Here is an 82024-nt window from a genome sequence, read left to right as displayed (position 1 = left end):
GACCGTGCGTTCTACGCGGGCCTCGCGGTGCTGTGCGCCGTGTCCACCGCCGTCGCGGTGATCGACCTGATCGTCATCCGGCGCCGGATGGCAGAACAACGGCGGTGGCACCGCTGACGACGCGGCCGACGGAAGGCACAGTCGCAGCGGGACCACCGCAGGAGCGGAACGGCGTCCGCACAAGCCATAGCCCCTCCCGATCACCCACCGGGGCCAACCAAGTCCCAGCCCTGTGGGCAACACCGTGGCGGGAGGCCGTCCGAGCGATGCCGCGACAGCTGAGGAACAGCGGCGCCCGTCGCAGTCGCCGTCGGCGACGGGCCCCGCCTACGGTTGGAAGCAGGACGCGCCGATGTCCGGCTTCCGGTTGCGCAACGCGTCGAAGGTACGGTCGTCCAGCAGAGGAATCGAAGGTGGGCCAGGTGGATCCGGAGGATGGATCCGGGTGGGCGGATGTTCCCGACCGCAGCCACCGAATCGACGACGAGATGGACGAGATCGTCGGACGTCTGCGGAACCTGGCTCACACCCAGCGCCGTTTCCAGGACCTGCTGGACGCGGTGATGGCGGTGGGCCGGGATCTGGACCTGCCGGTCGTGCTCCGCCGGGTGATCACCACCGCGATGGGCCTGGTCGACGCCCGCTACGGCGCACTCGGGGTGCTGAGCGAGGACGGCGAACACCTGGAGGAGTTCATCCCCGTGGGGCTGAGCGAGCAGCAGGTCGCAGCGCTGAGCGGGGTCGCCCTTCCGCAGGGACGCGGACTCCTGGGGCACCTCATCGACCATCCCGAACCGCTGCGTGTCGCGGACATCGGCGCCCACCCGGACGCGGTGGGCTTCCCGCCGGGCCACCCGCCGATGCGGACACTGCTCGGGGTGGCACTCACCGGACGTGGACGGGTCTACGGCAACCTCTATCTTTGCGAGCGGCGCGACGGACAACCCTTCGACGACCACGATCAGGACATCCTCGTGGCGCTCGCCGGCGCGGCCGGCCTCGCCATCGAGAACGCCCGCCTCTACCGGCAGGTCCGTGCCAACGCCGAGTACTTCCAGCGTCTCCTGCTTCCCAGCCTGCCCGATGTGGCGCCCTTCTCCGTCGCGGCGATCTACCGGCCCGCCGCCGCCCCGGACCACGTCGGCGGCGACTGGTACGACGCCCTGATGCTCCCTGACGGCGCCTGCGCCCTGGTCATCGGCGACGTCGCCGGACACGACCTGAAGTCCGCCGCCACCATGGCCCAGACCCGCAACATGCTGCGCGCTCTCCTCTACGACCGCCGCACCCCGCCCAGCGCCGTCCTGACGCAGCTCGACCGCACCCTCCAGGCGATCACCGACAACCCCATCACCACCACCTGCCTCGCCCGCGTCGAACCCGCCGAGGACGGCTGGACACTCCACTGGAGCAACGCCGGACACCCTCCACCGCTCCTGATCGGCCCCGACGGCACAGCCCGTTACCTTCACACCGACCCCGGTCTGCCCCTCGGCGTCGACCCCGACGTGCCCCGCCCCGACCACAAGCACCCCCTGCCCGGCAACGCCACCCTCGTGCTCTTCACGGACGGCCTGGTCGAACACCCCCACCGCCCCCTGGACGCCGGCCTCACCGCCCTCGCCCAGGTCGCCGCCGCCCACGCAGATCTGCCCCTCGAAGATCTCTGCCGGACCCTGGCCGACGCCCACCTCGCCGACGGCCGCGACGACCTCGCCGTCCTCACCCTGCGCACCCCGCCCACCACGCCGACCCCCGGGACACCGGCGACGCACTCCCGAGCCCGGGAACAGGACGTACCCCGTAGGCCCGCAGCCCGGTCATGAACCGGCTTGCCGCTTTATCCGCACCCCGGGGCAGAGGGCCTCGGCCACCTCTCGATCGAACGGTTCGGTGTCGGGGGTGAGCACTGCTGCGGCGGCCGCGGCCACCCCTAGGGCACAGGCCTCGACCGGATCGTCGCCCGCGGCCAGCCGAAGAGTGAGTGCGGCCACCATGGCGTCTCCGGCCCCGGCGTCGCTGAGCGGCTCGCCGGGCAACGGCGGGACTCTCAACTCGGTGTGACCGTGCCTGGTCGAACAGAGTGCGCCGAGTTCCCCGAGGGTGGTGACGGCGATCTCAGTCGCTCCTGTAGCGAGTAGGGACTCGTTGACGGTGCGGGCGTCGTCGAAGCTCCGGACCGCCCGGCCGGCGAGGCTGGCGGCCTCGTGATTGTTGCACCTCCGCAGAAAGACGCCCTCGTGCAGCGACTCGCGCAGGGCCCGCCCCGAGGTGTCCAGCACCAGCCGGGCCCCGGCCTCCTTGACCCTGCGGGCGACAGCCGCGTAGAAGGTGTCGGGCAGGCCGCTGGGCAGGCTTCCGCTGGCCACGACGTACTGGTGACTGCCGGCTGCTCGGCCCAGCGCGTCCAGGAGACGCCCTCCCTCCGAGTCGTCCAGTCGCGGGCCCGGCGGCACGATGTGATAGCTGCGGCGTGACTCGGTCTCGAACAGCACGAACGCTTCGCGGGTCTCGCCCGCGATCCCGAGGGGGAGGTGGTCGACCCCCTCCTCGTCCAGTAGCCGGTTGAGGCGCCGGCCGACCTCGCGGCCGGCGGTGTGGACGGCGGTCGCCCGTCCTCCGAGCCGCGACACGTCCCGGGCGACGTTGATCCCTCCGCCGCCGGCGGCCACGAACCTGACCCGAGCGCGGGTCTTGCCGATGTCCGCCAGGCGGTCGACCTCGTAGCAGATGTCGACTGTGGGGTTCACTGTCAGGGTGAGGATCGAAGGCACGGTCTCAGGCAGCGGACTCCTCCCGCCGCTACCCGCCGCAAGCGGACCGGACACGTCAGAGCCGCTCATCGCGGTGACACGGCGGTTGTGATCTCGATCGTCCGGGCTGCCCTCCCGGGGCCTCCGGACAGGGCCGGGACTTCGTGGGAAGGCCCTCGAACAGGTCCGGGAACGACGGCCACTGGTACCCCGGTCGATGGAGCAGTTCGCCGGCCATCTCGATCTCCTCACTCGGCCACTCCTTCCATCGTGCTGCGCGAGCACGGGAGGCGCGATCGGGAGCATCCCGTGGCCGCCTGCCCGTGCTGCCTTCCCGCCTCCTGGCCGCACGGGCCGGCAGGCACAAGGGCCGGCCTGAGGTGTCGTTCCGCCGGCGGGCTCCGGACCGGACCTAACGTCTGTTCGGTGAAGAGTCGACACGAAACGTGGGTGCGGCCTCCCGGGCTCGATCCCGAGGAGGCCGCGGAGCTGCTCCTGCGCGATCTGCACAGTTCGCGGGTCGGACTGACCTCGGTCGAGGCGCAGCGGCGGCTGTTGCAGTTCGGCCGCAACGAGCTGCGTCGGCGTGGGGGCCGGCGCTGGCCGGGGGAGTTGGCGCGTCAGTTCACGCACCCGCTCGCGCTGTTGCTGTGGCTCGCCGCGGTGCTGCTGACGGTCGTGGGTTCATTCGTGGTGGCGGTTGCGGTGGTGCTGATCATCTTCCTCAACGCCGCGTTCGCGTTCGTCCAGGAGGTGCACGCCGAGCACGCGGTCGAGGCGTTGGCCGCCTACATTCCGCAGCGGGCGAAGGCCCTGCGGGACGGTGTCCCGCGGGAGATCGACGCCATCGAGCTGGTCCCGGGCGACGTCGTCGTCATCGGGGCGGGTGACCGGATCGCCGCGGACATCCGCCTCCTGCAAGGGGCCGTCGAGGTCGACATGTCGGCGTTGACCGGGGAGTCGGTGACCACGTTGCGCTCGGCCGCGATCCTGGACGTGGACGTCCCGGTGCTCACGGCTCACGATCTCGTCTTCAGCGGCACCAGCTGCACGGGCGGCGAGGCTCACGGCGTGGTCTTCGCCACCGGGATGAACACCGAGCTCGGCCGCATCGCCGCGCTCTCCGAGCGGGTCGAGCAGGAGCCCAGCCCGCTGGAACGCCAGGTGCGGCGGGTCGCCTGGCTGATCGCGGTCGTCTCGGTCTCCCTCGCGCTCGCCTTCATCCCCCTGGCCACGTTCGGCATCGGCCTGTCGCTGGTCGACTCCGTGGTCTTCGCCGCCGGACTGCTGGCCGGCATGGTCCCCGAGGGGCTCCTGCCGGTGATCACCCTCGCGCTCGCCGTGGCAGTCCGGGCGCTCGCCGCCCGCGGCGCCCTCGTCAAACGGCTCAGCGCGGTGGAGACCCTCGGCTCGACCGACGTCATCTGCACGGACAAGACCGGCACCATCACCGAGAACCACATGCGCCCCACCCACGTGTGGACCGCCTCGGGCCTCCTCGACCTCGACGACCCCGCGGCGCTCCAGCGCGGCACCCCGCCCGACCCGGCCCAGGTCACGGTCGGTCGGATCGCGGCCACCTGCAACAACGCCCGCCTCGAACCCGACGAGGAACCCAGCGGCGATCCCACCGAGATCGCCGTCCTGCTCGCCGCCCGCGAGCTCGGTGCCGGCCTCGCAGCCGCCGAACGCGAGTCGGACCGCTGCTGGCAGTTCCACTTCGACCCGGAACTCAAGCTGATGTCGACCGTCGACCGCCACCACGGCCGCCTCGCCATCCGCACCAAGGGAGCACCTGAAGCACTCCTGCCGCTCTGCACCACGTTCCTCGCTGCTCAGGGGAAGCAGCCGCTCACCGACTCCGACCGGCAGCGCATCACCGCCCAGGTCGACGCGTTCGCCGCTGACGGCCTGCGCGTGCTCGCCCTGGCAGAACGGGAACTGCCCCCCGACCGCCGGCCACCGCACCGACGGAGCGACGCCGAGAGCGACCTGTGCTTCGCCGGACTGATCGCCATGCTCGACCCGCCCCGCCCCGAAGTCGCCGACGCCGTACGCGACTGCCGCTCCGCCGGCATCCGCATCATCATGATCACCGGCGACCACCCGCTCACCGCGGCCGCGATCGCCCGACGCGTCGGCATCACCGGCAGCGACCCCACCGTGATCAGCGGCCGGCAGCTGGAGGAGCTCGGCGAGACCGAACTTCGCACCCTCGTGAACCGGACGCCCGACATCGTCTTCGCCCGCGCCTCCCCGGAGGCCAAGCTCCGCATCGCCGACGCACTGAACGAGGAGGGACACGTCGTCGCCATGACCGGCGACGGCGTCAACGACGCCCCCGCGCTACGCCGCGCCGACATCGGCATCGCCATGGGCCGCTCCGGGACCGACGTCGCCCGCGAGGCCTCCACCATGGTGCTCACCGACGACAACTTCGCCTCGATCGCCACCGCGGTACGCGACGGCCGCCGGATCTACGACAACGTCCGCAAGTTCATCATCTACATCTTCGCCCACGCGACACCCGAGGTGATGCCGTTCCTCTTCTTCGCACTCGGCGGCGGCCGCATCCCGCTCCCCCTGACGATCCTGCAACTCCTCGCCTTCGATGTCGGCAGCGAGACACTCCCCGCCCTCGCCCTCAGCCGCGAACCCGCCGAGCCCGGGCTCATGGCCCGCCCGCCCCGCCCGCGGTCCGAAGGCGTCATCCGGGGCCCGATGCTGCTACGCGCCTGGCTCTTCCTCGGCGCGATCGTCGCGGCACTCCAGATGACGGGCTTCTTCTTCGTCCTCACCCGGGCCGGCTGGACCTTGGGCGACCCCACCGGCCCGGGGCAGCCCCTGCACCACGCGTACCAGCAGGCCACGACCATGACCTTCCTCGGCATGATCGCCGGACAGATCGGCACTGCCTTCGCCGTCCGCACCAGCCGCGCCTCGCTCCGCTCCGTAGGTGTCCTGTCCAACCGCTACCTCCTCGCCGCCATCGCCGGCGAACTCCTCCTCGCAGCCGTCTTCGCCTACACCCCGCCGTTCCAGAAGCTGCTGGGCACCGCTGCCCTCCCGGCGAGCGACCTGCTGTTCCTGCTGCCCTACCCCTTCATCGTCTGGGGCGCCGACGAACTGCGCCGCTACCTGATCCGACGGCACAACTCCCGTTCCCCCCAATGACAATAGCCTCGACGCCGTACGCGCCCCGGATCGCACGCACTTCGTCGGACCGTCGCACCCGCGAGGGCCTGACCGGTCGAGCACGCAAGGGCTCAGTGCCGACGAGGGCGCCGGGCAGGACCACAACCTCGGCGAACACCACAGCGGTCCGGATGCTCCGAGCTGGTCTCGGCCACCCGCATCGCCGGATGTCTCGGACGGGGAGCACCATCGAAGGGAGCCCGGCCCCACCTGGCCTGCGGGAACGGGCTCACTGGAATGACAGACAACCGCCAACGAACCTTCGGAACGCATCAATCCGTCTCCTGTCGAGGAGCCCCTGGAAACGGCCACGGCAGACCCGTCGGCCGTCGAACGAAAGCTGCTGGCCATGCGCTGGTCCCAGACGCACATCCCCACCCTTCGCGAGAACCCGGCGGAGGCCGACGCGCCGAGCCATCAGCTCCTGCTTCGCGCCGGATTCATCCGCCAGCTCATGGCAGGCCACTACTCGCTGCTGCCGCTCGCCGTCCGGGTACGGTCGAAGATCATCACCGTCATCCGGGACGAAATGGCCGTCATCGGGGCGCAGGAATTCTCCCTGCCGGCGATGCACCCGGCGGAGGTATGGCGGCGCAGTGGCCGGTGGGACGCCATGGGGGACGAGATGTTCCGCCTGAAGGACCGCAAGGGCGCCGAACTGACGCTGGGCATGACCCACGAGGAGATCTTCACGTCGCTCGCCACCGAGCTGAAGTCGTACCGTGAACTGCCGCAGACGTGGTACCAGTTCCAGACCAAGTTCCGCGATGAGCCCCGCGCCAAGGGCGGCCTGCTACGGACCCGGGAGTTCACGATGAAGGACTCCTACAGCTTCGACCTGACGCAGGAGGGCCTGGATCGGTCGTTCGACCTGCACCGTGAGGCCTACCTGCGGATCTTCGCGCGGCTGGGGATTCCGGCCATCCCGGTGAAGGCGTCCAGCGGCAGCATGGGCGGGGCCGCGTCGACGGAGTTCATGTGCCCGGCCGAGGCCGGTGAGGACTTCGTCGTCCACTGCCCCTCCTGCGGCTACGCGGCCAACAGCGAGAAGGCCGTCTCCCGGCTCACCGCGATCGCCGACGGTCCGGGCCTGCCCACGCCGGAGCCGTTCGACACCCCTGGTGTGCGGACGATCGACGACCTGGCCTCGCGGTTCGACGCGCCCGCCGAGCGCCAGGTGAAGACCCTCGTCTACGTCCTGGACGGGCAGCTCACCCTCGTCCTCCTGCGCGGTGACCACGCGCTGGCCGAGCAGAAGCTCGCGGATTCCTGCGGGGTCGGCGCCATGCGGCCCGCCCGGCCCGAGGAGATCCGGGAAGCCCTCGGCGCCCTGCCGGGAAGCCTCGGCGCCGTCGGGGTGACGTCGGTGACCATCCTCGCGGACGAGGCCCTGCGGGGCCGCAGGGACATGTTCACCGGTGCCAACGAGGACGGTGTCCACCTGCGGGGCGTCGACGTGGAGCGGGACATCGCCGTCTCCAGGTGGGCGGACCTTCGCGAGGTCGCCCCCGGGGAGGCCTGTGTGCGGTGCGGACAGCCGCTGCAGGTCCGGAAGGCGATCGAGGTCGGCCACATCTTCAAACTCGGTTACAAGTACAGCGACGCCTTCGGCCTCACCGTCCTGGACGCCGACGGCAGACCCAGGAAGGTCATCATGGGCTGCTACGGCATCGGCGTCGAGCGGGCGATGGCAGCCGCCGTCGAGTGCCACCACGACGACAGGGGCATCGTCTGGCCGATGGCCACGGCTCCCTTCGAGGCGGTCGTCGTGGTGGCCCAGCCCGACGACGAGGCCACCGCCGCGGCCGGTGAGAAGGTCTACCGGCAGCTGCTCGCGGCCGGGGTGGACACGATCATCGACGACCGCTCCGAGCGGGTCGGCGTGAAGTTCCGGGATGCCGAGCTCGTCGGTATCCCGCTGCGCGTGACCGTCGGCAGGCGTGGACTCGCCGAGGGGGTGGTGGAGCTGACCGAACGGGCAACGGGCGAGACGCGGCGGGTCCCCCCGGAGGAGGTCACCGTCGAGGTGCGCAGGGCCGTCGACTCGGCCGGGCAGCGGTCGGAGCCAGCAGACTGCTCCCCGCCCCTGATCAGCAGCGCTCGACCGTCCAGGGCTCGACCGTCCAGTTCCCGCCCCCGGTAGCCGCCGGGTACGCGCGGTCAGGCCCGTTCGGCGGCGGCCACGTGCTCCTTCACGGCCACGAAGCTGTCCGGCGCCACCGAGATCGAGTCGATCCCGGCACTCACCAGGAACCGGGTGAACGCCGGGTCGTCACTGGGCCTCTGGCCGCACAGGCCCACCGGGCGGCCGGCCGCGTGCGCCGTGGCGATCAGGGTCTCGATGCTCCGGGTGACGGCAGGATCGGTCTCGTCGAAGAGGTGCGCGAGAGCGTCGGAGTCACGGTCGACGCCCAGGGTGAGCTGGGTGAGGTCGTTGCTGCCGATGGAGAAGCCGTCGAACCGTTCGGCGAACTCCGCTGCGAGGATCACGTTGGCCGGGATCTCCGCCATCACGTACACCTTCAGCCCGTTGCCACCACGCGGCAGGCCCTCGTCGGCCATCACCGCGAGCACCCGGTCGGCCTCCCCCGTGGTGCGGCAGAACGGGATCATCACCACCACGTTCGTCAGGCCCATCTCGTCGCGGACCCGACGCAGCGCCCGGCACTCCAGGGCGAAGCCCTCCCGGTAGCCCTCGCTGTAGTAGCGGCTGGCGCCGCGCCAGCCGATCATCGGGTTGGCCTCGAGCGGTTCGAAGGGGCGCCCGCCCACCAGTTTGGCGTACTCGTTGGTCTTGAAGTCGCTGGTACGCACGATCACCGGGTCCGGCCAGCGCGAGGCCGCGATCCGGGCGATGCCCTGGGCGAGGCGGTCCGTGAAGTACCGGGACCGGTCCTGGTAGCCGTCGGTGAGTGTGTCGATCTGGCGCCGCGCCTCGGGGTCGAGGCGTTCGGGATGGATCAGTGCCATCGGGTGGGCCTTGACCTGGTGCGCGACGATGAACTCCATCCGGGCCAGCCCCACCCCGTCCGCCGGCAGCTGCCACCAACGGAACGCGGCGGCCGGGTCGGCCAGATTCAGCATGACCCGGGTACGTGTCTTCGGCAGCCCGGCGAGGTCGATCTCGGACTGCTCGTAGTCGAGCCGTCCGGCATAGACGTGGCCGTCCTCGCCTTCGGCGCAGCAGACGGTGACCTCTTGGCCGTCGTGCAGCAGCTCCGTCGCGTGGCCGGTTCCCACGATGGCCGGCACGCCCAGTTCGCGGCTGACGATGGCGGCGTGCGAGGTGCGGCCGCCGTGGTCGGTGACGATCGCGGTGGCCCGCTTCATGATGGGTTCCCAGTCCGGGTCGGTGATCCCGGTGACCAGCACGGCCCCGGCCGGGAAGCGCTCGAGCTCGACGGGTGTGGTCAGCGCGCGGACCGCGCCCGTGCCGATCGCCTCGCCTACCGCGATCCCGTCGACGAGCGATTCCCCCGAGCCGGTCAGCCGGAAGCGGTGCAGCATCGTCGCGCGCCGCCGGGAGACCACGGTCTCGGGACGGGCCTGGACGATGAAGATCTCGCCGGTCCGGCCGTCCTTGGCCCACTCGATGTCCATCGGGCAGCCGTAGTGCCGCTCGATGACCACGCCCCAGCGCGCGAGAAGGCGCACCTCCGCGGCGTCCAACACGCGGCGGACGCGCTCCTCGGCGCTGGTGTCCTCCGTACGGGTGAGGCCCCGGTCGGCGTAGACGGCCTTGCGGCGCTTGGCGCCGATCTCGGTGTGGATGACCGGGTCGAGTCCGGGGTTCTCCAGCAGCGGTTTGAAGACCAGGTACTCGTCGGGGTCGACCTGCCCGCTGACCACCGTCTCGCCCAGCCCCCAGGCCGCGCTGACCACGACGGCGTCCGGGAAACCGCTCTCGGTGTCGAGGGTGAACATCACCCCGGCCCCGGCCAGGTCGGAGCGGACCATCAGCTGCACGCCGACCGAGAGCGCCACAGCGAGCTGATCGAAGCCCATCCGCTCGCGGTAGTCGATCGCCCGGTCGGTGAACAGGGAGGCGTAGCAGCGCCGGCAGGCGTCCAGCAGGGCCTCGCGGCCCCGGACGTTCAGGTAGGTGTCCTGCTGCCCCGCGAAACTCGCCTCCGGCAGGTCCTCTGCCGTGGCACTGCTGCGCACCGCGACGTCCGGGTCCTCCCGGCCGGCCTCGCGTCCGAGCCTGGCGTACGCCTCGGCCAACTCCTCCTCCAAGGCGGGCGGTAGTGGTGTGCCGAGCATCGCGGCGCGGATCGTCGCACCCACCTCGTCGAGTGGCGCGCCGCCGTTCAGCAGGTCGATCTGCTCGGTGATCCGCTGCCGGAGTCCGCCGGTGTCGAGGAACTCCCGGTAGGCGTCGGCGGTGCTCGCGAAGCCGTCCGGCACCCGGACACCGGCCGGGCCCAGGTTGACGATCATCTCCCCGAGCGAGGCGTTCTTTCCTCCGACGAGCCCGACATCCTCACGGCCGAGACCGGAGAACGGGATCACCCGGCGGATCGTGGACATGGGTTCCTCCGCTGGTGCGCGAGAGACGGCGACGGATGCGCCCGGGCGGCATGTCCGCGCTGACGCGCTACGGGCCGGGGCCGTCGGCCGGCAGGTCCAGTACACATCGACCGTCCGAGCGGCGCGAGCCGACCCAACCGACGGGGGGCTGCGGACCATCCGACTTCGGGCTTCCTCCCCGCCCCGTCACGGAGGTCTCGTTCATTGCTCGTCGGGCGAGTCCCCAGACGGCGATGACCAGGACGTCTGTCCAGTGGAGGCCGATGCCGACCGACCGCGAGCACCAGCGCCCCCACGACCGCCGCCGGCTCTGCCGCAAACAGACCATCTGCTCAGTGAGACGGACAGTCGCATCTCCGCCGCGATGCTGGCGTCCCCGCGCGCCTCGTGGCGCATGGTAGGCCGGGTCCTCGGCATCTCCGAGCGCACCGTGGTTCGCCGCGCGGCACCGCTGTTCGGCGAGGGGACGCTTCGGGCCACCGCGGTGCGCAACCCCGCGCATTTCCCAGACCTGATCCCGCTGGCCCTGCGTATCCGCTGCAAGCTCAACCGGATCAGCGCCATCGCCGCCCCCCTTGCCCGCCGCCCGGACAGCATCTGGGTCGACGTCCTCGGCGGCGGGGACGAGATCTGCACCGTCGTGTTCCTGGACGGCCCGGACGCGCGGAACAACCTGCTGCTGCGGGACCTCCGCCACACCCGCAGTCCAGTCCTGGACCTCACACGTCCTGCTGCGGGTCTTCCCGGCCACCTTCGACTGGAGCGGAGGCCTGCTGACGGAGAGCGAACGAACCAGCCTGCAACCGGACATGCCGGCGGTTCCCATCGGGCACGAGCTGCGCGACCGTCCCGTTCCACGTGTAGCACAACGGCGGCACCGACAAACCCGACGCGTCAAAACGGGGCGGTCGTACGAGCGACGACGCGACCCTGTTCCTGATCGAGTGGCGCTGAGCCCGCACCCCCGCCGCGGCTCTCCTGAGCGGCCGGATCGGTCCGGCGCGGGCGGAGTACCGTGGAGATGTCGGGGCGGCCCGAGCCGCCGCGCCCTGAGGGGCGGGTCTCGCTCAGCGGGCTCAGCCCGCGTCCACGGACAGGTGGCGAGCCATGTCGGACGAAACCGGTGCTTCGCACCGCGGGCTTCTGCCGGACCGGTTCCGGCAGGCCGCGCAGCCGGGGACGGTCCTGCTGCGTCTGGAGACCACCCAGTCACGCGAAGGTGCGCTCGACGGCGCGTGGTGGCCCCATTCACGGGACATCAGCGCCGAACTTCCCGGCCTGGTCCGTGCGTTGACCGAACACCTCGGCCCCATCGCGAGCGTCGGCCTGGACGCGGAAGCCTGGGACGACGTCCCGGCCCGCCTGGTCGTCGACGGCCGGTCGGTGCACATCGACCGGTACCCGGTCGGCGACGACACCGTGATCATCACGCGGGGCGACCGCGATCACTTCAGCCTGCTCGTCGTCCCCCCACAGGCGAGCCGGGAAGCAGCCCTGGCCGCGATGGCCCGCGCGGTCGAGGCCGACGGAACCGACTCCGCGCGGCAGATCCTCATCGCCACCGGCGTCGGTCCCGAGCCACCGGCCGAAGCGTCCTGAGGGCCGGTCTCGTGGGCCGGAGTCCTCGGGCAGACAGGAAAGGCGGGACGCAGAGATGTCCGTCTACGTGAAACTCTCGGCCGACGCACGGGCACCGGCGGAGCCGTCGAAGGGGCCGCTGGACCTGCAGTACGAGGACGACACGGACAACGGCGTCACCTTCGAGTACGACCTGCACCCGAGCGGCGCGCTGCGCGTCCTGCGGGTCTTCGAGGACACGCCGCACCGCATCGAGGCGTGCTTCAGCCCCGGAGCGTGGCTCCAGGTCGTGGGCACCTACCTGCGAAGCGGCTCCGAGTACTGACGGCGGTCCGCACCGGGCGAACCGCAGGCCCTCGGCGGCGGTTGCCCGGCTGTCAGCGGTGCGCGGATCGGCCCCCGTCCCGGAGCCGGACGGCGGAGCACGACCTCTCCTCGCCGACCTTCCCCGCGGCTACGCGCCCTTGTTCGGCCGCGCCGACCTCGCCACCGCGGCTTGACCCGGACCGGGCAATGGCCGTCACCAGTACCGTGCGCCGCCCAACGGGCAGCACCGCGCATTCGCAGCGGCCACCACGCCAGGTGCAGGGTCGACCTGAACGCCTGGTCGGGCGGGTCGCGAGTGCGTTCTGGTGGGAGTCACCTCTACCCGTGGACGCTGAATGGGAGGGCGGTGTCGAGGGCGTCGCGCAGGGCGTACAGGTCGGCGATGGTGGCCAGTTCGGCGAAGCGGGCCAGCAGCCGGCGGACGGTTCGGTCGTCGCCGTCGTGCACGGCCTCGATGATCGCCTCGATCAGGTCCGCCTGTCCGTCCCGGGCCGACTCCGGTACTGCGGGCACCAGCTCTTCCATTCCCGCCTCCCTGCGCGGTGTCGCTGGGTCCTTCTGCCGCTGCGCGGCGGCGGCTCGGGGGGTCGCCGCCGCCGCGCAGCGGCAGATTACCTCACACCCGGATGCCGCAAAATCTATGCTCGCCGGAGTAGACATTCCTTGCGGGCGGGTCTAACGTTTCTCTCGTAGACAGGAGTCGGCGATACCGGCCAGACACGAACTGGCCGGCGTTGTTGGACAGAAGTTCGCAGGACGGTCCGGCAGTGGAGTCCCGAAGCCAGGCAGATGCAGGACGGCGACGGGGCTGACTGCCGGACCAGGCGGCCCGCAGGTATCAGGGGCCGCCACCAGCGGTACCTAGCACTACGCAATTCAGTGAGAGCAGTACCAGCAGTACGAAAGTGACAGTTCAGTACAGAGGATGAATGGAGGGCGCAAGCGCCATCAGGATCGCCCGGCCCGTGAACACTCACCCGGGCGGACACCGCAGACCCCAACGCAAGGACGGTGGTTTCCGGTCACGCATACGCGATCCCCGCACACCCCCCGGGGCAGTGCGGAAGTAACAGGACCGGCCAAGGCCGGTAGATGGTGTTGTTACCCTTCGGGGCCCCGGAGCCGACACGGCCCCGGGGCCCCTCGACGCGTTCTCCCCGAGAACCAGAGAGGTGCAGTGACTACAACGACCAGCTCCAACACACCCGACAAACTCGACGACGACGACTACCCCGCCTACACCATGGGCCGCGCCGCCGAGATGACCGGCACCACCCCCGGCTTCCTGCGAGCCCTCGGCGAACACCGCCTCATCACCCCACTGCGCTCCGAAGGCGGACACCGCCGCTACTCCCGCTACCAACTGCGCATCGCCATGCGCGCCCGCGACCTCGTCAACCAGGGCACCCCCATCGAAGCCGCCTGCCGCATCATCATCCTCGAAGACCAACTCGAAGAAGCCCTACGCCTCAATGAGCAGCTCCGCCGCACCCAACACCGCCAGGAGCCCACCGCGGACACCTGACCCGCCCGGCAACCTGGCCACAGCTCCTTCCAGTCCTACGGCCGCGCCGCAGCTGGCTCGGGCCCCGGAGCCCTCGCACCGGGACCCCCGGATGTGCAGGGTTGCGCCGTCCGTTCCAGCGCGGTGTGCCCACGGGCGGCCGGTGCGGCAGCTTCCCACTCAAAGCCGGCCTTCCAGCACGGATCCAGGACCCGCCGATGGCCTCACCGTCCGCGCGCTGAGAGCCCCCGGCCGCCGTCGCCTTCGCCATCGAGTAGGACACGTTCACCGACCCGGCTGGGCAGGCCACGCACCGAAGCATCCGTGCATCTCCGTCCACGCACGTGTACCCGCCGTTCCAGCTCGGCCGGTTCCCCGCCGGGCGGCCAGCGGTGAGACGATGAAGAAGCGGCTACCGTGCCGCCGGCCATCGCACCTCGAAACGAGGGATGATCATGGCCAAGGTCCTTCTGGTGCTGCTGTGCCTGGTCCTGCCGTTCCTGGCAGTGCTGATCAAGGACGGGCCGAGCATGAAGGTGCTCTGGGCCTTCCTCCTCCAGCTGTGCGGCCACGTGCCCGGGGTCATCTACGGCATCTACCAGGTGGTCAAGGACTGAGGGATCGCACTCGCGCTGTGGTCCGCCTCCGGCTACGTCGCGGCCTTCATGCGCGCCGCCAACCACGTCTACGGCATCGACGAAGGCCGCCCGCCCTGGAAGACCCTGCCCACCCGGCTAGGAGCGTGGGTCAGTAACGGGCAATCCGCCGAGCCTGTTAGGGCATGACCGTAGAGCTGGTGGATCGCAAATGAGCCGCCAGTTTGGACAGAAGAAGCGGCCGCCTCAACAGCCCTACGTATGATCTAAAGCATGATCAGCTTCACGATGGTCGAGTTCCCCACTGCCTCGGCTCGGGGGTCGGCAGAGTTCTTCGGGGCCGTCTTCGGCTGGGCGGCAACCCCGTACGGTCCGGAGTACACCGACGTGGACTGCGGCGGCGGGGTCAGCCTCGGCTTCCAGCAGGACCGCGCAGAAGCCCCGGCCGGGCCGCTGGCCGTGATCCAGGTGAGCGACCTGGCGGCGACGCGGAACGCGGTACTCGAGGCGGGCGGGACCATCACGGTCGAGGCGTTCGACTTCCCCGGCGGCAGGCGCTTCCATTTCCGCGAGCCGGGGGGCAACGAGCTTGCCGCATGGACCCCGACGGGACACTGAACCCGCCGTAAGCACGCTGACGAAACAGATCGCCGGCAACGGGCGAGATCGGCGGGACAGCCCTGGAGCACGGGACGGGATAATCCCGATATGCGTGATCAGGAGGGGTTGTTCGAGGCCGGGTCGGTCGGGCCGAAGCGGCACCCGCTGGCGCGTGCGGTTTGAACTCGTCCAGCGGCGCCGGGTCGTCACCGTCCCACTGGCTGAACAGCACCACGTTCCCGTTGGAGTGGTGGGTCAGCTTGAGGATCGCGAACAGCCCGTCGTAGACCGGCTCGCGCGGACCGCTGTGCTCGGCCAGGAAGGCACCGAAGTTGGTCAGCAGCCTCTCGAAGTCACCAGGGCGGTGCACCAGTTCGCCCCAGGGCCAAGCCACGCTGCTGATCCAGACCCGCGGCGGCGGCTCCGGCAGGTCGATCGCGAAGTGGTAGCGCAGCACCACCCCGAAGTTCCCGCCCCCGCCACCGGTATGGGCCCAGAAGAGGTCCTGCTCGGGTGAGCCGCTCGCGTCCTCCCGGTTCACCCGCGTCACCGCGGCACGGCCGCCGCGGACGGTGACCACGTCGACCTGGACGAGGTGGTCCACCGTGAGCCCGTGCCGGCGGGAGAGCACCCCGAACCCTCCGCCGCAGATGTGCCCGCCCGCGCCGACCGAGTAGCAGGACCCGGCGGGCAGGGTGACGGCATGCTCCCGGAACAGTGTCGCGTAGACGTCCCAGTTGGTGGCGCCGCCCTCGACGCAGTACATGGGCCGGCCGAACTTGTCCGCCCCGGCGGCCACCCGGCGCATCGTGCTGAGATCCAGGATCACGCCCCGGTCGTTGTCGACGAAGCCCTCGTAGCAGTGCCCGCCACCGCGCACGGTCGGGCGCAGTCCGCGGTCCAGCGCCCGGTTCAACTCGGCCACCGCGTCGGCCTCGTCGGCCACCAGCCGGATGTAGGCGGGACTGCTGTGCCAGCGCTGGTTGAAGCCCTGGCTGAGCGTCCGGTAACGGGGGTCGCCCGGCAGGACCGTCCGCCCGGAGAATTCGTGTCGCAAGCCCTTCCCTCACTTTCTCTGGTTCGAGAGAGCCCGGCGGGCCGCACGCTAACACCCGTATTCGGCTTTGTGAATTCATTTACGAATAAATGTGACAGTACGTCATTTGTTGCCCCCTCAGGGGCCATCGCGCGGAGTTGACCTGAAGGTCGATTGTCGGTGGCATCGACTACGGTCCACGACAACTTCGCAGAATCCGTTCCACGGGAGGTTCGATGACGGTCTTCTGCCGCATTCTCCGTACGTTCCGTACGTTCCGTGCGCTCCGGGCCCTCCGTGCGCGCGCCGGGCCGGGAACACTGCCGTGGGGGGGCGGGGGGGGGGGGGCGGCCCCCCCCCCCCCCCCCCCCACGGCCCCGGCCTCAACGGCCGGGCGTTCGAGGGCGGAGCCCTCAGACCGCCGGGAAGATCTCGGCGTCCGGCTTGAGCAGCTGGCCCGGCTTCGGCGCGGTGCCGTCCACCAGGTAGCGGGTGACCATCGTGTTCAGCGCCGTGCTGCGGCCGACGGCGCAGTGCTCGATCGAGTCGACGCTGACCAGCACGGCGTTGCCCAGCTCCTGCTGCATCCGCTGGGCGAACTTGTACTGGGTGGCCGGGTCGTAGAGGTTGCCGATGACCATCACGGTGTTGGAGGTCTTCTTGTTCCACGGGCCGCTGAAGCGCTCGGCGTCCCGGGCCGGGGCCGGCCAGCTCGCGCAGGCCGGGGCGTCGAAGGCCTGGTAACGGCCGAAGGTCGGCGACTCCTTCTCCCACGCCCGGGCGACGTTGGCGAACACCCGGTCGTTGGACGGGTACGGCTTGTCCTGGCAGTTGACGCCCATGTAGGAGTCGTCGCCGGTGTACTCGGAGTCGGCCGGGGCCTCGCGCAGCGCGCGCGGGACGTTCACCGTGAGCTGGTTGGCCTCGTCGTCCGGGACGTTCGCCCTCGGCGCCAGCAGTGCGGCCGCGGCCGGCTTCCGCATCACCTGGTAGGTGGCCTGCAGCGACTTCGCCAGCGGAGCCAGCTTGGCCTGCGAGTACAGGGCGCTGGCCACCTCGCTGGTGAAGCTGCTCAGCGTCACCTGGGAGCCGTTCGACAGCGTGATCGGGCTGGTCCGCAGGTGGTCGCGGAGCTCGTCGAACTTCGCCCGGGTGTCGCCGTCGCCGAAGGCGCAGCGCGGGGCGCCGGCGGTCTGGCAGCGCTTGAGGAACTCGTCCAGGGCCAGCTCGAAACCGCCCGCCCGCTGACGGTCGTACTCGAGGCCGTTGTGCAGGCGCAGGTTGGGGTCGACGTTGCCGTCGATGATGATCGCGCGCACCTTGTTCGGGTACATGCTCGCGTAGGTCGAACCGATCAGGGTGCCGTAGGAGAAGCCCGCGAAGGTGAGCTGGGAGTCACCGACGGCACGGCGCATCCGGTCGAGGTCGCGCACCACGTTGATGGTCGACATGTGCTCGATCAGCGGGCCGGCGTTCTTGCTGCAGGCGTCGGTGTAGTCCTGGTCGGCGTCCAGGGTGTCGTCGACCTCGGCCTTGGTGACGGGCACGCCCACCATGCGGCTGTTGACCGCGTCGGCCCCTTCCTGGGTCTTGAAGCACTTGAGCGGGTTGCTCCGGGCCACCCCGCGGGGGTCGAAGCCGACCAGGTCGAACTTGGCCTGCACCTCGGCGCCGAAGCGGGTGGTTGTCGCCCACATGTAGCCGCTGCCGCCCGGGCCACCGGGGTTGAGGAACAGCGAGCCGATGCGCTTCGACGGGTCGCTCGCCCGCCGCCGCATCATGGCGATGCCGACCTTCTCACCGGACGGATCGTCGTAGTCCAGCGGCACGGGGTAGACGGCACAGTCGTAGATGCCCGGGTCCGGCTTGCTCGGGTCGGGGTTGCAGGGCTTCCAGTCGACGGGGTCGACCTTCGCCTCGGCGGCCGCCGCTCCCGGGGCCTGGTCGAACGGCGCGGCCGACGCGGCCACGGCGGTTCCGGTGACAAGGGCGAGCGCGCAGGTGACCGCTCCGGCCAACGTGGATATGCGGGACAAGGAACCTCCTCCGTACTGAAAGGGCGGCCCCAGCCTGTCAGTCTGAGAACTCCATGTGAAGACCTCGAAGCAGCGGAAATCCTTCGGTTTCCGTGCCATACCGGCGGAAACATTCTGTGAATGAACCAACTTGACGGTTGATTGACCTGATGGGCACTCAACCGCACCGGTGGGCGCGCGGTGGTCGTCGATCCGGGCCGCGGGTTCCGGCGCCGCCCACGGCCCTGGGGCCGGCCGCTATTCGGCGATCGGCTTCGACAGGTTGTCCTCGGCGACGACCTGGTAGACCGCGTTCAGGGTCGGCGGGCCGACCAGGTCCTTGATCCGCTCGAAACGGCGCTCCTCGACCGGCCCGAGGCGCTCCATCCACTCCCCGATGGACTCCGGCCCGTGATCGCCCTCGATGAGCGCGACGGTGATGATCTCCCGCGAGTCCTCCAACGCGGTGGCGGTGATCACCCGGGTCCGCGGGTCATCCGGGAACACCTCGTCCGGGATCCAGCCCTTGCGGAACTCCGCATACTCCACACCTTCGTTGAGCTTGCGCACCATGACGGCGACCAGCTGCATGACGTTCTCCCCAGATGTTTCTTACGGTGCAAGAAGTTGACGTCGGCTATTGTTTTCTTGCACTGCAAGAGTTGTCAAGGCCCGATCGGGGCACCCCACCGGGCCGACCCCGAGTCAGGAGGAGCACATGCCGGGCCGACGCACCCGCCCCAGGACGGGCCTGACCCGAGAGAAGATCATCGACGCCGCCCTCGACTACGTCGACGAACACGGCCTCGCCGCCCTCTCCAACCGCAAGCTCGGCGCGGCGCTGGGCTGCGAGGGCATGACGCTCTACCACTACGTCCCCAGCAAGGCCGCCCTGCTCGACGGGATGGTCGAACGCCTGCTGGAGCTCTCCGCGGGCGACCTGTTCGCCGAACCGAACGGCCCCTGGACCGAGGTCGTCCGTGACTTCGCCGTCGCACTGCGCCGGATGCTGCTGGACCACCCCGCGATGCTCACCGTCCTGGCCACCCGGCCGGCCGCCACGCCCGCGTCGCTCGCCCTGCTCGAACGCGGCATCGCCGTGCTCCGCGAGGACGGCGTCCCGCTGGCCGATGCGCTCGACGTTCTGAACTCCGTGGTCATGTGGACCCTCGGCCACACCCTCAGCGAGGTCGGTGAAACGCCCCACCACGAGGGCACCGAACCCCAGCCCGAGCAGTTCTCCGCCCTGGACCGGACCGCCTTCCCCCACCTCGCCCGAGCCTTCGACACCGGCGAGGGCCTGGACTCCGAGCAGCGCTTCCGCCGCACGCTCCGCATCCTGCTCGCCGGCTACGCCACCGAGTTGGAGCACGCGAAGGGAACCGCCTCCTGACCGGCCGTGGGGGGGGGGGGGGGGGGCGGGCCCCCCCCCCCCCCCGGGGGGGGGGGGGGGGGGGCCCCCCCCCCCCCCGCGGGGGCGGGGCGGGGGCCCCCGGGGGCCGGCGCCCCCCCCGCCCCGCCCCCGGGTGGGGCCCCCCCCCCCCCCCCCCCCCCCCCGCGGGCCCCCCCGGGGGGGCCCCCCCCCCCCCCCGCCCCACGGCCGTGAGATGCGGCGGATGCCTCCGCCACCGGAGGCGGTGCGGTCGACGGTCGCCCGGGTGCCGTCCGGTCCGGACGGGAGCGCGAACGGGTCGCGGTCGTGGTCCTGGCGCCGCAGGAGCGCGCCGCTACGCGCCGGTCGCGCCTCGCAGGGCGGCCGCGACCAGACCCTGGAGCGCGTCGACCCCGGTCTCGCCCCCGCCCACCAGGCGTTCGAAGACCAGTCCGTCGATGCAGGCCAGCAGGGTGGCGGTCCGCCCGTCCGGGTCGGCGACCCCCTGGTCGGCGAGGAAGGCCCGGACGACGGCCCGGCCGGCGTTCTCGCGCGGCACGAGGATCTCCCGCAGTTCCGGATCGCGCACGCTCTCCACCGCGCAGGCGTACCGTGCGAGCGACCGCCGCCGCCCCGCACCGGTCAGCCGGTGCCGCATCAACTCGGCTATGTTCTGGACCAGTTCGTCCGCCGAACGGACCGTCGCCCGCTCCCCCATCGCCTGCAGCTCCCCTTGGTCCAGCTCGACCAGGCGCCGCACCAGTGCGGTCAGCAGTGCCTGCCTGGTGCGCAGGTAGGCCGAGGTGGTGCCGACCGGCAGCCCGGCCGCCGCATCGACCGCCCGGTGGGTCAGCCCCCGCACCCCCGCGTCCGCCAGCACGCCGATCGCCGCATCCGCCAGCACGGTCCGCCGGTCCGGCCTCCCCGCCCCGCCCGCGCCGCCCTGCTTCTGTTCCTGGCCCTGGTCCTGGTCCTGGTCTCGCCGCATCCCCCCTTTCTACCGGGCCGGGACCCCACCTCACCCATCCGGCTGCTCCCGAAGCAACCGTTCCCACAGCCCAGGAGCCCGCCCCTCCGGACCCCTCCGGTAAGGCCGTAGTACGCTCCTTCTACATCTGTAGAAAACAGCACGGCGACACGGGAAGGACCGGGCATGAGCGACAGCAGCGCGGTGGTGGTCGGGGGCGGCATCGGCGGACTGGCGACCGCGATCGGACTCCGGCTGGCGGGGTGGGACGTGACCGTGGTCGAGCGGGCGGCCGTACTGGACGACGCCGGGGCCGGGATCTCGCTCCACGCCAACGGCATGCGGTCGCTCAGGATCCTCGGGGTGGGCGACGCCGTCGAGGCGGCTTCGCGGCGGCAGTACACCGGCGGGACGCGGACGCCGGACGGCCGCCGGCTCGCCCTGATGGATGGCAAGGCGCTGGAGCGGGAGCTGGGGGCGCCGATCGTCGGCATCCCCCGGGCGGACCTGCACCGCATCCTGCGCGAGGCACTGCCCGCCGAGTCCCTGGTGATCGGCGCGGAGGTGACGGAGATCGACACCACCGACCCCGCCCGGATCACGGTGGGTTACGACGGGACCACCCTGGACGCCGATCTCCTGGTGGCGGCCGACGGCATCAACAGCCGGATCCGGCGCCGCATCTTCCCTGCCCACCCCGGTCCGGTCTACAGCGGCTCCACGGTGCTGCGGGCGATCACCGAGCGCCCGGTCGACGGGCTGACCGCCGACTTCGAACTGACCTGGGGCCACGGCGCCGAGTTCGGCCACATCGCCTTCCCGGACGGCCGGGCCGAGTGGCACGCCGTGCTCAACGCCCCGACCGGGGTGCGCTACCCGGACCCGCTGACCGAGGTCCGCCGCCGCTTCGCGCGCTGGCACGACCCGATCCCGACGCTGCTGGCGGCGACCAGACCGGACGCGGTGCTGCACCACGACGTCAACGAGCTGGTCACCCCGCTGCCCTCGTACGTCTCGGGACGGATCGCCCTGCTCGGCGACGCGGCCCACGCCATGACGCCCCACCTCGGCCAGGGCGCCTGCCAGGCCCTGGAGGACGCGGCGACCCTCGCGGCGGCGATCGCCGGAAGCCCGACGGTCGAGGGCGCGCTCGCCCGTTACGACGCCGCCCGCCGCCCGCGCAGCCAGACCGTGGCCCGCGACGCCCGCCGGGCCGGCCGGATGGGCCAGCAGCTCGCCAACCCGCTGGCGGTCGGTCTGCGCAACGCCGCGATCCGGCTCGCCCCGCCCGGAGTGATGATGCGGACGGTCCTGAAGCACGCCGACTGGACGCCGCCCCGGATCGCCCCCCGAGCCGCGTAGGCAGGAACCGCCGCTCTGGGCAGGAACCGCCGCCCTGGACAGGAACCACCGCCCGGACAGGAACCACCGCCCCCACTTGACCGGCGATCTGGTTAGGTGCCATATTACTTTCGTGACGCAGAACCCCGCGGCCGATCCGGCCTCCCCCACCCTCGACCAGGCCCGCCGCCAGGTCGCCCGCTACGGCCTCACGGCCGATCCGCAGGCGATCCTGGTCGCGGCCCGGCTCATGGCGGCGGGCGCCCGGCTCGGCCAGGCGGGGGAGGTCCACTTCAGCCGCTTCGGCCTCTCCACCGGCCGCTACCGCCTACTGGCCGACCTGGAGGACCACGGCGGAGAGAAGTCCCCCTCCCAGCTCGCAGCCAGTCTCGGGGTCTCCCGGGCGACCGTGACCGGCCTGGTCGACGGCCTGGAGCGGGAGGGGCTGGTGGCCCGTCGACCGTCCACCGAGGACGGCCGGGGCAACGTGGTGATCCTCACCGCGCGCGGCGCCGACAAACTGCGCGCGCTCGCCCCCGAGCACTTCGACCGGATGCAGTCGCTGGTCGGCGGCCTCACCGTCGAGGAGCGCACCACCTTCCTCGACCTGCTGGCCCGGATCGTCGACGGCATCGACGCCTTCGCCGCGGACTGAGCCCACTACGAGCCGCCCACTCCCCTGGGCGAGGAGCGAGTAGCCTCCGACACCCCGGCACGAACCGACCTCAGCACCGCAAGCGACGGGCCCGCCAACGGCCCGCTTTCATTCTGCCCAATTAGTTAGGCACCTAAGCAGTGATAGTTAGGCACCTAACCACATTCATCGAGGAGCAGCCATGAGCAAGGAAGCCCCCGGCGCACCCCCGCCCTTCGTCCTGTGGCGGGAGACCCTGGTCGCCTACGCGATGCCCGCCGTCAGCGCCGGACTCGGCGGAGCCGTCACCCGGCAACCACAGCTGATCGTCGCCGCGTTCACCACCATCGGCGCCACCTCCGCCGTCGTGGCCGCCGCGCTCGGCGCCGCACTTCGCCGCCGCCCCGAACGTTCCGGGCCGGCCCGCACTCCCCGAGCGGTCGCGGCCGCGGCCCTCGGCCTGCTCGCCGCAGCACTCGGCCTGGCCGTCGGGATCGCCGCCGCGCGCTGGCTGCCGCACCTTCCGCCGCTCGCGGACAGCCCTTGGCCCCGCCGACTACCCGTCGACCTGCCGGTCTCCTCGGCGGTCGCGGCCGCCATCACCACCTGGCGCTGGCGCGGAAGCCGGCCGACCCACGCACCGCAGCACCGACTCGCCGCCACGACCCGACCCGAAAGGCAGACCTCGTGATCGTCATCATGGGCGCCGGTGGCGCCACCGGCGGAGCCACCCTGCGCAGCCTCGCCGCCCTCGGCGCGCCGAGCCGTGCCCTCAGCCGCAACCCCGCCCGGCTGGCCGCCGCACTCGACGACCGCACGCTCACCCGGACCGAGACCGTCCCGGCCGACGCCGCCGACCCCGGGTCCCTGCGCACGGCCTTCCGGGGCGCACACCAACTGTTCCTCACCATGGCCAACGGCCCCCAGCAGGTGCAGCACGAGCTGAACGCGATCGAGGCTGCGGTCGCCTGCGGCGTGGAGCACATCGTCAAGGTGTCCGCTCCCGCCGCCGAGCCGGGCTCCCCCGTCGCCGTCTCGCGCGGCCACCACCTGATCGAGGAGCACCTGCAGGCCCTGCGGGTGCGCACCACCGTCCTGCGCCCGTACGCCTTCATGCAGAAGCTGCTGCTCCTGGCGCCCGGCGTGGCCGCGGGGAGCGTGGTGCACGGCGCGATGGGGCGGGCGCGGTGCAACTACGTGGACGTTCGGGACATCGGCGACGCCGCGGCGGAGATCCTCACCCGCCCGGAGCTGGCCGGCCGCAGTTACCCGCTCACCGGCGGACGGGCCTACAGCCACCCGGAACTCGCCGCACTGCTCAGCGAGTTGCTCGACCGCCCGATCCGCTACCTCGATCTGACCCCGGCCGAACTGCACGCCCACCTGGTCGACCGGGCCGGGATGCCGGACTGGCTGGCCACTCACGTGGTGGAGATCCAGCAACTCGCGGTGGTCCGCAAGGAGGTGCCCGACGACGCCTTCGCCCACCTGACCGGACGCGCCCCGCGAACCCTGGAAGCCTTCCTCGGCGAGCACCTGCACCACTTCCGCTGACCGTCCGGGCACCCTCGGCGGGCTGGGCGCGACCCCGAGGCACCCTGCCCGCCACCCGAAGGGAGCAGCGTTTCCTGTGGTGTGGCTCACGATCGGAGGGTCGATCTGACGGTCAGTCAACTCAACCGACATCACGTCACATCGCTTTCCACGGACACCAGTTGTTGCCTGACTTTATGTCAGATTCAGCCGCTGGGCCGTTAGTTGGAACGAGCCTCAGCTCCTGCCGGCTCGCAGACCCGGGGCTACCATCGGTCGGGTTGTCCGCTCCGGCCCCGGAGTGGGGTCACCCGTCAGGCGTGTGCTCCCACCGCCCCAAGGGCCGGACATCGGTCGGAACGGGGCGAGGACGAGGAGCGCACGGGCTGCCATGACAGCTGAACCGAGCCACCCGAAGCAGTACGCCGCGCCACCGCGGCCCGCACCGGAGCAGGCCACCGCACCGGAGCGGACCGCGTCCCCGCAGGCCGGCCCGCCGCAGGCCGCACCGGAGCAGGCCCTCTTCCCCGGCAGCCCGGCCGCCGCCCCGCGCACCCTGGTCGACGTGCTGGACGCCACCGTACGCGCCCACCCCGACGATCCGGCCCTGGACGACGGTCGCACCGTGCTCAGCTACCGCGCCCTGGCCGCCGAGGTCGAACAGCTGCGCCGCCGGCTGACCGCAGCCGGGATCGGCCCGGGCGACCGGGTCGGCGTCCGGGTGCCCTCCGGCACCAATGACCTGTACGTCGCGATCCTCGCCGTGCTCGCCGCCGGCGCCGCCTACGTCCCGGTGGACGCCGAGGACCCGGACGAGCGGGCTCAGCTGGTCTTCGGCGAGGCCGCCGTCGCAGCCGTGCTCGGCGCCGGGCGCGCCCTGAGCACCACCACCGTGCGCCGGGCCGTGGACGGGCGCCGCCCCACCCCGGCCGACGACGCCTGGATCATCTTCACCTCCGGCTCGACCGGCAAGCCCAAGGGCGTCGCCGTCACCCACCGCAATGCCGCCGCCTTCGTCGACGCCGAGGCCGCGCTGTTCCTCCGGGAGGAGCCGATCGGCCCGGGCGACCGGGTGATGGCCGGCCTGTCGGTCGCCTTCGACGCCTCCTGCGAGGAGATGTGGCTGGCCTGGCGGCACGGCGCCTGCCTGGTGCCCGTCCCGCGCTCCCAGGTGCGCAGCGGCGCCGACCTGGGCCCCTGGGTGGCCGAGCAGGAGATCACCGTGGTCTCCACCGTCCCGACCCTGGCCGCGCTGTGGCCGGCCGAAGCGCTGAACGAGGTACGGCTGCTGATCTTCGGCGGCGAGGCCTGCCCGCCCGAGCTGGTGCAGCGCATGGTCACCGAGGGCCGCGAGGTGTGGAACACCTACGGTCCGACCGAGGCCACCGTGGTGGCCTGCGCCGCCCTGCTGACCGGCGAGGGCCCGGTCCGGATCGGCCTGCCGCTGGACGGCTGGGACCTCGCCGTGGTGGACGAGTCGGGGCAGCCGGTCGCCCCCGGCGGCGCCGGGCAGCTGGTGATCGGCGGGGTCGGCCTGGCCCGCTACCTCGATCCGGAGAAGGACGCCGAGAAGTACGCGCCGCTGCCCTCGCTGGGCTGGGAGCGCGCCTACCGCAGTGGCGACCTGGTCCAGGCCGACCCGGCCGGCCTGCTGTTCCTCGGCCGCACGGACGAGCAGATCAAGCTCGGGGGGCGCCGGATCGAACTCGGCGAGGTGGACGCCGCCCTCCAGGCGCTGCCCGGGGTGGGGGGCGCGGCCGCGGCCGTGCGGACCGCGCGCGGCGGCAACCAGCTGCTGGTCGGTTACCTGGTGGTCCAGGACGGGTTCGACCGCGAGGAGGCCGTCGAGCGGCTGCGCGCCGAGCTGCCGGCCGCGCTGGTCCCGCTGCTCGCGCCGGTCGAGACCCTGCCCACCCGCACCTCCGGCAAGGTCGACCGCAACGCCCTGCCCTGGCCGCTGCCCGAGCTGGAGGCCGCCGGGCCGAGCGAGCAGCTGTACGGCACCGAGGCCTGGCTCGCCGAGCAGTGGGCCGAGATCCTCGGGGTGCAGGTGCGCGGCGCGCGCGACGACTTCTTCGCGATCGGTGGCAGCAGCCTGGCCGCCGCCCGGCTCACCACCCTGCTGCGCACCCGCTACCCGGGCGCCGCGGTGCTGGACGTCTACCAGCACCCGACGCTGCGCAAGCTCGCCCGACACCTGGAGCGCGGCGCGTCCGGGGGTGGCGGGGCCCGTACCGTCGCCCTGGTCCCGACCCGGGCCAAGCTGCTCCAGCTGCTCCTGCTGATCCCGCTGTTCACCGTGGTCGGCCTGCGCTGGACGGTCGCCCTGCTGGCCGCCGGAAACCTGCTCTCCCACTTCGGCGACTACCCGTGGGCGCCCACCGCCTCCTGGTGGGCGGTCGGCGCGGGCGCGCTCGTGCTGCACAGCTCGCCGGGCCGGCTCGCGATCGGCGCCGGTGGTGCCCGGCTGCTGCTGCGCGGCCTGCGCCCCGGCAGCTACCCGCGCGGCGGCGCCGTGCACCTGCGGCTGTGGGCGGCCGAGCGGCTCGCCGAGCTGAGCGGCGCCACCGAGCTGTCCGGCGCCTGGCTGGTGCCCTACGCCCGCGCCCTGGGCGCGAAGGTCGCCCGCGAGGTGGACCTGCACGCGCTGCCGCCGGTCACCGGGATGCTCAAGCTGGGCCGCGGCTGCGCCGTCGAGGCCGAGGTCGACCTGTCCGGCTACTGGCTGGACGGCGACCGGCTGGAGGTCGGCCCGATCAAGGTCGGCGCCGACGCGGTGGTCGGCACGCGTTCGACGCTGCTGCCCGGGGCCCGGGTCGGCAAGCGCGCCCAGGTGCTGCCCGGTTCCAGCGTCACCGGCCAGGTGCCGACCGGCCAGCGCTGGGGCGGCGCGCCCGCCGTCAAGCTGGGCCGGGCCGATTGGTCCTGGTCCGAGGGGGCACCGGTCCGCCGGCCCGCCTGGGCCGCGCTGTACGGCGCGGGCGACGCCCTGCTCGGCCTGCTCCCGGTGCTGCCCGCCGCCGCCGCCCTCGCCGTGCTCTCCCGCTTCGTCGACCAGGGCGCAGACCTCGGTCCGGCCCTCGGCGGCGCCCTGCTCGGCCTGCTGCCCGCCACCCTGGCGTACGGCGCGCTGTACGCGGCGCAGCTGGTGGTGCTGGTCCGGCTGCTGAGCACCGGACTGGTCCCGGGTGTCCACCCGCTGCACGGCCGGATCAGCTGGCAGGCCTGGACGGTCAGCCAGCTGATGGACCGGGCCCGCGAGGTGCTGTTCCCGCTGTACGCCGCGCTGGTCACCCCGCTGTGGCTGCGGGCCCTGGGAATGCGGGTCGGCCGGGGCGCCGAGGTGTCCACGGTGCTCGCGCTGCCCAGTCTGACCACCGTCGGGGACGGCGCGTTCCTGGCCGACGACACTCTGATCGCGCCGTACGAGCTGGGCGGCGGCTGGATGCGCCTGGGCGAGGCGAAGGTCGGCGACCGGGCCTTCCTCGGCAACTCGGGGATGACCGCACCGGGCCGTTCGGTGCCCAAGCGGGGCCTGGTGGGCGTGCTCTCGGCAACGCCCGCGAAGGCGAAGAAGGGCGGCTCGTACCTGGGCATGCCGCCGGTGCGGCTGCCGCGCGCGGCGGACCGGGCGGACCGGAGCCTGACCTACGAGCCGCCGCTGCGGCTGCGGTGGGCGCGCGGGCTGGTCGAGCTGGCCCGGCTGGTGCCGGTGCTGGCCTCGGGGGCGCTGGGCCTGACGACGGTGGCGGCGCTGTCCTGGCTGGCGGCGGGCTCCACCGCGCTGGCCGCGCTGCTCTCCGGACCGGTGCTGCTGGCGGCGGGCGGGCTGGCCTGCCTGGTCGCGGTGGCCGCGAAGTGGCTGCTGGTCGGACGCTTCCGGGCGGTGGAGCACCCGTTGTGGAGCGGCTTCGTGTGGCGCAACGAGCTCGCCGACACCTTCGTGGAGGTGCTGGCGGTGCCCTGGCTGGTCGGTGCGGTGCCGGGCACCCCGGTGCTGAACCTGTGGCTGCGGGCGCTCGGCGCCGAGGTCGGGCACGGCGTGTGGTGCGAGAGCTACTGGCTGCCGGAGGCGGACCTGGTCACCCTCGGCGACGGGGTCAGCGTCAACCGGGGCTGCGTGGTGCAGACGCACCTCTTCCACGACCGAATCATGCGGATGGATACTGTGGTCCTCCGTGAGGGCGCCACCCTGGGCCCGGGCGGGATCGTGCTGCCCGGCAGCACGGTGGGCGCGCGCAGCACGCTGGGCCCGGCCTCGCTGGTGATGCGCGCCGAGTCCGTCCCCGCGGACACGCGGTGGCTGGGCAACCCCATCGAGGCCTGGCAGACCACGTCGTGACCATCCCTCCGACCGACCGCCCCGGCAGGACCAACCGCCCGGGCAGGACCAACCGCCCGGGCACGCCCGCACGCCCGGGCACGACCGACCGCCCAGGCACGACCACCCGTCCCGGCCCGCAGGAAGCGCCCGCCCCCGTGAAGCCCAACCACGCCCCGCCGGCCACCGGCGGTCCGGACCCGTACTTCCCGAACAGCGGCGACCAGCGCTACCGGGTGCACCGTTACGAACTCGCCCTGGACTACCGGCCCGGGCCCAACCGGCTGGCCGCCTCGGCCCGGCTGAGCGCGGTGGCGAACGCGGCGCTGGCCGAGTTCGCGCTCGACCTTGCCGAATTCCGGATCGGGCGGGTGCTGGTCGACGGCAAGGCCGCCCGCTACACCCACCGCGGCGGCAAGCTGCGGATCCGTCCGGCGAAGGCGCTGGCGGCGGGGGCGGCCTTCACCGTGGAGGTGCACTACACCGGCAACCCGCGGCCGGTGCGCAGCCCGTGGGGTGGGTTGGGCTGGGAGGAGCTGACCGAGGGCGCGCTGGTGGCCAGTCAGCCGGTCGGCGCTCCCTCCTGGTTCCCGTGCAACGACCGGCCCGCGGACAAGGCGACGTACCAGGTGGCGGTGACCACGCCGTCCCCGTTCACGGTGCTGTCCAACGGTCGGCTGCTCACCCGGACCACCCGGTCCTCCAGTACCACCTGGGTGTACGAGCAGAGCGCGCCGACCTCGTCGTACCTGGTGACGGTCTCGATCGGGCACTACCAGCCGGTGCCGCTGACCGCCCGGCCGGCCACCCCGCAGGCCGGTTTCGTCGCGCAGACCGGGTACGTGCCGCCGCGGCTGGCCGAGGCCTTCGCCCGGGACTTCGCCCGGCAGCCGCAGATGATGGCCTACTTCACCGAGGTCTTCGGGCCGTACCCGTTCGGCGAGTACGCGGTGGTGGTCGCCGACGAGGAGCTGGACGTCCCGGTCGAGGCCCAGGGCGTGGCCACCTTCGGCACCAACCACCTCGGCGGCGGCTGGGAGCGCGAGCGGCTGATCGCGCACGAGCTGGCCCACCAGTGGTTCGGCAACAGCGTCTCGATCGCCGACTGGCGGCACATCTGGCTCAACGAGGGCTTCGCCAAGTACGCGGAGTGGCTCTGGTCCGAGCGCACCGGCGGCCCGGGCGCGGCCGTTCACGCCGACGCCGCGCACCGGCTGCTGGCCGGGTTGCCGCAGGACCTCAGGCTCGGCGATCCGGGCCGCAGGCTGATGTTCGACGACCGGCTGTACCAGCGCGGCGGCCTGGCGGTGCACGCGCTGCGGCGGGCGCTCGGCGAGGACGCGTTCTTCGCGATGCTGCGGGACTGGACGGGCGTCAACCGGCACGGCGTGGCCTCCACCTCCGACCTGCTCGCGCACGCCTCGCGGTACACCGGCGCCCCGCTCGGCCCGCTGTTCGAGGCATGGCTGGAGCGGCCGGAACTGCCGCCGCTGCCGGCGTGACGAAACCACGAGTCGAGGACCGCGGGCCGAGGACCACGAGCTGGGGACCGCTGGCTGAGGGGATGGGCTGGCCGGACCACGGACTGACGGCCCGGGCTGACGGCCTTATTCGCTCTGGTCCGGGGCGCGACTGGGCTACTGTCCGTCCATGCCGATGAGCCCCGACGGTCAGACGACCGACCAGCCCGAACACCTGCTGCCCACCACCCGCCGCGCCCTGCTGCACCGCGTCGCCGTCGCCCAGGCCGAGGGCCGCACCCCGTCCCTGGTGGCCGGGGTGGTACGGGAGGGCCGGCTGGTGTGGAGCGGTGCCCGCAGCATGGTCGACGGGCACGCGCCGGACCCGGACGTCCAGTACCGGATCGGCTCGCTCACCAAGACCTTCGTGGCCGTGCTGGTGCTCCGGCTGCGCGACGAGGGCCTGCTCGACCTCGCCGACCCGCTGGGCCGCCACCTGCCCGGCACCCCGGCCGACGAGGTCACCGTCGCCCAGTTGCTCGCCCACTCCGGCGGGCTCGCCGCCGAGACGCCCGGGCCCTGGTGGGAGCGGACGGACGGCGCCGTACGGCCCGAACTCGGCGACCTGCTGGAGGAGGAGAACCCGTTCAAACACCCGGCCGGGAGCCGCCACCACTACTCCAACCCCGGCTACGCCCTGCTCGGCGCCCTGGTCGAGACACTGCGCGGCGAACCCTGGGGCGAGGCGCTGCGCCGCGAGGTGCTGGCCCCGCTCGGCATGGACCGCACCACCCTGCTGCCCGAGCACCCGCACGCCGGGGGCTTCGCCGTCCACCCGTGGGCCGACGTCATGCTGCCCGAACCGCTGACCGACACCGGCCTGATGGGCCCGGCCGGCCAGCTCTGGTCAACCGGCGCCGACCTGGCCCGCTGGGCGGCCTTCCTCGCCGCCGGAGACGACAAGGTGCTCACGGCCGGCACCCTCGCCGAGATGCGCCGCCCCGCCGTCGGCCCCGACGACGCCGAGTGGTCCTCCGGCTACGGCCTCGGCCTTCAACTGCGCCGCCACGAGGGCCGGTTGTTGTACGGCCACTCCGGCTCGATGCCCGGCTTCACAGCCGGGCTGTGGGTCAGTGCGGACGACGGCCTGGCCGCGTTCGCGCTGGCCAACGCCACCAGCGGCGGAAGTACCGCACTGCTGGCGGCCCAGTTGATCGGCATCACGGCCGCCCACGAGCCCCGGCTGCCCGCGCCCTGGCGCCCGCTGTCCGAGGTGGACGAGGAGCTGCTGGCGCTCACCGGCCCCTGGTACTGGGGCGCCGCGCCCAACGTCCTGCGACTGCGGGCCGACGGCGTCCTGGAACTCACCGAACTGGCGGGCGGCCGACGGGGCTCGCGCTTCCGGCCCCAGCCGGACGGCAGCTGGCTCGGCCTGGACAACTACTACGCGGGCGAGACGCTGCGGGTCGTCCGGCACGCCGACGGTACGGTCAGCCACCTGGACGTCGGTTCCTTCGTCTACACCCGCGAGCCGTACGGACCGGCCGCCGCCGTCCCCGGGGGCGTCGACCCGCAGGGCTGGCAGGCGTTCTGAGCCGTGCAGCCGGTCGACTCCGAAGAGTGTGAGGGCAGGTGCGTGAGAGCGGGAGCGTGACGGCGGGGCCGTGACGGCGGGGCGCGCGAGGCAGGTGTGCGCCCCCGTTGTCCACCTCGGACGAACGACCGCCCGGTGCCGGGCGGATGACCGGCGGGCTGCGGGGGTCCCATTCAACAGGTGCACATCTGCGCTCCGCCGGGCCGCAACGTGAATGCCAACCGGCTCGGAGAGACATACGGGGACCGGTTCGCATCCATGCCCGACTCCTGCGGGCCGGGACGGTGCCCTGGCGATCCACGGCACCGCCGATCGTGCTGCCCTGGAGGGTCCGCCATGACCACCGTCCCCACGTACGCTCCGTCCGCAGTCACCCCCGCCCACGACGCCCCGGCGGTCCCCGCCCCCCGCCACCGGCCGGCCCCGGCCGCCGCCTACACCGTCTCCCTCGCCCGCGACGAGGACGACGTGCGCGCCGCCCAGCGGCTGCGCCACCAGGTCTTCGCCGCCGAACTCGGCGCCGAGCTGAACAGCCCGGTCGCCGGACACGACGTCGACCCCTTCGACGAGCACTGCGACCACCTGCTGGTCCGCGAGGGCGAGGACGGCGCCGTCGTCGGCACCTACCGGCTGCTGCCCCCCGAGGCCGCGCGCCGGGCCGGACGGCTGTACTCCGACGGCGAGTTCGACCTCTCCGCGTTGGCGCCGGTCCGCCCGGGCCTGGTCGAGCTCGGCCGCTCCTGCATCCACCCCGACCACCGGGGCAACGGCGCGGTCATCAACCTGATGTGGGGCGGCATCGCCCGCTACCTCGCCGACACCGGCAACACCTGGGTCGGCGGCTGCTGCTCGATCGGCCTGGAGGACGGCGGCGCGACCGCGGCGCGGGTCTGGGACACCGTCAGCGCCAAGTACCTGGCCCCCGAGCGGTACCGGGTCGCCCCGCACCACCGCTGGGACGCCACCGGCGTGCCGCGCGCCGAGCGAGGCGCCCTGCCCGCCCTGCTCCGCGGCTACCTGCGGCTCGGCGCCTGGGTCTGCGGCGAGCCCGCGTACGACCCGGACTTCGGCTGCGCCGACCTGTACGTGCTGCTGTCCCTGGAGCGCACCGACCCGCGCTACCTGCGGCACTTCCTGTCCGGAACACCCGCCCTGGGTGCCTCGTCATGAGCGTGTGGCTGCCGACCGCACCCTGCCGGCCGGAAACCTGCCTGGGCGAGCGCGCGCCGGAGGTCTCCCACCCCCGGCGGGTGCTGCGGCTGACCGCCTGCCTGGTGGCGGTGCTGGCGGGCGTGCTGCTCGGCCTGCCGGTGCGGCTGCTGCCCCACGGCGCCCGGGACCGGCTGATCCGGCTCTGGGCACGGGTGCTGCTGCGCACCCTGGGGGTGACCGTCCACCTCGGGACACCCGGGACGCGTGGGGCGCCCGGAACGCCCGGGTCGGCCGGGTCCCCCGGAGCGGGCGGGGCGGTCGGCGGCGGGGCGGTCGGCGCCGACGGGGCGCTGGTGGTGGCCAACCACGTGTCCTGGCTGGACGTCCCGCTGCTCGCCGCCGGGCGGCCGGGGCGCTCGCTGGCCAAGACCGAGGTCCGCAAGTGGCCGGTGCTCGGGCACCTGATCGCCTGGGGCGGGACCGTGTTCCTGGACCGCGACCGGCTCCGCACGCTCCCGGACACCGTGGCGGCGGTGACCGAGGTGCTGCGCTCCGGGCACCCGGTGATCGTCTTCCCGGAGGGGTCGACCTGGTGCGGGCGGGAGAGCGGCCGGTTCCGGCCCGCGCTGTTCCAGGCGGCGGTGGAGGCGGGTGCCTTCGTCCAGCCGGTGACGATCCGCTACCGGCTGGCGGACGGGCGGCCGACCAGCGCACCCGCCTTCATCGGCGACGACGGGCTGCTCACCTCGCTCGCCCGGGTGGTCGCGGTGCGCGGGCTGGTCGCGGACGTCACGTTCCTGCCGCCGATCCCGCCGCCCGGGCCGCAGCCCACCCGGGCGGGGGCCCGGCGGGAGTTGGCCCGGGCGGCGCAGGCGGCGGTGGAGGGGATCCGCTGAGGCGCTGTGCGCGTGCCCGGCTCGGCATCGGGTCGACGCGGTTCGACGTCGACCGCTGCCGTTCGATGTCATCCGAGATCGCTCGACGTCGGATCGGCGGCAGCTCGGCACCGCTCAGGCGGAGCGGGCCCCGGCCAGTTCCTCCGGCTGCGGTTCACCGGGGGCCGCCGGGGCGAGCGGGCGGGCACGGCCGAGCAGTACGGCGACCAGCACGGCCGTGACGGCGAGCGCCACCGAACCGCAGCGCAGCGCGAGGTGGATGCCGTCGACGAAGGCGCCGTCCACCGCCTGCCGGACCGGCGCGGGCAGTGCCCCGGCCGCACCGCCACCGCCGTGCGCCGCGCCGGTGGGCGCGTCCGCGATCGGGCCGACGGCCTCTGCCGGAACGCCGAGCCGGTGCAGGGCGGAGGTCAGCTCGTCCGTCATCCGGTTGGTCAGGACGGCGCCGAGTACGGCGATCCCGAGCACGCCGCCCAGTTCGCGCAGGGTGTTGATGGTCGCCGAGGCCATCCCGGTCTGCGCCGGAGCGACCCGCTGGAGCACCGCGATCGAGATCGGGGTGAAGGTCAGTCCCATGCCGAAGCCCATCGTGAACAGCGTCCAGAGGTACTCGAGGTAGTAGGCGTGGTCGCCGTACAGCGACAGCCCGCCGAGGCCGACCGCGCAGAGCGCGAGACCGAGCACCATCGGCAGCCGGGGGCCGTACCGGGCGGCGAGGCGGCCGGACAGCGGGCCCGCGACCACCAGCATCGCGGTCATCGGCAGGCCGCCGTAGGCCGCGCCGGACGGCGACCAGCCGAGCACGCCCTGCATCATCAGCGGCAGGAAGAACAGCGCTCCGAACATCCCGAAGCTGACCGTGAACCCGCCGACCAGGGCGCCGCTCAGGGCACCGTCCCGGAACAGCCTCAGCTCCAGCATCGGCTCGGCCAGGCGCAGTTCGAGCAGCAGGAAGACGACCAGCAGGATGACGGCGACGGCACCGCAGCCGACCACCCACGGGTCGGTCCAGCCGCGCGAGGGGCCCTCGATCAGGGCGTGGACCAGCAGGCAGAGACCGGCCGCCGAGAGCGCGAAGCCGCCGAAGTCGATCCGTCGGGCCCGCGGCGGGATCTCCGGCAGGACCTTGGCGGCGAGCGCCACCCCGGCCACCCCGATCGGCACGTTGATCCAGAACACGCTGGCCCAGCCGAGGTGTTCGACCATCGGGCCGCCGATCACCGGGCCGATCGCCAGGCCGAGGGCCGACACCCCTGACCACACGCCGATGGCCCTGGCGCGCTCCCTCTCGTCGGTGAACACATGGCCCAGCAGGGTCAGACTGCCCGGGGTGAGCAGCGCGGCCCCCACGCCCTGGACCATCCGGCCGCCGACCAGCACCCCGATCGTGCCGGCGAGCGCGGCCGCGGCGGAGCCCACCGTGAACAGGCCGAGGCCCACCACGAACATCCGGGTGCGGCCGTGACGGTCGCCGAGCGCGCCGCCGGTCAGCACGAGTGCGGCGTAGACCAGGCTGTAGCCCTCGGCCACCCACTGGAGTCCGCTGATGCCGGAGTCCAGGTCCTGCCCGATCCGGGGCAGGGCGACGTTGACGACGACGTTGTCCAACATGGCCATGAACATGGCAACGCAGAGCGTCAGCAGCGCCAGCTGTTGCCTGCGGCGCGTACTCGGCTCCCCCACGGTCCCTCCCGATTCTTCGCCCCTAACGGCGTTAGGGGCTGATCTGACAGCACAGAGTGCCCCTAACGCCGTTAGTTTGCAACTCATATCCGCGACCTGCGGGTTCATCCGCCCCGAGGTCATGGCACTGTTGACCCGCCGCACCGTCGAGCCGCCCCACGGCCGACCCGCCGCACCGAACCGATCCGCCCGACCGCTGGAGGCGTCCGCACAGCCATGCCGCAGAACGACGACGCGACCCCCGCCCTCACCCGCGAGGCCCTCACCCAGGCCGCGCTGCGCGTGCTGGAGCGGGACGGACTGGACGGACTGTCGATGCGCAAGGTCGCCGCCGAGGTCGGCGTCAAGGCCGCCTCGCTGTACTGGCACGTCCGCAACAAGCAGGAACTGCTCGATCTGCTCAGCGACGCGATCCTCGCCTCGGCCGAGCCCCCACCGCGCCAGGAGGACTGGCGGGCCGAACTGTACGAGTACTGCGCCGGCTACCGCCGGCTGCTGCTCGACAACCGCGACGCCGCCAGGGTCGTGGCCGGCCGCCTCGCCCCGGGGCCGTTCCTGCTCGACCTGATGGAGGACCAGCTCGACCGGCTCCGCTCGGCCGGATTCTCCGACGCCGACACGGCCATGGCCAGCTACCTGCTGGGTGCCTTCGTGCAGGGCTTCGTGCTCCAGGAGCAGTCACCGATCTCGGCCGCCGAAGTACTCGGCACCAGCCGCCGGGACATCGCCGACGCGGCCGGGGACCTCTTCCGCGGCCTGCCCACCGACCAGTACCCCAACCTTTCACACCTGGCCGACCACCTCACCGGACCGAACATGGACGCCCGCTTCGACTTCTGCGTCAACCGCGTCCTCGACGGACTGGCCGCCCTGCTGCCACCGGACCGCCGCTGACCTGCGGCACCGCCGCGGTGGTCGGCTGCCCTGCCCCGCAGGCGGAGGAATGCCAGAGGGCAGACCAAGGGGCGGCGGGGCCTCCGGGCCGAAGATCGGGCTCCTACGAAACCGACGGCCCGCGGACCTGACGGCGGGTAGGCTCGCCCGGCGACCGGACCGTCCACCGAGGAGCGACCGATGCCCAAGCCGTACCACCACGACGAGCCGTACGCACAGGGCCTGCTGGACGTCGGCGACGGACAGCGGATCCACTGGAACAGCTCCGGCGATCCGGCAGGCAAGCCTGCCGTGGTGGTGCACGGCGGCCCCGGCTCGGGCCACAACCCGGGCTCCCGGCGGTACTTCGACCCGCGGCGCTACCGTGTCGTCCAGTACGACCAGCGCGGCTGCGGACGCAGCCTGCCGCACGCCGCCGACCCGTCGACCGGGCTGGAGCACAACACCACCGCGCACCTGATCGCCGACCTGGAGCGGCTGCGCGAGCACCTGGACATCGACAAGTGGCTGCTGTACGGAGGGTCCTGGGGATCCACGCTGATCCTGGCCTACGCGCAGGCCCACCCGGAGCGGGTCTCCGGGATCGTGATCTGCGGGGTGACCATGACCCGCCCGGAGGAGACCGAGTGGCTCTACCGGGGCGTCGGCCGCTTCCTGCCCGGCCCGTGGGAGGAGTTCCGCGACTTCCTGCCCGCCGCCGACCGGGACGGCGACGTGTTCGACCTGCTCACCGCCTACAGCCGCCGGCTCAACAGCCCGGAGGAAAGCGTCCGTCGGGCCGCCGCCCGGGCTTGGGCCACCTGGGAGGACGCGGTCGTCTCGCACGAGGTGCTCGGCAAGCCGAACGCCTACTCCGACCGCCCCTCCGACGCGCTGATGGCCTTCACCCGGATCACGGCGCACTACTTCTCGCACCGGGCCTTCCTCTCGGACGGCCAACTGCTGCGCAACGCCGGGCGACTGGCCGGGATCCCGGGCGAGCTGATCCACGGCCGGCTCGACCTCGGCGGGCCGCTCCACACCCCGTGGCAACTGGCCAAGGCCTGGCCGGCCGCGCGGTTGACGGTGATCGACGAAGCCGGGCACACCGGCAGTCCGCGGATGGCGAAGGCCGTGCTCGCCGCCGTCGAACGGTTCGCCTGAGGGGCGGAACGCCCTTGGAACCACCGGGCCGTTCGCATAGATGATCTACAAGTATTCTCCCCCTACGATACGACCCATGCTCGCTTATGCCCCAGCCGCCCTGTTCTTCCTGCTGTGCGGGATCGGGGTACTGCGCGACCGCCGCCGGTTCAGCAACGCCGTCCTGCTCGGCATCGCCGTCTCACTCCTCGCCCTCGCCCTGCTCACCGAACTCCGCAAGGCGCCCACACTGGTGGCGGAGCTCGTGGCGGTGGCGATCATCCTGCTGCCGACCGTCGGAACGGTGGCCCTGGTCTGGTTCCTGCTCGCCAATGGCGTGACCATGATCCGCAAGGAGGGCCGCCGCCCGTCCAACCTGCTCTCCCTGCTCGCCGGGCTGGGCATCATCGCCGTCATCGCGCTGCTCTTCGCCGCCATCGTCACCCGCTCACCGCGGCTCGCCATCCTGGCGGGCACCGCCGTCCTGGTGGTCGGCTACATCTCCTTCCTGTTCGTGTGCTTCGTCGGCTACGCCTTCCTGTACGGTCGCCACCGGCCGCGCCGGGACGTGGACTTCGTGGTCGTCCTCGGGTCCGGCCTGATCGGCGGCGAGCGCGTCCCGCCCCTGCTGGCCAGCCGGCTCAACCGGGGCCGCGAGGTGTACGAGCAGCAGGCCGCGCGCGGCAACCCGCCGGTCCTGATCACCTCGGGCGGCCAGGGTCCGGACGAGAAGCTGCCGGAGTCCGACGCGATGGCCGACTACCTGATCAAGCGCGGCTTCCCGGCCGAGCACATCGAGCGGGAGGACCGCTCGCGCACCACTGAGGAGAACCTGCTCTTCAGCAGGGCCATCATGGAACGGGCCAAGCCCGACTACCGCTGCGTCGTGGTGACCAACAACTTCCACGCCTTCCGGGCGGCGCTGACCGCCCGCAAGACCGGCGTCAACGGGCACGTGTTCGGCTCGCCCACCGCCCGCTACTACTGGCCGAGCGCGACCATCCGCGAGTTCGCGGCGATCTTCCTCTCGCACAAGCTGGTCAACTTCGGGATCTGCGGCCTCCTTGCGCTCTGCGGGGTACTGGCGGCGCTCTGAGCGCCCGGGGAGCGTCCGGCCCCTGATGATCCGTCATGGGACCTGCCCGGTTCGAACCGCGGCTCAAGCCTCTTGCGCCACCCGCACCCCCTCGAACAGGTCGATCTCGACCGCACCGACCGAGGCGCCGGGGCCGGAGACGAAGCTCCGCGCCAGGTGGTAGTCCTCGGTCGGCCAGACCTCACGCTCGATGTCCCGCGGGTGGGCCATGAACGCGACGCCGGGCTGGACCTGGGTGGCGTGCGCCAGCATCGCCGCGTCCCGTACGGGGAACTGCTCGGCGCAGGTGATCCGGGTGGTGGTCGCGAGAGCGGGCGAGGTGTCGGGCCAGCCGGCGAGCAGTTCGCCCATATCCGAGGGGACTCCGCGCTCCGTCATGGCATCGTGCAGCGTCTGGAACCAGGCCCGGGAGAGCGCCAGGTGGTAGTAGAGCTTCGTCGCCTGCCACGGCTGGCCCGCCCCGGGGTGGCGTTCCGGATCCGCAGCGGCCTCGAAGGCCTCGACGGCGATCTTGTGGGTCATCACGTGGTCCGGGTGCGGGTACCCGCCCGTCTCGTCGTAGGTGATCACGACGTGCGGACGGAACTCCCGGATCAGCGCGACCAGCGGTGCGGACGCGACGTCCAGTGGCTGGGCGGCGAAGCAGCCCTCCGGCAGCGGTTCGTCCGGGCCCGGCATCCCGGAGTCGACGAAGCCGAGGAACTTCTGTCGTACGCCGAGGATTTCACCTGCGGCGGCCATCTCCTCGCGCCGGATCCGGGTGAGGTCGGCGCGGACCTCGGGCCGGTCCAGCGCCGGGTTGAGCACCGAACCGCGTTCGCCTCCGGTGCAGGTCGCGACGAGGACGTCCACCCCCTCAGCCGCGTACCGGGCGAGGGTGGCCGCCCCCTTGCTGGATTCGTCGTCGGGGTGGGCGTGCACGGTGAGCAACCGCAAGCCGTCGGGGTGCTTGGTGAACACAGGAACCTCCAGGGTCGGAACGGTCGAGCGGAACTGGTGGATGACGGGTGATCACGGACCGACGGCCGGTCAGTCTGCCTTACGGGCGGAGCCCGGGTAGAGCAGGGCCGGTGCGATGGACAGTGCCGACAGGGCCAGGACCCACCAGAAGGTCAAGCCGAAAGCCGCGCCGGGATGACTCGGTTGCGCCCGCTGAGCCTGCTGGAGGACCAGCGTCAACACCGCCGTACCGAGCGCCCCGCCGAGCCGGTTGAGGACGTTGACGGCACCGGCGGCCGCGGGCACCTGGGCCTTGTCGACGCTCCCGTACACCGCCGCCATCCCGGGGATCACGGTGATCCCCATGCCCACCCCGCGCAGCGCCAGCGAGCCGACGACCAGCCAGTCCGCAGGCCCGGCCCCGTGACCCAGCTGGGTGAAGGCGAGGGTGCCGAGCAGCGAGCAACCGATGCCGATCAGGATCAGTGGGCGCGGCGCGAAGCGGTCGGCTATTCGGCCGGACAGGAGCGAGGTGACCGCCGTACCGAGCGCCTGGGGTGCGAGCAGCAGCCCGGCCGCCACCGCTCCGGCGTGCTCCACCTGCTGGTAGTAGAGCGGCACCAGGAACATCGAGCTGTACAGCACTGCTCCCTGGAGGAAGCTGTTCGCCGTCGCCACCGCGAAGCCCCGCCGCGCGAACAAGCGAAGGTCGATCAGCGGAGCCCGCTCGCCACGGTGCCCGACCCGCAGCGCGTGCCGCCCGTAGGCCGCCAGCAGCACCGCGCCCGCCCCGATCGCCACCGGGCCGGCCGCGCCTTCCTCGCCCACCGCGGACAGTCCGTAGACCAGTGCGGTCAGGCCGGGCGACAGCAGCACCAGGCCGGTCACGTCCAGCTGCGGCCGCGGCAGTCCGGACCGGGCATCGGCCGGGAGCCAGCGGGCCGCCAGCGCACGGTCAGCAGCCCGACCGGCACGTTCAGGAGGAACATCCAGTGCCAGTCCAGGTGCTCCAGGACCAGCCCGCCGAGGATCGGTCCCAGGACCGGGGCCAGGCTGATCGGGAGCAGCAGCGTGCCCATGACCCGGCCGATCCGGGACGGCCCGGCCGCCTGCACCATGATCGCCTGGCCGAGCGACTGGATCATGCCGCCGCCGATGCCCTGGAGCACCCGGAAGACGATCAGGCTGCCCGTCGACCAGGCCAGCCCGCACAGCGCGGACCCGAGTACGAACAGGACGACCGAACCGAGCCAGGACCGCCTGACCCCGAACCGGCCGGCAACCCAACCCGAGAGCGGCATGGTCAGCGAGATCGCCAGCAGGTACCCCGTGGCCACCCACTGCACCGCCGCCATCGAGCCGTGCAGATCGCGGGCGACCGGATCGATGCCGACGTTGACGACCGTGGTGTCCAGCAGGGCCAGGATCGGGCCCAGCGCGAGCACCGCGCCCATCTTCCACAGGCCCGCCGGCAAAGGCTCCCGCCGCACCGGCCGCACCTTGCCCGACCCGCCCTTCGTGATGACCGACACGGTCATGTGCACCCTCCCCTTGGACCGTCGCTCCGGCGGCCACTCCGACCGCCCGGGGAAAACTTAGGACGGACCCATTGACTGGGTCAAGCCTATTTACTGTGCTCGACCCAGCGGGTTGCGCTAGGCTCGGGCCATGACCGACACCGGCACCACCCCCAACCTGCGGGAACTCAACAAGCGCCGCACCCGCGAGGCGATCTCGCACGCCGCGACCAGACTCTTCATCGAGCACGGCTTCGACCGCACGACCATCGCCGAGGTGGCGGCCGCCGCCGGGGTCGCCAAGATGACCGTCACCAACCACTTCCCGCGCAAGGAGGACCTCTTCTTCGACCTGCACCAAGAGATCGTCGACCGACTCCCCCACGCCGTCGCCGAGCGCGCCCCCGGCGAGTCCGCCCTCGCCGCACTGCGCCGCGACTGCCTGGCCGGACTGGACCGGCACGATCCGCGACTCGGCTTCTCCGGCCCCGACTTCGCCCGCACCGTCGCCGAGAGCCCCGCCCTCGGCGCCCGGCTGCGCGAGCTGCACGAGCAGAGCGAGGCCGCACTCGCCGAGGCCCTGGCCGAGGCCGTGCACACGGCGCCCGACGATCCCGCTGGCGTCGACTTCGAGAGCCGGGTCGCCGCCGCCCTGCTCGCCGCCGTCGACCGGGCGGTGCTCTCCGAGGTCTTCCGCCGCACCCTCGCCGGCGAGGGGCAGACCGCCATCGCCGCCGCCGTACGCTCCTCCGCCGCCCGGGCCTTCGACCGGTTGGAGGGCGCCCTCGGCTCCTACGCCGTCCGCGAGGGCTAACCGGGCCTGCCACCGCGGCGGCACATCTCCGACGAACGACGGACGGCGATCCAAGGCCGCGAGCGCGCCCCCGTCCCGCACTCGCTGAACCGCCCAGGGCCGCCCGCAACCGCTCAGGCCCACCCTCAACCGCCCGCGCTGTGCCCTTGAGCGAGCACGCCAAAGGCCCGGTCGGCACCATCGGACCGGGTTTGACGTCCGCTCGGACTTCCACCACCCTTCCACTAATCGAATAGTGAAAGGGTACTTTGCCGATGCCCACGACCGCCGCCCCGCTCAGTTCGCCCCTTCCCGTCCCCCTTGCCGCATCCCTTCCATCCACCGCCCGTCTGCCCCGCACGGTCCGCGCCCTTCGCGCCGTCCCCCTCCCGCGCCGTCCCGCCGCACTGGCCTGGGGCCTGGCGACCGGCTTCGCCGCGCTCTACAGCTGCGTCGCCGTCAATCGGCACCGACGCGGCCTCACCAAGGCCTACGACCTGGGCATCTTCGAGCAGGCCGTACGGGCGTACGCACATGGCCGCGAGCCGATCGCGCCGCTCAAGGCACCCGGCTATGACCTGCTCGGCGACCACTTCCACCCGCTGATCGCCGTCCTCGCCCCTGCCTACCGAGCCTTCCCGAGCCCGCTCACCCTCGTGGTCGCCCAGGCGCTGCTGATGGCAGTGGCCGTCGTCCCGCTCACCCGCTGGGCCCATCAGGTGGCCGGTCCCAGGGTGGCGCTGCTCGTCGGCTGTGCCACCGGGGCGTCCTGGGGGATCGTCCGGGCCGCCGCCGACGACTTCCACGAGATCGCGTTCGCCGTTCCGCTGCTCGCCTTCGCCACCACTGCGCTCGGCCGGCGCCGACCGCTCGCCGCCGCGCTCTGGTCCCTACCGCTGCTGCTGGTCAAGGAGGACCTGGGGCTGACCGTCGCCGCCGTCGGCCTGCTGATCGCCTGGCAGGCCCGGCAGGACCGGCGTACTCCACTGCCCGGACTCGTCCTCGCCGCAGTCGGCGTCGCCGCGACCGCGCTCACCCTGCTCGTCGTGCTGCCGGCCTTCAACCCCAGCGGCGACTTCGACTACTGGCAGCAGCTGGACGGCGGCGGGCACTCCCCTCTCCGGACCCTGCCCCTACGGCTCGGCTGGCCGCCGGTCAAGTGGCTGCTGCTGTTCCTGCTCGCCGCCACCACCGGCTTCCTCGGCCTGCGCTCCCCGCTCATCCTGCTCTGCGCGCCGACCCTGGCCTGGCGGCTGCTGTCGACCAACCCGCACTACTGGGGCGTCAGTTACCACTACAGCGCGGTGCTGATGCCGATCGTCTTCGCCGCCCTGGTCGATGTCCTACGCCGCACCGCCCCTGCGGGAAGCCCCGACACCGTGCCCGGCACCGACACCGTGCACCGCACCGACACCGCGGAAGGCACCGACACCGTGCACCGCACCGACACCGCGGAAGGCACCGACACCGTGCACCGCACCGACACCGTGCACCGCACCGCCCCCGAAACCCACCCCGCTCCAGCAGCCACCTCAGTCGCCTCAGCCACCCCGAACCGCCGGACCACCCCCCGGGTCCGACGCGCACTCGCCGTCACCGCCCTGGTGACGGTCGTGACGCTGCCGCTCTATCCGCTGCACGAGGTGGTGATGCCCGAGGCGTGGAGCACCTCACCCCGGCTGACCGAGACCCGGGCGATGCTCCGCCTGATACCCGACGACGCCAGCGTGGCCGCCTCCAACCGGCTGGCCGCCCAGCTCACCGGCCGGGCGGACGTCACCCTGGTCTGCCGGGAGCCGGTCGGACCCGGCCCGCAGTGGGTGGCCGTCGACCTGCACGATCCGAGCGTGCAGTCCCCGTGCGCCACGGCCGCCACCGCCCGCATGCTGGCGGCCTACCGGAACCACGGCTACCAGCGGCTGGTCGACCAGGACGGCCTGGTCCTGCTCAAACGCCCCTGACCAGGCCCCACCAACCCGCCACCCCCGGTTCCGCTTGACCCGCGCGCCGCAGTGGGCCACCATTCCACTATTGAACTAGTGAAAGGCCGCAACGGGTGTGATCGAGTACCGGATCGATCGGCGCAGCGGCGTCTCCACCTATCAGCAGATCGTGCAGCAGACCAAACAGGCGCTGCGGCTCGGAATGCTGCAGCCCGGGGACAAGCTGCCGACCGCCCGTGAGGTCGTCGAGCTGACCGCGATCAATCCCAACACCGTTCTGAAGGCCTACCGCGAACTCGAACGCGAAGGACTGGTCGAGCCCCGCCCGGGGCTCGGCACCTTCGTCCGGCGTTCGCTCGCCCGACCGGAGGCGGCGGCCGACGGGCCGCTGCGCGCGGACCTGGTCGGCTGGGTGGACCGGGCCCGGGAGGCCGGGCTGGAGCGCGAGGACATCGCCGCGCTGATGACCTCCGTGCTGGAGCAGCGCTTCGACACCGGGGTCTCCCCGGCACCACCGGACTGACGGACACCGGGGTCTCCCCGGCACCACCGAACTGACGGACACCGGGGTCTCCCCGGCACCACCGGACCCAGGGGCAGCAGGGGCGCCCCTCGGTCGACACCAACCGAGAAGAGTGGGGGGACCGGGTGAACGACCCGACAACCGTGGCTCCGGCACTGGAGGCCGTCGGGCTGGGCAGGCAGTACCGGGGCGAATGGGCCCTGCGCGGCTGCGACTTCACCGTCCCGGCCGGACGGATCTGCGGAGTGGTCGGCCCCAACGGCGCGGGCAAGAGCACCCTGCTCTCCCTCGCTGCCCGCCAACTCCAGCAGACCGAAGGAGAGTTGCGGGTGTTCGGCGAACCGGCGGCCACACCGGAGCAGCGCGCCCGCGTCGCCTACGTGGCACAGGACAAGCCGCTCTACCCCGGTCTCACCGTCGCCGAAACGCTCCGGATGGGCCGCGAGCTCAACCCGGCCTGGGACCAGCAGACGGCCCAACAGATCGTCGACCAGGGCGAGTTGCGGCCCAAGGCCCGCATCGGCTCGCTCTCCGGCGGCCAGCGCACCCGGGTCTCCCTGGCGCTCGCCCTCGGCAAGCTGCCCGACCTGCTACTGCTCGACGAGCCGATGGCCGACCTCGACCCGCTCGCCCGGCACCAGCTCATGGGTACCCTGATGTCGGCCGCCGCCGAGCGCGGCACCTCGATCGTGGTGTCCTCGCACATCCTCCCCGAACTCGACGGCGTCATCGACCACCTGCTGCTCGTCCAGGGCGGGCGCATCCGGCTGGCCGGCGACCTGGACGACATCCTGGACGGGCACCAGCTGCTCACCGGGCCGGCCGACAGCGTCCCCATCCCGGCCGACCTGGTGGTCGAGCAGCGGGTCGGTGGCCGCCGGGCGACCGCGCTGGTGCGCACCGGGGCACCGCTGGACGGCCCTTGGGAGAGCGAACGTCCCAGCCTGGACGAGCTGTTGCTCGGCTACCTCCGCGCACCGGCCGGCCCCGGAGCACCCGCCCCCCGACCGACCGACCCGCGACCGACCGACCCCCGACCCACCGCCCCCCGAGGCGCCGACCACCGCCCCGACGCCACCCCGGCCAACGACGAGAAGGCGGCATGAGCACCTACCTCCTGACCGACCGGACGGGGCCCGGCCCCGCCCCCGTGGACCGGGAGCGCTCCGGCGCCCCCCGACTGCGCGGGCTGCTCTGGCTGGCGACACGTCAGAGCCGTTCGCTGCTGTGGACGCTCGCCGCACTGCTGATCCTGGCGGCGGCCGACCTCATCTGGATCCACGTCCTCTGCAACCACACCGTGGGCGTGCTGCGCCGGACCGGCTGCTACAGCCCCGAGAGCTGGAACAGCGCCCACTGCTGGGCCCTGCTCGCACCGATCCACCGACCGAACTTCTGGTACATCTCCGTACTCCAGCCCACGGTCACCGCCGTCCCGCTGCTGATCGGCTTGTTCGTCGGCGCGCCGCTGCTGGCCCAGGAGCACGAGCGCGGCACGATCCGCCTGATCCGCGCGCAGACCGTCAGCCCGGTGCGCTGGCTGGCCGCCCGCCTCGCCGTGCCCGGCCTCGCCGTCCTGGCCGTCACCGGGGTGCTCGCCGCACTGATGAACTGGGTGTGGTGGAACGACATCGTGCACGGGCCGGTCGCCTTCGACCCGCCGTTCCAGTTCTTCACCTACCCCGCCCTCGGCGTGGCGCCGGTCGCCTGGTCCCTGTTCGCCCTGTCCCTGGGCGTCCTCGCCGGCCAGTTGACGCGCCGGACGTTGCCGGCGATGTTCCTGACCGGCGCACTGGTCGCCGCCACCCACGGCGTGATCCGCTGGGCCCGCCCGTCCTTCTACCCCACCGTCGACAAGACGGTTCCCCTGAACACCGCGCAACCCACCAACGCCTGGCTGATCAACCGCGAGGCCATCATGCCGGACGGCAGCCGCATCAGCTCCGACGCGTGCTCCAGCACGCACCGGTGCGACGGAGCCACCGGCACCTGGCTCCAGTACCACCCCTCCGCCCACCTCGTCCCGATCCAACTCGTCGAGGCCGGAATCCTGTTGGCGCTCACCCTCCTGATCACCACGGCCGTCTTCCTCCGCATCCGCCGATGAGGACCCCAGGAACCCGCTCCCACCTGCGCGGCACTTGACGAAAGGTTGACCTGTTCACGGCAGATCGTTGACGCGGGACGCCCCTATGGTCGGCCCATGCCCTCACAGCCCATCAGGCCCACCGCACTGCCGGTCCTGCCCTACCGCAAGCCCACCCGCGGCCGGGACTACTGGGTCCTGGACAACGTCCTGCCCGACCCGGACGCGGTCCGCGAGCGCGTCCTGGCGCGCGGCGACTGGACCGAGGGCTACCCGTACCGCCCCGAGACCTGGCCCGGCCTGCGCACCATGCCCGGCCTGGAACCGGGCGAGCTGGCGCGGGTCGAGGCCCAGGTCCGCAAGGCCACCGGTGCCTCCCGGCTCTGGGTGCAGAGCACCCCGGGCGGCGGCACGCTCAACCACAACTGCGTCCAGGTCGTCGGCTCCGGGGAGTCGGAGTCCCGCCCCCACACCGACTCCCGCGCGCTCTGCCGCTACGCCGCCGTGCTCTACCTGAGCCCGGGCGCCCCGAAGGACGCCGGCACCAGCTTCTACCGGCAGCAGTTCCCCGGTGGCCGCCTCGGCGGCAACCTGGTCAACGCCCCGCACAACAACCTGGTCGAGGCCCTCGGCACTCGCCACGTCCCCGCCGACCACTTCACCGAGGACGTCCGCGTCCCCAACCGCTACAACCAACTGCTGCTCTACCACGCCAACCTGATCCACAGCGCCACGAACTACTACGGCACCGACCTGGCGGAGCGCCGGATGACGGCGGTCTTCTTCTGGATGGCCTGACGGACGAACGAATGCGGCAGCGGACCACCTGACACCTCCTCAGCCGGACACCCGCCGGACACCCGCCAGGCCCGGAAGCGCCCGTAGGATCGCAGGGACCAGCCACTGGCACCCCACTGGCACCCCTGGACACCCCCGAGGCCGCGATGACCCAGGACGCCGTACCCACCACCGAGACCGTCCGCGCCGACTGGGCCGGGATCGACCGACTGCCCACGCTCGACCTGCTCGGCCTGATGAACGCCGAAGACCGCACCGTCCCCGCCGCCGTCGCCGGGGAGTTGCCGCGGATCGCCGACGTGGTCGACGCCGTGGCCGCCCGGATGGCGCGCGGCGGGCGGCTGGTCTACGCCGGGGCCGGCACGGCGGGGCGGCTCGGGGTGCTGGACGCCGCCGAGTGCCCGCCGACCTTCGGCACCGACCCAGCTCTGGTGGTCGGCCTGATCGCGGGCGGCCGGACGGCCGTGACGGAGGCCGTCGAGGGCGCCGAGGACCGCACCGACCTGGCCGAGGCGGACGTCGCGGCGCTCGCCCTCACCCCGGCCGACACCCTGGTGGGCGTCTCCGCCTCCGGCCGTACGCCGTACCCGCTGGCCGCCGTCCGCGCCGCGCGGACGGCCGGGGCGCTGACCGTCGGGCTGGCGTGCAACCGGGGTTCGGCGCTGGTGGCGGCGGCGGAGCTGGGGATCGAGGTGGAGGTCGGCCCGGAGGTGCTGGCCGGGTCCACCCGACTGAAGGCGGGCACCGCACAGAAGCTGGTGCTCAACCTGCTGTCCACGGCCGTGATGGTCCGCCTCGGCCGGACGTACGGAAATCTGATGGTCGATCTGCGGGCCACCAACGCCAAGCTCCGGGACCGCGCCCGCCGGATCGTCTCCGAGGCCACCGGCGCCGACGAGGACGCCGTCCGCCGTGCCCTCTCCGCCACCGACGGCCGGACGAAGGACGCCGTCCTGGTCCTGCTCGCGGACGTGGACGCGCCCACCGCCGCCCGGCTCCTCGCCGCCTCGCAGGGACGGCTGCGCGATGCCCTGGAACTGATGAGGGCCTAATCCGCACTCGGTCCAGACGGTACGGGCCCCGGTTCAGACGGTACGGGCCCTGAGGTGGGCCCGTTCGCCCTGGTGCCCGAAGAGGACGAGGAGTTCGACGGTCCGATCGCCGTCCGCTCCGAGCCAGTGCGGTACGTGGGTATCGAACTCGGCGGCCTCGCCCGCCCGGAGGACCAGGCTCTGGTCACCCAACAGCAGGCGCAGCCTGCCGGAGAGCACGTAGACCCACTCGAATCCCTCATGGGTCTTCAGTTCCGCCTCGGTGCGGGGCCGGGGTGGGATCAGCAGCTTGTGAGCCTGGACGCCGCCGGGGCGGCCGAGCGGTGCGTACGTCATCCCGTCCCGGGCCACCGGGCGCAGGTGGATGCGCGGGTCCCCGGTGCGGGGCGCGGCCACGAGGTCGTCGGGGGGACCGCGCGGACCTCGGCGAGCGGCGCCGTGCACCCCGTGCACACCGAGCGCAACGGATACACGGAGCACACCGACCCCGCGACCTTCTGGGAAGACCACTACTCCCGCCTCGACCCCGAGTGGGGCACCCGGCCCAACACCGTCCTGGACGGCCTGGTGGCCGCACTCGCCCCCACCCCCGGCACGGCGCTCGACCTGGGCTGCGGACACGGCGGCGACGCACTGCGGCTCGCCGCCCTCGGCTGGGACGTCACGGCCGTCGACGTCGCACCGACCGCCCTCGCCCGGGTCGCCGAACGGGCGCGGGCCGCCGGCGTGTCCGCCCGCGTCCACCCCGTCCGCCACGACCTGTCGAGGACCTTCCCCCCGGGCGGTTTCGACCTGGTCAGCGCCAGCTACCGACTGGCCGGCGACTTTCCGGCCGGCCCCCCGACACAGGGTGGCCGAGGTCGTCGCCCGCTACCGGGCCGCCGTCGAGCGCGCGAACGAGGCACTCGACCGGTGCGCCGACCTCGGCGCGCCCCTGCTCCGGCCCGGGCGTACGGATCCGTCGCCGAGCGTCCGCTGGGCGCTGACCCACATGATCGAGGAGACCGGCCGCCACGCGGGCCACGCGGACATCCTGCGCGAACTCATCGACGGCACGACCGGCCGCTGACCGCAGGCAGGGCCTTGAGACGGACCTAACCCAACCGCAGGTCCGCCGCCGCCACGACCTCCCCCAGCCGCGGGAAGTTCAGGTCCACCGAGGCCCGGTGCTCCGCCTCGGTCAGCCCGGTCATGGCGTCCTCGACGAAGACCAGCCGGTAGCCGCGGTCGGCCGCCGCGCGGGCGCTCGACTCCACGCCGACGTTGGTGGCGATCCCGGTGAACACCAGGGTCTCGACGCCCCGGGCCCGGAGCAGCTCGTGCAGCCCGGTGTCCTGGAAGCCGCCGATGGTGCGCTTCACCACGACCTCGTCGGCCGCCGCCTCGACCTCGGTGACCAGCCCGCTGCCGGGCGGCTGCTCGGCGACGCCCGGCCGCTCGACCCGCACCGCGACGACGGGTGCGCCGGCGGCGCGGAAGGCCCCGGCGAGCTCCAGCGAGGCCGCCACGACCTCCGGACCGGTGTGCGGCGCGAGCTGGTGGGCGACGATCCGGTCCACCAGGTCGATCAGGACCAGGGCCGTCGTACGGGGATCAAGGGTGGTCATGGCGCACACGCTAGCCCATCGGACTTAGCCCGAACGCTCCACTGCCTTCAGCCCGGACCCTCCGCCGCCTCCCGCTCGATCTCCGCCCGGAAGCCCTCGATCAGCACCCGCAGCCCGTAGTCGAAGTCGGCGTCGTGGTCGGTCATCCGCAGCACGTCGGCGGCCTCGCTCAGCAGCGGCAGGTCGCGCAGGGCCTCGTCCGGGAACGGCGGCCGGGTGCGCTCCGCGGCGTCCTGCCGCCAGGCCTGCTCCTCGGTGACCCAGCCCATGATGTACCGGTCGACGGTCAGCAGCAGCCGCAGCGCCGTGCGCGGGCGCAGCCCCGCTCGACACAGTGCGCTCAACTGGGCTTCGACCGCGGGGAGTTCGTCCTCGGTAGGCAGGGTTCCGGCGTGCACCCGGGCGCCGTCGCGGTAGGCGAGCAGGGCGGCGCGCTTGGCGCGGGCGTCGGCGGCGATCCACTCGGGCCAGTGCTCCGGCTCCGGTCGGCGGTCGGGCGGGAGGGCCTCGGCGAGCATCGCCTCGGCCATCAGGTCGAGCAGTTCGCGCTTGTTCTTGAAGTGCCAGTAGAGCGCCGGCGACTGCACGCCGAGTTCCCGGGCCAGCCGCCGCGTGCTGAGCCCGTCGATGCCCTCCTCGTCGAGCACCCGCAGCGCGGTGCGCACCACCTCGTCGCGTTGCAGTGCCATCCGTTCGACCTCCCGGTAATCCGCTTGCGGGACCCACCTTATCGCCGCTAAGTTCCGACCCGGACTTTATCAGTGATAAGGAACGGCGACCAAGGCCTCAAGACCTCAAGGACCCCTCATGACCTCAGGAACGGAACGCCCCCGCTCCCGCCTGCTGCCCGACACCGCGCCCTGGCGCTCCTCCCGGGACTTCCGGCTCACCTGGACCTCCGGCGCGGTCACCATGCTCGGCTCGATCTTCACCATGACGGCGATCCCGCTGCAGATCGCCGAGCTCACCGGCTCGCCGCTCGCCGTGGGCGCCGTCGGCGCGGCCGAACTCGTGCCCACCGTCCTGTTCGGCCTCTACGGCGGCGTGCTCGCCGACCGCGCCGACCGCCGCACCGTCGCCCTGGCCACCGAGGTCGCGCTCGCCGCGCTCAGCGCCCTGCTGCTGGCCAACTCCCTGCTCGGCACGCCCGCCGTCTGGCCGCTCTACCTCGCCGCCGGTCTGGCCGCGGCGGTCCAGGGCCTCCAGCAGCCCTCGGTGGACGCGATGATCCCGCGCCTGGTGCCGCAGGATCAGCTGGTGGCGGCCGGAGCACTGCTCTCCCTGCGCTGGAGCATCGGCGGGCTGGCCGCCCCGGCGGCCGCCGGACTGCTGGTCGCGACCGCCGGCGTCCCGGCCGCGTACCTGGTCGACCTCGGCACCTTCCTGCTGTCGATCGCCCTGCTCGCCAGGGTCCGCCCCGTCCCCGCGGAGCGGGACCCCGAGGCGCCGCCGCTGCGCGAATTCGTCGAGGGCGCCCGGTACGTGGCGCACCGGCCGGACCTGCTGGGCACCTACCTGGCCGATCTCGCCGCCACCGTCTTCGCCCTGCCCACCGCGCTGTTCCCGTTCCTGGCCGCGGAGTCGGACGCGACCTGGGCGCTCGGCCTGCTCTACTCCGCGTCCGCCGCCGGCAGCCTGGTCGCGGCCGCCACCGGCGGCTGGACCGAGCGGGTGCACCGGCACGGACGGCCGGTCCTGCTCTCCGCCGCCCTGGTCGGCGCGGCCACCGCCGCGGCCGCCGTCGCCCCGGACCTGTGGACCGTGCTGCTCTGCCTCGCCCTCGCGGGCGGCGGCCACTGGATCGGCGACACCTTCCGCAGCAGCATCTGGAACCAGTCCGTTCCGGACGAACTCCGCGGCCGCGCCGCCGGTCTGGAGCTGCTGATCGGCTCCGCCGGCCCGGCCCTCGGCGACCTGCGGGCCGGCGGCCTCGCCGCCCGCCAGGGGATCCGGGCCGCCCTGCGCACCGGCGGCCTGCTCTGCCTGGGCACCAGCGCCGTCCTGGCCGCCGCCCTCCCCGCCCTCTGGCGCTACGACCAGCGCGCGCACCGGCCGGACGTGGCCCCGGAGTCCGCCCCGTGACGGCACGCTCCGCCCCCGGGACAGCCAACCTCCCACCGGGCAGGGATCGCTGGAGGCCGGCGAAGCCGGTCCCACCCGGTTCGCGGGGCAAGCACCCGCGCGCCCGCCCCTGACGTGAATGCGTCGTTCCGTACGGACCACCGTTGACCACCCGGCCCGTCCGACGGTTGGCTCACCCACGAGCCGGTCGCAGGGGAGTTCGACACCAGCCCTCAAGGCGACCACGCGCCACCGGGCGCCACCGTCGACGCGGTCCGGCCGTTCCCAGGGGAGGGGATCAGATGACCCACGCACGCACCACACCGACCCGCGCCACGGCCCGCCGGCTGCTGCGCGCCGCCTGCGCGCTCGGCGCCGCCGCCGCCCTCGCACTGACCGGCACCCGAGCGGCCCAGGCCGACCCGGCCCCCCACCGCGCGCCGGGCACCGAACGGGTGTCCGTCGGCCTCGGTCAGGCCCAGCCCGACGGTGGCTCACGCGCCGCCGGTCTGAGCGCCGACGGCCGCTACGCCGTCTTCACCTCGACCGCCACCAACCTGGTGCCCGGCGACACCAACGGCAAGAGCGACGTCTTCGTCCGCGACCTGCGGACCGGCCGCACCGAACGGGTCGACACCGGGCCGGACGGCGCCCAGGCGGACGGCGACTCCTTCGAGGCCACCATCAGCGGCGACGGCCGCTACGTCGCGTTCGGCTCCTCCGCCACCAACCTGGTGCCCGGCGCCAACCGCGGGTACGACGACGTCTACGTGCACGACCGCCGGACCGGCGTGACCACCCTCGTCTCCGTCGGCGAGGAGCCGGGTCAGTCCCAGAAGGACAAGTTCTCCGGACACCCCTCGATCAGCCGGGACGGCCGCTCCGTCGCCTTCCAGTCCAACCGCTCCGACCTGGCGCCCGGCACGGTCACCTGGCAGGGAGCCAACATCTACGTCCACGACCTGCGGACCGGGGAGAACCGCCTGGTCAGCACCGGCGCGGACGGCAAGGAGGCGAACGGCTCCTCCGCCTCCCCGGTGATCAGCGCCGACGGCGCGAGCGTCGCCTTCATCTCCAAGGCCACCAACATCATCGCCCCCGACCAGCCCGGCGCGCTCTCGCCGGACGCCGCCGCCCGGCTCGGCGCCGACTCCGATCAGGAGTCCGACGAGCAGTTCGTCCACGACTCCCTCCAGAGCCCCGAGCCGGCCCGCTCAGCCGAGTCCCCCACCTCCTCCGACCACCCGCAACTGCTCAAGCCGCACCTCTACCCGCTCTACGTCCGCGATCTGCGCTCCGAGCGGACCACCCTGGCCAGCCCTGACGGCAAGGACGGCTGGCGCGGGGCGGACTACCCGGCGCTCAGCGCGGACGGCCGCTACGCCGTCTACTCGGCCTGGGTGCAGCACGGCGACAACTGGTCGGACCACCACTTCGAGGTGTACGTCCGGGACCTGACGAGGGGCACCGAGAGCCTGGTCAGCGTCGGCCTGCCCGGGACGACGACCACCGGCGACTCCCTCAACGGCCGGATGAGCGCCGACGGCCGCTGGGTGTACTTCGACTCCACGGCCGCCAACCTGGTGCCCGGCGACACCAACGGCGCCGGCGACGTCTTCCGCCGCGACCTGCGGACCGGCCGCACGGAGCGGGTCAGCGTCGCGGCCGACGGCGCCCAGACCGCCGGCGCCTCGTACGACCCGTACATCGACGCCCGTGGCACCACGGTGGTGTTCACCTCGGAGGACGGCACCCTCACTCCGGGCGACACCAACGGAGCCCCGGACGTGTTCGCCCGCCGACTGCCCCGCTGAGCTCGGAGCCCGCCCCGGCGCGCCCTCCCGGCGCGAACCCATCCCGCCCGCCCGACGGCTCCGCGTCAAGCGAAATCTTGCCCCGACCCCGTTGACTGACACTTTGTCAACTATTCACCATTCCCTGTCTACCCGCATAGATCCGCCGGTGGTGACATGGACACACACCGCTCGGCATCCCGTGCCGGGCCCGTGACAGGGAGCTCCCCACATGCTTCGTGCCCACCGCCTCGCCCCCGCCGTCGCCACCGTGGTGCTCGCCGCGGCCGCCCTCGCGACCGCCGGCACCGCACACGCCGCCCCCGCCCGCACCGCCGTCGCCCCGCACACCGGCGCCGCCCTCGACGCGACCTGCTCGCAGGCCTACCTGCCGCTGCCCGACCCGTCCTGCACGCCCGGCGCCACCAACCCGGACGTCACCCAGGACACCATCGACTCCACCATCTGCGTCAGCGGCTACAGCACCTCGATCCGCCCGTCCACCACCTACACCAACCGCCTGAAGGTCCAGCAGATCGCCCAGTACGGCTACGCGGACACCAGCACGGCGGACTACGAGGAGGACCACTTCATCCCGCTGTCGCTCGGCGGCAACCCCACCGACCCGAACAACCTCTGGCCGGAGCCGCGTTACGCCACCGGCGCGAGCGGCCTGTACTCCACCGACAAGGACACCGTGGAGTACAAGCTCTACCGCGCCGTCTGCAACCACCAGGTCGACCTGGTGCCCGCCCAGCAGGCCATCGTCAACGACTGGACCACGGCCCTCTCGGTCCTCGGCCTCGGCTGACCGGAAGCCCGCGGCCCGTCCGGCGCGGGCGCCCACGCCCTCACAGCGTGAGCGTCCGCGCCGACGCGCTCACCGGCGCCGGGAGTTCGGTCCGTCCGCGCAGGTAGCGGTCCACCGCCGCGGCCGCTGCCCGGCCCTCGGCGATCGCCCAGACGATCAGCGACTGGCCCCGCCCGGCGTCCCCGGCGACGAACACCCCGTCGGCGGCGGTGCCGAACCCGTCGTCCCGCTCCAGCGTGCCCTCCGGCCCGAGGTCCAGGCCCAGTTGGGCGAACAGCGACTGGTCCGGCTCGGGCCCGGTGAAGCCCAGCGCGAGCAGTGCCAGCTGCGCGGGCAGCACCCGCTCGCTGCCCGCCCGGGGGCTGCGCCCGTCCGCCACGCACGAGGCGACGCGGACGGCCGCCAGCCGCCCGTCCGGTCCCGGCTCGAATCCGACCGTCACCGCCTCGAACACCCGGCCACCGCGCGCCGAGGGACCCGCCCCGGCCCCCGACGGATCCGAATGGCCCGCCGACGGACCCGACCCGCCCGTCACCGCCTCCGACTCCTCGTGCGAGGTGGTCTCCCGGTACACCTTGGGATGGACCGGCCAGGGCTGTCCCGCCGCCCGGTCCCGCGGCGGGCACGGGTTGATGTCCAACTGGGTGACCGAGGCCGCGCCCTGGCGCAGCGCCGTCCCCAGGCAGTCGGCCGCGGTGTCCCCGCCGCCGACGATCACCACCCGCCGCCCCTCGGCGGACAGCGGCGAGGTCACGACGTCCCCCTCGTCCACCCGGTTCGCCCAGGTCAGGTACTCCATCGCCGGATGCACCCCGGGCAGCCGGCACCCGGGCACGGCCGGCTCCCGGTGGGCGGTGGCGCCCACCGCGACCACCACCGCGTCGTGCTCGGCGCGCAGCCGCTCCCCCGTGACGTCCCGACCGACCCACACCCCGGTGCGGAACTCGGTTCCCTCGGCGCGAAGTTGGTCGAGCCGCCGGTCCAGGCGGTGCTTCTCCAGCCGGAACGGCGGGATCCCGTAGCGCAGCAGCCCGCCCGGGCGGTCGGCCCGCTCGTAGACCGTGATCGCGTGCCCGGCCCGGGTCAACTGCTGGGCGGCGGCCAGCCCGGCCGGGCCCGAGCCGATCACCGCCACGCGCCCTCTCCGGCCGTACGGGGAAGGGGGAAGCGGCCGGTCCCAGCCCTCTTCCCCGGCCCGGTCGGCGATCGCCAGCTCCACGTTCCTGATCGTCACCGCGGCCCCGTCGATCGCCAGCACGCAGGCGCTCTCGCACGGCGCCGGGCAGAGCCGCCCGGTGAACTCCGGGAAGTTGTCGGTCGCCAGCAGCCGGGCGGCCGCGGCCCGCCAGTCCCCCTCGGCCGCCAGCCGGTTCCACTCCGGCACCAGGTTCCCCAGCGGGCAGGCCGCGTGGCAGAACGGCAGTCCGCAGTCCATGCACCGCTCCGCCTGCCCGCCCACCACCGGCAGAAGCGCCCCCGGCCGGTACACCTCCCGCCAGTCCCCCAGGCGCTCCCGCGCGTCCCGCCGCGCCCGCTCCGCGCGCGGGGTGGTGAGAAAGGCCATCCGCTCTGCCATCGCGGCCTCCCGCGGGGCGTGCCGACACGGACCGGCGGCCCACCGGCGGCGCGCCACCGTGTGGCCACCGTACGCCCACGAAGGAGCGGGCGAAACCCACGCCGGCCGGAAAGCCGCGCCCCGCTCTCCACTGCCGTGAGCACGCCAGGGAGAATCTCCCCCATGACCCACACCGTGCTGATCGCCGAGGACGACCGCGCCATCCGCGACTCGCTCACCCGCGCCCTGACGCTGGAGGGCTACCGGGTACGGATAGCCGCGGACGGCACCCAGGCCCTCGCCGTCCTCGCCGAACAGCGCCCGGACGTCCTGGTGCTCGACGTGATGATGCCCGCGCCGGACGGCCTGGAGGTCTGCCGCCGGCTGCGCGCCGCCGGGGACCGCACCCCCGTGCTGATGCTCACCGCCAGGGTCGAGGTCCCGGACCGGATCGCCGGACTGGACGCCGGCGCCGACGACTACCTGGTCAAGCCCTTCGACGTGGACGAGCTGTTCGCGCGCCTGCGCGCCCTGCTGCGCCGCAACCCCCCGGCCGAGACCACCGAGGACGTGCTCACCGTCGCCGACCTCCGGGTCGAGCCGCCCGCCCGCCGGGCCTGGCGCGGCGGACTGGAACTGGAGCTGTCCCGCACCGAGTTCGACCTGCTGGAGCTGCTCACCCGGAACGCCGGCGCCGTCCTCGACCAGACCACCCTGTACGAGCGGATCTGGGGCTACGACTTCGGCCCCGGCTCGAAGAACCTCGCGGTGTTCATCGGCTACCTGCGGCGCAAACTCGACCGCCCCGGCCTCACCCCGCTGATCCACACGGTCCGCGGCGTGGGCTACACGCTGCGCGAGCCGTGACCGGCCCCGCGGGCAACCGCCCCCGCCTGCCCCGCCCGGGCCTGCGCACCACCCTCTCGCTCGCCTTCGCGGCGATGGCGGCGCTGGTCGCGGTGCTGATCGGCACCCTCGGCTACCGCGCCGCCGCCGCCCTGATCCGGGACGACGAGACGGACGACTTCAACTCCGCCGTCCGCGCGGTGAGCGGCCAGGTCGACCGACAGAAGCTGTTCCCGGGGGACTTCAACGGCCCGAGCGGACTGAGCGAGCAGCTGCTCCACCCGATCCGGGTCACCGCGCAGGCCCTCGACTCCACCGGGGCCGTCATCCCGGGCGCCTCCCACATCGTCCTGCCGACCACCCCGGCCGACCGCGAGCTCGCCCACGCCGACACCCCCGCCCGCACGGCGACCGACGTGCGCCATCTCCCCGGCGCCACCTGGCGGGTGGGGGTGGTCTCGCTCGGCAGCGGCCGCGGGGCCGTCCAGGTCGTGCAGCGACTCGACGACGTCGAGCAGCTGTTGGCGCGGCTGCGCGCCCAGATGGTGGCCGTGGTGGCCGCCGTCGTGCTGGTGGCCGGCGGGGCCGGATGGCTGGTCGCCGGGCGGATCACCGGACGGCTCGTCAGGCTCACGGACGCCGCCGAACTGGTCGCCTCCAGCGGCCGGTTGGACGTCCCGGTGCCCGCCGCCGGGACGGACGAGGTGGGCCGGCTCGGCCGCGCCTTCGACCGGATGCTGGTCCGCCTCGCCACGGCCAAGGAGAACCAGCGCCGACTCGTCCAGGACGCCGGGCACGAGCTGCGCACGCCGCTGACCAGCCTTCGCACCAACCTCTCGGTGCTCCCCAGCATCGACCGGCTGCCGCCCGCCGAGCGCGCCGCGCTGCTCGCCGACCTGTCCGAGGAGGCCCGGGAGCTGACCCAGCTGGTCGAGGAGCTGGTGGCGCTCGCGGCGGACCGCAAGGCGGACGAGGACCCGGTCGAGGTGGTGCTGGCGGAGGTGGTGCACGAGGCCGCCGCCCAGGCCCGCCGGCGCAGCGACCGGACGATCACCGTGGACGCGGACGGCACCGTCGTCATCGCCCGCCCGGACGCGCTGGCCCGCGCGGTGAACAACCTGCTGGACAACGCGGCCAAGTTCGACCCGGCCGGGACGTCCCCGATCGAGGTGGTGGCGCGCGGCCCGCGGGTCGAGGTCCGCGACCGGGGCCCGGGCATCGACGAGGCCGACCTCGACCGGGTCTTCGACCGCTTCTACCGGGCCACCGCCGCCCGCAGCCTCCCCGGTTCGGGCCTGGGCCTGGCCATCGTGGCCGAGGTGGCCCGCTCGCACGGCGGCACCGCCTTCGCCGCCAACCGGGAGGGTGGCGGCGCGGTGATCGGCTTCACCCTCGGCGGGTAGGGACCGTCCGGCGGACCTCGCCGGACGGTCCCTAGCACCCGAGGTCAGCGGGGCCTGCGTCCGGACTCCACCGGCCTCCTCGGCCCCGTGAGGGTAGTCCGGACCGCCGCGGGGACCGGGGGACTGCGCCCTCAGGTGGAGGCCGGGCCGGCGCCGTCCGGTTCCCGGTCCGCCGGGGGCCCGTGAGGTGTCCGCCGCGACCGCGGATCCAGGGCGAGGCCCACGCCGACTGCCGCCACGGCCAAGCCCAGCACGGCGAGCGGGCGGGACCACTCGCCGGCCGAGGTGGGGGTGAAGGCCGGGGGCAGGACCAGGAGCGAGGCGGTGAGGGCGGTGGCCGCGGAGGCGGGGCGCACGCTCGGGCGACGGGGGCCGAGCGCATCGAGCAGCATCAGGTAGCCGGCGAGCAGGACGGTCACCGCGAGCGCCCGCCACCAGGACGGCTCGCCGAGGGCGGCGAGCGGGACGGATCCGGCGGCGAGGAGGGTGGTGCGACCGGTGGACAGACGGGCGAGCCACCTCGTCGGGGTCGGCCCGTCCGGGGCGGGCACGGCGGCCCACAGGGCACCGACGGCGACCGGCAGGAGGCACACGGGCCCCAGCCGGTCGGTGAGGGTGCCGGTTCCGGTGCCCGCGGCGGCGAGGGCCAGGGCGGTACCGGTGCCGCGCAGGGCGACGCGTTCGAGGCGCGGGGACCAGCCGGTCCCGCGGGCCGGTCGCCCCGGTCCCGCATCACGCGTCGCGCCGGCCGGAGCGGTCGGGCCGGTCGGAGCGGCCGGATCAGCCGCACCGGTCGAACCGGTCGAACCGGCCGCACCGGCCGCACCGGTCGTCGAAGGCAGGGTCATCGGCCGGCCCCCACGATGCGGCGTCGCAGCAGGGGCCCGAGGGCCAGGTCCAGGGCCTCGCCGGGCGTGTGGCCGACCACCGGGATGCCCCGGCCGCGCAGCGTGACGCGCATCGCCTCCCGTTCGGCGCGCCACAGGCGCAGCGCGAGGGCGTCGGTCCCGTCGTCGGGGCGGGCCGTCGGCTCCCCGGCCGGGATCTCCACCACGACGAGGGGGTTGCCGCGTTCACGGATCTGGCCGAGGACGTCGAGGATGCGCTGGTCCGCGAGGGGTGTGAAGGCGTAGACGAGGGCATGGCCGGGCAGGGCCGCGAGCGGCAGGGGCGGGAGGGGGCCGCGCGGGGGGCGGTCCTGACGGGCCTCCAGCACGCTCTCCACCATGCGGTAGAACTGCCGGTCCCCCGCGGAGGCGGTGAGCCGACGCAGGCGTCCGCCGACCGCCAGCAGGCCGATCCGGTCGTGTCGGCGCAGGTAGGCGCGGGTCAGGCCGGTGGCGGCGCGCAGGGTCTCGTCCAGGCTGCGCCGGCCGGTGGCGGTGTCGATGTAGTCGGCGAGGGTGTCGAGCAGGACGACCGCGTCGACGGCGCGCTCGGCGGCGAACTGGTTGATCTGGACGGCGTCACGGCGGGTGGTGGACGGCCAGTGGATCCTGCGCTGCCGCTCGCCGGGCACGTGCGGGCGGACGCCGACGACCTCGACACCGGTGCCCTCGTGGGCGGTGGTGTGCTCACCGATCCGTTCGGGCAGGCGGACCGGGACCGGGGTCAGGCGGGCGGCGTCGGGGACGGGGAAGACGTCGACGGTGCCGAGGTCGGTGCGGACGGTGCGGTGGGTCAGGCCCCGGGCGTCGGGCACGTCGAGGTCGACGACCCCGAGGTGGCGGCGGCCCCAGCTGTCCACGCGCAGAACGAGGTCGACGCCGGTCGGGGTCACGGTCAGGGCGTCCATGGCGAGGCCGGGGCCGAGCGACACGGTGGGCTCGGGCGGGCCGATCCGGCCGTCGTGCTCCACGGTGACGTGCACGGTGACGGGCTCACCCTCGAAACAGCGCCGCGGTCGGACGGTGCTCTCGGCGGACAGCCGGGTGGGGCGACTGGTCCCCGGAGCGGCGAGCGCGAGCAGGACGGCCGCGAAGGCCGCCGGGGCGAGCAGCCAGGCGTGGCCGGTGACCAGGGCGGCGACGGCCGCGGCGGTGGCCACCGTGAGCAGGCGCAGGGTCTGCTCACGGGGCCGCCAGTGGGGTGACGGCGGGGTGTCGGGCAGGCCGGCGGCGCTGGCCCGGGCGCTGCGAGCGACGGCCAGGGCCCGGGCGCGGCCGGCGAGGTGGTCGGTGTCCTCGACGGCCGACGCCGAACCCGACGCCGGAACCGGAGCCGGAACCGGAGCCCCGGCGCGGTTCACGGTGCCACCGCGCGGGGCAGCGTCTGCGGTGCCGGAACGGAGGCGACCAGCCGCGCCATCACGTCGTCCGCCTCGATCTGGCGCACCCACAGTTCCGGCTTGAGCGTGATGCGGTGGGCCAGGGCGGGGACGGCGAGCGCCTTGACGTCCTCGGGGGTGAGGTAGTCGCGGCCCTCCAGCACGGCGTGGGCGCGGGCCAGTTGGATCAGCGCCAGACCCCCGCGGGGCGAGGCGCCCACCTGGATCTGCTGGTCGTTGCGGGTGGCGTCGACGAGGGCGATGACGTAGTCGACCAGGTCGTCGTCGACCTCGACCCGTTCCACCGCGGCCCGCATGGCGAGCAGTTCCTCCGGGCCGGCCACGGTCTGGAGCACCGGTTCGGGGGCCGCCCGGTCGATCCGCGCGCGCAGCATCGCCGCCTCGGTGGCGGTGGGCAGGTAGCCCATGCGCACCCGCAGCAGGAAGCGGTCGAGCTGGGCCTCGGGCAGGGCGTAGGTGCCCTCGTACTCGATCGGGTTGGCGGTGGCGATGACCAGGAAGGGTTCCGGCAGCCGGCGGGTGGCGCCGTCGACGGAGACCTGGCCCTCGGCCATCGCCTCCAGCAGGGCGGCCTGGGTCTTGGGCGGGGTCCGGTTGATCTCGTCGGCCAGCAGCAGCTGGGTGAAGAGCGGGCCGGGCCGGAACACCATCTCGCCCGTGGTGCGCTCGTAGAAGGGCGCGCCGGTGACGTCGGAGGGCAGCAGGTCGGGGGTGAACTGGATCCGGCGGAAGTCCAGGCCGAGGGTGGTCGCGAACGAGCGGGCCAACAGGGTCTTCCCGAGCCCGGGCAGGTCCTCGATCAGGACGTGCCCGCCGGCGAGGGCGCCGAGCATGACCAGGCGCAGTGCCTCCGGCTTGCCGACCACGGCCCGTTCGATCTCCGCGAGCACCGCGCCGGCCCGGTCTCCGGCCTGCTGCGGAGTCAGCGGCGACGTGGTCGCGGCAGTGTGGGGGCTGTTGGAAAGGGCGGACATGGCGCTCCTGCGGAAACGATTCGGTCGCTGGGTACGGGCGTCGGTAGGGGAATCGGTACGGGTCTCAGTGCGGGTCTCAGCGCGGGGTCGGTACGGGAACCGGCTCGCGGCCCGGGTCGGTGACGGGAGGTCACAGCGATTCGAGCCGGTCGACCAGCTCGTGCAGGACCTCCGCCGGGAAGGCCGCGGCGGGCGCGGGCGCCAGGGGGTCGATCCACGGCCACAGCCGCGGCCCGAGGAGTTCGGCCGCCCGCTCGCGGTCGGCCGGCAGGCTCACACCGTGGACCTCCACGAGCCGTACCGCGTACAGCCGTTGGAGCCGGGAGCGCAGCGGCACGGCGTCGCCCCGGGGGTCGAGGCCCTGGCGGACCGTCCAGCGCCAGTCACCGAGGCCGTGCTCGTACACGTCCGTCTGCCGCGGCCGGCGGCGCAGGGAGAAGGGCTCGGCACCCGCTCCGGCCACGTGGCGGGCCACGAGCAGACCGGTGACGGCCAGCAGGGCCGCGCCGGCCCCCGCCCCGGGCCAACCGCCGACCAGGGCGCACAGGACCTCCGCGAGGGCGGCGGGCACGGCCAGCTCGATCAGGCTGTGGCGCACCGAGCCCGGGCGGGCGAGCTCGAGCTCCGTCCCACCCGTCCCGTCCGCGGTCCGGTCCCGCCGCGGCGCCGCTCCGCTCATCGGCCACCTCCCCCGGTGTGCGCGCCGGTGGTCGCCGGGGGCAGAGTGTCCGCGAGCCGGGCGGCGATGGTGTCCAGGGCCGTACGGGCCCGGCGCACCTGGTCGTCGTCCATCCGGTGGGTCGAGTAGCGGGCCTCCCGGAACAGCGCGGTGAGCTCCCGCGCCCCGGCGGCGTCGATCCGCTCATCGGACAGCGCCCGCCGCAGCAGCTCCGTCGGGCTCTCCCAGGCGTGCCGGGGCAGGCCGGAGGCGGCCAGCGAGCTCTCCATCGCCGCGTAACAGGCGATCACCGCCGCCCGGGCGTCGGTTCCCTCGAGCGCTCTGCGACCGGAGGCGACGGCCTCGGCGAGAGCGGCCTCGGGGCTCGCGGACGCGACCGCGGCCGGCAACACCACCGGAGCCCGCCGGTCCCGCGACCGGTGCAGCCGAAGCAGGACGACGGCTCCGAACAGCAGCGCGACGGCAGCCGCCAGGACGAGCAGGGCGACGAACAGCACGCCGGCCCCGACTGCGACGACCGAAACGGCCGGTGCCCGCGGGCCCGGCGGGACGGCCCCGGGGCTGACGGTGGGCACCACCGGCGGACCGGGCTGCCCGTGCGGCCCGGAGGCACCCCGGGCGTGCAGGACCAGCAGCAGGACCGGCACCGCGGCGGCGGCCAGGGGCAGCAGGAGCATCGCCGCCGCCCGCAGGCGCTCGGCCCTGGGCGTGGGCCCGTCGAGGTGGCGGACCTCCTCGCGGAAGCGCACCGCGAACCTGCCGACCAGCGCGGTCCAGACCAGCGCGAGCAGCATCACGTACCCGAGGTCGCTCACCGGCCCGCTCGTCGCCGTCCCCAGCAGCCCGCCCTCCGGCCGCAGCGCGGCAGCGGCCGTCACCAGCCCGCCGACGACCAGCAGGACCCCCGCCCGCCGGTCCCACCGCCCGCGCGTACCCGACGGCGACCCACCGCTCATCCGAACCCCCCGGTTCCCCCGCGCGCGACGGCGCGCGACAAGCAGCCTCGCACACCTCCCGTCACGGTGTCACCCGCCGTCACGACGGCTCGCGGGCGCCCCGGGCGGGGGCGGGCGCCGGCGGACGGCGGGCGCGGGGATGCTAGAAATCCCTCGTGCACGATCACCCGGAACCCCCGACCCGGCGCGTCTTCGTGGCCCTGGCTCCGCCCGACGACGCCAAGGACGAACTGGCCCGCGCCCTGGAGCCCGCCTACGCCCGGTACCCGCGGCTGCGGTGGAACCGGATCGAGGACTGGCACATCACCCTGGCCTTCCTCGGCGAACAGCCGTCCGCGGCGGTGCCGCCGCTGCAGTCGGCGCTGGCCGGTCCCGTCGCGTCGCACCCCGCCCTCCAGCTGAGCCTGCGGGGCGGCGGCCACTTCGACGAGCGACTGCTCTGGAGCGGCATCGACGGTGACCTGGAGGGACTGCACCGGCTCGCCGCCGCCGTCCGGGACGTGGTCGGGTCCTGCGGCATCCGGTTCCGGGACCGGCCGCTGCGTCCGCACCTGACGCTGGCACGGTCCCGCCGTGACGACCCAGTCAGCGTGCCGCAGGCCGCGGCCGGGCTCGGCGGGTTCGTGGGCCGGCCGTGGCGCACCGAACGCCTTCACCTCGTCGGGAGCAACATCGGCCGCGGCCCCGGACCGATCCGCTACCGGGACGTCGCGTCGTGGCGCATCGGAGGCTGAAGGGCGGACCGTCCGCCGCTCCGGCCGTCGCGGCTCGCACACGACGGAGGGGCCCCGGCACGAGGCCGGGGCCCCTCCGCGACGTCACCCTCGGACGGCGGCCAGCAGCCCCCGTCCGAGCCAGTCGGCGTCGTCCTTCACGCCCGGCAGGACGAAGAAGTACCCGCCGCCGGTCGGCGAGATGTAGTCGACCAGCGGTTCGTCGATCAGCCGGGTCTGGGTGGCCTCGAACTGCCGCACCACGTCCTGCTGGTAGCAGCAGAACACCAGGCCCATGTCCAGGTTTCCCGCCTTGTCGATGCCGCGGTCGTAGTTGAAGCCGCGGCGAAGGATGCGCGAGGTGTCGGTGTCGGCGGTGCGCGGGTTGGCCAGGCGGATGTGCGCGTTGAGCGGGATCGCGTTGCCGTCCGGGTCCTTGCCGTAGTCCGGCGCGTCGTTCTCCTGGTGGCCGTCCAGCGGCGCGCCGGTGTCACGGCGCCGGCCGAACATCTTCTCCTGCTCGCTGAGCTTGACCCGGTCCCAGAACTCGATCAGCATCCGGATGATCCGGATCACCTGGTAGCTGCCGCCGGTCGCCCAGGCGGGCTCGCCCGTGCCGTCGTTGACCCAGATCAGCCGGTCCATCTCCCGGGTGGAGGTGGTGTCCGGGTTGACGATGCCGTCCTTGAAGCCGAGCAGGTTGCGCTGGGCGCCGTCCGGGCGGGACTGGTTCTGGAAGCCGTCGATCCGCCAGAGGATCTGCATCCCGCCGCGGGTGTGCCGGGTGATGTCGCGCAGCGCGTGCAGCACGGTGTCCTGCCGGTCGGCGCAGATCTGCAGCGAGAGGTCGCCGTGGAGTTCGCCGGGCTGCAGGTTGTCGTTGGGGAAGGTCTTCATCGGCGTCAGTTTGACGGGCTTGGCCTTGGCCAGGCCGTAGCGGTCGTCGAACAACGAGGCGCCGACGCCGACGGTGACGGTCAGGTTGTCGGTGGGCACGACGGGGCCGAGGATGCCGCTGTCGGAGGGCGGGGCGCCGACGCCGAGGTCGGGCGGGGTGCCGCCGGCGGTGAGGAAGCGGATCCGCTCGGTCAGGGTCCGGAACAGCTCCTCCAGGCCCTTGCGGTCCTGGGCGATCACCTGGCAGGAGACGAAGGCCGCGTAGCCGGGGGCCGGGGTGGTGATGCCGGCCTGGTGGTCGCCGTGGAACGGGACGGCTCCGGACTTCGTCTGGTGGGTGTCCCCGGCGGCGGCCGGCTCGGCCCCGAGGCTGAACGCCCCGCCAGCCAGGACGGCGGCCCCGGCTCCCGCGCCGAGCGCGGCCCGGACGAAGCTGCGGCGGACCGGACCGGCCGGGCAGCCGCCCTGTTCGGCGGCCGGTTCGGCGGCGGCCGCGGCAGCGGCGGCGTGCGGGAACGGGCAGGAACCGGCGGCTGCGGTGTGGTCGGTCATCAGGCGGCCTTCCGGATCTCGAGCAGGGCGGGGATGGGCGAGAGGTCTTCGAGCAGCTGGCCGGTGGCGCCGTCCAGCTGGCGCCGGGCGTCGGCGGGCAGCTTGTCCAGCGGGGTCCAGCCGTCGGCGGTGCGGGCGGCGGCGACCAGGTCCCCGACCCGCTTCATCCCGGCGTTGACCCGGACCAGCACCTGCGGGTCGCGCCCGTCGAGCAGCGGCTGCAGCAGGGTCAGCAGCTCCTGGGTGCCGGCCAGGTTGGCCTGGGTGGTGGCCAGGTTGGTGCCGCTGCCCATGTCGGTGTCGCCGGTCAGCTCGAACTGGAGGGTGTTCTCCAGGATCTCGTGGGCGCGCAGCGGGAGGTCGCCCGGGTCGAAGTCCTGGCTGGGGAAGTCGTGCACCAGCTTGGCGACGTTCTGGGCGAGCTCGTCGGCGACGGGCGTCAGGTCGGCGGCGGACTGGCCGTGCCAGAGGCCGTACTCCAGGCGCAGGAAGCCCGTGAAGCCCGGGTCCTGGGACCTGTCGGCGTAACCGTCGGGGCGGCCGTCGATCTTCTTGTCGAGGTCGGCGAAGGTGCCGTAGGCGGCGCCGAGCGAGGCGTACTGGAGGTGGGCGGTGAGCCAGTCCGCCTTGGCGGTGGCGAGGTCACCGGCCCGCATGTCGCCCTGGATCTTCTGGGTCTGCGTCATCAGGGTCGCGAGGCCCTTGTTGACGTAGTCCTTGTAACCGTCCAGCGGGGCCTTGAGATCGTCCTCGGAGACCGGCTTGACGGCCTTGACCTCGGCGCCACCGGTGACGTGCACGGTGGCGGAGGTGACGGTCGTTCCGCCGGTGGGAACGCAGCGCCAGGCGTAGTCGCCGGAGCCGATGGTGGCGGTGAGCGCGCGGGTGGTGCCGGGGGCGAGGCCCTCGATCTCGCCGTAGACGGCGCCGCTGCCCGGGTTGACCAGGTAGACCTCGGAGGTCTTGTCGCCGGTGTTGTGCATCTGGAACACCTGCTGGCCGGGCTGGGGGGTGCCGAAGCCCTTTCCGCACTCCTTCGCGGAGACCGAGACGGTGGCGGAGCCGTCCTGCTTGCCGTCGCTGACGGCGATCACGGTGCCGGCCACCACGACCGGGACGGCGATCGCCGCGGTCGGCAGCACCCAGCGCGGACGGCCGGTGCGCACCGGCTGCCCGACCTCCGGCTCCCCGACCTCCGGCTTGCCTGCCTCCGGCTTGCCGGCGTCCGTCTTCGGCGCGGCGGGAACGGCCGCCGGGGCCGCCTTGCCGCCGCGCACGCCCTCGATGAAGAGGGTCATCACGATGCTGAGGTAGGCGATGTAGCCGACGACCTGGAGCACCGTCATGGTGACGGTCAGGTTGAGGGTGCCCTGGACCAGCGTGGCGTACCACGAGGAGGCGTCCAGGTGCCCGCTCAGGTCGAAGGCGTACGTGTTGCCACCGCCGACCAGCCCGGACTCCTGGAGGTCGCGCAGGCCGTAGCCGAGCACGCCCGCGGCGACGACGATCAGGCCGGCACCGGTGATGGTGAAGAACTTCGTGAGGTTCATCTTCAGGGCCCGGCGGTACAGGCCCCAGCAAAGGCCCACCGAGAGCAGCAGGCCGACGGCGGCGCCGATCAGCGGACCGGTGGACTCCCCGGCGGTGCGCGCGTTGGTCCACAGGAAGAGCGAGGTCTCGAGTCCCTCGCGCGCGACCGCGAGGAAGCTGGTGAACACCAGCGCGCCCGCGCCCATCGCCAGCGAGGCCTGGACCTTCTCCTTCAGGTCGGCGGAGAGGGTGCGCGCCGAGCGGCGCATCCAGAACACCATCGCGGTGACGAAGCCGACCGCGATCAGGCTCAGCACCCCGCCGAAGGCCTCCTGGGCGTGACCGGAGAGGTTGGCGGCGGTGAAGGTGAGCACCGCGCCGAAGCTGAGGCTGAGCGCGACGGCCGCCGCGACGCCGGTCCACACCTGGGGCAGCCGGCCCTTCTGACCGGCCCGGACCAGCGTGGCGACCAGGATCGACACGATCAGGCCTGCTTCGAGCCCTTCGCGCAGCCCGATCAGGAAGCTGGGAAACGCCTCATCCCACATGCAGCGGGCTCCTCCCCCGGGCCGCCCCGGGTTGTACCTGTCCTCTACCGCCCCGCCGGGGGTGCCGGCGGAACGGGCACGGCGAACGCCCCGGACGGGAGGTCCAGGGCGTTTCGCTTAGCTTAGGCAAACCTTAGAGCCGCCGCGGTCAACTGCACCCCGCGTTCAGGTAAGGGTTCGGTATGGGAACACCCATGCGCAGGCCAACTCGGCGCGCCGGCGCCACCGCGGAGAGATCTTCGTCACCCCCACCACTGCTCGGGCGCCGCCTCGGGTTCCGACTCCGGAGGGACCGTCACCGGTTCGGCGCAGCGCACCAGCAGGTCCCCCTCCCCCGTCTCGGTGACCAGGAGGCCCCGTTCCCGAAGGACGAGCGCGGCCGCCGCGGTCACCGCCGCCCGCGCCAGGCCGGACGGCGGGCCGTCCGGCTCCTCCCCCGGAAACCAGCCGACCACCACACCCTCGGGGTGGCGGCCGATCGACAGGGGCGAGGCACCCGGCGCGGTGTCGAATCCGGCGCGGGCCAGGGCCTCGGTGACGTCCTCGAAGAGTTCACGCTGATCCACCATTGGCGCAGCGTAGGCCCACGCCCTCGTGGCGCCCGGACGCGGCGCGCGCCGACACGCTTCAGCTGCACCCGAGCGCAGCATCGCCCCCGTTGGGCCGACCGGGGGCCAGCCGATCGGGCGTCAGGAACCCCCGTCCGGCCCGACACGCGCGGCCGGACGGCCCGATGGACGTGCACAGTCGGCCCCCTGCCGACAGCATGACAGAGTAAGCGCCCCATCACCCTGAGCAACGGGTCCAGCGAGCCGCCCCGGTCCGCGCGCCGGTCCGCCCGGCGGGCCCGTATCGAGAGGTCCCATGATCACAACACTTCGTCGGCCGGCGTTCCCGCCGGCGGGCCTCCGCCACGGCACGCCGGGAACGCCGGGGAGCCCGTCGTGAGCACCGAACTGCACTCGCAGCCCGGACGGGTGACCAGCAGCCGCAGCAGGCCGGCCAACAAGGCCGAAGCCTTCGCCGACTGGACGGACGGCAGGCTCGGCATCTACGCCCTGGCCAAGTCCAACCTGCGCAAGATCTTCCCGGACCACTGGTCCTTCATGCTGGGCGAGATCGCGCTCTACACCTTCGTCATCATCATCCTGACCGGTGTCTGGCTGACCATGTTCTTCCAGCCGAGCATGGCCGAGGTCGTCTACGACGGGAAGTACGTCCCGCTCAAGGGCATCCAGATGTCGCTGGCGTACGCCTCCACCGTCGACATCAGCTTCGACATCCGCGGCGGCCTGCTGATGCGCCAGATCCACCACTGGGCGGCCGTCGTCTTCATCGCCTCGATGCTGACCCACATGATGCGCGTCTTCTTCACCGGCGCGTTCCGCAAGCCGCGCGAGATCAACTGGGTCTTCGGGGCGCTGCTGCTGTTCCTCGGCATGTTCGACGGTTTCATGGGCTACTCGCTGCCCGACGACCTGCTCTCCGGCACCGGTATCCGCTTCATGGAGGGTGCGATCCTGGCGATCCCGATCGTCGGCAGCTACCTGCAGTTCTTCATCTTCGGCGGACAGTTCCCCGGATTCGTCATCATCCCGCGGCTGTTCACCGTCCACGTGCTGCTGATCCCGGGGATCATGGTCGGTTTGCTCGCGGCGCACCTGATCCTGGTCTTCTACCACAAGCACACCCAGTTCGCCGGAGCCGGCCGCACCAACGACAACGTGGTGGGCATGCCGCTGATGCCGGTCTACATGGCCAAGGCCGGCGGCTTCTTCTTCCTGGTCTTCGGCGTCATCGCGTTCATGTCGGCGGTCGCCACGATCAACCCGATCTGGGCCTACGGCCCGTACCGGCCCGACCAGGTGTCGACCGACGCCCAACCCGACTGGTACATGGGCTTCTCCGAGGGCCTGATCCGGGTGATGCCGGGCTGGGAGATCAGCGTCTGGGGCGGCCACACCCTGAACCTCGGGGTGTTCATCCCGCTGGTCGTCTTCCCGACCGTGCTGCTGGCCATCTGGTGCTGGCCGTTCCTGGAGGCCTGGGTCACCGGGGACCGCGGCGAGCACCACATCGCCGACCGTCCGCGCAACCACCCGGTCCGCACCGCCTTCGGCGTGGCCTGGATGGGCCTCTATGCGATCCTGCTGGCCGGCGGCGGCAACGACCTCCTGGCGACCCACTTCCACCTGTCGATCAACGCGATCACCTACGCGGTGCGGGCCGGCTTCTTCGCCGTGCCGGTGGTCCTCTTCGTGATCACCAAGCGGTGGTGCCTGGGCCTGCAGCGCCGCGACAAGGAGAAGGTGCTGCACGGCCGGGAGACCGGCGTCATCAACCGGCTGCAGCACGGCGAGTACGTCGAGGTGCACGCGCCGCTGCCCCAGGGCCGGCTGTACACCCTCACCGCGCACGAGCAGCCCGAGCCGGTCGTACTGGAGCCGGAGGTGGACGAGAACGGAGTGGTCCGCCGGGCGGGCCTGTGGACCCGCGCCCGGGCCAAGCTGTCCCGCGGCTTCTACGGCGAGGGCAGCCAGATCGCCAAGCCCACCGTCGAGGAGCACGAGGAGATCACCAGCGGCCACGGCCACCACTGATCCCGGTCCCGGCAGGTCGGGGGCCCGCTGTGCCGTCGCCGGCGCAGCGGGCCCCCGTCGTGCCGCGTACGCGCCCCGCGGCGCTCAGAGCCGCAGGGCCGCCGGGATGACGGCGAGCAGCGCTGCCGCGAGGGTGACGGTCAGGCAGAGCGCCGCCCAGCGGGCGCAGAGCCGGCGGCACTCGGCGCGGTAGCGGGCGGCCAGTCGGCGGCAGCGCTCGACGGCGCGGTCCACGACCTCCTCGGCGTAGCGCAACCGGTCGGCGGCGTAGGCCCGTTCGAGGCTCTCCCGCTCCGCGTTCGGCAGCCAGGGGAACTGCGCTGCGAAGGCCCGGGCGTCCCGTTCGGCCGCCGCGACCTCGGCCTCCCAGGCCAGGTAGCCCTCGATCCGGGCGATCGCCACCCGGGAGTTCGCCCGGCCGCCGCCGGTCGGCCTGCCCTCGCGCGGGGTCCGCGCTCGCGGCGGACGCTGCCTGCCACCCATGTCGGCTCCTCAAGTCCTGTCGAGTCGTCCCGCCGGAAAAGCTGCGTGAGTGGGCTCCACCGTGGCCCCGTTCCGCAAGCACGCAACTACTACCAGCGACGAACCGCAGGTGGCGGGCGGCTCGCCACGGCCCGGGAAGGCCGGGAGAACTTGCGTGCCACGCAGTATTGCGTGGCACGCACTTTCCCTGGCAGGGTGGTGGCCATGACGGACGGACGGCCCGGTCTGCGGGAACGGAAGAAGGCCGCGACGCGGGAGGCACTGAGCTGGGCGGCGCTGCGCCTGGCGGTGGAACGGGGACTGGAGAACGTCCGGGTGGAGGACATCGCGGCCGCGGCCGGGGTGTCCCCGCGCACCTACAACAACTACTTCTCCAGCAAGGCCGAGGCGATCGTCTTCCGGCACCGCAACCGGATCCTGCGGGCCGCCGAGGCCCTGCGGGCGCGCCCGGCGGCGGAACCGCTGTGGGAGGCGCTGACCGAGGCACTCGTCGAGCCCTTCGACGGCGCGGAGGAGGCGCCCGACCCCGGCTGGATCTCCGCCGTGCGGCTGCTGCTGCGCGAGCCCCCGCTCCAGGCCGAGCTGTTCCGCGGCGGCGCGGAGACCCGGGCCGAACTCACCGCGGCGATCGCCGCCCGGACCGGCACCGACGCCGACCGGGACCTCTACCCGAAGCTGGTCGCCTCGGCCGCGCTCTCCGCGCTGCAGGTCTCCAACGAGCACTACCTGAGCGCCGATCCCGTGGTGCCCTTCAAGTCGCTGTTCGCCGAGGCACTGCGGCAGTTGGCCGCCGGGCTGCCCGATCCGTCGACTCCGTGAACGAACCGTCTCAGAGGGGGATGTGAAATGACCAACGACGTCGCCGTCGTCGGCGCCGGCCCGGTCGGGCTGTTCCTGGCCTGCGAGCTGGCGCTGGCCGGAGTCCGGCCGGTGGTGCTGGACCGGCTGCCCGCGCGCTCCGGCGAGCAGAAGGCCAACGGGCTGGTCGGCCAGGTGCTACGCCTGCTCGACCACCGCGGCCTCCACGAGCCGCTCAGCGGCGTCCCGGGCGCGCCACAGCCCGTACCGCGCTTCGTGTTCGGCGCCTTCCCGCTGGAACTGCACCGGCTCGACGCGAACCCGCTGCACGCCGTACCCGTACCGCAGCACCGGATCGAGGAGGTGCTGGAGGAACGCGCCCGCGAACTGGGCGTCACCGTACGCCGCGACCACGAGGTCACCGGCCTCGTCCAGGACGCGACCGGAGTGACCGTCGACCTCCACGGCCCCGTCGGCGCAGGGAAGTTGCGGGCCCGCTACCTGGTCGGCGCGGACGGCGGCCGCAGCACCGTCCGCAAGCTCGCCGGGATCGGCTTCCCCGGCGTCACCTCGACCGACCCGGTCTCCCGCATGGCCCACGTGCTGCCGCCCGAAGGGATCCGTGTCACCGACAGCGGCGAGGTCCTCCTACCCGGCTGCCCGACGCCGTTCCGCCCGTACACCCACACCCGCACCGACCACGGCGTGTTCGTCATCTCCCCCTTCAGCCCCGACGCCGTCATGATCGCCACCCTGGAGTGGGGCGGCCCTCCGGTGGACCAGCAGGCCCCGCTCACCCTGGACGAGCTGCGCGCCAGCATCCGCCGGGTCACCGGCGCCGACCTGGAACTCGCCCCGGCCCGCACCGCCGGCCGGTTCACCCCGCGGCGCACCGCGGGCCACAACACCCGGCTCGCCGAGCGCTACCGCGACGGCCGCGTGCTGCTGGTCGGCGACGCCGCCCACGTCCACGCCGCCACCGGCGGCCCCGGGCTCAACCTCGGCCTCCAGGACGCCGCCAACCTCGGCTGGAAGCTGGCCGCCGACCTCCGGGGCTGGGCCCCTCCCGGCCTGCTCGACAGCTACCAGCGCGAACGCCACCCGGTCGGCGAACGGGTGTACATGCACTCCCAGGCGCAGATGGCGCTGATGTCCCCCGGCCCCGGGATCACCGCGCTGCGCGCCCTGGTCGGCGAACTGCTCTCCCCCGAGGACAACCTCGCCCGGATCGCCGCGCTGATGGCGGGCAGCGACGTCCGCCACGACACCGACTGCCCGCACCCGCTGGCCGGGGGCTTCGCCCCGGAACTCGCGCTCCGCACCGCCGACGGGGCCGTCCGGCTCGCGGAACTCGCCCGTGCCGGAAGGCCGTTGTTGGTCGACCTGAGCGGCGGTGGGCTCGGGCTCTCCGACCTCGCGGCGGCCTGGAAGGACCGGGTCGACGTCGTGACCGCCACCTGCGCACAGCCGCCGGCCGGCGCCCTGCTGCTGCGCCCGGACGGGTACGTCGCCTGGGCCTGCGCACCCGGGGACGCCGACCCGGAGGGACTGGACCGGGCGCTGCGCCGCTGGTTCGGCGGACCGCGGGACTGAGTAGCCGTACCCGGTCGAACTGAGTACCCCGCCGCCGCCCGGGGCCCGGGCCGACGCCGGAGCATGGACGGCACGAGCCGATTCCCGCGTACCACCGGTCACCCGAGGCTCGCACGCGGCGAGTGGTGGACGGTACCGCGGAACGCCACCGCGGTGTACCTGGTCCTGCTGCTGCCGACCGGGTGGCTCCGCGGCCTCGCCGTGATGGCGACCGACCCGTGCTACGGACCTGGCGCGTGCCCCGCGACCCACGCCCATCTGGCGCTGGCGGACCACGCGCTGCTCGCCACGGTGTGCCTGGCCGCCCTCCAGTGGCCCGCGGCGTACCTGCTGCCCAGGGCGCGCGTGCTGTCGGCACTGGCTCCGGCTGTGGCGCTGGTCGTCGCCGTCCACGCGATCCTCACCATCGAGGCGGGGACCTGATCCGCACGCTCCGACGGGGATGACGGCCAGCGCCACCGGCGGGACGGTCTCGCTGGCGGCGCTGCGCGCGGCCGGGCCCGTCCCCCCGTCGGAGAGGGACGGGCCCCGCGGGCGGCCGCCGGCCGTGGGGGAGAATGGACGGCATGTCCCGACGTCGTTCCGCGCCCCGCCCCGCCGCTCCCCGGCTGCTGCCGTCCTCCCCGTGCCCGTGCGGCCTGCCCGCCGCGTACGGCGACTGCTGCGGCCGGCTGCACCGCGGCCAGGCGAAGGCCACCACCGCCGAGTCGCTGATGCGCTCCCGCTTCAGCGCCTTCGCCGCCCAGGACGAGGCCTACCTGCTGCGCACCTGGCACCCGGACACCCGGCCCGCCGAGGTGGACTTCGACCCGGCGCTGCGGTGGACCCGGCTGGAGGTGGTCTCCACCGGCGAGGGCGGCGCCTTCCACGCCGAGGGCACGGTCGCCTTCCGGGCGCACTGGATCGAGGGCGGCGAGGAGGGCGTGCTCGCCGAGCACAGCCGCTTCGTGCGGCACGAGGGCGCCTGGGTGTACCTCGACGCCCTCTCGCTCGGCTGAGGCCGTCCCTTACAGGTAGTCGTCCAGGCGTCCCAGCGAGAAGCCGGCCGCGGTGACGTCGTTGACCACCTTGCGCAGCAGGTCCGGCATGGTGGCCTTCCAGTCGGAGACGCCCCGGAAGTGGGTGAGGATGATGTCGCCCGGGTGGAGCGTGCGATCGTCGTAGCGCCACTCCATGTGGTCCGGGAAGGCCTCCTCGTTCCACAGCGGCACCGCCTGCACCCCGCAGGAGGCGGCCGCGCGCAGCGTGTCGTCGTTGTACTCGCCGTACGGCGGCCGGAACAGCCGGGGGCGGACGCCGATCTGCTGCTCCAGCTGGTCCTGCTGGTTGCAGATCTCCTGGCGCTGGGTCTCGTAGTCGAGGACCTTGAGGTTGCGGTGGTTGATCGTGTGGTTGTTGATCTCCACGCCCTGCTTGTGCAGGTCCCGGAAGTAGCCGTAGTTGTCGCGGACGAGGTAGTCGGAGAGGAAGGCGCTGACCGGGATGCCCAGTTCCGCGGCCATCCGGGAGAATTCCGGGTCCTTCTCGTAGCCGTCGTCGATGGTCAGGAAGACCACCTTGTCCTGGGTCGGCACCCGGAACACCACGGGCGGGCGGCCGTCCTTCAGCTTGACGCCCTTCACCGGGGTGAGCGCGGTCCTGGTCGCGGGGCGGGGCGGAGCCTTCAGGGGCGGGCGGTCGAGACCCCAGCGCTGCGCGGTCTCCAGGGCGGCGCGGGCGGCGTCCGCCTGACGGGCGACCGCCCCACTGCTGGTCTCCTCCTCCTGGCGGGCCAGCCCGGGGACCACCGGTGGCGCGGCCGGGGCGCGGGCGGCGCCGCGGTCGGCGGCCTCGGGCGCTTCGGCGGGGGCGGCGGCTCCGGCGGGGGCGGGCTTCGGCTGGGCGGCGGGTGCGGCGCAGCCGGCGACCACGGCGGTGAGGCAGACGGCGGCGAGCAGGCCGCTCCACTTCTGACCTGCCCTCAAATCTCTCCTAGTGCGACAAACTGATGGTCCGTTCATGGCTGCACTGCTCCCCCGCGGTGCACCCCCGCCAATCCCCCCGTCACCCACCCGGGGCAACGGCGCGCCGGTCGCCTTGCCGTTCCTTTGCCGAACCCTCCGGAACCGGCACGAAAAACCCTTTGCGGTCACGGCCCCAGGGAGCGGATCATGCGCGCATGACCGACACCGCGCCCAGCCGCTCCGACCTCTGGACCATCACCACGGCGGACGTCGCCTCCCCCGAGGCGGAGGCACTGCTGCGCGAGTACTACTACGACGTGGCCAACCGCTACTACCGCCTCCACCTGGGCCGGGAGGGCACCCCGGAGCAGCTGGAGTCCGGCCTCGCCGACTCCCCCAGCGACGACCTGGCCGCCCCCACCGGCCTGTTCCTGCTCGGCCGCTACGACGGCGCCGCCCAGTCCTGTGCCGGCCTGCGGCGCTACGACGCCACCACCGTCGAGCTCACCCGTGTCTTCGTCCGCCCCGGCCTGCGCGGCACCGGCGGCGGCGCCCGGCTGCTCGCCGCCGTCGACGAGGCCGCCCGCGCGCTGGGCGCCGAGCGGATCGTCCTCGACACCCGCCTCGACCTGGTCGAGGCCCGAAACCTCTACCTGCGCAACGGCTACCAGGAGATACCGGCGTACGGCGACACCGGGCCCTACTCCGAGATCTGGTACGGCAAGGACCTCACCGCGGCCGCCCGACAGGGCCGGCCGACACCCTGAACCGCGTCGGCGTCCGCGTGGCGCTCCAGGGCGTCGGCCAGTTCGGCGGCCGAGGGCGGGTTGGCGCCGGGGCGGGAGACGGTCACGGCGGCGGCGGTGACGGCCCGGGTGAGGCAGTCGGCGAGGTCGGCGCCGCGGGCGCGGGCGTGCAGGAAGGCGGCCATGAAGGAGTCGCCGGCGCCCACGGTGTCGGCGACCGGCACCGGGACGGCCGCCGCCCGCTCCCGGCCGCCCTCGGCGGTGAGCGCGACGGCGCCCTCCGCGCCGAGGGTGACGGCGACCACGGCGGGGCCGAGGGCGAGCCAGCGCTCGGCGACCGCCTCGGCGGGCTCGCCCGGGTAGAGCCAGGCGAGGTCCTCGTCACTCGCCTTGACCAGGTCGCTGAGCGCCACGCAGCGCTCGACCCGGCGGACGGCCTCGGCCCGCTCGCCCATCAGCGCCGGGCGCACGTTCGGGTCGTAGCTGATCTGCGCCCGGCCCCGCCACCGCCGCACCAGGGCCAGCACCGCGCCCGCGCCCGGTTCGGTGACCGCACCGATCGAGCCCAGGTGGATCGCGGCGGGGGCCTCGGAGAGCTCGGTCCGCGGGAGGGTCCAGCCGATGTCGAAGGCGTACTGCGCCCGCCCCTGCCCGTCCAGGCGCACCACCGCCGAGGGCGTCCGGGCCACCTCGGCGGCGCGGACCTCGACCCCGGCCGACTCCAGGTGGGTGCGGATCAGCCGCCCGTTGGCGTCCGGTCCCAGTTCCGTGAGCAGCACGGCCGGGCGGCCCAGCCGCGCGAGGCCGTACGCGAGGTTGGCCGGGCTGCCGCCGGGGTGGACCCGGTCGGGCGCGCCGTCTGTGCGGACGATGTCGGCGACGCACTCGCCGATCACCAGAACGGCTGAAGCGGGGCTGGTCACGGCGGCTCCTGGCATCCGGTTCGCGGGCGTCGTCTCGGGCGCCAGCCTACGGGTGCGTCCGGGGAGCCGTCAGGGCGCATGAGTACGGCCGCCGGACCTGGCCAGGTTCTCCGACGGCCGTGGCCCCGTCCGTCAGGGGACGAAGCACTTCGAACCCTAGCCCCGGCCCGGAGGCGCCGCCAGCACCGTGGTCCGTCCGGGGGATGTCCGCGTGTCGTCACGGTCCGGGTCGGTCCCTCTCGGCCCGGTCCGACGGTTCAGTAGTATCCGGCCCGGTGCGTCGCGCACGTCACCGCCGCACGGTCCCCGCCCCTCCGCTGCCGAAGTGTGGTGATCGCCATGTTAAGGCCCCGTGTCGGCCTCGCCCTGGCGCTGGTGCTCAGCGCGGCGCTGCTGTCCGCGAGCGTCCCGTCCGCCACCGCCGCGGGCGGGCTGGGCGATCCGGTCTTCCCCGCGCTCGGCAACACCGGCTACCGAGCGCTCGCCTACGACCTGTCCTTCGAGTACCGGGCCGACACCCGGACCGTGGACGCCACCGCGGTGATCACCACCCGGCTCTCCCGCACCCTCGCCGGTCTGGAGCTGGACTCGCTCGGGCTGGGCGTGCGCGCCGTCCGGGTCGACGGGCGCCCGGCGCGGTTCGCCACCCACGACGAGAAGCTGACCGTCACCCCGGTGCACCCGCTGCACCGCGGCGCCATCGCGCGGCTGACCGTCGAGTACACCGCCGACCCGCGCGCCGCGCTGCCGCACACCGGCTGGGTGCCGACCCCCGACGGCTTCGCGGTCGCCGGGCAGCCCGCGAGCGCCCACACCGTCTTCCCGTGCAACGACCATCCGAGCGACAAGGCCCGCTTCACCATCGCGGTGACCGCCCCGGACGCGCTCCTGGGCGTCGCCAACGGCGAGTTGACGCAGACCCGGCGGCTCGGCGACGGCCGCACCACCCGTCGGTACGTCTCCCGGGAGCCGATGGCCACCGAACTCGTCCAGGTGTCGGTCGGCGACTACGCCGTCCGGGAGCGCACCGGCACGCGCGGGCTGCCGCTGCGCGATGTCGTCCCGACCGCCCGGCTCGCCGAGCTGGCCCCCGCACTCGACCTCACCGCCGACCAACTCGACTGGGCCGAGCGGCACTTGGGGCCGTTCCCGTTCGAGTCCTACGGCATCCTGCCGGCCAACACGGACGACCCGGCGGCCTTCGGCTTCACCGGGCTGGAGACCCAGACCCTCACCCTCTACAAGCCCGGCTTCCTGCGCCAGGCCGAGCCGGCGATCGGCTCGCACATGATGCACGAACTGGTGCACTCCTGGTTCGGCGACAGCGTCTCGCCCGCCACCTGGGCCGACCTGTGGCTCAACGAGGGCCACGCCGACTACTACGGCCTCCTCTACCGCTACGAGCGCGGCTGGCCCGACGCCTGGGGCCACACCACCCTGCTCGACCGGATGCGCATGCTGTACGGCCTCGGCGACCAGTGGCGGCACGACGCCGGGCCGGTCGCCTCCCCCACCGCCGACAACCTCTTCGACAGCCAGCGGTACACCGGCGGCGCACTGGTGCTGTTCGCACTGCGGGAGAAGGTCGGTGCGGCCACCTTCGACCGGATCGAGCGCACCTTCCTGCGCGAGCACCGCTACGGCACCGCGACCACCCGGGACTACGTGCGCACCGCCTCGGAGGTGTCGGGGCAGGACCTCGACGGCTTCCTGGACGACTGGCTGTACGGGCGGCGCACCCCGCCGATGCCGGGGCACCCGGACTGGACGGTCGCGCCGGTGGCGCCGGTGGCGGACGCCCCGGCCGCCGGCGCACGGGCGGTCGGAGCCGGCGCGGCGGAGGGATCGGGGACGATCTGACGCGCTTCGCGGGCTCTGATCGACTTTCGGACGCTCTGTCGGGGTTCGCCCGCCCGATCGCGCCGTACCGCACGTCCGGGCGCCCCCGTGCGCCCCTGGCCGTCCCGGGCCCGACGGGCCATGGTGGTCCCCACGGCCCGCCTGCCGCCCGGCCTAGCCCCGGCCGGCACGCGGGCCGTCCAACGCCTCCGACGGGCGCCCCGCAGGGCCGGGTGAAGATCCCCCCCCCCCCCCCCGCGCCGCCTGCCGCCCGCTGGGACGGAGGCTCCGGGCGCGCCCGTAACCCTTGCGGCGCGGTGTCGTTGGACCGGCCATGAAGAAGCGCAGCATGCTCGCCGTCGCGTCGCTCGCGGTCGGTTTCGTCGCCTCCCTCACCGCGCCGAGCGCGCACGCCAGTGCGGTCGGCGGCCAGGAGGGGCTGCCCGGTCCGCTGACCGGTGCACCGGGCGCGGTGCCCGGCCAGGTCGGGGACGCGGGCGGCGTGGTCGGCCAGGCCACCGGGTTCGTGACCGGTCCGGCGGACGGCCTGACGCCGGTCACGCCCGCCTAGGTCGGACGGGCCCGGCACACCGAGGGGTGGTAGGTCGGGGCCCGGGGAGGGGATGGGTGCGGCCGTCGAGCGGTTCCCCTCCCCGGGCCCCGGTCGGGGTCAGCTGCGGACCAGGAGCCAGCCGCCCAGGCCGTTGCAGCCGGTGCTGTTATAGGTGGTGATGCGGTAGCCCGGCGGGATCGGCACGTTGGGGCAGACCAGCAGGCCGGGCCTGGCGACCGCCTCGAACCAGGAGCCGATGCCGCCGCAGCCGTTGATGTTGTGGCCGGTGGTCACGTAGCCGGGCGGGATCGGCGAGCCCGCACAGACCCAGAGACCGTCCCGGGCCAGTTGCATGTACCAGGCGTCGATGTTGGCGCAGCCCATGCCGCTGCCGGCATGCTGGGTGATCACGTAGCCGGGCGGGATGGGCGAGGTGCCGCAGGTCCAGAGGCCGTCCACGGGCAGCCGCATGTACCAGGAGTCGTAGCCGTCGCAGCCGGTGGGGTTGTGCCCCGAGAGCACGTACCCGGCCGGGATCGGGGAGGTGGCGCAGGTCCAGACCCCGTCCCGCACGGGCTGCTGCCACCACATGCCGGCGCCGTTGCAGCCGCTGTTCGTGTGGTTGGTGAGGACGTAGCCGGGGGTGACGGGAGCCCCGTTGCAGATCCACCCGATTCCCGCGGCGGCCCGGGCCGACACCTCGGCGCGGGCGGGCGCGGCGGGGGCGGCGGCGGTCGCCGGTCCGGCGGTGACGCCGGTGAGGACGGCCACCAGCAGGGCGGCCACCCCGGCCGGGGAGGCGAGTCGGACGCGGATTCGGTGACGCAGTCTGTTCACTCCACACCAGTCCAATCGGCAGGTCCGTACGGCGCCGCGCGAACGGCCGGGCGGCGCCGGGTTGTGGAACCGGTGCGACCTTAACCACGATCCACTAGAGCCGACATGGACACATCAAGAACTTGGCCGAAAATGGCCGCGCCGCCCGTCGTGGCCACCGGGCTCACGGCCGCGGCGGCCTCGGCGGGCGGGGCACGTCAGGACATCGGGGCGCCGAGGTCCTGGGTCCACAGGGTTCCCGCGGGACTGGCGGCAACGCCGACGCCGATGTCCTTGAAGCCGCAGTCGAGCATGTTGGACTGGTGGATGCCGCCGTCCATCCAGCGGGCGAAGACGGTCGCGGGCGTGGTCGGGCCCCGGTCGAGGTTCTCGCCCCACTGGGACCAGCGGTAGCCGGCGGCCGTGATCCGGGCGTCCGCGCGGACGCCGTCGGGGTTGACGTGGTCGAAGAAGCCCCGGGCTGCCATGTCGTCGGCGTGCTTCTGGGCCGCGCTGTGCAGCCGGGGGTCGATCCGCAGCGGGGCGCAACCCGCCTTCGCGCGTTCGGCGTTGACCAGGTCCACCAGCTGCCGTTCCGGGCTGGGCGGCGGCGCGGCGGTGGTAGGTCGGGGCGCGGTCGGCGAGGGCGTGGGCGTCGGGGTCTCGGTCGGCGTCGGGGTGGCAGTGGGGGTGGGCGTGGCCGACGGGGTGGCGAGCAGGGCCGCCGTGGTGTCCATCGCAGTGGCCGGGGTGCTGGGTTCGGGTGCCGCCGCGGTCGGCGGCTCGCTGTGGTTCGGCCACACCAGGGCCAGGGTGGTGACGGCCACCGCGGCGGCCGCGCCGCTCGCCAGGACGGCCTTGCGGGCGGCGGCACCGGCCCAACCGCCGTGCGCGCCCGAGCCGGTGGCCGTACCGGTGGCCGATCCACCGGCGCCTGAACCCGCGGCCGTGCCCGCCCCTGCCGTGCCCGTTCCCGCCGTGCCCGTTCCCGCTGTGCCCGCGGCGGTGGCGGAGTGCCCGGCCGCGGCGGCGGTGGCCGCCGTGTGCTGGAGGTGCAGCAGCGTGGGCGAGGCCGAGGGGACCGGCACCAGGGCGAGGCCGGCCAGCAGGCCTTCGGCCGGGAAGAGGTCGCGGCCGAGGCCGTCGCAGTCAGCGCAGCCGCGGATGTGCCGGGCGATCCGCTTGCGCCAGACCGAGTTCGGGGTGCCGTCGTACCCGGCGGTGACCTCCGCGAGTCCGGGGCAGCGCGGGTAGGCGCCGAGGGCGCGGACCACGACCCGGCCGGCCTCCAGCTGCTTCTTCATCCGCTGGACGCGCACGGCGGCGTGCTGCGGACTCAGGTCCAGGGCCTCGGCCAGCTCGGCGCGGGAGAGTTCGCCGCTCGCCTCCAGCCACCACAGCGCCAGCAGCTGCCGGTCGTCGGGGTCCAGCCAGCGGGTGGCCTCGGCCACTTCGCGCCGCTGGCCGGACAGGCCGAGCCGCAGGATGGTCAGGTCGGTGAAGTCGGCCCGGGGGTCGGGGACTTCCCAGGTCTCGTCCAGGCCGCCGACGGTGGGCTGCTGCTGTCCGGCGGCGTGGCGGCGACGGACCTGGTTCATGGTGATGGCGACCAGCCAGGACCGGAAGGACTCCGGCTCGCGGAGCCCGTCCAGGCCGTCCAGGGCCCGGATCATGGTCTCCTGGGCGACGTCGTCCACGTCGGCGTGGCCGCCGAGGGCGCGGCCGGCCACGTTGTAGACGAGCGGCAGCCAGGCGGCGACCAGGGCCTCCTGGGCCTGCCGGTCACCTGCCTGCGCCGCGCGTACCAGGGTCGTCCCGGTCCTGTTCTGCACATCAGCGTTCATGGTCCGCACTCCGTCTTGCCGTGTTTCCGTCCGCCGCTGCCTCCTCGGAGACCTGTGGGGAGTGATCAGATAACAACAATGTGCGCGGAATCGGAAAATCGGACTGCGTGCGAGGGCCGGAACGGGGATCCGATCAGGCTGGGGCGGCGAACACCTGGGTCCACCACGGACCGTTGGCGCCGGTCCGCACGCCCACTCCGAGCTGGCTGAAGGAGCAGTTGAGGATGTTGGCCCGGTGGCCGGGGCTGTTCATCCAGGCGTCCATCACCGCCGCCGGGTCCTTCTGGCCGCGGGCTATGTTCTCGCCCCAGGTGCTCCACCGGTAACCGGCGGCCTCGATCCGGTGGTCGGCGTGGTAACCCTCGGGGCTGGCGTGGTCGAAGTAGTTGCGGTCGGCCATGTCGTCGCTGTGCGACTGGGCCGCGCTCGCCAGCCGGGGCTCGGCGCTGACCGGGCCACAACCGGCCTTGGCGCGCTCGACGTTGACCAGGTCCACGACCTGCTGCGCGTACGAGGCGTTCGGGCCACCGCCCGCCGGGGCGGCCGCCGGGGCCGCGGCGGCCCGCTGGGCGGCGGCCCCGGCTCCGTTCGAGCTCGGCCGGGTGGCCGTCGGACTCGCCTTCGCGGTGGCGGTGGGCCGGGCGGTCGCCGTCGCCGTCGCGGTGGGCGTCGCCGTCGGGGAGGCCGGGGCGCTCGCGGTGGCGGTGGCGGTCGCGCTCGGGGTGGCCGCCGGGTCGGTCGCCGTGGGGGGGGGCGGGGGGCGGCCCCCCCCCCCAGGGGGTTGGACCCCCCCCGCCCGCGACCGGGCTTCGCGGGAGGGTTGC

The 82024-nt window shown here is 73.4% G+C and carries 70 protein-coding genes and 4 pseudogenes; 45 read left to right on the top strand and 29 right to left on the bottom strand.

Going from position 1 to position 82024, the window contains the following annotated elements; translation table 11 throughout:
* Positions 1-488 precede the first annotated feature (488 nt).
* Positions 489-1826: a PP2C family protein-serine/threonine phosphatase gene (locus ACH4J0_RS28445; protein ID WP_396243463.1), complete on the top strand. Its 1338-nt coding sequence runs from the start codon at positions 489-491 to the stop codon at positions 1824-1826.
* Here ACH4J0_RS28445 and ACH4J0_RS28440 read toward each other — a convergent pair.
* Positions 1821-2843 (bottom strand): 1-phosphofructokinase family hexose kinase, encoded by a 1023-nt coding sequence (locus tag ACH4J0_RS28440; RefSeq protein ID WP_396243459.1) that lies wholly within the window; start codon positions 2841-2843, stop codon positions 1821-1823. The genes ACH4J0_RS28445 and ACH4J0_RS28440 overlap by 6 nt on opposite strands.
* Positions 2844-3179: 336 nt before the next feature.
* Here ACH4J0_RS28440 and ACH4J0_RS28435 point away from each other — a divergent pair, with 336 nt between their 5' ends.
* Both ACH4J0_RS28435 and ACH4J0_RS28430 read left to right on the top strand, forming a co-directional pair.
* Positions 3180-5927 carry a cation-translocating P-type ATPase gene (locus ACH4J0_RS28435; protein ID WP_396243458.1) on the top strand — a complete coding sequence of 916 codons (2748 nt, stop codon included), beginning with the start codon at positions 3180-3182 and terminating at the stop codon, positions 5925-5927.
* 370 nt (positions 5928-6297) lie between these two features.
* Positions 6298-8091, top strand: a complete 1794-nt coding sequence (locus tag ACH4J0_RS28430; RefSeq protein ID WP_396243457.1) for a proline--tRNA ligase — start codon at positions 6298-6300, stop codon at positions 8089-8091.
* Between the two features lie 17 nt (positions 8092-8108).
* Here the strand turns inward: ACH4J0_RS28430 and ppsA are convergent, their stop codons facing one another.
* On the bottom strand, positions 8109-10478 hold the full coding sequence (ppsA, locus tag ACH4J0_RS28425; RefSeq protein ID WP_396243456.1) for a phosphoenolpyruvate synthase: 2370 nt from the start codon (positions 10476-10478) through the stop codon (positions 8109-8111).
* Positions 10479-11585: 1107 nt separating this feature from the next.
* Here ppsA and ACH4J0_RS28420 point away from each other — a divergent pair.
* Both ACH4J0_RS28420 and ACH4J0_RS28415 read left to right on the top strand, forming a co-directional pair.
* Entirely contained in the window at positions 11586-12077 is a 492-nt protein-coding gene (locus ACH4J0_RS28420) for a DUF5994 family protein (RefSeq protein WP_396243455.1), read from the top strand.
* A gap of 55 nt (positions 12078-12132) precedes the next feature.
* On the top strand, positions 12133-12381 hold the full coding sequence (locus tag ACH4J0_RS28415; protein WP_396243454.1) for a hypothetical protein: 249 nt from the start codon (positions 12133-12135) through the stop codon (positions 12379-12381).
* 320 nt (positions 12382-12701) lie between these two features.
* Here the strand turns inward: ACH4J0_RS28415 and ACH4J0_RS28410 are convergent, their stop codons facing one another.
* Positions 12702-12908 (bottom strand): hypothetical protein, encoded by a 207-nt coding sequence (locus ACH4J0_RS28410; protein ID WP_396243453.1) that lies wholly within the window; start codon positions 12906-12908, stop codon positions 12702-12704.
* A gap of 718 nt (positions 12909-13626) precedes the next feature.
* Between ACH4J0_RS28410 and ACH4J0_RS28405 the strand changes: the two genes are divergently transcribed.
* From ACH4J0_RS28405 to ACH4J0_RS28390, 4 genes and pseudogenes are all read left to right on the top strand, one after another.
* Positions 13627-13908: a MerR family transcriptional regulator gene (locus ACH4J0_RS28405; RefSeq protein ID WP_396243462.1), complete on the top strand. Its 282-nt coding sequence runs from the start codon at positions 13627-13629 to the stop codon at positions 13906-13908.
* Positions 13909-14342: 434 nt separating this feature from the next.
* Entirely contained in the window at positions 14343-14504 is a 162-nt protein-coding gene (locus tag ACH4J0_RS28400) for a YqaE/Pmp3 family membrane protein (RefSeq protein ID WP_396243452.1), read from the top strand.
* Positions 14505-14636: pseudogene (locus tag ACH4J0_RS28395) on the top strand (ribonuclease); the annotation flags it as partial.
* 120 nt (positions 14637-14756) lie between these two features.
* Positions 14757-15101 carry a VOC family protein gene (locus tag ACH4J0_RS28390; protein ID WP_396243451.1) on the top strand — a complete coding sequence of 115 codons (345 nt, stop codon included), beginning with the start codon at positions 14757-14759 and terminating at the stop codon, positions 15099-15101.
* On the opposite strand, the gene ACH4J0_RS28385 is transcribed toward ACH4J0_RS28390, so the two are convergent.
* The 3 genes from ACH4J0_RS28385 to ACH4J0_RS28375 form a co-directional block, all read right to left on the bottom strand.
* The gene (locus ACH4J0_RS28385) at positions 15004-16140 is read right to left on the bottom strand and encodes an FAD-binding oxidoreductase (protein WP_396243450.1); all 1137 of its coding nucleotides are present in this window, start codon (positions 16138-16140) and stop codon (positions 15004-15006) included. The two genes, ACH4J0_RS28390 and ACH4J0_RS28385, sit on opposite strands and share 98 nt — an antisense overlap.
* A gap of 392 nt (positions 16141-16532) precedes the next feature.
* Complete coding sequence (locus ACH4J0_RS28380; protein ID WP_396243449.1) at positions 16533-18155, bottom strand: alpha/beta hydrolase; 1623 nt, start codon at positions 18153-18155, stop codon at positions 16533-16535.
* Between the two features lie 237 nt (positions 18156-18392).
* Positions 18393-18725 carry a hypothetical protein gene (locus ACH4J0_RS28375; RefSeq protein WP_396243448.1) on the bottom strand — a complete coding sequence of 111 codons (333 nt, stop codon included), beginning with the start codon at positions 18723-18725 and terminating at the stop codon, positions 18393-18395.
* Between the two features lie 127 nt (positions 18726-18852).
* On the opposite strand from ACH4J0_RS28375, the gene ACH4J0_RS28370 reads away from it, so the two are divergent.
* Positions 18853-19527 (top strand): TetR/AcrR family transcriptional regulator C-terminal domain-containing protein, encoded by a 675-nt coding sequence (locus ACH4J0_RS28370; protein ID WP_396243447.1) that lies wholly within the window; start codon positions 18853-18855, stop codon positions 19525-19527.
* A 334-nt stretch (positions 19528-19861) separates the two neighbouring features.
* On the opposite strand, the gene ACH4J0_RS28365 is transcribed toward ACH4J0_RS28370, so the two are convergent.
* A complete protein-coding gene (locus tag ACH4J0_RS28365; RefSeq protein ID WP_396243446.1) occupies positions 19862-20494 on the bottom strand; it encodes a TetR/AcrR family transcriptional regulator in 633 nt (210 codons plus the stop codon).
* A 165-nt stretch (positions 20495-20659) separates the two neighbouring features.
* Between ACH4J0_RS28365 and ACH4J0_RS28360 the strand changes: the two genes are divergently transcribed.
* From ACH4J0_RS28360 to ACH4J0_RS28320, 9 genes are all read left to right on the top strand, one after another.
* Entirely contained in the window at positions 20660-21835 is a 1176-nt protein-coding gene (locus tag ACH4J0_RS28360; RefSeq protein WP_396243445.1) for an FAD-dependent monooxygenase, read from the top strand.
* A gap of 112 nt (positions 21836-21947) precedes the next feature.
* Entirely contained in the window at positions 21948-22469 is a 522-nt protein-coding gene (locus tag ACH4J0_RS28355; protein ID WP_396243444.1) for a MarR family winged helix-turn-helix transcriptional regulator, read from the top strand.
* A gap of 181 nt (positions 22470-22650) precedes the next feature.
* Complete coding sequence (locus tag ACH4J0_RS28350) at positions 22651-23139, top strand: hypothetical protein (protein WP_396243442.1); 489 nt, start codon at positions 22651-22653, stop codon at positions 23137-23139.
* Complete coding sequence (locus tag ACH4J0_RS28345) at positions 23136-24002, top strand: NmrA family NAD(P)-binding protein (RefSeq protein WP_396243441.1); 867 nt, start codon at positions 23136-23138, stop codon at positions 24000-24002. Before ACH4J0_RS28350 ends, ACH4J0_RS28345 begins: the two co-directional genes overlap by 4 nt.
* 370 nt (positions 24003-24372) lie before the next feature.
* Positions 24373-28323 carry a Pls/PosA family non-ribosomal peptide synthetase gene (locus ACH4J0_RS28340; protein ID WP_396243440.1) on the top strand — a complete coding sequence of 1317 codons (3951 nt, stop codon included), beginning with the start codon at positions 24373-24375 and terminating at the stop codon, positions 28321-28323.
* Between the two features lie 137 nt (positions 28324-28460).
* Positions 28461-29804: a M1 family metallopeptidase gene (locus tag ACH4J0_RS28335; protein ID WP_396243439.1), complete on the top strand. Its 1344-nt coding sequence runs from the start codon at positions 28461-28463 to the stop codon at positions 29802-29804.
* Positions 29805-29952: 148 nt separating this feature from the next.
* Positions 29953-31356, top strand: coding sequence for a serine hydrolase domain-containing protein (locus ACH4J0_RS28330; protein ID WP_396243438.1), 1404 nt, complete (start codon positions 29953-29955; stop codon positions 31354-31356).
* Between the two features lie 336 nt (positions 31357-31692).
* Positions 31693-32526: a GNAT family N-acetyltransferase gene (locus ACH4J0_RS28325; protein ID WP_396243437.1), complete on the top strand. Its 834-nt coding sequence runs from the start codon at positions 31693-31695 to the stop codon at positions 32524-32526.
* Positions 32523-33404 (top strand): lysophospholipid acyltransferase family protein, encoded by an 882-nt coding sequence (locus ACH4J0_RS28320; RefSeq protein ID WP_396243436.1) that lies wholly within the window; start codon positions 32523-32525, stop codon positions 33402-33404. Before ACH4J0_RS28325 ends, ACH4J0_RS28320 begins: the two co-directional genes overlap by 4 nt.
* A gap of 114 nt (positions 33405-33518) precedes the next feature.
* On the opposite strand, the gene ACH4J0_RS28315 is transcribed toward ACH4J0_RS28320, so the two are convergent.
* Entirely contained in the window at positions 33519-35087 is a 1569-nt protein-coding gene (locus ACH4J0_RS28315) for an MFS transporter (RefSeq protein ID WP_396243435.1), read from the bottom strand.
* Between the two features lie 216 nt (positions 35088-35303).
* Between ACH4J0_RS28315 and ACH4J0_RS28310 the strand changes: the two genes are divergently transcribed.
* The 3 genes from ACH4J0_RS28310 to ACH4J0_RS28300 all read left to right on the top strand — a co-directional run bounded on the left by ACH4J0_RS28310 (position 35304) and on the right by ACH4J0_RS28300 (position 38199).
* Positions 35304-35981, top strand: a complete 678-nt coding sequence (locus tag ACH4J0_RS28310) for a TetR/AcrR family transcriptional regulator C-terminal domain-containing protein (RefSeq protein ID WP_396243434.1) — start codon at positions 35304-35306, stop codon at positions 35979-35981.
* A 180-nt stretch (positions 35982-36161) separates the two neighbouring features.
* The gene (gene pip / locus ACH4J0_RS28305; protein ID WP_396243433.1) at positions 36162-37124 is read left to right on the top strand and encodes a prolyl aminopeptidase; all 963 of its coding nucleotides are present in this window, start codon (positions 36162-36164) and stop codon (positions 37122-37124) included.
* A 76-nt stretch (positions 37125-37200) separates the two neighbouring features.
* On the top strand, positions 37201-38199 hold the full coding sequence (locus ACH4J0_RS28300; RefSeq protein ID WP_396243431.1) for a YdcF family protein: 999 nt from the start codon (positions 37201-37203) through the stop codon (positions 38197-38199).
* A gap of 63 nt (positions 38200-38262) precedes the next feature.
* Here the strand turns inward: ACH4J0_RS28300 and mca are convergent, their stop codons facing one another.
* From mca to ACH4J0_RS28285, 3 genes are all read right to left on the bottom strand, one after another.
* Entirely contained in the window at positions 38263-39159 is an 897-nt protein-coding gene (gene mca, locus ACH4J0_RS28295; protein WP_396243430.1) for a mycothiol conjugate amidase Mca, read from the bottom strand.
* A gap of 69 nt (positions 39160-39228) precedes the next feature.
* The gene (locus ACH4J0_RS28290; RefSeq protein WP_396243429.1) at positions 39229-40026 is read right to left on the bottom strand and encodes an MFS transporter; all 798 of its coding nucleotides are present in this window, start codon (positions 40024-40026) and stop codon (positions 39229-39231) included.
* Positions 40023-40676 (bottom strand): MFS transporter, encoded by a 654-nt coding sequence (locus tag ACH4J0_RS28285; protein ID WP_396243428.1) that lies wholly within the window; start codon positions 40674-40676, stop codon positions 40023-40025. Before ACH4J0_RS28285 ends, ACH4J0_RS28290 begins: the two co-directional genes overlap by 4 nt.
* A 130-nt stretch (positions 40677-40806) precedes the next feature.
* Between ACH4J0_RS28285 and ACH4J0_RS28280 the strand changes: the two genes are divergently transcribed.
* From ACH4J0_RS28280 to murQ, 7 genes are all read left to right on the top strand, one after another.
* Positions 40807-41469, top strand: coding sequence for a TetR/AcrR family transcriptional regulator (locus tag ACH4J0_RS28280; protein ID WP_396243427.1), 663 nt, complete (start codon positions 40807-40809; stop codon positions 41467-41469).
* A gap of 254 nt (positions 41470-41723) precedes the next feature.
* Positions 41724-43409 (top strand): DUF2079 domain-containing protein, encoded by a 1686-nt coding sequence (locus ACH4J0_RS28275; RefSeq protein WP_396243426.1) that lies wholly within the window; start codon positions 41724-41726, stop codon positions 43407-43409.
* A gap of 97 nt (positions 43410-43506) precedes the next feature.
* On the top strand, positions 43507-43914 hold the full coding sequence (locus ACH4J0_RS28270; protein WP_396243425.1) for a GntR family transcriptional regulator: 408 nt from the start codon (positions 43507-43509) through the stop codon (positions 43912-43914).
* 125 nt (positions 43915-44039) lie between these two features.
* The gene (locus tag ACH4J0_RS28265) at positions 44040-45020 is read left to right on the top strand and encodes an ABC transporter ATP-binding protein (protein WP_396243424.1); all 981 of its coding nucleotides are present in this window, start codon (positions 44040-44042) and stop codon (positions 45018-45020) included.
* Positions 45017-46021: a hypothetical protein gene (locus tag ACH4J0_RS28260; protein ID WP_396243423.1), complete on the top strand. Its 1005-nt coding sequence runs from the start codon at positions 45017-45019 to the stop codon at positions 46019-46021. Before ACH4J0_RS28265 ends, ACH4J0_RS28260 begins: the two co-directional genes overlap by 4 nt.
* A gap of 96 nt (positions 46022-46117) precedes the next feature.
* Positions 46118-46798 (top strand): DUF6445 family protein, encoded by a 681-nt coding sequence (locus ACH4J0_RS28255; RefSeq protein WP_396243422.1) that lies wholly within the window; start codon positions 46118-46120, stop codon positions 46796-46798.
* 146 nt (positions 46799-46944) lie between these two features.
* Positions 46945-47850 carry an N-acetylmuramic acid 6-phosphate etherase gene (gene murQ, locus ACH4J0_RS28250; protein WP_396243421.1) on the top strand — a complete coding sequence of 302 codons (906 nt, stop codon included), beginning with the start codon at positions 46945-46947 and terminating at the stop codon, positions 47848-47850.
* Between the two features lie 33 nt (positions 47851-47883).
* Here murQ and ACH4J0_RS28245 read toward each other — a convergent pair.
* Positions 47884-48284 (bottom strand): annotated as a pseudogene (locus ACH4J0_RS28245) (cupin domain-containing protein); the annotation flags it as partial.
* Between the two features lie 4 nt (positions 48285-48288).
* Between ACH4J0_RS28245 and ACH4J0_RS28240 the strand changes: the two are divergent.
* Positions 48289-48603, top strand: a pseudogene (locus tag ACH4J0_RS28240) (class I SAM-dependent methyltransferase); the annotation flags it as partial.
* Positions 48604-48664: 61 nt separating this feature from the next.
* A pseudogene (locus tag ACH4J0_RS28235) lies at positions 48665-48919 on the top strand (DUF664 domain-containing protein); the annotation flags it as partial.
* Positions 48920-48944: 25 nt separating this feature from the next.
* On the opposite strand, the gene ACH4J0_RS28230 reads toward ACH4J0_RS28235, so the two are convergent.
* The gene (locus ACH4J0_RS28230) at positions 48945-49457 is read right to left on the bottom strand and encodes an isochorismatase family protein (RefSeq protein ID WP_396243420.1); all 513 of its coding nucleotides are present in this window, start codon (positions 49455-49457) and stop codon (positions 48945-48947) included.
* Between the two features lie 47 nt (positions 49458-49504).
* Positions 49505-50146 (bottom strand): TetR/AcrR family transcriptional regulator C-terminal domain-containing protein, encoded by a 642-nt coding sequence (locus tag ACH4J0_RS28225; protein WP_396243419.1) that lies wholly within the window; start codon positions 50144-50146, stop codon positions 49505-49507.
* A gap of 118 nt (positions 50147-50264) precedes the next feature.
* Here ACH4J0_RS28225 and ACH4J0_RS28220 point away from each other — a divergent pair, with 118 nt between their 5' ends.
* The 3 genes from ACH4J0_RS28220 (at position 50265) to ACH4J0_RS28210 (ending at position 54122) form a co-directional block, all read left to right on the top strand.
* Positions 50265-51539, top strand: coding sequence for an MFS transporter (locus tag ACH4J0_RS28220; RefSeq protein ID WP_396243418.1), 1275 nt, complete (start codon positions 50265-50267; stop codon positions 51537-51539).
* A 281-nt stretch (positions 51540-51820) separates the two neighbouring features.
* Complete coding sequence (locus ACH4J0_RS28215; RefSeq protein WP_396243417.1) at positions 51821-53332, top strand: TolB family protein; 1512 nt, start codon at positions 51821-51823, stop codon at positions 53330-53332.
* 211 nt (positions 53333-53543) lie between these two features.
* Positions 53544-54122, top strand: coding sequence for a hypothetical protein (locus ACH4J0_RS28210; protein ID WP_396243416.1), 579 nt, complete (start codon positions 53544-53546; stop codon positions 54120-54122).
* A gap of 40 nt (positions 54123-54162) precedes the next feature.
* Here the strand turns inward: ACH4J0_RS28210 and ACH4J0_RS28205 are convergent, their stop codons facing one another.
* Entirely contained in the window at positions 54163-55698 is a 1536-nt protein-coding gene (locus ACH4J0_RS28205) for a glutamate synthase subunit beta (RefSeq protein WP_396243415.1), read from the bottom strand.
* A gap of 162 nt (positions 55699-55860) precedes the next feature.
* Here ACH4J0_RS28205 and ACH4J0_RS28200 point away from each other — a divergent pair, with 162 nt between their 5' ends.
* Both ACH4J0_RS28200 and ACH4J0_RS28195 read left to right on the top strand, forming a co-directional pair.
* Complete coding sequence (locus ACH4J0_RS28200; RefSeq protein ID WP_396243414.1) at positions 55861-56544, top strand: response regulator transcription factor; 684 nt, start codon at positions 55861-55863, stop codon at positions 56542-56544.
* Positions 56541-57926, top strand: a complete 1386-nt coding sequence (locus ACH4J0_RS28195; protein ID WP_396243413.1) for an ATP-binding protein — start codon at positions 56541-56543, stop codon at positions 57924-57926. Before ACH4J0_RS28200 ends, ACH4J0_RS28195 begins: the two co-directional genes overlap by 4 nt.
* A 131-nt stretch (positions 57927-58057) precedes the next feature.
* Here ACH4J0_RS28195 and ACH4J0_RS28190 read toward each other — a convergent pair whose 3' ends face one another.
* The 5 genes from ACH4J0_RS28190 to ACH4J0_RS28170 all read right to left on the bottom strand — a co-directional run bounded on the left by ACH4J0_RS28190 (position 58058) and on the right by ACH4J0_RS28170 (position 62822).
* Positions 58058-58774 carry a hypothetical protein gene (locus tag ACH4J0_RS28190; RefSeq protein WP_396243412.1) on the bottom strand — a complete coding sequence of 239 codons (717 nt, stop codon included), beginning with the start codon at positions 58772-58774 and terminating at the stop codon, positions 58058-58060.
* Entirely contained in the window at positions 58771-60174 is a 1404-nt protein-coding gene (locus ACH4J0_RS28185) for a DUF58 domain-containing protein (RefSeq protein WP_396243410.1), read from the bottom strand. Before ACH4J0_RS28185 ends, ACH4J0_RS28190 begins: the two co-directional genes overlap by 4 nt.
* The gene (locus ACH4J0_RS28180) at positions 60171-61187 is read right to left on the bottom strand and encodes an AAA family ATPase (RefSeq protein WP_396243409.1); all 1017 of its coding nucleotides are present in this window, start codon (positions 61185-61187) and stop codon (positions 60171-60173) included. The genes ACH4J0_RS28185 and ACH4J0_RS28180 overlap by 4 nt, the downstream gene beginning before the upstream one ends.
* A gap of 130 nt (positions 61188-61317) precedes the next feature.
* Positions 61318-61866, bottom strand: coding sequence for a hypothetical protein (locus tag ACH4J0_RS28175; protein WP_396243408.1), 549 nt, complete (start codon positions 61864-61866; stop codon positions 61318-61320).
* The gene (locus ACH4J0_RS28170) at positions 61863-62822 is read right to left on the bottom strand and encodes a DUF4129 domain-containing protein (protein ID WP_396243407.1); all 960 of its coding nucleotides are present in this window, start codon (positions 62820-62822) and stop codon (positions 61863-61865) included. The genes ACH4J0_RS28175 and ACH4J0_RS28170 overlap by 4 nt, the downstream gene beginning before the upstream one ends.
* Before the next feature lie 155 nt (positions 62823-62977).
* Between ACH4J0_RS28170 and thpR the strand changes: the two genes are divergently transcribed.
* Positions 62978-63556, top strand: coding sequence for an RNA 2',3'-cyclic phosphodiesterase (gene thpR / locus ACH4J0_RS28165; RefSeq protein WP_396243406.1), 579 nt, complete (start codon positions 62978-62980; stop codon positions 63554-63556).
* Positions 63557-63640: 84 nt separating this feature from the next.
* On the opposite strand, the gene efeB is transcribed toward thpR, so the two are convergent.
* The 3 genes from efeB to ACH4J0_RS28150 form a co-directional block, all read right to left on the bottom strand.
* Positions 63641-64984: an iron uptake transporter deferrochelatase/peroxidase subunit gene (efeB, locus tag ACH4J0_RS28160; RefSeq protein WP_396243405.1), complete on the bottom strand. Its 1344-nt coding sequence runs from the start codon at positions 64982-64984 to the stop codon at positions 63641-63643.
* Positions 64984-67062: an iron uptake transporter permease EfeU gene (efeU, locus tag ACH4J0_RS28155; protein ID WP_396243404.1), complete on the bottom strand. Its 2079-nt coding sequence runs from the start codon at positions 67060-67062 to the stop codon at positions 64984-64986. The genes efeB and efeU overlap by 1 nt, the downstream gene beginning before the upstream one ends.
* A gap of 242 nt (positions 67063-67304) precedes the next feature.
* Positions 67305-67631 (bottom strand): hypothetical protein, encoded by a 327-nt coding sequence (locus tag ACH4J0_RS28150; protein ID WP_396243403.1) that lies wholly within the window; start codon positions 67629-67631, stop codon positions 67305-67307.
* A 408-nt stretch (positions 67632-68039) separates the two neighbouring features.
* On the opposite strand from ACH4J0_RS28150, the gene ACH4J0_RS28145 reads away from it, so the two are divergent.
* Positions 68040-69662, top strand: a complete 1623-nt coding sequence (locus ACH4J0_RS28145; protein WP_396243461.1) for a cytochrome bc complex cytochrome b subunit — start codon at positions 68040-68042, stop codon at positions 69660-69662.
* An 84-nt stretch (positions 69663-69746) separates the two neighbouring features.
* Here ACH4J0_RS28145 and ACH4J0_RS28140 read toward each other — a convergent pair whose 3' ends face one another.
* The gene (locus tag ACH4J0_RS28140) at positions 69747-70145 is read right to left on the bottom strand and encodes a cytochrome C oxidase subunit I (RefSeq protein WP_396243402.1); all 399 of its coding nucleotides are present in this window, start codon (positions 70143-70145) and stop codon (positions 69747-69749) included.
* A gap of 204 nt (positions 70146-70349) precedes the next feature.
* Between ACH4J0_RS28140 and ACH4J0_RS28135 the strand changes: the two genes are divergently transcribed.
* From ACH4J0_RS28135 to ACH4J0_RS28120, 4 genes are all read left to right on the top strand, one after another.
* Positions 70350-70964 carry a TetR family transcriptional regulator gene (locus tag ACH4J0_RS28135; RefSeq protein WP_396243401.1) on the top strand — a complete coding sequence of 205 codons (615 nt, stop codon included), beginning with the start codon at positions 70350-70352 and terminating at the stop codon, positions 70962-70964.
* A gap of 27 nt (positions 70965-70991) precedes the next feature.
* A complete protein-coding gene (locus tag ACH4J0_RS28130; RefSeq protein ID WP_396243400.1) occupies positions 70992-72536 on the top strand; it encodes an FAD-dependent monooxygenase in 1545 nt (514 codons plus the stop codon).
* Between the two features lie 63 nt (positions 72537-72599).
* Positions 72600-72959 (top strand): hypothetical protein, encoded by a 360-nt coding sequence (locus ACH4J0_RS28125; protein ID WP_396243399.1) that lies wholly within the window; start codon positions 72600-72602, stop codon positions 72957-72959.
* Between the two features lie 143 nt (positions 72960-73102).
* Complete coding sequence (locus ACH4J0_RS28120; RefSeq protein WP_396243398.1) at positions 73103-73534, top strand: YchJ family protein; 432 nt, start codon at positions 73103-73105, stop codon at positions 73532-73534.
* A gap of 9 nt (positions 73535-73543) precedes the next feature.
* Here the strand turns inward: ACH4J0_RS28120 and ACH4J0_RS28115 are convergent, their stop codons facing one another.
* Positions 73544-74500 (bottom strand): polysaccharide deacetylase family protein, encoded by a 957-nt coding sequence (locus ACH4J0_RS28115; protein ID WP_396243397.1) that lies wholly within the window; start codon positions 74498-74500, stop codon positions 73544-73546.
* Between the two features lie 194 nt (positions 74501-74694).
* On the opposite strand from ACH4J0_RS28115, the gene ACH4J0_RS28110 reads away from it, so the two are divergent.
* Complete coding sequence (locus ACH4J0_RS28110; RefSeq protein WP_396243396.1) at positions 74695-75246, top strand: GNAT family N-acetyltransferase; 552 nt, start codon at positions 74695-74697, stop codon at positions 75244-75246.
* Here ACH4J0_RS28110 and ACH4J0_RS28105 read toward each other — a convergent pair.
* Positions 75180-76148 (bottom strand): carbohydrate kinase, encoded by a 969-nt coding sequence (locus tag ACH4J0_RS28105; protein ID WP_396243395.1) that lies wholly within the window; start codon positions 76146-76148, stop codon positions 75180-75182. The two genes, ACH4J0_RS28110 and ACH4J0_RS28105, sit on opposite strands and share 67 nt — an antisense overlap.
* Positions 76149-76487: 339 nt before the next feature.
* Between ACH4J0_RS28105 and ACH4J0_RS28100 the strand changes: the two genes are divergently transcribed.
* Complete coding sequence (locus tag ACH4J0_RS28100) at positions 76488-78008, top strand: M1 family metallopeptidase (protein ID WP_396243394.1); 1521 nt, start codon at positions 76488-76490, stop codon at positions 78006-78008.
* A 313-nt stretch (positions 78009-78321) separates the two neighbouring features.
* Positions 78322-78558: a hypothetical protein gene (locus tag ACH4J0_RS28095; RefSeq protein WP_396243393.1), complete on the top strand. Its 237-nt coding sequence runs from the start codon at positions 78322-78324 to the stop codon at positions 78556-78558.
* Between the two features lie 99 nt (positions 78559-78657).
* On the opposite strand, the gene ACH4J0_RS28090 is transcribed toward ACH4J0_RS28095, so the two are convergent.
* The 3 genes from ACH4J0_RS28090 to ACH4J0_RS28080 all read right to left on the bottom strand — a co-directional run.
* Positions 78658-79377, bottom strand: a complete 720-nt coding sequence (locus ACH4J0_RS28090) for a hypothetical protein (protein ID WP_396243392.1) — start codon at positions 79375-79377, stop codon at positions 78658-78660.
* Between the two features lie 197 nt (positions 79378-79574).
* Positions 79575-81200 (bottom strand): sigma-70 family RNA polymerase sigma factor, encoded by a 1626-nt coding sequence (locus tag ACH4J0_RS28085; protein WP_396243391.1) that lies wholly within the window; start codon positions 81198-81200, stop codon positions 79575-79577.
* Between the two features lie 133 nt (positions 81201-81333).
* Positions 81334-82024, bottom strand: a 691-nt coding sequence (locus ACH4J0_RS28080; RefSeq protein WP_396243390.1) for a CAP domain-containing protein, incomplete at its 5' end; no start/stop codon positions are given.

It is taken from the genome of Kitasatospora sp. NPDC017646 (genome assembly GCF_044329365.1).
Taxonomy (GTDB): Bacteria; Actinomycetota; Actinomycetes; order Streptomycetales; family Streptomycetaceae; genus Kitasatospora.
This window is presented reverse-complemented; position numbering and strand designations above follow the sequence as displayed.

Excerpts from the sequence above, each read along its gene's own strand:
- ACH4J0_RS28445 (WP_396243463.1), top strand. The coding sequence starts at position 489 with ATGGACGAGATCGTCGGACGTCTGCGGAACCTGGCTCACACCCAGCGC.
- ACH4J0_RS28440 (WP_396243459.1), bottom strand. The coding sequence starts at position 2,843 with ATGAGCGGCTCTGACGTGTCCGGTCCGCTTGCGGCGGGTAGCGGCGGG.
- ACH4J0_RS28430 (WP_396243457.1), top strand. The coding sequence starts at position 6,298 with ATGCGCTGGTCCCAGACGCACATCCCCACCCTTCGCGAGAACCCGGCG.
- ppsA (WP_396243456.1), bottom strand. The coding sequence starts at position 10,478 with ATGTCCACGATCCGCCGGGTGATCCCGTTCTCCGGTCTCGGCCGTGAG.
- ACH4J0_RS28420 (WP_396243455.1), top strand. The coding sequence starts at position 11,586 with ATGTCGGACGAAACCGGTGCTTCGCACCGCGGGCTTCTGCCGGACCGG.
- ACH4J0_RS28415 (WP_396243454.1), top strand. The coding sequence starts at position 12,133 with ATGTCCGTCTACGTGAAACTCTCGGCCGACGCACGGGCACCGGCGGAG.
- ACH4J0_RS28410 (WP_396243453.1), bottom strand. The coding sequence starts at position 12,908 with ATGGAAGAGCTGGTGCCCGCAGTACCGGAGTCGGCCCGGGACGGACAG.
- ACH4J0_RS28405 (WP_396243462.1), top strand. The coding sequence starts at position 13,627 with ATGGGCCGCGCCGCCGAGATGACCGGCACCACCCCCGGCTTCCTGCGA.
- ACH4J0_RS28400 (WP_396243452.1), top strand. The coding sequence starts at position 14,343 with ATGGCCAAGGTCCTTCTGGTGCTGCTGTGCCTGGTCCTGCCGTTCCTG.
- ACH4J0_RS28390 (WP_396243451.1), top strand. The coding sequence starts at position 14,757 with ATGATCAGCTTCACGATGGTCGAGTTCCCCACTGCCTCGGCTCGGGGG.
- ACH4J0_RS28375 (WP_396243448.1), bottom strand. The coding sequence starts at position 18,725 with ATGCAGCTGGTCGCCGTCATGGTGCGCAAGCTCAACGAAGGTGTGGAG.
- ACH4J0_RS28370 (WP_396243447.1), top strand. The coding sequence starts at position 18,853 with ATGCCGGGCCGACGCACCCGCCCCAGGACGGGCCTGACCCGAGAGAAG.
- ACH4J0_RS28365 (WP_396243446.1), bottom strand. The coding sequence starts at position 20,494 with ATGCGGCGAGACCAGGACCAGGACCAGGGCCAGGAACAGAAGCAGGGC.
- ACH4J0_RS28360 (WP_396243445.1), top strand. The coding sequence starts at position 20,660 with ATGAGCGACAGCAGCGCGGTGGTGGTCGGGGGCGGCATCGGCGGACTG.
- ACH4J0_RS28350 (WP_396243442.1), top strand. The coding sequence starts at position 22,651 with ATGAGCAAGGAAGCCCCCGGCGCACCCCCGCCCTTCGTCCTGTGGCGG.
- ACH4J0_RS28340 (WP_396243440.1), top strand. The coding sequence starts at position 24,373 with ATGACAGCTGAACCGAGCCACCCGAAGCAGTACGCCGCGCCACCGCGG.
- ACH4J0_RS28330 (WP_396243438.1), top strand. The coding sequence starts at position 29,953 with ATGCCGATGAGCCCCGACGGTCAGACGACCGACCAGCCCGAACACCTG.
- ACH4J0_RS28325 (WP_396243437.1), top strand. The coding sequence starts at position 31,693 with ATGACCACCGTCCCCACGTACGCTCCGTCCGCAGTCACCCCCGCCCAC.
- ACH4J0_RS28320 (WP_396243436.1), top strand. The coding sequence starts at position 32,523 with ATGAGCGTGTGGCTGCCGACCGCACCCTGCCGGCCGGAAACCTGCCTG.
- ACH4J0_RS28310 (WP_396243434.1), top strand. The coding sequence starts at position 35,304 with ATGCCGCAGAACGACGACGCGACCCCCGCCCTCACCCGCGAGGCCCTC.
- pip (WP_396243433.1), top strand. The coding sequence starts at position 36,162 with ATGCCCAAGCCGTACCACCACGACGAGCCGTACGCACAGGGCCTGCTG.
- ACH4J0_RS28300 (WP_396243431.1), top strand. The coding sequence starts at position 37,201 with ATGCTCGCTTATGCCCCAGCCGCCCTGTTCTTCCTGCTGTGCGGGATC.
- ACH4J0_RS28285 (WP_396243428.1), bottom strand. The coding sequence starts at position 40,676 with ATGACCGTGTCGGTCATCACGAAGGGCGGGTCGGGCAAGGTGCGGCCG.
- ACH4J0_RS28280 (WP_396243427.1), top strand. The coding sequence starts at position 40,807 with ATGACCGACACCGGCACCACCCCCAACCTGCGGGAACTCAACAAGCGC.
- ACH4J0_RS28275 (WP_396243426.1), top strand. The coding sequence starts at position 41,724 with ATGCCCACGACCGCCGCCCCGCTCAGTTCGCCCCTTCCCGTCCCCCTT.
- ACH4J0_RS28260 (WP_396243423.1), top strand. The coding sequence starts at position 45,017 with ATGAGCACCTACCTCCTGACCGACCGGACGGGGCCCGGCCCCGCCCCC.
- ACH4J0_RS28255 (WP_396243422.1), top strand. The coding sequence starts at position 46,118 with ATGCCCTCACAGCCCATCAGGCCCACCGCACTGCCGGTCCTGCCCTAC.
- murQ (WP_396243421.1), top strand. The coding sequence starts at position 46,945 with ATGACCCAGGACGCCGTACCCACCACCGAGACCGTCCGCGCCGACTGG.
- ACH4J0_RS28230 (WP_396243420.1), bottom strand. The coding sequence starts at position 49,457 with ATGACCACCCTTGATCCCCGTACGACGGCCCTGGTCCTGATCGACCTG.
- ACH4J0_RS28225 (WP_396243419.1), bottom strand. The coding sequence starts at position 50,146 with ATGGCACTGCAACGCGACGAGGTGGTGCGCACCGCGCTGCGGGTGCTC.
- ACH4J0_RS28220 (WP_396243418.1), top strand. The coding sequence starts at position 50,265 with ATGACCTCAGGAACGGAACGCCCCCGCTCCCGCCTGCTGCCCGACACC.
- ACH4J0_RS28215 (WP_396243417.1), top strand. The coding sequence starts at position 51,821 with ATGACCCACGCACGCACCACACCGACCCGCGCCACGGCCCGCCGGCTG.
- ACH4J0_RS28210 (WP_396243416.1), top strand. The coding sequence starts at position 53,544 with ATGCTTCGTGCCCACCGCCTCGCCCCCGCCGTCGCCACCGTGGTGCTC.
- ACH4J0_RS28205 (WP_396243415.1), bottom strand. The coding sequence starts at position 55,698 with ATGGCAGAGCGGATGGCCTTTCTCACCACCCCGCGCGCGGAGCGGGCG.
- ACH4J0_RS28200 (WP_396243414.1), top strand. The coding sequence starts at position 55,861 with ATGACCCACACCGTGCTGATCGCCGAGGACGACCGCGCCATCCGCGAC.
- ACH4J0_RS28190 (WP_396243412.1), bottom strand. The coding sequence starts at position 58,774 with ATGACCCTGCCTTCGACGACCGGTGCGGCCGGTGCGGCCGGTTCGACC.
- ACH4J0_RS28180 (WP_396243409.1), bottom strand. The coding sequence starts at position 61,187 with ATGTCCGCCCTTTCCAACAGCCCCCACACTGCCGCGACCACGTCGCCG.
- ACH4J0_RS28175 (WP_396243408.1), bottom strand. The coding sequence starts at position 61,866 with ATGAGCGGAGCGGCGCCGCGGCGGGACCGGACCGCGGACGGGACGGGT.
- ACH4J0_RS28170 (WP_396243407.1), bottom strand. The coding sequence starts at position 62,822 with ATGAGCGGTGGGTCGCCGTCGGGTACGCGCGGGCGGTGGGACCGGCGG.
- efeB (WP_396243405.1), bottom strand. The coding sequence starts at position 64,984 with ATGACCGACCACACCGCAGCCGCCGGTTCCTGCCCGTTCCCGCACGCC.
- efeU (WP_396243404.1), bottom strand. The coding sequence starts at position 67,062 with ATGTGGGATGAGGCGTTTCCCAGCTTCCTGATCGGGCTGCGCGAAGGG.
- ACH4J0_RS28150 (WP_396243403.1), bottom strand. The coding sequence starts at position 67,631 with ATGGTGGATCAGCGTGAACTCTTCGAGGACGTCACCGAGGCCCTGGCC.
- ACH4J0_RS28140 (WP_396243402.1), bottom strand. The coding sequence starts at position 70,145 with ATGGGTGGCAGGCAGCGTCCGCCGCGAGCGCGGACCCCGCGCGAGGGC.
- ACH4J0_RS28135 (WP_396243401.1), top strand. The coding sequence starts at position 70,350 with ATGACGGACGGACGGCCCGGTCTGCGGGAACGGAAGAAGGCCGCGACG.
- ACH4J0_RS28130 (WP_396243400.1), top strand. The coding sequence starts at position 70,992 with ATGACCAACGACGTCGCCGTCGTCGGCGCCGGCCCGGTCGGGCTGTTC.
- ACH4J0_RS28125 (WP_396243399.1), top strand. The coding sequence starts at position 72,600 with ATGGACGGCACGAGCCGATTCCCGCGTACCACCGGTCACCCGAGGCTC.
- ACH4J0_RS28120 (WP_396243398.1), top strand. The coding sequence starts at position 73,103 with ATGTCCCGACGTCGTTCCGCGCCCCGCCCCGCCGCTCCCCGGCTGCTG.
- ACH4J0_RS28110 (WP_396243396.1), top strand. The coding sequence starts at position 74,695 with ATGACCGACACCGCGCCCAGCCGCTCCGACCTCTGGACCATCACCACG.
- ACH4J0_RS28100 (WP_396243394.1), top strand. The coding sequence starts at position 76,488 with ATGTTAAGGCCCCGTGTCGGCCTCGCCCTGGCGCTGGTGCTCAGCGCG.
- ACH4J0_RS28095 (WP_396243393.1), top strand. The coding sequence starts at position 78,322 with ATGAAGAAGCGCAGCATGCTCGCCGTCGCGTCGCTCGCGGTCGGTTTC.
- ACH4J0_RS28085 (WP_396243391.1), bottom strand. The coding sequence starts at position 81,200 with ATGAACGCTGATGTGCAGAACAGGACCGGGACGACCCTGGTACGCGCG.